130 protein-coding genes and 5 pseudogenes (1 of these 135 running past the window's edge) are annotated in these 114,666 nt (G+C 42.0%); 14 read left to right on the forward strand and 121 right to left on the reverse strand.

All coding sequences use genetic code 11. The features are described from left to right. Positions 1 to 3: 3 nt before the first annotated feature. Positions 4 to 210, reverse strand: a complete 207-nt coding sequence (locus V9W66_RS00940) for a hypothetical protein (protein ID WP_144095661.1) — start codon at positions 208 to 210, stop codon at positions 4 to 6. Between the two features lie 127 nt (positions 211 to 337). Beyond that, positions 338 to 529, reverse strand: a complete 192-nt coding sequence (locus tag V9W66_RS00945; protein WP_144095659.1) for a DUF6900 domain-containing protein — start codon at positions 527 to 529, stop codon at positions 338 to 340. 189 nt (positions 530 to 718) lie between these two features. Here V9W66_RS00945 and tnpA point away from each other — a divergent pair, with 189 nt between their 5' ends. From tnpA to V9W66_RS00970, 5 genes and pseudogenes are all read left to right on the forward strand, one after another. Next, positions 719 to 1,114 carry an IS66 family insertion sequence element accessory protein TnpA gene (gene tnpA, locus V9W66_RS00950; RefSeq protein WP_118516239.1) on the forward strand — a complete coding sequence of 132 codons (396 nt, stop codon included), beginning with the start codon at positions 719 to 721 and terminating at the stop codon, positions 1,112 to 1,114. Then, positions 1,104 to 1,472 carry an IS66 family insertion sequence element accessory protein TnpB gene (gene tnpB / locus V9W66_RS00955; protein WP_195280333.1) on the forward strand — a complete coding sequence of 123 codons (369 nt, stop codon included), beginning with the start codon at positions 1,104 to 1,106 and terminating at the stop codon, positions 1,470 to 1,472. Before tnpA ends, tnpB (V9W66_RS00955) begins: the two co-directional genes overlap by 11 nt. Positions 1,473 to 1,751: 279 nt before the next feature. After that, positions 1,752 to 3,395, forward strand: coding sequence for an IS66 family transposase (gene tnpC, locus V9W66_RS00960; RefSeq protein ID WP_439362804.1), 1,644 nt, complete (start codon positions 1,752 to 1,754; stop codon positions 3,393 to 3,395). Between the two features lie 63 nt (positions 3,396 to 3,458). After that, a pseudogene (locus V9W66_RS00965) lies at positions 3,459 to 4,043 on the forward strand (IS66 family transposase); the annotation flags it as partial. Beyond that, on the forward strand, positions 4,029 to 4,247 hold the full coding sequence (locus V9W66_RS00970; protein ID WP_279231863.1) for a transposase domain-containing protein: 219 nt from the start codon (positions 4,029 to 4,031) through the stop codon (positions 4,245 to 4,247). The pseudogene V9W66_RS00965 and the gene V9W66_RS00970, both read left to right, overlap by 15 nt. 273 nt (positions 4,248 to 4,520) lie before the next feature. On the opposite strand, the gene V9W66_RS00975 is transcribed toward V9W66_RS00970, so the two are convergent. The 17 genes and pseudogenes from V9W66_RS00975 to V9W66_RS01055 form a co-directional block, all read right to left on the reverse strand. Then, entirely contained in the window at positions 4,521 to 7,877 is a 3,357-nt protein-coding gene (locus tag V9W66_RS00975) for an HD domain-containing protein (protein ID WP_144095904.1), read from the reverse strand. Next, positions 7,858 to 8,421 carry a hypothetical protein gene (locus V9W66_RS00980; protein WP_144095906.1) on the reverse strand — a complete coding sequence of 188 codons (564 nt, stop codon included), beginning with the start codon at positions 8,419 to 8,421 and terminating at the stop codon, positions 7,858 to 7,860. Before V9W66_RS00980 ends, V9W66_RS00975 begins: the two co-directional genes overlap by 20 nt. Beyond that, a complete protein-coding gene (locus V9W66_RS00985) occupies positions 8,411 to 9,274 on the reverse strand; it encodes a hypothetical protein (protein WP_144095908.1) in 864 nt (287 codons plus the stop codon). The genes V9W66_RS00980 and V9W66_RS00985 overlap by 11 nt, the downstream gene beginning before the upstream one ends. An 80-nt stretch (positions 9,275 to 9,354) precedes the next feature. Further along, positions 9,355 to 10,953, reverse strand: a complete 1,599-nt coding sequence (locus tag V9W66_RS00990; RefSeq protein WP_144095910.1) for an AAA family ATPase — start codon at positions 10,951 to 10,953, stop codon at positions 9,355 to 9,357. Positions 10,954 to 11,029: 76 nt separating this feature from the next. Next, positions 11,030 to 11,494: a hypothetical protein gene (locus tag V9W66_RS00995; RefSeq protein WP_144095912.1), complete on the reverse strand. Its 465-nt coding sequence runs from the start codon at positions 11,492 to 11,494 to the stop codon at positions 11,030 to 11,032. Positions 11,495 to 11,564: 70 nt separating this feature from the next. Beyond that, a pseudogene (locus tag V9W66_RS01000) lies at positions 11,565 to 11,684 on the reverse strand (DUF3990 domain-containing protein); the annotation flags it as partial. A gap of 140 nt (positions 11,685 to 11,824) precedes the next feature. Then, a complete protein-coding gene (locus tag V9W66_RS01005) occupies positions 11,825 to 12,934 on the reverse strand; it encodes a hypothetical protein (RefSeq protein WP_144100328.1) in 1,110 nt (369 codons plus the stop codon). A 68-nt stretch (positions 12,935 to 13,002) separates the two neighbouring features. Next, the gene (locus V9W66_RS01010; RefSeq protein ID WP_144092921.1) at positions 13,003 to 13,698 is read right to left on the reverse strand and encodes an HIRAN domain-containing protein; all 696 of its coding nucleotides are present in this window, start codon (positions 13,696 to 13,698) and stop codon (positions 13,003 to 13,005) included. Between the two features lies 1 nt (position 13,699). Continuing rightward, positions 13,700 to 14,581 (reverse strand): HipA domain-containing protein, encoded by an 882-nt coding sequence (locus V9W66_RS01015; RefSeq protein ID WP_144092923.1) that lies wholly within the window; start codon positions 14,579 to 14,581, stop codon positions 13,700 to 13,702. A 398-nt stretch (positions 14,582 to 14,979) separates the two neighbouring features. Beyond that, positions 14,980 to 17,742: a fucose pyrophosphorylase domain-containing protein gene (locus tag V9W66_RS01020; RefSeq protein WP_243121600.1), complete on the reverse strand. Its 2,763-nt coding sequence runs from the start codon at positions 17,740 to 17,742 to the stop codon at positions 14,980 to 14,982. Between the two features lie 170 nt (positions 17,743 to 17,912). After that, positions 17,913 to 18,092, reverse strand: a complete 180-nt coding sequence (locus V9W66_RS01025) for a hypothetical protein (protein ID WP_144092925.1) — start codon at positions 18,090 to 18,092, stop codon at positions 17,913 to 17,915. A 52-nt stretch (positions 18,093 to 18,144) separates the two neighbouring features. Beyond that, a complete protein-coding gene (locus tag V9W66_RS01030; protein ID WP_144092927.1) occupies positions 18,145 to 19,827 on the reverse strand; it encodes a recombinase family protein in 1,683 nt (560 codons plus the stop codon). Between the two features lie 116 nt (positions 19,828 to 19,943). Continuing rightward, complete coding sequence (locus V9W66_RS01035; protein ID WP_117465016.1) at positions 19,944 to 20,210, reverse strand: DUF6870 family protein; 267 nt, start codon at positions 20,208 to 20,210, stop codon at positions 19,944 to 19,946. A gap of 433 nt (positions 20,211 to 20,643) precedes the next feature. Continuing rightward, the gene (locus V9W66_RS01040; RefSeq protein ID WP_117465015.1) at positions 20,644 to 21,054 is read right to left on the reverse strand and encodes an RNA polymerase sigma factor; all 411 of its coding nucleotides are present in this window, start codon (positions 21,052 to 21,054) and stop codon (positions 20,644 to 20,646) included. A gap of 430 nt (positions 21,055 to 21,484) precedes the next feature. Continuing rightward, the gene (locus V9W66_RS01045; protein WP_243125562.1) at positions 21,485 to 22,357 is read right to left on the reverse strand and encodes a hypothetical protein; all 873 of its coding nucleotides are present in this window, start codon (positions 22,355 to 22,357) and stop codon (positions 21,485 to 21,487) included. 131 nt (positions 22,358 to 22,488) lie between these two features. Beyond that, the gene (locus V9W66_RS01050; RefSeq protein WP_144094112.1) at positions 22,489 to 23,901 is read right to left on the reverse strand and encodes a sensor histidine kinase; all 1,413 of its coding nucleotides are present in this window, start codon (positions 23,899 to 23,901) and stop codon (positions 22,489 to 22,491) included. Beyond that, positions 23,885 to 24,556: a response regulator transcription factor gene (locus V9W66_RS01055; RefSeq protein WP_144094111.1), complete on the reverse strand. Its 672-nt coding sequence runs from the start codon at positions 24,554 to 24,556 to the stop codon at positions 23,885 to 23,887. Before V9W66_RS01055 ends, V9W66_RS01050 begins: the two co-directional genes overlap by 17 nt. Positions 24,557 to 24,755: 199 nt before the next feature. On the opposite strand from V9W66_RS01055, the gene V9W66_RS01060 reads away from it, so the two are divergent. Further along, positions 24,756 to 25,112 (forward strand): helix-turn-helix domain-containing protein, encoded by a 357-nt coding sequence (locus V9W66_RS01060; RefSeq protein WP_144094113.1) that lies wholly within the window; start codon positions 24,756 to 24,758, stop codon positions 25,110 to 25,112. 205 nt (positions 25,113 to 25,317) lie between these two features. Here the strand turns inward: V9W66_RS01060 and V9W66_RS01065 are convergent, their stop codons facing one another. From V9W66_RS01065 to V9W66_RS01240, 36 genes and pseudogenes are all read right to left on the reverse strand, one after another. Beyond that, positions 25,318 to 26,664, reverse strand: coding sequence for a relaxase/mobilization nuclease domain-containing protein (locus tag V9W66_RS01065; protein WP_186292800.1), 1,347 nt, complete (start codon positions 26,662 to 26,664; stop codon positions 25,318 to 25,320). 158 nt (positions 26,665 to 26,822) lie between these two features. Further along, entirely contained in the window at positions 26,823 to 27,170 is a 348-nt protein-coding gene (locus V9W66_RS01070; protein WP_003020363.1) for a plasmid mobilization protein, read from the reverse strand. Continuing rightward, positions 27,167 to 27,331 (reverse strand): hypothetical protein, encoded by a 165-nt coding sequence (locus V9W66_RS01075; RefSeq protein WP_014080207.1) that lies wholly within the window; start codon positions 27,329 to 27,331, stop codon positions 27,167 to 27,169. Before V9W66_RS01075 ends, V9W66_RS01070 begins: the two co-directional genes overlap by 4 nt. 12 nt (positions 27,332 to 27,343) lie before the next feature. After that, the gene (locus tag V9W66_RS01080) at positions 27,344 to 27,928 is read right to left on the reverse strand and encodes a hypothetical protein (protein ID WP_015553305.1); all 585 of its coding nucleotides are present in this window, start codon (positions 27,926 to 27,928) and stop codon (positions 27,344 to 27,346) included. Positions 27,929 to 27,941: 13 nt separating this feature from the next. Further along, positions 27,942 to 28,901, reverse strand: a complete 960-nt coding sequence (locus V9W66_RS01085) for a hypothetical protein (protein WP_144095182.1) — start codon at positions 28,899 to 28,901, stop codon at positions 27,942 to 27,944. A gap of 179 nt (positions 28,902 to 29,080) precedes the next feature. After that, positions 29,081 to 29,434 (reverse strand): cysteine-rich VLP domain-containing protein, encoded by a 354-nt coding sequence (locus tag V9W66_RS01090; RefSeq protein ID WP_055228207.1) that lies wholly within the window; start codon positions 29,432 to 29,434, stop codon positions 29,081 to 29,083. Between the two features lie 4 nt (positions 29,435 to 29,438). Then, positions 29,439 to 29,615, reverse strand: a complete 177-nt coding sequence (locus V9W66_RS01095; protein ID WP_014080211.1) for a hypothetical protein — start codon at positions 29,613 to 29,615, stop codon at positions 29,439 to 29,441. Next, complete coding sequence (locus tag V9W66_RS01100) at positions 29,612 to 30,361, reverse strand: DUF4366 domain-containing protein (RefSeq protein ID WP_144095184.1); 750 nt, start codon at positions 30,359 to 30,361, stop codon at positions 29,612 to 29,614. Before V9W66_RS01100 ends, V9W66_RS01095 begins: the two co-directional genes overlap by 4 nt. Before the next feature lie 2 nt (positions 30,362 to 30,363). Further along, positions 30,364 to 30,618, reverse strand: coding sequence for a DUF4315 family protein (locus V9W66_RS01105; RefSeq protein ID WP_014080213.1), 255 nt, complete (start codon positions 30,616 to 30,618; stop codon positions 30,364 to 30,366). Between the two features lie 14 nt (positions 30,619 to 30,632). Next, positions 30,633 to 32,351 carry a C40 family peptidase gene (locus V9W66_RS01110; protein WP_144100321.1) on the reverse strand — a complete coding sequence of 573 codons (1,719 nt, stop codon included), beginning with the start codon at positions 32,349 to 32,351 and terminating at the stop codon, positions 30,633 to 30,635. Further along, positions 32,332 to 34,692 (reverse strand): VirB4-like conjugal transfer ATPase, CD1110 family, encoded by a 2,361-nt coding sequence (locus V9W66_RS01115; protein ID WP_186290004.1) that lies wholly within the window; start codon positions 34,690 to 34,692, stop codon positions 32,332 to 32,334. The genes V9W66_RS01110 and V9W66_RS01115 overlap by 20 nt, the downstream gene beginning before the upstream one ends. Next, positions 34,649 to 35,038, reverse strand: a complete 390-nt coding sequence (locus tag V9W66_RS01120; protein ID WP_015563852.1) for a PrgI family protein — start codon at positions 35,036 to 35,038, stop codon at positions 34,649 to 34,651. The genes V9W66_RS01115 and V9W66_RS01120 overlap by 44 nt, the downstream gene beginning before the upstream one ends. Before the next feature lie 3 nt (positions 35,039 to 35,041). Then, complete coding sequence (locus V9W66_RS01125) at positions 35,042 to 35,611, reverse strand: MT-A70 family methyltransferase (RefSeq protein WP_257319276.1); 570 nt, start codon at positions 35,609 to 35,611, stop codon at positions 35,042 to 35,044. 2 nt (positions 35,612 to 35,613) lie between these two features. After that, entirely contained in the window at positions 35,614 to 36,393 is a 780-nt protein-coding gene (locus tag V9W66_RS01130) for a DNA-methyltransferase (protein WP_144093159.1), read from the reverse strand. Next, a complete protein-coding gene (locus V9W66_RS01135) occupies positions 36,383 to 37,114 on the reverse strand; it encodes a septation protein SpoVG family protein (RefSeq protein ID WP_144100319.1) in 732 nt (243 codons plus the stop codon). The genes V9W66_RS01130 and V9W66_RS01135 overlap by 11 nt, the downstream gene beginning before the upstream one ends. A 15-nt stretch (positions 37,115 to 37,129) precedes the next feature. Next, positions 37,130 to 37,408 (reverse strand): annotated as a pseudogene (locus V9W66_RS01140) (VirB6/TrbL-like conjugal transfer protein, CD1112 family); the annotation flags it as partial. Between the two features lie 99 nt (positions 37,409 to 37,507). After that, entirely contained in the window at positions 37,508 to 39,340 is a 1,833-nt protein-coding gene (locus V9W66_RS01145; protein ID WP_144093316.1) for a reverse transcriptase/maturase family protein, read from the reverse strand. A gap of 653 nt (positions 39,341 to 39,993) precedes the next feature. Next, positions 39,994 to 40,584 (reverse strand): annotated as a pseudogene (locus tag V9W66_RS01150) (VirB6/TrbL-like conjugal transfer protein, CD1112 family); the annotation flags it as partial. 11 nt (positions 40,585 to 40,595) lie between these two features. Next, positions 40,596 to 40,673 (reverse strand): annotated as a pseudogene (locus tag V9W66_RS01155) (Maff2 family mobile element protein); the annotation flags it as partial. Between the two features lie 75 nt (positions 40,674 to 40,748). After that, positions 40,749 to 42,446, reverse strand: coding sequence for a recombinase family protein (locus V9W66_RS01160; protein ID WP_144093320.1), 1,698 nt, complete (start codon positions 42,444 to 42,446; stop codon positions 40,749 to 40,751). Between the two features lie 26 nt (positions 42,447 to 42,472). After that, a complete protein-coding gene (locus V9W66_RS01165) occupies positions 42,473 to 42,655 on the reverse strand; it encodes a hypothetical protein (protein ID WP_144093322.1) in 183 nt (60 codons plus the stop codon). A 205-nt stretch (positions 42,656 to 42,860) separates the two neighbouring features. Beyond that, complete coding sequence (locus V9W66_RS01170; RefSeq protein ID WP_186290010.1) at positions 42,861 to 44,735, reverse strand: AAA family ATPase; 1,875 nt, start codon at positions 44,733 to 44,735, stop codon at positions 42,861 to 42,863. A 38-nt stretch (positions 44,736 to 44,773) separates the two neighbouring features. Next, positions 44,774 to 46,408, reverse strand: a complete 1,635-nt coding sequence (gene mobQ / locus V9W66_RS01175; RefSeq protein ID WP_144093326.1) for a MobQ family relaxase — start codon at positions 46,406 to 46,408, stop codon at positions 44,774 to 44,776. Then, positions 46,408 to 46,773 (reverse strand): DUF3847 domain-containing protein, encoded by a 366-nt coding sequence (locus V9W66_RS01180; RefSeq protein WP_144093328.1) that lies wholly within the window; start codon positions 46,771 to 46,773, stop codon positions 46,408 to 46,410. The genes mobQ and V9W66_RS01180 overlap by 1 nt, the downstream gene beginning before the upstream one ends. Positions 46,774 to 46,963: 190 nt before the next feature. Beyond that, complete coding sequence (locus tag V9W66_RS01185; RefSeq protein ID WP_055158449.1) at positions 46,964 to 47,206, reverse strand: hypothetical protein; 243 nt, start codon at positions 47,204 to 47,206, stop codon at positions 46,964 to 46,966. Further along, positions 47,194 to 47,760, reverse strand: coding sequence for a DUF3990 domain-containing protein (locus V9W66_RS01190; RefSeq protein WP_055158447.1), 567 nt, complete (start codon positions 47,758 to 47,760; stop codon positions 47,194 to 47,196). The genes V9W66_RS01185 and V9W66_RS01190 overlap by 13 nt, the downstream gene beginning before the upstream one ends. Then, a complete protein-coding gene (locus V9W66_RS01195) occupies positions 47,753 to 47,977 on the reverse strand; it encodes a DUF3791 domain-containing protein (protein WP_005341260.1) in 225 nt (74 codons plus the stop codon). Before V9W66_RS01195 ends, V9W66_RS01190 begins: the two co-directional genes overlap by 8 nt. Positions 47,978 to 48,000: 23 nt before the next feature. After that, positions 48,001 to 48,174 (reverse strand): hypothetical protein, encoded by a 174-nt coding sequence (locus tag V9W66_RS01200; RefSeq protein ID WP_186290011.1) that lies wholly within the window; start codon positions 48,172 to 48,174, stop codon positions 48,001 to 48,003. Between the two features lie 76 nt (positions 48,175 to 48,250). Further along, positions 48,251 to 48,712, reverse strand: a complete 462-nt coding sequence (locus V9W66_RS01205; protein WP_144093330.1) for an ASCH domain-containing protein — start codon at positions 48,710 to 48,712, stop codon at positions 48,251 to 48,253. Positions 48,713 to 48,756: 44 nt separating this feature from the next. After that, positions 48,757 to 49,134, reverse strand: coding sequence for an SdpI family protein (locus tag V9W66_RS01210; protein ID WP_144093332.1), 378 nt, complete (start codon positions 49,132 to 49,134; stop codon positions 48,757 to 48,759). A 30-nt stretch (positions 49,135 to 49,164) separates the two neighbouring features. After that, positions 49,165 to 49,797: a GyrI-like domain-containing protein gene (locus tag V9W66_RS01215; RefSeq protein ID WP_129795762.1), complete on the reverse strand. Its 633-nt coding sequence runs from the start codon at positions 49,795 to 49,797 to the stop codon at positions 49,165 to 49,167. 41 nt (positions 49,798 to 49,838) lie between these two features. Then, positions 49,839 to 50,546: a DNA alkylation repair protein gene (locus V9W66_RS01220; protein ID WP_243121616.1), complete on the reverse strand. Its 708-nt coding sequence runs from the start codon at positions 50,544 to 50,546 to the stop codon at positions 49,839 to 49,841. 306 nt (positions 50,547 to 50,852) lie between these two features. Then, the gene (locus V9W66_RS01225) at positions 50,853 to 51,059 is read right to left on the reverse strand and encodes a helix-turn-helix domain-containing protein (protein ID WP_005341250.1); all 207 of its coding nucleotides are present in this window, start codon (positions 51,057 to 51,059) and stop codon (positions 50,853 to 50,855) included. A gap of 146 nt (positions 51,060 to 51,205) precedes the next feature. Next, positions 51,206 to 51,616, reverse strand: a complete 411-nt coding sequence (locus V9W66_RS01230) for a single-stranded DNA-binding protein (RefSeq protein ID WP_144092579.1) — start codon at positions 51,614 to 51,616, stop codon at positions 51,206 to 51,208. A 23-nt stretch (positions 51,617 to 51,639) separates the two neighbouring features. Next, complete coding sequence (locus tag V9W66_RS01235) at positions 51,640 to 51,939, reverse strand: hypothetical protein (RefSeq protein ID WP_243121584.1); 300 nt, start codon at positions 51,937 to 51,939, stop codon at positions 51,640 to 51,642. A gap of 739 nt (positions 51,940 to 52,678) precedes the next feature. Continuing rightward, positions 52,679 to 52,876, reverse strand: coding sequence for an LPXTG cell wall anchor domain-containing protein (locus V9W66_RS01240; protein WP_186289973.1), 198 nt, complete (start codon positions 52,874 to 52,876; stop codon positions 52,679 to 52,681). Between the two features lie 179 nt (positions 52,877 to 53,055). On the opposite strand from V9W66_RS01240, the gene V9W66_RS01245 reads away from it, so the two are divergent. Further along, positions 53,056 to 53,238, forward strand: a complete 183-nt coding sequence (locus V9W66_RS01245) for a hypothetical protein (protein WP_243121583.1) — start codon at positions 53,056 to 53,058, stop codon at positions 53,236 to 53,238. A gap of 217 nt (positions 53,239 to 53,455) precedes the next feature. Here the strand turns inward: V9W66_RS01245 and V9W66_RS01250 are convergent, their stop codons facing one another. The 27 genes from V9W66_RS01250 to V9W66_RS01380 all read right to left on the reverse strand — a co-directional run bounded on the left by V9W66_RS01250 (position 53,456) and on the right by V9W66_RS01380 (position 74,986). Continuing rightward, entirely contained in the window at positions 53,456 to 54,124 is a 669-nt protein-coding gene (locus V9W66_RS01250; RefSeq protein ID WP_144092574.1) for an ABC transporter ATP-binding protein, read from the reverse strand. A gap of 5 nt (positions 54,125 to 54,129) precedes the next feature. After that, positions 54,130 to 55,563, reverse strand: coding sequence for an ABC transporter permease (locus V9W66_RS01255; RefSeq protein WP_186289972.1), 1,434 nt, complete (start codon positions 55,561 to 55,563; stop codon positions 54,130 to 54,132). A gap of 29 nt (positions 55,564 to 55,592) precedes the next feature. After that, positions 55,593 to 56,957 carry a leucine-rich repeat domain-containing protein gene (locus V9W66_RS01260; protein WP_144092570.1) on the reverse strand — a complete coding sequence of 455 codons (1,365 nt, stop codon included), beginning with the start codon at positions 56,955 to 56,957 and terminating at the stop codon, positions 55,593 to 55,595. 76 nt (positions 56,958 to 57,033) lie between these two features. Continuing rightward, positions 57,034 to 58,134, reverse strand: a complete 1,101-nt coding sequence (locus tag V9W66_RS01265; protein WP_144092568.1) for a sensor histidine kinase — start codon at positions 58,132 to 58,134, stop codon at positions 57,034 to 57,036. Next, positions 58,122 to 58,793 carry a response regulator transcription factor gene (locus tag V9W66_RS01270; protein ID WP_144092566.1) on the reverse strand — a complete coding sequence of 224 codons (672 nt, stop codon included), beginning with the start codon at positions 58,791 to 58,793 and terminating at the stop codon, positions 58,122 to 58,124. Before V9W66_RS01270 ends, V9W66_RS01265 begins: the two co-directional genes overlap by 13 nt. Before the next feature lie 236 nt (positions 58,794 to 59,029). Then, on the reverse strand, positions 59,030 to 59,995 hold the full coding sequence (locus tag V9W66_RS01275) for a CPBP family intramembrane glutamic endopeptidase (protein ID WP_144092564.1): 966 nt from the start codon (positions 59,993 to 59,995) through the stop codon (positions 59,030 to 59,032). Positions 59,996 to 60,013: 18 nt separating this feature from the next. Further along, positions 60,014 to 60,844: a hypothetical protein gene (locus V9W66_RS01280; protein ID WP_144092562.1), complete on the reverse strand. Its 831-nt coding sequence runs from the start codon at positions 60,842 to 60,844 to the stop codon at positions 60,014 to 60,016. A 375-nt stretch (positions 60,845 to 61,219) separates the two neighbouring features. Continuing rightward, entirely contained in the window at positions 61,220 to 61,501 is a 282-nt protein-coding gene (locus V9W66_RS01285; protein ID WP_144092560.1) for a hypothetical protein, read from the reverse strand. A 14-nt stretch (positions 61,502 to 61,515) separates the two neighbouring features. Continuing rightward, complete coding sequence (locus V9W66_RS01290) at positions 61,516 to 61,863, reverse strand: TnpV protein (RefSeq protein ID WP_144092558.1); 348 nt, start codon at positions 61,861 to 61,863, stop codon at positions 61,516 to 61,518. Positions 61,864 to 61,936: 73 nt separating this feature from the next. Then, positions 61,937 to 62,098 carry a Maff2 family mobile element protein gene (locus V9W66_RS01295; protein WP_144092556.1) on the reverse strand — a complete coding sequence of 54 codons (162 nt, stop codon included), beginning with the start codon at positions 62,096 to 62,098 and terminating at the stop codon, positions 61,937 to 61,939. Positions 62,099 to 62,193: 95 nt separating this feature from the next. Continuing rightward, on the reverse strand, positions 62,194 to 64,029 hold the full coding sequence (locus V9W66_RS01300) for a VirD4-like conjugal transfer protein, CD1115 family (protein WP_144092554.1): 1,836 nt from the start codon (positions 64,027 to 64,029) through the stop codon (positions 62,194 to 62,196). Then, positions 64,016 to 64,405, reverse strand: coding sequence for a PcfB family protein (locus V9W66_RS01305; protein WP_439362999.1), 390 nt, complete (start codon positions 64,403 to 64,405; stop codon positions 64,016 to 64,018). Before V9W66_RS01305 ends, V9W66_RS01300 begins: the two co-directional genes overlap by 14 nt. Before the next feature lie 133 nt (positions 64,406 to 64,538). Then, complete coding sequence (locus tag V9W66_RS01310) at positions 64,539 to 65,252, reverse strand: antirestriction protein ArdA (protein ID WP_144092550.1); 714 nt, start codon at positions 65,250 to 65,252, stop codon at positions 64,539 to 64,541. Next, on the reverse strand, positions 65,252 to 65,593 hold the full coding sequence (locus V9W66_RS01315; protein WP_003020223.1) for a DUF7768 domain-containing protein: 342 nt from the start codon (positions 65,591 to 65,593) through the stop codon (positions 65,252 to 65,254). The genes V9W66_RS01310 and V9W66_RS01315 overlap by 1 nt, the downstream gene beginning before the upstream one ends. A 283-nt stretch (positions 65,594 to 65,876) precedes the next feature. Next, on the reverse strand, positions 65,877 to 67,325 hold the full coding sequence (locus V9W66_RS01320) for a ParB/RepB/Spo0J family partition protein (protein WP_144100315.1): 1,449 nt from the start codon (positions 67,323 to 67,325) through the stop codon (positions 65,877 to 65,879). A 196-nt stretch (positions 67,326 to 67,521) separates the two neighbouring features. Next, positions 67,522 to 68,301, reverse strand: a complete 780-nt coding sequence (locus V9W66_RS01325; RefSeq protein WP_144092546.1) for an HNH endonuclease — start codon at positions 68,299 to 68,301, stop codon at positions 67,522 to 67,524. 28 nt (positions 68,302 to 68,329) lie between these two features. Further along, positions 68,330 to 68,452 (reverse strand): hypothetical protein, encoded by a 123-nt coding sequence (locus V9W66_RS01330; protein ID WP_279231193.1) that lies wholly within the window; start codon positions 68,450 to 68,452, stop codon positions 68,330 to 68,332. A 180-nt stretch (positions 68,453 to 68,632) separates the two neighbouring features. Further along, positions 68,633 to 68,857 carry a DUF3791 domain-containing protein gene (locus tag V9W66_RS01335; RefSeq protein ID WP_144092544.1) on the reverse strand — a complete coding sequence of 75 codons (225 nt, stop codon included), beginning with the start codon at positions 68,855 to 68,857 and terminating at the stop codon, positions 68,633 to 68,635. Further along, positions 68,854 to 69,096, reverse strand: a complete 243-nt coding sequence (locus tag V9W66_RS01340) for a DUF3990 domain-containing protein (protein WP_144092542.1) — start codon at positions 69,094 to 69,096, stop codon at positions 68,854 to 68,856. The genes V9W66_RS01335 and V9W66_RS01340 overlap by 4 nt, the downstream gene beginning before the upstream one ends. Further along, positions 69,093 to 69,332: a DUF3791 domain-containing protein gene (locus V9W66_RS01345; RefSeq protein WP_144092540.1), complete on the reverse strand. Its 240-nt coding sequence runs from the start codon at positions 69,330 to 69,332 to the stop codon at positions 69,093 to 69,095. Before V9W66_RS01345 ends, V9W66_RS01340 begins: the two co-directional genes overlap by 4 nt. A 444-nt stretch (positions 69,333 to 69,776) precedes the next feature. Beyond that, entirely contained in the window at positions 69,777 to 69,968 is a 192-nt protein-coding gene (locus tag V9W66_RS01350) for a hypothetical protein (RefSeq protein WP_008708292.1), read from the reverse strand. A 27-nt stretch (positions 69,969 to 69,995) separates the two neighbouring features. Then, positions 69,996 to 70,967, reverse strand: coding sequence for a radical SAM protein (locus V9W66_RS01355; RefSeq protein ID WP_144100313.1), 972 nt, complete (start codon positions 70,965 to 70,967; stop codon positions 69,996 to 69,998). Continuing rightward, complete coding sequence (locus V9W66_RS01360; RefSeq protein ID WP_144094626.1) at positions 70,927 to 71,883, reverse strand: nucleotide-binding protein; 957 nt, start codon at positions 71,881 to 71,883, stop codon at positions 70,927 to 70,929. The genes V9W66_RS01355 and V9W66_RS01360 overlap by 41 nt, the downstream gene beginning before the upstream one ends. 191 nt (positions 71,884 to 72,074) lie before the next feature. Continuing rightward, positions 72,075 to 72,566 (reverse strand): hypothetical protein, encoded by a 492-nt coding sequence (locus V9W66_RS01365; protein ID WP_243121782.1) that lies wholly within the window; start codon positions 72,564 to 72,566, stop codon positions 72,075 to 72,077. A 180-nt stretch (positions 72,567 to 72,746) separates the two neighbouring features. Further along, the gene (locus tag V9W66_RS01370; RefSeq protein WP_144094628.1) at positions 72,747 to 73,586 is read right to left on the reverse strand and encodes a macro domain-containing protein; all 840 of its coding nucleotides are present in this window, start codon (positions 73,584 to 73,586) and stop codon (positions 72,747 to 72,749) included. Continuing rightward, on the reverse strand, positions 73,583 to 74,191 hold the full coding sequence (locus V9W66_RS01375; protein WP_144094630.1) for a hypothetical protein: 609 nt from the start codon (positions 74,189 to 74,191) through the stop codon (positions 73,583 to 73,585). Before V9W66_RS01375 ends, V9W66_RS01370 begins: the two co-directional genes overlap by 4 nt. 348 nt (positions 74,192 to 74,539) lie before the next feature. Further along, complete coding sequence (locus tag V9W66_RS01380) at positions 74,540 to 74,986, reverse strand: DUF4231 domain-containing protein (RefSeq protein ID WP_144094632.1); 447 nt, start codon at positions 74,984 to 74,986, stop codon at positions 74,540 to 74,542. Positions 74,987 to 75,283: 297 nt separating this feature from the next. Between V9W66_RS01380 and V9W66_RS01385 the strand changes: the two genes are divergently transcribed. The 6 genes from V9W66_RS01385 (at position 75,284) to V9W66_RS01410 (ending at position 79,109) form a co-directional block, all read left to right on the forward strand. Beyond that, on the forward strand, positions 75,284 to 75,778 hold the full coding sequence (locus V9W66_RS01385) for a helix-turn-helix domain-containing protein (protein WP_089984792.1): 495 nt from the start codon (positions 75,284 to 75,286) through the stop codon (positions 75,776 to 75,778). 27 nt (positions 75,779 to 75,805) lie between these two features. After that, entirely contained in the window at positions 75,806 to 76,471 is a 666-nt protein-coding gene (locus tag V9W66_RS01390) for an ImmA/IrrE family metallo-endopeptidase (protein WP_158575712.1), read from the forward strand. An 18-nt stretch (positions 76,472 to 76,489) separates the two neighbouring features. Continuing rightward, positions 76,490 to 76,762, forward strand: a complete 273-nt coding sequence (locus V9W66_RS01395; RefSeq protein ID WP_144094636.1) for a hypothetical protein — start codon at positions 76,490 to 76,492, stop codon at positions 76,760 to 76,762. Between the two features lie 44 nt (positions 76,763 to 76,806). Further along, entirely contained in the window at positions 76,807 to 78,279 is a 1,473-nt protein-coding gene (locus V9W66_RS01400) for a DinB/UmuC family translesion DNA polymerase (RefSeq protein ID WP_144094638.1), read from the forward strand. Positions 78,280 to 78,290: 11 nt separating this feature from the next. Beyond that, entirely contained in the window at positions 78,291 to 78,743 is a 453-nt protein-coding gene (locus V9W66_RS01405) for a YolD-like family protein (RefSeq protein WP_144094640.1), read from the forward strand. Positions 78,744 to 78,917: 174 nt separating this feature from the next. Next, positions 78,918 to 79,109 carry a DUF6219 family protein gene (locus V9W66_RS01410; protein ID WP_055247149.1) on the forward strand — a complete coding sequence of 64 codons (192 nt, stop codon included), beginning with the start codon at positions 78,918 to 78,920 and terminating at the stop codon, positions 79,107 to 79,109. 65 nt (positions 79,110 to 79,174) lie between these two features. Here the strand turns inward: V9W66_RS01410 and V9W66_RS01415 are convergent, their stop codons facing one another. The 35 genes from V9W66_RS01415 to V9W66_RS01585 form a co-directional block, all read right to left on the reverse strand. Next, positions 79,175 to 79,498, reverse strand: coding sequence for a hypothetical protein (locus V9W66_RS01415; protein WP_144094642.1), 324 nt, complete (start codon positions 79,496 to 79,498; stop codon positions 79,175 to 79,177). Positions 79,499 to 79,609: 111 nt separating this feature from the next. Next, positions 79,610 to 80,395 carry a hypothetical protein gene (locus tag V9W66_RS01420; protein ID WP_243121783.1) on the reverse strand — a complete coding sequence of 262 codons (786 nt, stop codon included), beginning with the start codon at positions 80,393 to 80,395 and terminating at the stop codon, positions 79,610 to 79,612. Between the two features lie 2 nt (positions 80,396 to 80,397). After that, positions 80,398 to 80,781, reverse strand: coding sequence for an SMU1112c/YaeR family gloxylase I-like metalloprotein (gloA2, locus tag V9W66_RS01425; RefSeq protein ID WP_144094644.1), 384 nt, complete (start codon positions 80,779 to 80,781; stop codon positions 80,398 to 80,400). 120 nt (positions 80,782 to 80,901) lie between these two features. Then, the gene (locus V9W66_RS01430; RefSeq protein WP_118567312.1) at positions 80,902 to 81,294 is read right to left on the reverse strand and encodes a pyridoxamine 5'-phosphate oxidase family protein; all 393 of its coding nucleotides are present in this window, start codon (positions 81,292 to 81,294) and stop codon (positions 80,902 to 80,904) included. A 51-nt stretch (positions 81,295 to 81,345) separates the two neighbouring features. Further along, positions 81,346 to 81,675, reverse strand: coding sequence for a hypothetical protein (locus V9W66_RS01435; RefSeq protein ID WP_144094646.1), 330 nt, complete (start codon positions 81,673 to 81,675; stop codon positions 81,346 to 81,348). A 69-nt stretch (positions 81,676 to 81,744) separates the two neighbouring features. After that, on the reverse strand, positions 81,745 to 82,500 hold the full coding sequence (locus V9W66_RS01440; RefSeq protein ID WP_144094648.1) for a hypothetical protein: 756 nt from the start codon (positions 82,498 to 82,500) through the stop codon (positions 81,745 to 81,747). After that, complete coding sequence (locus V9W66_RS01445; RefSeq protein ID WP_144094650.1) at positions 82,500 to 82,679, reverse strand: hypothetical protein; 180 nt, start codon at positions 82,677 to 82,679, stop codon at positions 82,500 to 82,502. The genes V9W66_RS01440 and V9W66_RS01445 overlap by 1 nt, the downstream gene beginning before the upstream one ends. Continuing rightward, positions 82,676 to 82,909: a hypothetical protein gene (locus tag V9W66_RS01450; RefSeq protein ID WP_144094652.1), complete on the reverse strand. Its 234-nt coding sequence runs from the start codon at positions 82,907 to 82,909 to the stop codon at positions 82,676 to 82,678. The genes V9W66_RS01445 and V9W66_RS01450 overlap by 4 nt, the downstream gene beginning before the upstream one ends. A 98-nt stretch (positions 82,910 to 83,007) precedes the next feature. After that, the gene (locus tag V9W66_RS01455; protein WP_144094654.1) at positions 83,008 to 83,619 is read right to left on the reverse strand and encodes a VanZ family protein; all 612 of its coding nucleotides are present in this window, start codon (positions 83,617 to 83,619) and stop codon (positions 83,008 to 83,010) included. Positions 83,620 to 83,625: 6 nt separating this feature from the next. Beyond that, positions 83,626 to 84,528 (reverse strand): sugar phosphate nucleotidyltransferase, encoded by a 903-nt coding sequence (locus V9W66_RS01460; protein ID WP_144094656.1) that lies wholly within the window; start codon positions 84,526 to 84,528, stop codon positions 83,626 to 83,628. 60 nt (positions 84,529 to 84,588) lie between these two features. Continuing rightward, a complete protein-coding gene (gmhB, locus tag V9W66_RS01465) occupies positions 84,589 to 85,920 on the reverse strand; it encodes a D-glycero-beta-D-manno-heptose 1,7-bisphosphate 7-phosphatase (RefSeq protein WP_144094658.1) in 1,332 nt (443 codons plus the stop codon). A gap of 11 nt (positions 85,921 to 85,931) precedes the next feature. Next, on the reverse strand, positions 85,932 to 87,377 hold the full coding sequence (locus tag V9W66_RS01470) for a lipopolysaccharide biosynthesis protein (RefSeq protein WP_144094660.1): 1,446 nt from the start codon (positions 87,375 to 87,377) through the stop codon (positions 85,932 to 85,934). Between the two features lie 29 nt (positions 87,378 to 87,406). Then, a complete protein-coding gene (locus tag V9W66_RS01475; RefSeq protein WP_144094662.1) occupies positions 87,407 to 87,649 on the reverse strand; it encodes an acyltransferase in 243 nt (80 codons plus the stop codon). A 38-nt stretch (positions 87,650 to 87,687) separates the two neighbouring features. After that, the gene (locus V9W66_RS01480) at positions 87,688 to 87,954 is read right to left on the reverse strand and encodes a hypothetical protein (protein ID WP_144094664.1); all 267 of its coding nucleotides are present in this window, start codon (positions 87,952 to 87,954) and stop codon (positions 87,688 to 87,690) included. 1 nt (position 87,955) lies between these two features. Then, entirely contained in the window at positions 87,956 to 88,675 is a 720-nt protein-coding gene (locus V9W66_RS01485) for a glycosyltransferase family 2 protein (protein WP_144094666.1), read from the reverse strand. Between the two features lie 14 nt (positions 88,676 to 88,689). Further along, the gene (locus V9W66_RS01490; RefSeq protein ID WP_330575392.1) at positions 88,690 to 89,088 is read right to left on the reverse strand and encodes a hypothetical protein; all 399 of its coding nucleotides are present in this window, start codon (positions 89,086 to 89,088) and stop codon (positions 88,690 to 88,692) included. Further along, complete coding sequence (locus V9W66_RS01495) at positions 89,085 to 90,734, reverse strand: capsular biosynthesis protein (RefSeq protein ID WP_144100311.1); 1,650 nt, start codon at positions 90,732 to 90,734, stop codon at positions 89,085 to 89,087. The genes V9W66_RS01490 and V9W66_RS01495 overlap by 4 nt, the downstream gene beginning before the upstream one ends. Positions 90,735 to 90,746: 12 nt before the next feature. Then, positions 90,747 to 91,847, reverse strand: a complete 1,101-nt coding sequence (locus V9W66_RS01500; protein WP_144094671.1) for a WavE lipopolysaccharide synthesis family protein — start codon at positions 91,845 to 91,847, stop codon at positions 90,747 to 90,749. A gap of 84 nt (positions 91,848 to 91,931) precedes the next feature. Next, positions 91,932 to 93,017, reverse strand: a complete 1,086-nt coding sequence (locus V9W66_RS01505) for an acyltransferase family protein (protein ID WP_439362805.1) — start codon at positions 93,015 to 93,017, stop codon at positions 91,932 to 91,934. Then, positions 92,998 to 94,254 carry an O-antigen ligase family protein gene (locus V9W66_RS01510; RefSeq protein WP_144094677.1) on the reverse strand — a complete coding sequence of 419 codons (1,257 nt, stop codon included), beginning with the start codon at positions 94,252 to 94,254 and terminating at the stop codon, positions 92,998 to 93,000. Before V9W66_RS01510 ends, V9W66_RS01505 begins: the two co-directional genes overlap by 20 nt. 24 nt (positions 94,255 to 94,278) lie before the next feature. Continuing rightward, a complete protein-coding gene (locus V9W66_RS01515) occupies positions 94,279 to 94,917 on the reverse strand; it encodes a D-sedoheptulose-7-phosphate isomerase (RefSeq protein WP_207705793.1) in 639 nt (212 codons plus the stop codon). Between the two features lie 19 nt (positions 94,918 to 94,936). Next, positions 94,937 to 95,557 carry a serine acetyltransferase gene (locus V9W66_RS01520; RefSeq protein WP_144094679.1) on the reverse strand — a complete coding sequence of 207 codons (621 nt, stop codon included), beginning with the start codon at positions 95,555 to 95,557 and terminating at the stop codon, positions 94,937 to 94,939. Next, positions 95,554 to 96,561: a GHMP family kinase ATP-binding protein gene (locus V9W66_RS01525; RefSeq protein ID WP_144094681.1), complete on the reverse strand. Its 1,008-nt coding sequence runs from the start codon at positions 96,559 to 96,561 to the stop codon at positions 95,554 to 95,556. Before V9W66_RS01525 ends, V9W66_RS01520 begins: the two co-directional genes overlap by 4 nt. A gap of 30 nt (positions 96,562 to 96,591) precedes the next feature. After that, positions 96,592 to 97,785, reverse strand: coding sequence for a hypothetical protein (locus V9W66_RS01530; RefSeq protein ID WP_144094683.1), 1,194 nt, complete (start codon positions 97,783 to 97,785; stop codon positions 96,592 to 96,594). Positions 97,786 to 97,814: 29 nt separating this feature from the next. Continuing rightward, a complete protein-coding gene (locus V9W66_RS01535; RefSeq protein WP_144100307.1) occupies positions 97,815 to 98,915 on the reverse strand; it encodes a glycosyltransferase family 4 protein in 1,101 nt (366 codons plus the stop codon). A gap of 81 nt (positions 98,916 to 98,996) precedes the next feature. Next, entirely contained in the window at positions 98,997 to 99,944 is a 948-nt protein-coding gene (locus tag V9W66_RS01540; RefSeq protein WP_144094687.1) for a deacetylase, read from the reverse strand. A gap of 15 nt (positions 99,945 to 99,959) precedes the next feature. Further along, complete coding sequence (locus V9W66_RS01545) at positions 99,960 to 101,126, reverse strand: glycosyltransferase (RefSeq protein WP_144094690.1); 1,167 nt, start codon at positions 101,124 to 101,126, stop codon at positions 99,960 to 99,962. A 4-nt stretch (positions 101,127 to 101,130) separates the two neighbouring features. Beyond that, on the reverse strand, positions 101,131 to 102,309 hold the full coding sequence (locus V9W66_RS01550; RefSeq protein WP_144094691.1) for a radical SAM protein: 1,179 nt from the start codon (positions 102,307 to 102,309) through the stop codon (positions 101,131 to 101,133). Between the two features lie 56 nt (positions 102,310 to 102,365). Further along, positions 102,366 to 102,893: an acyltransferase gene (locus V9W66_RS01555; protein ID WP_144094693.1), complete on the reverse strand. Its 528-nt coding sequence runs from the start codon at positions 102,891 to 102,893 to the stop codon at positions 102,366 to 102,368. Then, on the reverse strand, positions 102,890 to 104,131 hold the full coding sequence (locus V9W66_RS01560; RefSeq protein ID WP_144094695.1) for a glycosyltransferase: 1,242 nt from the start codon (positions 104,129 to 104,131) through the stop codon (positions 102,890 to 102,892). Before V9W66_RS01560 ends, V9W66_RS01555 begins: the two co-directional genes overlap by 4 nt. 4 nt (positions 104,132 to 104,135) lie before the next feature. Next, positions 104,136 to 105,386: a nucleotide sugar dehydrogenase gene (locus tag V9W66_RS01565; protein WP_144094697.1), complete on the reverse strand. Its 1,251-nt coding sequence runs from the start codon at positions 105,384 to 105,386 to the stop codon at positions 104,136 to 104,138. A gap of 21 nt (positions 105,387 to 105,407) precedes the next feature. Further along, positions 105,408 to 106,457, reverse strand: a complete 1,050-nt coding sequence (locus V9W66_RS01570; protein ID WP_144094699.1) for an NAD-dependent epimerase/dehydratase family protein — start codon at positions 106,455 to 106,457, stop codon at positions 105,408 to 105,410. A 306-nt stretch (positions 106,458 to 106,763) separates the two neighbouring features. Next, a complete protein-coding gene (locus V9W66_RS01575) occupies positions 106,764 to 107,891 on the reverse strand; it encodes a glycosyltransferase family 4 protein (protein ID WP_144094701.1) in 1,128 nt (375 codons plus the stop codon). Positions 107,892 to 108,070: 179 nt separating this feature from the next. After that, positions 108,071 to 109,525 (reverse strand): sugar transferase, encoded by a 1,455-nt coding sequence (locus tag V9W66_RS01580; RefSeq protein WP_144100305.1) that lies wholly within the window; start codon positions 109,523 to 109,525, stop codon positions 108,071 to 108,073. Positions 109,526 to 109,730: 205 nt separating this feature from the next. Beyond that, a complete protein-coding gene (locus V9W66_RS01585) occupies positions 109,731 to 110,648 on the reverse strand; it encodes a tyrosine-type recombinase/integrase (RefSeq protein ID WP_144094705.1) in 918 nt (305 codons plus the stop codon). A gap of 144 nt (positions 110,649 to 110,792) precedes the next feature. On the opposite strand from V9W66_RS01585, the gene V9W66_RS01590 reads away from it, so the two are divergent. Then, positions 110,793 to 112,133: a hypothetical protein gene (locus tag V9W66_RS01590; protein ID WP_144094710.1), complete on the forward strand. Its 1,341-nt coding sequence runs from the start codon at positions 110,793 to 110,795 to the stop codon at positions 112,131 to 112,133. A gap of 62 nt (positions 112,134 to 112,195) precedes the next feature. Here the strand turns inward: V9W66_RS01590 and V9W66_RS01595 are convergent, their stop codons facing one another. The 4 genes from V9W66_RS01595 to tnpB (V9W66_RS01610) form a co-directional block, all read right to left on the reverse strand. After that, a complete protein-coding gene (locus V9W66_RS01595; RefSeq protein WP_144094708.1) occupies positions 112,196 to 113,155 on the reverse strand; it encodes a glycosyltransferase family 2 protein in 960 nt (319 codons plus the stop codon). A gap of 125 nt (positions 113,156 to 113,280) precedes the next feature. Continuing rightward, positions 113,281 to 113,445 carry a Kiwa anti-phage protein KwaB-like domain-containing protein gene (locus tag V9W66_RS01600; RefSeq protein WP_420313834.1) on the reverse strand — a complete coding sequence of 55 codons (165 nt, stop codon included), beginning with the start codon at positions 113,443 to 113,445 and terminating at the stop codon, positions 113,281 to 113,283. A gap of 2 nt (positions 113,446 to 113,447) precedes the next feature. Further along, entirely contained in the window at positions 113,448 to 113,579 is a 132-nt protein-coding gene (locus V9W66_RS01605; RefSeq protein WP_144094712.1) for a Kiwa anti-phage protein KwaB-like domain-containing protein, read from the reverse strand. A 574-nt stretch (positions 113,580 to 114,153) separates the two neighbouring features. Continuing rightward, positions 114,154 to 114,666, reverse strand: partial view of an IS200/IS605 family element RNA-guided endonuclease TnpB gene (gene tnpB, locus V9W66_RS01610; protein WP_144094713.1) — the end only. 606 nt of this gene lie beyond the right edge of the window; 513 of the gene's 1,119 nt are visible here — the last part of the coding sequence; the start codon falls outside the window, past its right edge; the stop codon is at positions 114,154 to 114,156.

Below are 114,666 nucleotides of genomic sequence, written 5' to 3' on the forward strand. Positions count from 1 at the left end.
ACGTCACTTTGCGTCCTGCTCCATGAGTTCCACAATGGTATCGTAGAAGAACTGCGGGTCATATGCCAGCGGTTCCCGTCCGGCTTCCTTATCCATCCTGATCTGGTCTTCCACCATATCCTCGGCATCCCCCAGTGTGAAGGCATCCTTATCGCGGTCATCCATGTGGTTGTAGATTTCCACGATGGTATCCATCATCCGTTCTTCCATGTGCTTTTCCTTCCTGGCGCATCCACGCCGCCACATCTGCCCCTGTCTGGGGCGCTGTCGGTTCATTCGGATCATTTTGCCAGCCGTGGCACAAGCCCCTGTGTGGGGCTGTGTCGGGGCTGTCGGTTTATCTGCTCATCCGTCCCAGCAGGTAGGCTTCTTCCATTGCCTTCTGGATACCCCAGACCGGAACCTCAATGAAGTCCTCGCTGTCATTATCGCGGGCTTCCAGATCACCCCGGCTGTCTACCGCTGCCATCAGGTGCTTGGCGATCTCCAGCAGGGCTTTTTCTTCTTCCTTGGTGATGTTCTTCTTCATGGTGGTTTCCTCCGTTTTTCTTGGTTTTCCGTTTCGGTATGTGCATATTACCGTCTATATCGTAAACGGTAGAACCTAAGTACCTTTTCATACCTGTAAACTCGTGCCATAATTATATTCAACAAAATCAAATAGTCAAAAAAGTTTAGTACTCAACTTTTTTAACTTGCTATGATCAGGAGGAATGTTATGGCTATACAAACCAGCCTTGTGGCTCAGCAGGTCAGACTCCAACAGTGGGCAGAGCAGATCCGCAACTGCCAAAGTCGACCGAAGGGAATGGATGTTGAAACCTGGTGTGCCCAGAATAATCTTACAAAAGCAAACTATTACTACCGTCTTCGTCGTGTCCGTGAAGTATGTCTGGAGCAGGTACAGGGGACGGCTGCTACTGCTTTTGTAGAATTACCAGTTCCAACGACTGCTTCAACCGAACTTCCCAAAATTCCGCAAACCGTTACTTCCGATGATACAGCTCCTTTAATACGAATTAAAAATACTAAGGGACTTTCAGCAGAAATATTTTCTGGTGTGTCACCGGAAATGCTGCGTCATCTTATAGGGGCATTCAGCCATGTTGAATGATGCGGATGCTTCCGGTTTCAAAAAAGTATATCTTGCCATGGGATTCACAGATCTCAGGCGCGGGATTGATGGCCTGGCAACAATCGTGCGTTTTCAGTTCAAACTTGATCCATATGATAAAAATACATTATTTTTGTTTTGTGGAAGAAGATCTGACCGTATCAAAGCTTTACTATGGGAAGGAGATGGATTCCTTCTTATGTACAAAAGGCTTGATAATGGTGCGTTCCGATGGCCGCGCTCTGCAGATGAAGCAATGTCTATCACTAAAGACCAGTATCGTATGTTGATGCAGGGACTTGAGATTGTTGCCCGGTATCCAATTGAAGAGTTAAAAGAAACGCCAAGTATCATGTAGTTTGTGCAGAATGCTGAAAATAAAAAAGTCAAAAAGACATCTGAACAGAGGCTGTCCACTCAAACCTAAAGGTTGTCCACAAACAGGCAGACCAGGCAGGATGCATCAGCAAAGAGCTGGTTTGTCTGTTGTGGATAATACATCTGAAATGCTGTAAAACAACAGCTTTTCAGATGTATTATCCACCGTCATTATGCTGAAGAAGCTAATGACCGGAATTGGCGGTAATACAAAAAATCTGTTATAATCAGAACCAGTATAAAGACAGGAGTTCCGGTTATGGCATTTAAGTACACAGAAGAACAACTGAATAAACTTGACAAAGAATTGTTGATCCATCTATTCCTGGGAATGCAGGAACAGATGGAAGAACTGACAGGACAGACACAGTCATTAAATGATAAGATGCAGCTGATGATGGAACAACTGATCCTCTCCAAAAAGAACCGTTTCGGAAGATCCAGTGAAAAGATGTCCGATCCAGAACAGATTTGTTTTATGGAGGTTGATGGAACGATTGTGTTCTTTAATGAGGCAGAAGCTGTCTGTGACCTGGATGCACCAGAACCAGATGATCTGGAAGTGAAAATGCCAAAGAAGAAAAAACAGCCTGGAAAAAAAGCTGCCGACATAGCATCCCTTCCTGTCAACCGTATCGATCATTACATGAGCAAAGAGGAACTGACTGCTGAATTCGGTGAGAATGGATGGAAACAGCTTCCAGATGCAGTCTCAAGGTGCTATAAATTTGTTCCGGCCCGCGTCGAAATAGAAGAACATCATATCGGTGTGTATTCAAGCAAGCTTGATGAACATATGGTAAAGGCTCCTCATCCTCGGAATCTGCTTCGTGGAAGTCTTGTTTCACCGTCCCTCGCAGCAGCAATCATAAACGGTAAATATGTAAATGCGGTGCCGTTGTATCGTCTTGAAAAGGAATTCGAGCGGTATGGTCTTGCCATAACCAGACAGAACATGGCAAACTGGATGATCCGGCTGGGGGAAGAATATCTGGGAGTTTTGTATGACCATCTACATAAGCTTTTGTATGATTGTTACGTAATACAGGCCGATGAAACTCCGGTCCTCGTCAATAAAGACGGACGTTCTGCCGGAAGCAAGAGTTATATGTGGGTCTACCGGTCAGGGTTTATGTATCCGGAGCGTCAGATCGTCCTCTATGAATACCAGAAGACGCGTAATGCATCACATCCCAGAAATTTTTTAAAGGATTACACTGGGATCTGTGTTACGGATGGATACCAGGTATATCATACGCTTGAAAAAGAGCGTGAAGATCTGAGGATTGCCGGCTGCTGGGTTCACTGCAGACGTCGCTTCTATGACGCGTTAGAAGTCATCCCGAAAGCGCATCAGAAAGAATCTATCCTGCATCTGTTTATAAAACAGATACAAGCCATTTACCGGGAAGAAGGAAAACTAGCAGGTCTTTCATCAGAAGAAAGGCTTGCCCAGCGTCAGCTGGTGGTGAAACCACTAGTGGATGCTTTCTTTGCGTACCTAAAACAAAATGAGACTAAAGTTCCAAAAAGCGGAAAAACAAAGGAAGCTTTTACCTACGCTTTAAATCAGGAACGGTATCTTAGAGTGTTTCTGGACGATGGTGATGTTCCGATCGATAATAACGCCAGTGAACGTGCAATCCGAGGTTTCTGTATTGGAAAGAAGAACTGGGAGATTATTGATACGATCAACGGAGCAACAAGTTCAGCAATCATCTACAGTATCGCAGAAACAGCAAAAGCGAATGATCTGAAGCCTTATGCTTATTTTGAATATCTGCTGACAGAGATCCCAAAGCATGCAGAGGATAAAAGCACTGACTTTCTAACGGAACTTCTGCCATGGTCTGCGTCTTTGCCTGAACATATCCGGAAGCCTAAGAAAGCAGTTGAAAAATAATATGGCCGCTAAAAGCGGCCTGATATTTGTCAAGGTACTCAGGTTCTATCGTTTACGACTTACATGTGGGTCTACCGAAACCGGCCGCTGCGCGGGACTCATCCCATCGTCCTCTTTGACTGGCAGCCTTCCCGTCATTCTGACCATCCGCGGGAATTCCTGAAGACATTCTCCGGAACTGTGATCACGGATGGATATCAGGTCTACCATAAGCTTGCAAAAGAACGCCGTGATCTTAAAGTAGCAGGCTGCTGGATCCACGCCAGAAGACCTTTTGCAGAATTCATAAAGTCTGTCGGTCAGGACACTGCCAGAGGATCGATTGCCCAGGAAGCATATAGCATGATCACAGAGATCATGCACATCGATAATACTTTTGATGACCTCTCTGTTACAGAACGTAAAAAGCAGCGTCAGCTTGTTCTTTCATAAAAGGTGGATGCTTATTTCGCATGGGCAAAACAGAAGTACTCACAGGTAACTCATAACAGTACAATTGGAAAGGCTCTCGCTTACAGCATAAATCAGGAAGAATATCTTCGTGTGTTTTTATCTGATGGGAATGTCCCGATGGATAACAATTATGCAGAACAGGCAATCCGGCCTTTTACCATTGGCCGCAAGAACTTTGTAATGATCGAATCTTCCAATGGTGCAAAGGCAAGTGCGATCCTCTACAGTCTGGTTGAAACAGCAAAAGCAAACATGATAAATACTTTCGAATATTTCAATCTGCTGCTTACTGAGATTCCTCAGCACATGGATGACAAAGACCTCAGATTTATTGATGATCTCCTTCCATGGTCACCCAGAGTCCAGAAAGAATGCCCCAGTCGACACAAAAAGTCTTAATTTTTCAATGTGCCTATCTATTCTGTAAAATCTGCTCAATCCCCGCTAAAATGCGGGGATTTTTGATACCCAGTACTCATGTTTGAGGATTTACTGCTGTCCAGTACTCATGTTTGAGGATTTACTTTTCAAATTCCAATCCATCTATATCTTTCAGCAAAAAAATATTTCTTATTCCTAAATATTCAAATAAAAGTAAGTAGGTAATCATTCGTATACAAATTTACCATCAATCAGTATTCTTCTTACAAGTATCTCCAATAATTTTTCACATCAACTGTTTTTCTTTTCCAGATAGTTTTTCAGAATTTCAAATTTCTTCTCATCAATTGATTTATTATCACATTGAATTTTTATCTCAATCTCGCATTTGAAATAATTATTCGGATTTTGATTCAGGTATTCTTTTAATGCGGCAAATTCTCTGATCATATAGTTATTTTTCACACAAAACCATTGGCACAAAAAATTACATGTATGCTCCTTTCCTCCGTCACATTCCTTTCCTGCAGTCAGATGCAATTCATTTTTATTCATAGAATTCCAGTCGATTCCGATGTTTTTGCACTTGTTCTGAATTTCACAGCCCGACATCTGTGCCATATTTACTTTTATCACAAAAATCAGTTTTTCCGTAACGGACTTCGGAGTCAGTAAATCTTCTTTTTCTGTTTCATATTCCGTCTCAATCGTGTAATCTTCCGTCAAAAGATGTGAAATCCAGTGAAATGCAGACTCTGTTGACATCTGATCGATATTATGGTTAAGAATCGGTTTGGAAATTCTGTAACTACTCATGTCCAAAACATCTGCAAGACGTAGGAGGATTTTATCAAATTTCAAACTTATCAACTGCTTAGAAGCAACTGATCTTGAACCATAAATATCTCTCTCATCCGCATAATGAGATTCTGCTACTTCCGCAATAAATTCTCTGTCACACGGTTCCATATAACTCATCTCAAACGGCTTTCTGATCTCAGCTGCACTGTCGGCTGCATGTCTATCCCGGACAATTCCTTCAAAATATTCATCCAAAAGTTTATAGCTGTCCAGCATAAATTTCTTTATCTTCAAAATATCCGGTTCTTTTTCCTGTGATTCACATTCTTTTCCGTAAAATTTATATGCAAGCTGATCTGCCTCATCCATATTTACCAGAAATCCATCTTTGGAAGGAATTTTCACCATAGAAATGTCATGCAGATAACAGGCCTGAAACAAAATATAAAAATCAATTGCTGATACCTTGATAAAGTCAATCGCATGGATCAATTTTACAATATTTTGTATCAGCACAATCGCATGTTCCTGGTTATGAAGCGTATAAAAATATAAATGCTTGGATCCATTTTTCCAGACATCACAGGTATATTTGTGTGTCAATATCAGATTATCTATCCGAACCGGATCTTTCACAAAAGAATAAAAAATTTCCACGACTTTCATAACCGTATAATCTATATCTGCTGCATTTTCCGGATCTTTCAGCGAAATTTTGCGATTTCTGAAATTCTCCATCCGGAAATGTCGGTTTCTGAGAAAAAGCAAAATTCTCAGTTCTCCATAGCTTAACGTTTTCCTGCTGTACTTGGCAACCACTGGATTATCCGAAATTTCCACAGCAAACAGATATGAATATATTGTATTCATCACCATACGAATAATCTGTTCTGTATTAGCAGAGACAATTTTCATTTTATTTGTCATGGATTTCGGAAGAAGTTCCGCAAAAATCTCTTCTGTAGATTTTTCTTCCATTTTCAGACAGAATTCTTCTGCAACCCGGTAATGCTTATTTGCATATTTTTGTAGTCTGAAAGCTGCATATTCCTTCAGGCTTTTGTAAGGATCATTATAATTCAGTCTCAGATAGCGTTCTGATAAGCCTGTATTCCACTCTTCGGAAAGCAGTTCTTTATATACCTGTTTCATATAAGAACAGTTCTTATCCGTTTCTCCCATACAAAGCCTATCGATCAGCAGAATATATCCCCGTAATTCCCTGTTTTCTTTTTCATCTGCAATCTGTCTGTACATTCCTACTGCTGCATCCCATATATTATTCCGGTACTGCCCCATAAATTCTTGTAAAATAGCAATTCTATCAGAATCAGAAAATTTCTTCTTGTTTCTGAATCTTTGCAAATTTTTCAGTCCATTTTTCCCGAATATAATACTTCTCAGTTCTTCTTTTTGCTTTTTATATTCTTCTTCCATTGACTCCGGTTCGTGCATTACCGCCAGTCTCATTCGTCTATATTCAAAAAATTTGTAATACCTGTTTAGTTTATCCTGAATCTTTTGAAGGTTTTCTTTTCTTTTTTCAGCATCTTCGGAATTCTTCTCTTTTTCCAGCGTTTTCCAACGCGCACTTACCTGCCTGGCAAGTCTTTCAAATTTCTTTTCCAGATTCCGGTTTTCTTCATCTGAATACATCCTGAAAAAATCATTGCCACCTTGTGAAACCTCCCTGCTGATACATTTCAGATAAAGATCACTTTCATCCAGTGTGTCCAGACGCACATAATTGCTTTTTCCCTCCAGATGCAAGCCAACGCCATAGAGTGAGCTTTTATAAAATCCCTCTGTATTTTCCGGATAGCACAGATCTGAATTTTTGTCTCTGTAAAATTCTTCTGTATTTCGTATTTCAGCATTAATGTGTTTCAGTTTTTCAGTAAATGCATCTCCTTCCTCGGATATCTCATTTGTAAAAATCACAGAATCATCTACATAAAAATATGCAACTCCGGGAAAATCTTTTTTAAGGATTTCATAAATGATCAGCATATAAATATTTCCCAGAAAATAAGATTGTGGAAGTCCCTGTGGAATTCCCCGTACATATCCACAAGTATCCTTTTCATATGAAACACCTGTGCTTCTGTGTTTTGATATTTTACAATATTCTTCCTGCATATCTCTGCTCAGCTCTGTCTCCAGTCTGCAAAAAACCAGCTTATGCAACATTTTTTTTAACAGTACTCTATCATCCTTGTTCAGATATGTTGGTAAATGTCTCATTATATAATCATATACAACCATCGGATCAATTGTCGGAAAGAAATTTTCCAGATCAAGAGACACTTCATATTTATATTCCAACGATGTATGATATTTTTTCAGCGCATCATTCGCTTTCTGATTATAAGTCTGATACTGATTTTTCCAGGTTTTAAATAAATACGCGGGATCTGTCGATACACGATTTCCAAAAAAATTTGCAGGTATCAGTCTGCTCAGATTTGACAGAATCAGCCGACCATCCTCAGTTCTGTCATAAATAAAAAGATGAAGCATGGACACAATCGCAATCTGAGTGATCAAATCCGTTGTATGCAGTGGGCGAAAAACAATTTTACCCCCATCCCCGATTTTTTTCGGTCTGAAATAGACCTTTGCGCTGATGTATTCACCTTCATCCAGGAGCTTTTCTATCCTTTCACGTACCTTCTTTATTGTTGCGTCCATACATTTTTCCGAAAATTTATCTTTCAGACGATGATAGCGAATTTTATCACCTATATCCAGAAGGTTGTAGTCAAATACATAAGACTCCATCGAATAAATCGCATGATATATATTTTCATCCGATAAAAGATATTCTCTATATGCTAATTTTTCCATCCTCATCCTCCCCGGTTTTATCTGGAAAATACTTTTTCAGGAATTCCAAAAACTGTCCTATACTCTCTTCAAATTTCTCCCGGGACATGTTTTTTATATTTATTTTTTCACTGTAAACATATCGCTGCATATTACATAAAACGCTGCACTCTATAAACATTTCATCACTGCATACTCTCTTTATATTTTCCAGACAGCTGATTTTCTCTTGTCTCCAGTCTGTTTCTGTCTCAACCTGCCAGTATCTGTCGATCTTCAGAGTAAGATTCCTTTTACCGCCCACTTTCGTAAACAAAATTTCTACATAAGGATATTTTTCCGCAAAATATCGCAGAAATTCCCAGAATTCATCTGTGAACTTGGGCAAATAGGTCTTGTTATAATAGTACGCTGAATCGGCATGGCTCATATAATCTGAAAAAGCCTTAATTCCATTACTGATTTTTTGCTGGGTACTTATTTTTTCCTCATTTGTGCTGCCAAGACTCTCCCACAGTTCTTTGTATCCCTTCCAGGTTCCCCGAATTTCCCCGTTATTGTCCATCCGTCTTTTCTCCATAGCACATGTCAGAATATACAAGTTTCAAGTAAGCATGAAGATCTTGTTTCCATCCTACATACTTGCTATAATCTTCCTCCCACTGTCCATTATTCATTTTCTGAAGTTCTGATGCAGCCAACATACTGCCCTTTTGTACTCTCTCTTTCAGTTCTTCCTTAGACGCTCTAATCTCCTGTCTGTAATCTGGAAATTTACCTAGCTTTAAAAAATATTTTCCGACCGGTGCATTTCCATTCATATCACGCAGCATTTTCGTTTCTTTTTTATTTAAAGAAACCTGTTTTATCTCCAGTGGCAAAAATGGAGGCAACAAAATTTCTTTTTCATCATAATTAGAATATTCTGAAGATGTTACAATCTTCTGAAAATCCGCATAGGGAATTCCCGGCAGAATATCTACTTCCAGAAGAATCACCTGATTCTTGTTCGAAAAATCATCCTGATAATTCCCTTTTGTACACGAAACAAATGAACCGGTATATCCGTTCTCATAGGCATACAGAGAAGCCTTCCGGTCAACACGTTTCACCCGCACAGGTTCTTCAACCCGATTTTTCCTGCACATCAAAGAAAATACATCTCTGTAAATCTTCAGTGGCTCCTCTATTCTTTCAATAAATGCAGGATTAAGCCTGTGGCCTTCCTTATAGATACGTTCTTTTTCATTCTCATATCCGTCAAAAAGCAGTGCATTCAACGTCCGGTAAGCTTCCGCATCTCCCCACAGTTCATCTGCCATCACGTCACCACTTACTATCATGATTCCTTCTTCTGTCTTTTCACGAATATCCCCACCATAAAATCGCAGCAGATCTATCTCATTTTTCTTTCTCATAATTTTTCCTCAAAGTTCATGATGTTTTTTATCTTGCCTTAATGCTTGCTGCCCCAATAATCCACATCTATCATATAATCTCACGATCTTTTGTTTTTCTCTAATTCCTCAATCACACAATCATGGCTTTTCGTCTTTTTATTATAATTGATTCCAACCAGAAGAACATCCCCTGTATAATCCAAAATAGAATCCGGATACTGTTTTTCCCTGATCTGCTGTAACGCTGTCTGTGCGTTCTGATTCCATTTTAGCTCCACAATCAATGCCGGATAATCATTTTTATATTCCGGCTTTGGAATATAAACAAAATCTGCAAATCCACGTCCTGTTGGCAGTTCCCGCACAGGTCTGAAATAATACTGCATGGTACTCAAATAAGCAATCGTAAGTACACTACTAAGAGAATTTTCATTGTTATATTGAATAACGGAAACATATTTCTCATGAATTTTTTCAATTTTCTCCGCAACAGCTCTGGTATCCAAATCCAGCGTAGCTTCCAGTAATTCTTCCGAAGCTCTGGAAAACTCAAGCATTTCATTCCATTTTTTTCTTCTTACTGCTCTGGATAATTCCTGACGTATTTCCTCATTTGGAACAAACGCCCTATGATGATCCTGATCATATGCAAGATAACCAAGATGTATCAGATATGTCAGTACATCATCCCTGCACGAAAAATGAACCATATCATTCTGAAAAGTCGTCACATCTATTTCTATTGAATCGCCGGAAAGCATCTCAATAATTGCCGCCTTCAATCCATCAAAATCCATATTGATAAGAGGAACAACTGACTCATATGAACCGGTTTCCGACCAATAACTCTGATACTTATTCCATGTAAGAACTTCTACAACAGCTTTGGGGTTATAAACCTGATATTTTTCCAGCAAATAACCATCATACCATCTCTTTACCTTCTGAAAATCTCTGCCATACTTTTCGCAAAGACTGTGCACTTCTTCCTCAGTAAAACCTGTATATTCCGCAAAAATCCTGGAATCCAGCATCGTAAATTCAGAAAAATTATTAAGAGCCGACTGCGTTTTTAACTTCTTGATTGGAAGAATACCCGTCAGAAATGCCAAGGCTATATATTTTGTAGGTTCCGTTCCTTTAAACATCCTGCGAAGAAATCCTATATACTCTTCCTGGATCTTCTGATTCTGTGCTTCATCACGTATCAGGACATCCCATTCATCAATGATCACAACAAAACGATTACCCAATTTTTCATTTATAACAGACATTGCATCCGGAAGCCCTGTCACATTCGCTTCTAAAACATCAGAATATTCCTCCCGCAGCTCCCCTACGATAATGTCCTGAATATTTTTAATAAATCCGTCAATTTTTCCATACGGATCAATAAACCATTGCAGATCAAAATGTATAACATCATATTTATTCAAATATTTATGGAAATTCTCTGCCCTGCCAACATCCAGATTCTTAAACAGACATTCTGAATTACACCCCTTGCTGTAATAAGCAGCTAACATATCAGCCGTCGTTGACTTTCCAAAACGTCTCGGTCTGCTATTGCATATAAAAGCCTGTTTTGTATCAACCACTTTATTGGTATAGGCTAACAGGCCTGTCTTATCCACATATATTTCAGAATTTACCGCTTTTTGAAACGCATAGTTATCAGGATTTACAAATCTGCCCATATGCCATCACCCCGTTTTTCTGCTGATCTCATTATATATAAATCCTATAGAATGTTTCATTTTCATTATAACTAATTTATCTTTGTTTCTCAATCAATAATTCTGCTTCAGTCCATGCATCACAACCCCGTCCGGAATAATCCGGATTCTGATAATACAAATCCGAATTAAAATTTGATATTTCATCGCTGATAAAAGAAGAAAAAATCTTCATTAATTCCTGTACTTCTTTTCCCGTTTCCGCACAGTCTTCTATCATAATACTGTAAAGTTTTCCTATATCAAGATAACTTGGAACATCATATTTGCAATTGGAAATTGTATCAAAATTTCCAGGTGTTATCTTATAATAATCAATTACTTCATCTCTTACCTGTTCAAAGCTAAGACAGTGGTTCACCTCAGCATCTTGCAATAACTTTTTTATTCCTTTTTCCTCTATTTTCCTGACAATATCTCCCCGGTGATTTTGGGTTTCCCTTGCAATGTATTCTATTAATGCACAAACATAGAAATAATCATTTCTTTCCTTATCTGTCATTATAGACCACCTCGCTTTTCACAGAATTCAATCAATTGATTATCGGTTCTCCAGCACCTCGATTCGCCTATCTTATCGCCTGTTCTATATTATTGGTACAATAAAATCCCCACGAAAAACCTTTTGTATATTTTGCTTTCCTTACTTCCGGATATTGAACTATCTGTTTGCTTGCATGATATAACTCCATATTGCCCCACTCCTCTACTGTAATCATATAGCAGACTCTTCTCCCAAATAGTTTCTTATGATTTTTATCGTTTTTTACAAAACGCAAATCTCATATGCGAAAATACCCTTTCGCCCTTATTTATATTCAATATTACACTTTTAAATATCCAAATAAAATTTCGAATATATATATATACAATTAGGACAAACAACCCCAAAACACTTCTTATTGTATGCACATACTGTTTTATTTTTTACAACTATAGAATCTCTATTATAATTTGGTGATATATTCCAACGTGAATTTCCATATCCATTAGGTATCATAAGTGTTGACATTCCATCTATTCTTCTTCTGAAAGAATGATAATATGAATTCGTTCCATGATGTGGAACCTTAACTATATCATAATGAGGATGCATTTCAACATTATTATCTCGATTCTTTTCTATAAATGACCAATTTCTTTTTTTTCCAAAGTCTCCTGTAAAAATAACATTTCTGTTTCCTTGATGACAATTTTGAAAAACTATACTTATATAATTGCCAAATTTTGTTAGTTTATATTGAATGTTGTTATCATAATTGCCTTTATATAATTTCTCAAATTCTGTCTGTACCTTAAGAAGTCGTTCTTGTAACTCCGTAAATTGAGTTTCATAGTTCTCCATAACTCCATCTCTACTATAAGAAAGAACTATACTATTTAATTGACTAGCTATGCTTATAATTTCTTTTAAAATTTTCTTATTTAACTTGTCTTGTAATTTTTCAAATATTTCCAACGCTTTCTTAGCGACATAATCCTTCTTAGGCCACAAAGCAATATACTGGTTATTATGAAATTTTATATTACGAGAAATAAAATAAATACGACTATGTCTAGTACAAATGCTTTTTAGAAAATTAATTATTGTATTATTTTCACTAATGACACTTCTTGTAAAAATCTCTCTAAGTAATGTTAATCCAGTAACCTGAACACTTTCGGGCATATCCCACACATCACTGATATAGACATTTTCAAATCTATGCTCAGAATTAGCAGCCATATAAATAACTCCATTAAAATGATCATCATGATAATGCGTCAAAAGAAAATCCTTCTTTTCTCCCATATCCGAAATAATTTGATCAAATCTCTTTACTTTTTCAATTCCTTTCCAAGAAGAAGCATGAATACCAAAATCTATATATAAATCTACTTGATTGTCCTCTCTTAAACGGAAGCAATCACCAAAACCACATTCATACATCCTGACGTTCAAAATTTGATTTTCTCCTTGTATATAAGTTATTATCTAAATATAATATATCGTCTACACTGCGCCATATATTATACTCCCGCCACAGAAACCTCTATTTTAATACATTCATCACAATTACTATTTTTATCCACACACAAAATCTTTCCTTTTTTCATTCGTTTTTCTTTAAGAAATGTAGCAAATGCCTCCGAATAATATCTGGGAACATAACCAATTAACTTCTCTCTTTGATCATATGCCTGTACAGCATTTTTATCGTACAAATTATCTGGTTCCCACACAAAATTTATTTCTTCGCCAGGTACAACTTCCACTGCTTCACAGCAATTGTCTCCGTTACATCCCAGATAATGTCTCACGCCAGCCAGATAAAAACTCTTTTTAAATTCCTGCGAGAAATTCAAAATTGGATCAATAAACTGCAAATTATCAATTGGCAATTTTGCTCCACTTCTTTTTAATAACTCGTAAGAATCATATTGTTCCAGACCATATCTTTTCAAAATTTTATTAATATCTTTTCTTTTTCTATCAGGCAGTCTACTAGAAAACACCGGAAAAAGCTCCTGGCTTTTGTAAACACGATTTGTGTCCTTAAAAGAAATTAACGGAGAAAATCCCTCTTTCACAGCTTCGTTAAATTCTTCGCAATAGCAGAATTCATACTGACCATTTTTGGAAAGCTGCCCTACAATATATTGCCTTCTGTTTGAAGAGCATTTCCAAATCAAATACAAATAATCTTTACCATCTTTTACTGACATTTCATGTCTCCCTTTCCAAATATATCTGTTTTAGCATATCGCATTTATCCAATAAATACCGAGTAATCAAGCTTTTTTTATCGTCTGACAATTCCGATGCAGAATACACTTTCAAAATATTACAAATTTTATCTTTTCCTATCTGGGTAAATATCTGTTCAGAAAATTCTCTAAAAATTGAAAAATAATATTCTTTTACATATTTCATAACAGACAAATGTGTCGGTGGCTTTTTTTCAAAAAATGTACAACGTATTCTTGATCTGGATTTTGTATCAACCAATGCACGCCACCTGTTTTCATCTTTTCCCAAATAACTTTTTACCATCTCTTCTGAAATATAAGCACATAGCGAAGAACCATTGTCGTACAATGGTGACCATCTTAATTTATCGTTTTCCAAAATCATTGCCCAATTGCTCTGATGTCTATCTGAATTTCCAATCAAATAATCAAACATTAACATTTTTATAAAGTCATCACAAGATCTATATTTTTCTATGACTTCTACTATCATTTCAATAGAATATCTTCGCTTTGTCCTACAATCTATGAGATTATCTGGATCATACTCAGGATAAATATTTGTAATAAAACTAACTCCTTCAATAAGAACCTGTTCTGAATTCTCAATTATATTGTAGCTCATAGATCCCTCACGTCCCTTATAAGATCCTACTTCAAATTTGGCACATGGTATATCAAGCAAACCAGCAATTTGACAGGCAATACATTCCGAAATATGATCGGTTGTCTGAATATCCTTCTTAAATTTAAATAACCCGGTTTTTCCATTCTCCATATTCTGAAGCCATATTTTCTCACTACGACCGCTACCTTCTGAGCTTCCTTCATACTCCTGCCAGTCAGAAAAATCTTTCATTGCATCCTTCCTACTACACTAAATATATTTCACGATATAAATTCATCTTTTCATTCCGTATCCTTATTTGATAAAATTATACACTATTTTGTTATCATTGAACAGCTGTTATTTCTGTCTATAGCAATTCTATAGTAATGACAATACCCAGGCAGTATATATTTTATCAAATTAACTTGTTAAAGTTTCTGCTTATTTTTTTACCTGGTGTTTCCTCAACACCAGGTAATTTTTCATACCCGTTTTCCTCTCGAAAACGTTTTTTTAATTTCGCCAGTTTATAATTCTGAATCCATCCCATGTACATGCTTAAGAATATCATCATATCTTCCCAATGATCTTTGCATCACACTGATTGCAGGACTATTCTCCAGTCCATAGACACAAACGCTACACCCCTACCACACAAGCCTGCAATCCGCCACACAAACTAAACTATCCATAAACACATTATTCAGATGCTCTTCCACTTCCTGTTTCAAAACACCCTTCTTCAGAATCACCTGGAGGAAACCACCTCCACCGGCGCCACAGACAAGTTTACCGTCAATCAGATCTTCAATACTGCTGAAAATCTGCTCGATCAGAGTATTACTGCTTCCTGCATCAACCTTCTTGCTCAGCTCCCAGTGATAATCCAGAAGCTTCGCAAAACCATCCACATTGCCACGTTCCAGCTCAAAACGCATCAGCGCAGCTGTCTTCTGAATCTCCTCCAGTGCAAAAAGACTGTCCGGTTCATTTCCCACATAACGGCCAACCACATCTCTGAGAAGATTTCTTGCAAGACGCCTCTGCCCGGTATAAATAAGAACAAATCTTTCATCCAGTTCCCGCTTCGTCTCCTCCGGAATCTCCACATGTGTCACTTTGATCTTCTGCTCCAGCCCCGGCATAGAAGTAATATATTTCAGACCCGGTGTAATACCTCCCACCTGATCCTGCCATCCGCCACCGGTAGACATGATCTGCTCCATAGCCAGCACATGCGAATACAGATCCTCTTCCGTATATGCAATACCCATAAACTCAAATACAGCTTTCACACAAGCCGCGGAAAGAATCGATGAAGTACCAAGTCCGGAACCTTTTGGCACATTCGTCACTTCAGAGTGCATTACAAAACCATCACCAAGACGCTTCAGTATCTCAGACAGCTCATGCCCTTCCCTCGGAATGATTCCGCAGGCCAGAAGACACGCCTTCTGCAGTGCAAACGGATCAAACGGATCACCCGTCATCTGTAACGGTTCGATCGTATCAAACTCACCGTGAACATCCATATCCCTGCTGTCAAAAATTACTTTCAGATCATCAATCCGCTCCAGTGTAACTTCCACCGGTTTTTCACCGTTCAGAAGAATCGCAACATTCAGTACCGTACCACCGTTTTCGTTACAATACGGAGGAGTATCACTCCAGCCGCCACCCCAGTTCACACGCAGAGGAAGTTTCACGGTATGACGCTCACTCACGATCCTGGACTTCTCGTTATAAACCAGATTCTTTATCGTAGATTCCAGAACTTCACTCTGGATTGTCTGGAAACACTTCTGAATCTCATTTTCATCATCCAGAACCATGCCCAGGTAATAATGAAGACGCATTTTTTCACTGAAATCCGCTTTTTTAAGCCGCTTTCTGACCCATTCTTTCTGAATCTTGGTCAGCAAATGTCTCTTTCCGATCTGATCCACTGGAACCTGATTATGAATAGCCTTTGCGATCTCATCCATAGCCACAAGATCTTCCATGCGTCTGTTCCATGCAATAATCGCATCCGGATCCGCATCATTAAAACCTGCACAAAGCGATTTGTGAGAAACAGCATTCCAGGAATCCCTGTCAAAAACCTTCTCACCGGTTACAGCAGCATATAATTCCAGAGAAGCATCTACCGCCTCCTGAATCGTATCTGCCTCCGCATACAAATTTGCCGACCATAATGTATGTGGCTGGTTCTCCCAGAATTTCACATCAAAATTCCGCTCAAGCTCATCCAGATCTCTGCCAAACAGCAGGTTCTCTTTCGGATTATCATTCACTCCGAAAATACGCACAATGAACCTTCCATCCCTCTGCTTCAGCCCATGCAGCACAATTCCGTCCGGAATGATCCGGTCCTGGATGTCTATGTAAGAAAGCACACAACGGTCACCTATTTTTGAATTTCCATGAACATAGGAAACTTCCAGGTAGCAGTCACTTCCGACAGAAGCCTTGCTACTCAGAACACTGTTATATCCCGCTGCATTATTTCGGATACTGCTGCCCACCAGACGGCTCCATCCAAGATCACTGTATTCATTCACTCCGCCACTCATCAACGCCAGAATCTCTCTGGTAGTACCAAAATGAATAAATTTCGCAGGCGACAGACGAAGAAGCTTCATGCGGTACGGCCGCAATACTTTCCAGACACGCTCCCTCGCTTCCGTCAGTTCCTCGCAGAATTCACCTTCCGGTTTTTCCTGATAAAAATCCTCAAGCGTAGAATCCTCAGCCAGCGGATACAGAATATCTGCATAAAGCGAAAGTCTCGTCTTTTCATTTACATGCCTGTCATAATCTTCCTCAGTGGCAATCAGAGAATACAACGATCTCATCATATCCGTGCTGAAGATCAGAGCACCCGTATCAATATCCACACAGTCCAATTCATTGACAGCTCCGACTTCCCGTAATACTTCCACAGACTTCTTCTGAAGACAGCACTTCACATTGCCGTTTTCACCATTCAGATACACGCCGTGATTCTTACCCGTCTCCACATTCTCTTTAAAAGAAATCGCCGCTGCACCCACATTGTTATAATCAATCTGAAGCGGATTAAACAACAGCAGAACATCTCCCGACAGCAAAACCATACCCTCACGAATCCTGGACGGAACAGAACTCATGCTGATCATAAACTCATCAAACAATGTAGAGTTACGTCCATTCGGAAGTTTATGCGGAACCGGCGAAAAAAACTTGCCCAGGGCAGAATACTGTGGGACGCGCTTGCTGTCTCCACCGGAATGGATCACCAGCACACGAAGCCCTTCAAAATCCTCTTCCTGTTCATGAAGATATTTAAGCACTTCCAGAGTCGCGCCACCGGAACCAACTCTCTTACCGCCACGATCAGGAATTGCAACAAATTTCGTACCTGCCGGCAAAAATTTCTTTCTTTCATCGATCTGCTTGCGAAAACCCTCCGCCTGCTGTTCATTTGAAGCAGTCAGAATTACCTAATCCCATTTTGGAAAATTTCGAAGTTTCAGTGATCTGTTGTAGTCATCCCAGCAATCCTGATAGGCCTGGGATAAAAATAATGAATATAAGTTTTTCATGGTTTTCCTTTCGTGTTTTGTTTAATCTCTATAATATCAACTAATTCATCTTTTGAAGAATTATAAAATTGACTTGCATCATTGGAAATCAGAACAGAAAATGATAATGCAGCTTCCATAAACAGAATTACTTCCACTATCAATTTGTTTTCGGAATCTGGATGTATCATAATCATATGATTAGCGCCTATTAGGAAAACACACTGTCAAAGGGGTTCGTAGCGGGGGTTAGCCCGCTACTGTGGTATCTTCCGTAGTGTTGATTTCAATGTACTCGGCAATCTTGCGGAGCTCGTCAGCAAATTTGAATTTCACGCTGATATTGCCGTTTTCATAGACCTTGATATAGTCCACAAGTTCAACCAAGATTTCACGGTTGAGGGCTTCAATGTTCTGATACTTCATAAAGGCTACCAGTGCAGGATGCTCGTTGTCCACACCGTTTGCCAGTTCTGCGCGTTCAGCGTTCAGCCGGGTAAGCACCGCGGAAATATCAGAAGTCTGCCGTTCGTAGTCAGCCTTCATATCCCGGTATTCCTGCTGGGTGATTTCACCGTCTTTCCAGTCCTGATAAAGAGATTGCTTGTAGCGTGTTATCTTTGTCAGTTCCCGCTCTTTTGCAGCTATCAGATCGTCCAGTCGGTAAGACTGGCTTTTTTTGATTGGAGCGGAATTGATCTGCGTGACGATTTCCGAGTAGGAAACAGCCAAATGTACCTGATGCTGTACAGCGAACAAAACAGCGGCCTCCAGCCGTTCATGCTTGATTGAGTGCATGGTGCAGGCTGTCCGGGAACGGTTCTTGTAGGTTGAGCAAGAATAATATACATTGTTGTTCTTGCCAACGCATCGGGTAATGGCCCGCCCGCAATCGGCACATTTCAGAAAGCCGCTGAATAAATGTACCTCACGGCCTTTCGGGGAAGTACGGGTATCACGCTGTAAGAGAGCCTGTACCTTGTCGAAAGTTTCATAGTCGATAATGGCCTCATGCGTTCCAGCCACTTCCACCCATTCCTCGCGTGGAACAGCTTCAATCTGGTGTACCTTGTAGCTTTTCACCCGGCTTCGGCCTTGGGCTAAATCCCCGGTGTAGGTCGGATTGGTAAGAATGGAGTGGATCATGCGGACTCCCCACATAGGATCGTCATACCCTCTTGTCGAAACAGGCAAGCCCTTTTGTACCTTGTAAGCCGAGGGGCTCGGTACGCCGTGTTCGTTCAGGTACAGCGCGATAGCACGTTTTGATGACCCTTGAATAAGCATTGTGAAAATGAGTTTGACATTTTCAGCAGCATCGGGATCAACAATCAGCCTGTGCTTGTCCTTTGGGTGCTTTACATAGCCGTAAGGAGCAAATGCTCCGATATACTGGCCGTTGCGCCGTTTGTAATCAAATACCTGCCGGATCTTTTTGGAAGTCTGATAGCAGTAATTATCGTTCATCACGTTTGTAATGGGAACGATGATATTTGAAATGCTGTCGGGGTTCTTGTAGCTGTCCACATTCTCAGCAAGGCTGATAAAGCGAACACCCATTTGAACAAACAGGTTATCGATCAAACTTCCGGCATCGCTATAATTTCGTGCGAAGCGGGACAGGTCTTTTACTACCACGCAGTTAATTTTTCCGCTCATTACATCGGAAAGGAGCCGCTGGAAGTTCTCCCGGTTGGCGTCCGTTCCTGTGTGTCCATCGTCTACATATTCGGAAACACTTTCAAATTCTCCGATATGCTTCTGGTAAAAGTCATTGAGCAGATCACGCTGGTTGATGACGCTGTTGCTGTCGTCCTTTCCCTTTTTCAAGTCCTCCTTGGAGAGCCGGATGTATGCGCCCAGCCGCCAGCGGCGGACGGTATAAGAGGGAGAGAAACTCTGTTGCAATCCTCTGTTTTTTGTTCGTGCCATTGTTCCTCCTTCCCTATCACATTACATCTATATTATACCTCTGCTCGGGCGGGACAACAAGGATGCCTCCGCCTCGGGACACTTTGTCTCAAAGTAGAAACGGGCCATAACCGAAGTTACAGCCCGCTTTTTTGCCGGAGAAGGAAGTCCGTCAGCGTGTCCTGCAAGGACGGCCCGCTTTCCGCAAATTCAATTTTTACACCGATCCCGCCGATGCAAAAGCAGTATGGATTTTCTACCGCCTGCAAAAACAGAGCGATCCGCTCCTCCCGGGGGAGAGAGGTGTCAAAGATCATACCGCTCACATCCGGCAGGGACTCGGGAGCCACTGCGCCGATGTCAACGCTTTTCATTTGTTCCAGTTCCTTTGCCGTTAATCTCACGGTAAAACCTCCTTATCAAAAATAGGATACGCCTCCCGCATATCATGGGGAAACGCAAGAGGGCAGCACCCAAACGATGCTGCCCTCTTGCCTCACTCCATGTAAGTATAAAATAGAGAACGCCGCTCCCATTTTCTTGCCCTGTCCAAAGACAACCATGCTCAAAGCGGCGTTCCCTCGCAGATAAGAGGACAGCCCGGAGGGACAAGCGGCCAGCCTGTCCTATGCCGGATCGTGGCCGTGGGGCGGCCCGGCCCAGTTGCGGCGTTGGTGTTGTTCGCTCGTTCTTCCGAAGAAAAAGTCACAGCGCACCCGCCACCCGGCTCCCCGGACTATGCCCGGGGCCGCCGCTGTTTATCTGCGAAAAGAAGAATATCTTCTTTCATAAACCGAGACATTTTTTCATCATTTCCAAGTGGGGAAAATGAAAAAATCAAAAAGTTTTTTTCATACGCTCAAGGCCACGCTTGATCGACTGGCGAACAGACTCCTCATGTACGCCCTCGGCCTCGGCAATTTCCTTGATGCTCTTTCCAAGAATGATGTGGGCATCAATCCTGCGGCCCTGGATCTCCGGCAAAGAGTTGAGTGCGTTCCACAGACGGATGAACAGCTCCATGCGCTCCAGAAGCTCCTGGGGCGTTGGCTCATGCAGGCAGGCGGAATATTCGATCCCGTCATCGCAGTCCAGAGAATACTGCGCCTTATGCCGGGAGAGCCGCCGCTGGTAGGCCATTTCGTGCCGGGCATCGGACACAAACACTTCGGCTACCTCGTCAGAAACCTCAATAAACTGATCCTGTGTGTACCAATAATAAAAATCCTTCAGATTGATTGTAGTCATAAATAAACCTCCGTTTCGGTGTTGGGTGGATGAGTGACCGAAACGGGGCTCGGTGGGGAGCGGCATCCCGGGGAGCCGCCCCGCACCTCGGGACAATTTGTCTCGAAGTACAAAAAAGCGCCCGCACAGCAAGACGCTATGCAGACGCATGAAATTACATTATCATAATTGTACTGATATATTGTACCTTCATAGTCAGACTGTCCCGGAGGGGGAGCTACGCTTTTTTTAGCTGGTGAAGGTCATGGGAATTGTGAGAAAGTAAGATGGACACGGCGACACCCTCCTATGGGCCGCCGTGGGGTTACTGAATATCCAAAGAGAAACGGCGGCTCTGAAAATTGAGCCGCCGTTTCAAATAGGCGTATTGATAGGCTGCTGTACGACGGCTTTTTTTCTTTTGCCGTCGTGCGGCAGTTAAATGCTTTGTTTAGTTATGGCTTGCATTACCTATGGGCTGATTTCCAGACATTCCGGCCTGTGTATGCTCGTCAAATTCCTCTTGACTGTATTTCTCGATGCCAGTTAATGTTCCGTGATGTTCGCTGTTCAAGTGGCCGTAATCACGAACGGTATAAATGTCTATTGTGCCAACACCACTTCCAAGCGTTCTCATTTCGCCTCGGAATTTTCCGCTGGTGAGGCTTTCACCATTAGAAGTGAGAACATCCCGGAAATAGCGGACTTCCTCACCATTGAAATACCACTGATCTTTTTCGGCATCATAGGTTACTCCAAATGCCTCATACTCTGCAACGAGCTTTGCAGTTTCGCTATCTTCAAGCGGCGTTCCTGCCATAGCAACGGATGTGCTGTTTTTCAACGCCTCAATATCCCGTGCGTCAAATTCCTGCTGGGTAAACTCTTTTAAGCCAATCAGCTTACCCGCCGGATCAACGGAACCGTCAGCCGCTTTTGAAAAGCTCTCTAAATCCCGTACAGCATACACATCTACTGTGCCATTCTCATTTAGAAAATCAATACCGGCGGTTTCATTGTTACCGATGGGATAATAGTCCTCAAACCAGCGAACCAAATTCCCGTTATAGGTAAGTTCATCTTTGACCGCATCATAGGTCATCCCATATTGTTCATAAGGTGCAAACATTTTTTCTTTGTCTGCGGCGGAGAGTGCCGAACTGTCCTCGCTGTTTCCCAGCGCCTCAGAGCCGCCAAGAGGTTGACTGATTTCTTCCTTGATAACGGGATTACCTTGTTCCTGGCTGTTCTGTGGTGTCGTGCTGCATCCGGCCAAACAGCCTAACAAGAGCATGGACGCAGCGCATAATACCATTCGTTTCATAGTGTTTACCAATCCTTTCTTTGAATGTACCCCAAGTATAGCAAAGCATTTTGGGATACCTTTGGGATTAGTTTGTGATTTATGTGTAGTTAAAAAAAGCGGCAGGTTGTTCACCTGCCGCTGATTGTCCGCTAAATCGTGAAGAAGAATTTAACACCGTTTTCTGTGTTGCAAGCCTCACAATAGCTGTTATGTTGTTGTAAAATTCTTTGAACCATATAAAGCCCTAAGCCGCTGCCGCCTGTTCTTCTACTGCGGGATTGCTCCATACGATAAAAAGCGTCAAACAATTTGGGAATATCATCTTCGGGTATATGTGTACCTGTGTTCTCTACAGAGAACAAAAAGCGTCCGTTGGTATTTTGTAAAATAATATCAACGCTTGCTCCATGCGGCGAATACTTTATGGCATTTGAAATCAAATTGGAGAACACCTTTTCAATCAGCAATTTGTTCCCATTGATAAAAGCGGGAGACTGTATAGCAAGATGTATTTGCAGCTCTTTTGTTGCCACTAAATCATCAATCTCCCTCAAATAGCCATGTATCATGGGAGCGCAATCAAAATGCTCCATTTTGAAATCGACATTGGTTTCCAGCCTTGAAATCGTTAATATTTCCTGCACCATCGTTTCAAGCGTAGCCGCAACTTCCAAGGATCGGGCAAGATACTTTTCGTGGTCTTTATATGCCCCTATACCCAATAGCATCCCCTCTAATTGACCCTTGATAATGGTGATAGGGGTTTTCAGTTCATGAGAAGCGGAAGAAAAGAAATCCTGTTGTGCCCGTTCCAGCGCCTTTTGATGTTCAATATCCTTTTGGAGCTGGAGATTTGCACTTTGCAACTCCTCCAAGGTAGCAGATAGTTTCCGGGACAGCGTATTCAAGCTATTCTCCAGTACACCCAGCTCGTCAGAACGGCGTTCCTCAAGTTGCCATTCCAGCCGCATATCAGACATTTCTTTAGAAATCCGACTGATTTTTAATACCGGGTTTGTAATGATACGAGAATACCCCCAAGCGGTTGCCAACGATACAAGGAGAATAACGCAAAACAAAATCGGTAATACGCTTACAAATGATTGCCGCAGTTCTGCGATTTGAGAGGCTTCTCCATAAACTGTTAAAATATATTGGCTATTATCATCTGCAAATGAGAAGTAATAGCTGTTGGATATAATCGGCGCACTTTCATAAGATGTTCCGCCAAGAGCCTCCCCGGTGATCCCATCGTAAAAGTCATTTTGGTTAGACGGTGTTTCCATCAGAACACCATCAGCAGTATAAAGTTCCACCATGCTAATCGTTGTGTTTTGAAGAAACTGGTCAAAAAGTCCGCCGCTATCCTGCATACGGATATGTTCTAATTCATAAATAAAGTCGCTTGTCTGTTCATCTAATGCCGCATTGAGATTGTTAGAATAGGTTTGAGGCATATACCAAGCCAAAACGCCATAGACAAGGAAGCTCACGCAGAGCAAAACTGCCACAGTCAGAATAAAGACTTTAGCAAACAGACTGCCTTTAATTCTCTTTATCAACTTTATATCCCACCCCTCTGATCGTTTGAATGAAATCTATTCCCAATTTTTTTCGTAGATTTTTGATATGGGTATCAACAACACGCTCGTCCCCATAAAAATCATATCGCCACAGCTTATCCAACAAGTTCTGCCGGGTCAATATCCGGCCCTGATGGGTCAGCAGTTCCCGCAATATTTCAAATTCCTTTTGCGTCAGTTCATAAGTAACTCCGTCCACGGTGGCGGTGTAGTTGTCACAATTCAAAAGCAAATTGCCATAAGTAATGATTTGATACTTTTCATCTGTTCCCCGGTTACTGCGCCGAAGTACAGCCGCAATTTTGCGGAGCAGGACAGGCATAGAAAACGGTTTTGTGATGTAGTCATCCACCTGCAAATCCAATCCTTTAATCTGATCTTCTTCTCCGCTTAATGCGGTTAGCATAATGATGGGAACATCAGATTGCTTGCGTATCAATTCACAGACACCGTAACCGTCAATTTTGGGGAGCATAATGTCCAATACAATCAAGTCATATCGTTGGCCTGCAAATAAAGAGAGTGCCTCGACACCATCATTTGCAACAGCTACTTCATATCCTGCTTCTTGTAAAAAATTCTGTAAAAGTTCTTGAATATCAAAATCGTCCTCAACGACTAAAATCCTTTGCATAATAACACCTCCAAAGATAGCGTATCATAGATTTTTGTGATTAAAGTGTAGTTTTCAATTTTTCTTTCTGTTATTATACCTTGTCCGTGTAACATCGGCAACCTTGCCGACGGGCAATAAAATACTACTAAAACATAAAATTGTGTTTCGTTCTCATAGTCAAACCCGAAATGTAAAATAATATAGGGGTGATATGAGAATGTACCAAGACACCAGACGGCTTGACTTCCACGCATTAGGCCGGGAGATCAAGCGCAAGAGAGAGGCGAAAGGCTGGACACAGGAATACCTTGCACAGCTCGTAGACCGTACCCCTCGTTCCATCATGTATTTTGAGAACCGGGGCCAGCATCCAAGCCTGAACACCTTTTACCAAATCGTCACCCTGTTGGATATTTCCGTAGACCAGTTCTTTTATCCTGACAGGCAGAACGGCGAAAGCGACTGCCGCCAGCATATTGACAGGCTGCTCAATACAATGGACGAAAAGGAATTGACGGTCATGGAGGCCACAGCAGAGGGACTACAAAAAGCCAGCGAAACGGAGGTCAAGTAAAAAGGGCCTTCGTTTTTCTCGTTTTTAGAGGGCTTTTCGGGGGTGCCGCTAAATGGCAAGCAATTCGGGTGTGGCCACACTCCGAAATTTTTGCAGGGCGCAGGGCCCGCAAAAATGCTTGTTGGGGAGCTCCCCAAACCCGCTGTACTTCGGGACAAATTGTCCCAAAGTCCCGGTGCGTTGCACCGTAGTCTGCGGCCCGTCACTATCGTTCCTGGGCCTTATTTTCACGCTCGTCTGTTATGCCGAGCAGATGATCAATGTTCGCTTTTATTGCCACGGCCTCCCGCATTTGCCGCTGGGCATCCCGGTATTCTGCATAAAGCTCTTTCTTTTGTCCCGCCAGCTCACGGCGGGATTTTTTTAGTGCTTCAATCTTAGGGAGCTTTGCGCCGTTCAGTATGGTGTTCATGGTATCCTTTGCCGCCCGGTAAGTGGCAAGCTCTGCTTCATGCTGGGCCAGATACTTTTTGCTGTACCGCGCAGCCTTGTACCCATCGAACACCGGGCGGGTCTTGGCATAGTCCACCGTGGCAGCCATCAGCTCCGAGGTTTTGGAAAGGGCCTCCTCCGTTGTGCGGAGCTCGTCAGACAGCTTGTGAAAGTGATCCACCGCAGCCTCGGTGCTGGCCGTCAGCGCCGCATAGTCTGTCAGATGATGCTCCTGCAAATACTGGAGCGCGGCAGCCATCTGTTTTAGGTTGTAGACCTTGGCCCATCGTTCATAGGCCGGGCCTTTGCCCTGGGCCATACGCTCTTGAATGTCGATGATAAGATTAACTCGCCGTGGCGGAACCGTGGGCTCCTCTGGTAGTTCAGGGAGCGGACGTTCCCCAGCAATTACCGCCTTGATGTCCTCCGGGTCAAATCCGGCTCCCAGTGTAGAAGCCCGGAGCCGGGTTGATTTTTCCTGTCCGGGCGCAAGGAATGAGATGACACCGCCGCGCCCCTGTTTTACGGCAAAGCCGGACTCCTCCATGAGACGAAGAAAGTCGGCAAAGTCCGTGGGCTTTTTCTCCAAAGCGGCGAGAATAGCCAGACGTACCCGCTGCTTGGCAGAGGGCGGCTTTTCCCCGATCCACTGGCCATAGTGGAGAAAGCGGCCCTTGCTGTGCTGGCGCGGATTTTGGATAACAGACAATTCATGTTCGATGCACACGCGGTCAGAGAGCCGCCGCAGGGCAAAGGACGAACCAATGAAATTATGAAATTTCCGGGAGCGGTCAAAGGCCGTCGCATTGAAATAAATGTGATTGTGGATATGGGCCTTGTCGGTATGCGTACAGACGAAGAACTGATACTTTCCCTTTGTCCAGCGCATCGCCGTTTCATAGCCGATACGGTTTGCTTCTTCCGCCGTAACCTCCCCGGGCAGGAACGCCTGCCGGATCTGAAAGAACAGGGCCCCGCGGGATACGGCCCGGCCTGTCTCTGCAAGGTATTGACTTTTTACCAAAAGAAACTCGGCGGGGGCCGTGTTCGGATCGCAGAGATAGGAAGATACGGCTCCCAGCTTTTCCGGGTTCAGGCCATAGGTGAAACGATCCTCCATCGTTTGAATTGCACTTTTTCCCGCCGCTGTTTTATAAGGGCGGATGTAGGTGGTCGCCGTAAAAATCCCTCCTTCCGGCAAACAGTATTTTTACTTTGGGACACTTTGTCCCGAAGTAGAAAAAGCCGGGGAGCGGTATCAACCACTCCCCGGCTGGATCAGAGCTCTACCAGCGCGGAGAGCTGTTTCAAGAGATCAGACAGCGGCCCCCACAAAGCGGCATAGTCCCGCTGTAAGGCTGCGAGTTCTTCGGGATAAATTGCGCCGTAGGTGTTGGCCTGAATTGCCACTTGGTTCAGATTGTTGGAGCAGCGCCGCTGGAGCGAAACCAGCTCACGAACAGGCGAAAGGTCAACATGAAGCACATACCCACTCAGGGCCATTTTCCGCATATAGGCTCCCATATTACGGATGCCAGCCTCCGCCATACGTTCTTGAATCAGAGCCTGCTCCGCCTCCGACACCATCACATGAAGATGGATCGGACGGCGGCGCTTTTTTGTCATCGCTCCTCACGCTCCCGGCTGCGGCAGGCGCGGGGCGGCTCCTTTACCTTATCCAGCGGCTTTTCCTGTTCGTCTGCCGGAACAGGGTGCGGCAAATGAAATTCACGGTGCAGGCGCAGCACCTCCAGTACAGACAATTCCTGTTCACGTTTCTTTTCCATATACGCACCTCCTTATCTATCGCCACGGTCAGGCTGCCTCCGTTGGGGAGCCGGAGCCTCCGAGCCGCGATCTGCCTCCGCCAACTTTGCCGCATTTTTCATCTGCTCGGCAATCGGACGGGGCCTGTCGGGATTATCAGGCGCAGGACGCAGCTCATAGTCGGATGCCTGTTTTTCCGTTAGCGGGCGGGTATAGGTAAGATAGCCCCAAGCCAGGAACGAGCCATTTTCCACCGGGATGCGCTGATCGTAATTGAAGATTTCATCCGGCTTGTTATAAGGCGGCTTCGGGAATGTCCCGATGTCCACAGGCCGCTGGGTCGAATAATACTTGTAAAGGCCGGGAGCCTCGGTCTGCCTGATCCCCACGTTATAAATACGCTGATAGTCCTGCACCCGGTCTGCAAAATCCTGTTCCATCGCGGTGCGGTCATTTCCATAGTGACCCCATTCGTACTGCCGCTGGCCGTCCTTGTCATCATAGCAGGCCCATGTGACATAGCGGGATGGCGCGGTGGGATGTTCGCCCAATGCAAATCCCCGCCCATTTTCCAGCATGACCGCCTTCAAAATAGCATAGCCTTGATTTTTGTCCATAGTACACCTCCCATCATCGAGACATTTCTTTGTTTTCTCTTTTCACAAACGGCTGGAGCTGATAGGGGCTTGTACCGTCCTCGGGTCGCAGAAAGTCTATCCGGGCCGCAGCACGGATGGCGTTCTGGTTAAGCTGCCGCTGCCATGCCCCTTGGCTGGGAGCCCACTTAAAGCCGTTGCTTTTCAGTTCCTGCCGCTGATCGGCATCGGGCTTTTCCTCAAAAATAAGCTGCAAACGGTTTTCAGCCTCGTTGATTTTGGCCTCACCTCCGGGGAATGTCCAGCCAGCAAACTCGGAGCGGCTGCTCAGTTCCTCAATGCGCTGGCGTACACGGCGGATGTTGGCGTTGTTGTTGGAAAGCAGATAGGCGGGGTACGGCTTGCTTTTATCCAAGTGCCATGACTGCGCCATATCTGCTTTGAGCTTTTCGGCCTGCTCCGGCGTAAGCTCCGGGCAGCCGTCCAGCGTTTTGTGTTTCCGAAAATACGCATTGACCGCCTTCATGGTGGCCTGCTGGGACTCCAGCCCCTCCAGCTTTTTTGTCAGCTTTTCCACGGCCAGATCATCGTCTGCGCTGATCCCGCCCATACCAACAGAGCGGATTTTATCAAGCAGCTTTGAAATCTCCGCATACTCTCCATAGTTGCGATCCCGGGCGGCGTTCTGCTTGTGCTTTTTTGCCACAGGGAAGTTGCCGCCCCCAGAGATCAGAATAGAGGGTACACGGGCATCAATCACATTGCGTTCATTCAGATTTTCGGCAAGTTTCCGGGCATAGCGATCCACCAGTGTGTCAATCTTATCATGGTACATGGGATCGACACGCGCTTTCTGGCGTTCCGCCGCTGCATACGCTTCATCGACCATTGCCCGGTAGCCCGCCGTAGCGGAGCCCGGCTGATAGTCGGAAAAGCTGTTCATATCTTTTGCCCGCTTTGCGGCTTCTTCGTTGATCGGATAATATTTCGGCATAGTATCTCCTTCCACAAAAGCCGGAACTTTGGGACAAATTGTCCCAAAGCCCCGGCAGCTAAAATGTTGACAGCATCTCACGGAAACAGGGCCGGACATAGAAACATACACCTCCCGCAGAAAAGGGCCTTAAAAAGCCTTGTCATAAGCGGGTTTAGGCTGGCCTAATTGTCAACACATCAGCCCCGTTTTTTCCGCATATATTCCCGCTGCTGTCTGCGGTGTGCCGCCTTTGCACAGGCCGCCGAACAATAGGTTTGCCGTCCATCAGGAGCCACGGCTCTGCCACATACCGGGCAAGCCTTGAAATCCGGCCTTGGCCCCTCTGTCAGCAACGCAGCCTCCAGCGCCGGATCAAGGGGCAGAACTGCCTCGCGGAAGTAGCGGCAATAAGCCCCCGTCCAGCATTTCCCAAACATATAGCACTCGCAATCCAGCGGCAGGCAGCCGCAGTCCCGGTCATAGTTGGCACACCATTTTGACACCAGCCTGCGGATTGCCGCTTTTTCTGTCCGGGTCAGTTCTCGGCCCACAGCATCACCTCCCGTTGCCCGGTGGTTTGAGCTGCTCCCGGTAGCAGAACACGCAGCCGATCCCGCGCCAGTAAGGGCAGCCGTCACAACGGGAGCCCTTCGGCGGCAGGCTGGGCGGCACACCCTTAAAGTAGCTTTTTTCTTTCATAAATCCCTCATAGGGGTTGTTGGTAAATCTCATTCATTATCCTCGCTTTCGGTATCGTCCTCGTCCCAAGGCGGCCCATCGTCCTCGGGATCGTCATAATCAGCCAGTTCCTCGCTGTAATCCTCTTCGGGTACAGCAGCTTTTTCATGCTTCGGGCGGTAAATTTTGAAGTACCAGCCTGCACCGCCACCCAGAACAGCCACAGCCAAAATCAGCAGAAGTGTCCCGGTATTGCTTTCCTGTTGGGGCTCGGGTTCCGGCTCCTCCGCAGGTTCCGTCACCGGGGCGGGTTCGGGAGCTGTGCCAGCACACTCGGTCATGTTGACCGCGCAGACCTCGCAATCCGTATGGATGGCTCCGGGCGCACATTTTTCTGTGCAGGAGCAGGCCGGAAGTTCTCCGCCAGCGGCCTCCAGTGCCGCCAGCAGATCGGCTTCATCCACCATGTTCAAAAAGTAGGTGTGATACTGTTCGCCGTCCTCGTCCACAGGCTTGTCATAGTCAATGACAATGTAAAAGGTGTTGCCGCCGTTGGTTTCCACCGTGATGAACTGTTTGTTGGTTGCAGCATCGTAGAGCAGATCGCGGGTCACAAGGTTTCCATCCTCCGAAAAGCCCTCGCCCGGGGTAATGGTAGGTGCAGGCTCCGGGGTCGGAGTTTCTTCCACAACAGGCGGTTCCTCATTCCCGCCGTCCGAATAGGCATAGGCCGGGATTGCAAAGCCGCATAAAAGAACGGCGGAGCAAAGCCCCGCCGCCAACATACGAAAATGTTTCATATTCAGTTTTCCTCCTTCTTTTCTTCTTCGGACTTCGGGACACTTTGTCCCAAAGTGCCGCCGTCCTTCAGCTTCTCAAACAGCAGCGGGAGCTCCGTAAGAGAAATGCTCATGCCGCGCACAATGTCCACGATCTCGCTGTTTTCTGCCTCCAGCTTTTTCTGTTCCAGTTCCTTGAGCCGGGCCTGCTGTTCACTGATTTTGGCCTTGACCTTATCAATCTCGGCCTGAATTTTCATGCTTTTGGTAGTTGCCATTTCAAAACCTCCTGTCACGGTAAACGCCCGTAGGCGTAAAAATGAGATTGCCAGTAGCTTGTATTCAAATTTGCGTAGCCGATGGGATCTCCGCAATGCAGCATTTTCCCGTCACCGACATAAATCCCGCAATGGCTCACACCCGGCGTGTCATAGGTGCCTTTGAAGAACACCAGATCACCGGTTTTGGGAGAACTGGTCGGCGTACAGATGTTATAGAGTCCCTGGGCTCCCAGCCTGCCCACATTCCAGCCGGAGTGATTGATGACCCACGAAACGTAGCCCGAGCAATCAAAGGAAGTGGCGGGAGAACTGCCGCCCCACACATAGGGATAGCCGATATATTTCTGCGCCTCGGCAAGCATCGCGGCAAAGGTTTCATCGTCCAGATATTCTCCGGGCACTTCGTAATCACCGGGTTTCCCGGTAATGTACTTGTTCACATAGGGAGAATCCGGGAACAGATCGGGGCGGTTTCCCAGCGTTGCCATATAGATGGCATACCGTGAAAGCTGCTCCTCGCCCATGACATATACGGGCACATGGGATAAATCAAAGTTCTCCAGCGTGACCGTACAGATGTAATAGTCGTAAGGCACCTGATAGGTGTCCGTATGGGAGTTGCCGTCCGCGTCCGTCCATGTGTCGGTTTCCGTGCGATACCGGGTTTCCACCACTACATCCTCCGTGAGAATGTACTGGCGGTCAAACAGCATTTGCAGCGTTCCCTGTACTTCGTCTATTGTCCATTGCCCCTCATGGAGCGCACACAAAAGAGAAAGCAGCACATAGGGGTCATGTTCGATTTCGTCCAGATCGAAGTGGTATTCGTCATAGTCATGGGTGCTTTCATAGGTGTCCAGATAATGCTGCAAATCATCTTCCAGCGCACAGTAGGCAGCTTCGGCGGCCAGCATATCCCGATCCTCGCAAGGATAGGTGCTGGCCCCTAATGCACCGGCCCCGGCGTTCCCCAGCATAAGCATGGTAGAGGAACAGGACTGCATAGCAAACAGGAGTAACACACAGAGCACCGCAATCACAGCACCTGCGGGATGACTTTTGACAAATTCCACTGCCCGGGCAGTCAGGCGTTCTGTGGCTGTGGCAGTTTTCCCAGCCGCAGCCGCGCTCTGCTTTGCAGCCTCCTTTGCCTGCTTGCGGTATTGCCTGCGGAGCCGTTGCTTCTGCCAGTAGCGGGTAAGGGCATTTTTCGTCAGCTCCGGGTGCTCCTGTGCGGCGGTGTGAAAATGGTAGTCCGCCGTGTACTTGGTATAGCGGGCCTCGGCCTTGCGTACCACTTTTGCCGGATGTTCCCGGACTTTACGGCGCACAAAGCGAGAGCCATGCCGTAGCGCGGTTTCTCCCACAAGCTCAGAACGGTGTGCGCCTTCCGTGCCGACATTTTCCTGTTCCACTTCAAAAATCTTGCCATGCACGAAGCTGTGAACGGAACCGCTGGCAACACGGCCTATGCGTTTTACCGGGCCGGGCTTTTTCGGCGGCTTTTGCTTTGCCAGCTTCTCCCGGGCCTGTTCCAGTTTTTCGCCTTGGGACTCCATGTGGAGCTTTGCCGCCGCAGCCTGTTCCTGCTGGCTCTTTTTGCGGAACTTGGACTTCGGGACACTTTGTCCCGAAGTGTCGGAAGCCTCCGGCCCGGGCTGTTCCCCGTCAGGGGCGTGGGCGGTCTGCGACCAAGCCTCCTCCTTGGTCTTATTCGTTTTTCGTTTCATTCTTCATATCCTCCGGGCGGGTAGTCAGCAGGTCATAGATTTCTCCGCGAGGGAACCGATCCACAAACGGAATGGTTACATTTCCATAGAACAACAGCCCCTCGCCGGAATTGCTGTGTGTGATATAGGAAAGCTGATGCTCGGAAATACCGAGCTGTTTTGCCAGAATGGTACGGTCACTCTGCGCCTGCGAAAGCAGAATCATAAAATCCGTGTTGTCCAGAATGTTCTCGATTTCACGGCTTGCCAAAAGGTCTTTGACGTTCTGCGTCAAAGCAGACGGCACACATCCTTTTTTACGCAGCATTTTCCAGACCGCCACAAAGTAGCTGGCTGTCAGTGGATCACGGAGCAGAATGTGAAACTCGTCAAAGTAGCACCAAGTTGCCGCGCCCTCGTGGAAGTTCTGATCCACCGCCTGCGAAACAAACTCATTTGTGATGTGCATTGCAATCTTTCTAAGGTTTTCGCCCATGTTTTTCAGAACGATGCACACCACACGGCTGTCCGTCTTGACGTTGGTAGGATGGTTAAAGAGATTGAGGGAGCCTGTGCAATAAAGCTCTAAGGCAGTTGCCACGCGCCGGGCTTCGGGCTCCGGCTGGCGTAAGAGCTCTTCGTACAAATCCTGCAACAGCGGTGTTTTTGCAGTTTCCAGTCCGAGCGCCTGTTCCCGGTACACCAAACGCACACAGCGGTCAATGACCGTCTTTTCAATGGGCTGCAAGCCTTCCTTGCCGCCGACCACCAGCTCGCACAGGGACAAAAGAAAATCCGCCTTCATGGAAAGCGGGCTTTCTCCGGCAGCCATATTGAGCTCCACATCCATCGGATTGAGATGGTGCGGGCTGTCCGGGGCAATCTCGATCACCTGACCGCCCAGCCTTCGCACCAGCGGCGCGTATTCGCCCATCGGGTCAACCACGATGATCCGATCCTGCGGGATGGTGAGAAACACATTCAAGAGCTCGCGCTTTGCGGCAAAGCTCTTTCCGGAGCCCGTAGAGCCCAAGTACATCCCGTTTGCCGATTTCAGCTTTTTGCGGTCAGCCATGATGACATTGTGAGAAAGTGCGTTCATGCCATAGTAGAGGGCCTGTCCAGCCATGCGGAGCTCCCTTGTCATAAAGGGGATAAAAATGGCTGTGGAGCTGGTTGTCATACCGCGCTGGATTTCTACCTCGTTGTAGCCAAGGGCCAGCGAAGAAACAAAGCCCTGTTCCTGTTGCCAGTCCAGACGGCGCAGAGCGCAGTTGTATTTCTGCGCGATGCCGCCCACGGTAAACACATCGTTTTCCAGCCGCTGGCGAGTAGGGGCAAGGTTTACCACCGTAAAGGTCAGCAGAAACATTCGCTCATTGCGGGATTGCAAATCAGCCAGAAGCTCCGCCGCGTCCTTGCTGAATGTAATCAGGTCAGGGGGAAGAATGTCCGGGTCATAGCCGGAGCGCACAGCCTTTCTCTGTTCCTCCACTTTCATTTTTCCGATGTCCGAGATTTTCCCCTTGATGGTCTTAATTGCCTTGAGCTGATCCACGGTCTGAATGTGCATGGTCACGGTCATTTCCGCATCCAGCTCCAAGATTTCCGCCAGCAACTTATCCGAAAGCTCCGATGCCATAATCTGTAAGTAGGACACCGCGCCCCAATACTGGCCGATGCGGAATGTGCGGGACTGGCGGAAGTCGAGACTGTCCGGGGCAATAAAGTCTTTTGTGCCGAGCCCAGTCTGCGGGATGTCTTTCCACGAAAAGCGGAACGCCTCACGGCTCCCCGGGTGCATCTGGCTATGAAGCAGCGCAAGGCGGGCCCGTCCGTCCATCGGCTCCGAGGGAACGCCCAGTCGCTTAAAGTTTCCCATGACATCGGCCTCCACACGCTCCAGACGGGGCCGTGCCTCCGCAATCCCCTCGGCGGGTATGCCAAAGGTGATGTATTTTGAGCGTTCAATGCCGTTATTGCTTTTGGCAATCTGATTTTTCAGCATCCCGGTAAACTCATCCCGGACGCTGTTATAGTTGTCATCCGCTTTCGGGATATTGACTTGATAGCGGCTGCGGGAATGGGAACGACGGTTGATAAAGGAAAGCTGGAACGGCAGCGAACTGTCAAAGTAGTTGAGAAATGAACTCCATCCGCTGAATATGGCAGTCTGATCCTCGGTGGATGCCACGGAGTAATTGATGTCCTCATATTCCACGGTTTTTGTATAGAGCCCACCCGGGAGCTTGCACACACCGTCCGGGTGCATGGACAGATACGGGATTGTCTGTTGGGCAGACAGGGTCGCCCGGCCTTTACCCTTGGCGGCGGCTACGTTTTTCTTCTTTGTGTTTTTCAATCACATCCTCCTTTCCAGCGCCCGGCCCGGCAAAGGGCGCATAAATGTTTTCGGTTCGGTAGGCCCTGATCCCCGGCCTTAGAAACTTGGCCCGGATGATATTCCGCACCACCTTTTCAAAGGGTAAGCCGTCCTTTTCATACATGGCCAGCAGGAACGCCGGGAGCATAATTCCCAGCATGAGAAACATCGCCCCGGTATTGCCGAGGGTGCCACGGGTCAGCAGATAGGCCGGAATCCCCACTGCGCCCGCGCTGCCGAAGCAGACAAGCTGGCGTTTGGTGAGGTTGAAAGCCATCTTTGTTTTGATTTTGGATAAATCGTTTGGTACGTTTACATAGGGCATAGATCACACTCCTTTCTGCACTTCGGGACAATGTGTCCCAAAGTCCGGGATGGTTGGTGTTACTTCATTTCCCCATACAGCCCAGCCGGGCGGGGTCTGCCTGGCAAAAAGCTCCACGCGGGGCAGATCGCCCATCAGGGAAATGATTTTGGCGCGGGCCTCGTCCGGCTTTTTGCTATGGGCTTCAATCGGGGAAATGATGAATTGATGAATGTTGGCAGCCTGCCGCTTTGGATGTCCCTTGGTCGCCAGCAGGCAGATTTCTGCATTGCCCCTTGTCCAGAAGCCAAGGCCGTAAAACCAGCTATCCGCCTTCTTGTTCTTTTTCAGCCAGACGAAAGCAACGCTTTTGTAGGTGAAGCCCCAAGCCTCGATCAGCCGGAGCGCCTCCGGGAGCTGCGGGAAAGTAGCCCATAAAAAGAGTGCGCTGTCCGGGGCTGCAAGATCAGCCACAGGCAACGCACATAAATCCTCAATGCTCATAGTGGGATAATGATTTTCCGCCGCGCCCTGTACTTTCTTAGCCGAGTAGCGCCAAGGGGGATCGGCGTAAATGATAGAATACTGCTGGATAATTACACTCCTTTCTCGCCGGAGCTTTTTACTGCCTGCGCCGCACGGATGCGCTCACTGGCGGCGGCATAAAAGGACGGGGCCGTTTCAAAGCATACAAAGCGGCGTTCTGTGTTGATGGCTGCAATCGCGGTTGTGCCGGAGCCAACGCAAATGTCCGCGACCAGTTCTCCGGGGCGGGTATAGGTGCGGATCAGGTACTCACAAAGCTCCACAGGCTTCTGTGTAGGATGGATGCCGCCGGACACCGTAGGCACAAATAGTACATTTCCGGGATAGCGGCGGCCATCGTTGGACTCGGAGCCCTGCCGTTCAAATTTCCCATAGTTGGAGCTTGTACCGCTTCGGGAATGAACACGGGTATAAGGCTTGCCATAAGTAAACTGCGGATTGTAGACCGGGGACTTCTGGTAAAACACTAAGATATTCTCGGACTTTTTCAGTGGAGCCCGGTTTGCATTGAGAAAGCCCGTTCCGCGCTCCTTGTACCAAATCCACTCATAGCGGAGCATGGCGAGGTTGGATGCGCCCAGCACCTTGTCAAAGGGGCACTGTGCGAAAAACAGCACTGCGCCATTCGGCTTGACTGCCCATTTCACCGCCTCCCACAGCTCCGGGAGCGGCAGGGGCACATCCCAATAATTCCGGGTTGTGCCGTAGGGCGGATCAGTCAGCAGCATATCCACGCTATGTTTTGGCAAAGAATGCAAGCCCTCGATGCCGTCCATGAGAAACAAGCCCTCCTTCGGGACACGTTGTCCCAAAGTGCGGCTATCGGTCATTGCGGGCCTCCTTTGCCTTGGCAGGCGCAGGCCGGGCGGCGTTTTCTTTTCCTGCCTGCTTTGCGGCCTCGGCCATCTGCTCCTTGATCGGGGCAGGCCGTACCGCCTGGGCCCGTGTAACAAGCTGTTCCACCGCCGCATGATACGCCTCCACACCAGCTGCATTGATCCGTTCCTGTGTGGCACGGTCAGGAATCCGAACCGTAGCCCGGTATCCCGTCCGGCTGGCAGGATCGGGTTTAGAGGGAGCACCGAGGAAAATTCCGTTTTTTCCGTCCACAACCTTAAAATCGTCGATGACCACACCGCCAAAATTGACGCTGGCGAAGCCGATCAGTTTTCCCTGCGGCTCAATCGGGCGGACAGATACCGTGATCGGAACAACCGCCTCCTGCAAGACAGCATCTGTCCGCATTTTTACTGCCTCATCAATGCTAACGCCCTTGACTTCTGCAAGCTCCGCGATGGGAGCATCAAACAGCCAGCGCCGTTCCTCCGCAGCAATCTGCTCCGGGGTCAGCAATACATCGTCCTTCTTACTCAGATAAAATTCCTCCTTTCCGCTTGCCGGAGCAGGCTGGGCGGGATCGTCCATCAGCTCTTTTCTTTGCAGGACGGCCTCCGTTTCCGCCATAAAGCGGTAAGCGTCCGCTTCAGTAAACTCCTCCGGCGTTTTTCCATTCCATAAGCGCGTTCCATTCGCCCCGTATCTTCTCGGCATAAGCACCTCCTCCTGTTAGTGAGCGCCAAAGATACGCTGGGCAATGCTCCCGGTCTTAAAGAGCATGAAGCAAAGCAAAACCGTGTAGCCCACAGTTCCCCAAATCGCCCCGATGGGATCGCCGCTTGTTGCGATGCCTTGAATGAGCACCGCGTAAATTGCAACACATACAAGGATCAGCAGCCCTTGAAAGCCAACGGCAAACAGGGACTTGATATAGTTCTGCCCGGTGCCGCCAAGCTCCCGGTTGGAAAGCGTAGCAACGGGGATGGGGGCCAGACTGGTCAGCAGTAGGGTAAGAACCCGGCGCCTTACCATATCACTATGGCAGGTTTCCGAGAACTCCCCTCCGAACCGGACTTACACCTCTCGATGTATCCGGCTCTCCAGATGTCAGTCTAACTTTCCTGCGTGTAACTTATCGTGGCAGTCAATGCAGAGTGCCATTGTCTTGCGCTTACGCCCAATCATGGCGATTTCCCATTGTTTTCTGCCACTTAAATCTTTGAGTTTTCGTATATGGTGTATTTCAAGCGGCACATTCTCTGCGCCACACCACTCACACCTGTTTGCTTGCAGTCTTTTTATAAGGCTATTACGCCCATAATTCTCAAAAATTCTTGCTACTATATCAGGATTTCCGCTTTCTACTTTAGTGTCCCGGCGGAACCCATTATTGTAAAACAATACCTTTCCGACCTTGCCGTTTTTCTTCGGATATTCCACAACAAAATCTTTTCCTTGACGGTACTTGCGGATAATTCTGCTGATTCGTGTCCGATATTTTCCAGCAAAGGTTTTGAGCATACTGTATCTCATTACATAGTAGAAGTTATTGAGTACTGACACGTTGTTTGCAAGTCGGTAGTAGTTATACAATCCACGGATTTCTGCGTTGTATTGGTTTAGGATTTCCAAATCGTCCAAGTGCAACAGGCGAGTGCGCCGGACAGGCTCCCAAACCTCTTTGTTTCCATTTTGTTTGTCGTATTTAATCTTGAGGGCATTGTAGGAGAACAATCGTTTTACCCACTTATCATGGGGAACATAAAGTAAGACTTTTCCATTGTTTACCCGTCTGGTAGCCCCGGTTTTGGTCTTTTTGTTGTGTTCGCCTTTGGCGATTGTGACCTCATATCCCAAGAACTTCGCAGAGTCGTGTCCATGAGTAATCAATGTCTTTTCCTCGGACATTTCCAGATGGAGTTTGTCCCGGATAAAGTAGCCTACATCTTGTTTAATCTGTTCTGCGTCCTCTTTGCTGCCGATAACTCCGATTAAGAAATCATCGGCGTATCGGATATAGCAAAGCCGTTTATAGCTATCGTCCATCTGGTCGCTATACGGTATAGATTTCAGACTACGCCGAAGTTCCCGGATTTCTGCAATTAAGCCCTCTCTTTCTTCCACGCTCATTTTAGAGATATTTCTTTTAAGCCTTTGTTCTTTTCCTCGGCAGACATCCAATTTCTTCTTGAACGCAGGATTGATTTTACGGCGGTTTCCGCAGTTGAATTTCTCTGCATACTCTGCCATATAACTGTCCAGTTCGTTCATGTAGATGTTTGCCAGGATAGGGCTGATGATTGAGCCTTGCGGAGTGCCGGAATAAGTATTGTGGTAATTCCAATCCTCCATATATCCAGCTTTCAAGAACTTCCAGAGCAGACCGATGAAATATTCATCTGCAATCCGCTTTCGCAAAATAGCAATCAACACATGATGGTCTACGTTGTCAAAACAGCCCTTTATATCCCCCTCAACGAACCACTTTGTCCCCGTAAAATATTTCTGCACATATTTGAGTGCCGTATGACAGCTTCTGTTTATACGGAAACCGTGGGAATAGTCGCTAAAGGTTGGCTCATAAATACTCTCTAAGATGAGCCGCACCACCTCCTGTATCAGTTTATCGTCGAATGACGGTATCCCCAGAGGACGCATTTTCCCATTGGATTTCGGGATATACGTTCTCCTTGTCGGGTTAGGCTGGTAACTAAAATCCCGCATCTTTTCAATGAGGGCGTTTATCCTTGCCATTCCCATTCCGTCAATGGTTTTGCCGTCTGTTCCGGCTGTCATGTTGCCTGGTTTCGCCTGTATCCGCTGATATGCCAGCAGATAGAATTGTGGATTGTACAGGTTGCGGTATAACCGCTCGTACTTGTAACTCTTGTTACACGCCTTGGATTTTAGGCTTTCCAACACATTTTCAGGACTTCTCATAATGCCTCACGCACCTTTCCTTTTTATGAATTGGTTGACATCCTGCCTCCCTTCGCCATGTAGACAGCTTTCCCGCCCTCGGACTACTACGGAGGCTCCGTTGCCATGCCGGATATTCAGCGTCATCTTTCTTGGGTTTTTACCCCTTGAAATTTATCGCCTTGCGGCATTACGCATAGCCGGATAGTTCCGGCGTTCCGGTTTAGGCAATCTCCAGTTAGACACTTTGGGATACGCGTATTGTGGTGTCGGTAGTGGGTTTTCGTCCTTTTCCGCTTACTGCGGCTGGCTGTCATAAGTATCTTGCGGTCTGTGTTTACCTGTCACATTCCGCTATGACATACGGCGAATACAACCATCCTGCGCCGCCGGGTCGAGTATCCCGCCTCGGACTACCCTTAAAGCAGTTTAGCCTTGCTCCTCATTCACAATGTTGCGTCTTGCCGCTCAGTCGTGGGTAGATGGTTTTCCCAACTCGCGATTTTTCCGATACGCTATTGTCCCCCTTGTGGTTTCCCTCCGGGGTAAATCGGATGACGCTAAAGTGACGCTTTTCACGTCTTTGATACTTTTCTTTACCGGCTTGCTAAAGCCGGATTCCCAAAATGTCCGCGCACCGCCTTTGGATGAAAAGCGGCGCTTCTGGACGCGCGATAGATTTCCAGCATCCTGCCATACACCAAAACGAAAATGATAATTCCCATCGCCTTCATCGTGAAGCCAATGAGCGCAGACTGCAGCCACAGCCCCAACAGCGGCCCCAAGTCCATCGCCTCCAGCGAGGTTTCCAGTTCGGCAAGCATATCCGCCGAAACATCGGTGGAGCCTTGAATGAGCCCGCCTGCCTGCGCGATAACGCTCTGCGACACATCGAACACAGCCATGACGATATTGAATGTATTTGACAGGATTAAGATTGCACAGGCTGTTTTGAACATCCATTTATAGAGGTTTGCAACGTCAACCTCGTGCATATTGTTCTTTTCCAAAAGCATCTGTATGAGCTCATAAGTGGCAACAAAGGTCAGCACCATTCCGGCAATCGGCAGGATCACCGTTTCGGAAAGCTGTCGGATCAGGGAGAAAACCCCGGCGTGCCACGCCGCCGGGGTAGTCCCTACCTGTGCCGCAATCTCTCCGACTTGGGTATTGACGGTATCAAAAAGCCCTTCGAGGTTTCCCATGATCCCGCCAATCAGAAGCTCTTTGAGCCAGTTTGTGAGCCAGTCGGTGAGAAAATCCATAAGCGCCTACCTTAAAACAGGCCAGACAGCAGAGGGATCAGCGTGGTGCCAATGACGATGATGCCGCCGCCCGCCATGAGCTGTTTTATGTCTTTTATGAGAAAATATTGGCTCGAAATGAGCCTTGAAAAGATTAAAATAGATTAAATTTTGATAGATTTTTCTTATTTATGGGAGCCGGAACCTCTTTCGATGGTTCCAAGCTCCGGTATTGGTTTTAAATTGAAATGAATTTCCATTGTAACCGTTTCAGGAGTACGGCGGTAATTTTCTTTTCCGTCTTTCTCCTGCGGTTCTGAGATAATGATTTTACTGATCAGTCGGTTCAGAAGATTGGCATCCAGTTCTTTGATATCCGCATACTCGCTGATATCGTCAATCCACTGTTGGGACTGTGCATCCAGTTTTTCTTCTGTATTCAGCACACTCTCATTTTGGGAAAGTTCCTTTTTGATATCTGCCTGCTCTTTCTGTGTCTTCTCCAACATCTTATCAAAAACAGATTCTGTAATCTTGTCATTGATGAGGTCGTCATACAGTTTTGCAATCAGCCGGTCTAACGTCTCCAGACGGTCTTTCTGCTTTGATACCAGCTTCTCCAGACTGTCTCTGTGTCCCTGCGTATCTTCCTCACACAACTCTTTTACCCTGTCTTCCAGTTCTGTTCCATCTCCGGTGACTGCTTTTGCACATTCCTGGATTCTGGTAAGGACTGCATCATACAGATCATCAGCGTCCACCCGGTGCTGAGTGCAGTGTGCTTTCCCCTTATGGATATAAGTGGAACAGGTATAAACTTCATGTTGGTCTTTGGTGTGTGTCTTCTTTAATGTTAATGCACCACCACACTCTGCACAGCGGAGTAAACCGGCAAACATACTGTATTCTCCCTGTTCTGTCTGGCGTTTCCTGCCTTTCATCTTCGCCTGTACCAGAGCAAATACATCCTGTGGAATGATTGCTTCATGGGTATTCCTGACTGTGATCCAGTCCTCCGGAGCTTTATCTCCCTGATTGCCAATCTTAAAACGGTAGTACCTCTTCTGGGAAGCCATATCACCACAGTAAACAGGATTCATCAACAGGGATTTCAGATAGGATTCATCCCATACATATTTCCCATTTTCAGGGTCTTTCTTTTCCCATTTTGTGTAATAGGTACGGAGTCCCCGTTCCCGGTGCCACCATGACGGGCAGGGAATCTGCTGTCGTTCCAGTTCTCTGGATATGAAGTTAATCCCATGATCATCCACCGCCCACTGGAAGATTTTCTGGACAATCGGTGCTGTCTCATCGTCAATCAGGAGATGTCCCTTTTCCTCCGGGTCTTTCTGATATCCCAGTGGTGGAACAACGCCTGTAAACTTGCCCTTAGTTGCCTGCAGGTGATAGGACGCATGGACTTTCTTGGAAATGTCTCTGGAATACATCTCATTCAGTACATTCTTAAAAGGAGCAATCTCATTGTCCCCGTCAAAGGTATCCACATTGTCGTATAATGCGATATACCTTACTCCATGCTTCGGAAAAAACTCTTCCATCAGAAATCCTGTCTGTACATGGTTTCGTCCCAGTCGGCTCTGATCTTTGGTGATTACAAGATTCACCAGTCCTTTTTCACAGGCTTTGAGAAGTCTCTGTAAGTCCGGTCGGTCTGTGTTCAGTCCTGTATAACCATCGTCTTGAAACACATCCACCACCTGCCAGCCCTGTGACTGACAGTAATTCACCAGAATGTCCCTTTGGTTGGAGATGCTGGCGCTCTCTCCGGTCAGTTCGTCATCTTTGGAAAGTCGGCAATATACGCCAACTCTCCATGTTGCATTTCTGTCTGTATTGTTACTCATATATCTGTTGTTCATCTGATACCTCCGTTACGTTGCACATCCTACGCAGATTTCAGATTACTGAACTCATAATCATTATACTGCTTATCTTTCATTATTGCAAGTTTATCTTTTGTTTTTGTGTCACGTATTTTCTGTGCAATCACCGCGGCAAATACTGCTTTTGCGTCCTGATCACCGTCAAAATACACTTTGATATTGATGATTTTCTTCTTCGCCGCCATTGTAAAACCTCCATTTTTTGCAAAAAAAGAACAGCTAATCCATTTTTCAGATTAACTGCCCAGACTGTTGGTTGCATTTTTTTATTTTCGTATGGATACCTACTGTTTCCGTTTGATTGCCTTGCACTGGCAGACGGCAGGCGGCAGATAGGGTATCTATAAAGCCTGCCGTCCACTCCAAAATCCTGCCGTCACCCATTTCTTTTTATTTTCTTAATCGAATAGTGTTTTCCTGCTTTTCATTCATCTGATAATCCAGTTCTTCTTTCATCCGGCTTCTGGCTTCACGCATGGTTCTCTGGGAGATCCCCTGTGCTTTTGCCTTTTCATCCAGTTCCCGGATTGTGACTGCATTTCCGTCTGCAAGCAGTTCATAGATCAGTTTCGTTCCCCGCTGCAGCTTTGTTTCTGTCGGCTTTCCTTCCTTTCCGTCCAGAAGATCATCGGCAGAAATCTCATAAGCTCCCACCCAGCGGAAACCTTCTTCATCTCCAAGTTTAAATGCCATCGTCTCACCCGGAGGTGCAAGGGAACTTTTCTCATGAATCAGCACTCTTGTTGTCGGGTCTTTCTTTACTTTTCCGATGAAAAGCAGGCTCCTCACTGCCGCCATGATATCAATAGAGCCAAGTCCCCGGTAAGTACTCTGCGTACCCGAAGATTTATTCAGATGTCCTATCAGCACAATCGCACAGCCGGTCTTTTCAGCAATCATTCCCAGTTTTCGAAATACCGGACGGACTTCATTTGCCCGGTTCATATCTACATCTGCACCGATAAAAGCCTGTACCGGATCAATGATTAAAAGTCTGACATGATTCTGATGGATTGCTTTCTCAATCCGGTCATCGGATAATGTCAGTGCTTCCTCTGTATCATCAATGACCATCACCCTGCTAAGGTCTGCTCCTGCTTCTACCAGTCTCGGCTTGATTGTGTCTCCCATACCGTCTTCTGCAGTCTGGTATATTACATTGAATGGTTCAATCTCTTCCATATTTGGGAAAGTCTTTCGGTTCGTGCAGGCTGCGGTCAACATCATGGCAAAATAAGTTTTTCCCTCTCCCGGATTGCCCTGGATAATCGTCAGTTTTCCAAATGGAAGATAGGGGAACCACAGCCATTCTACACTGGTCTGTTCAATATCTTCGTAACACAACATCGGCACCAGTTCTTCCTTCTCCGGTACTTTCATTGTAACTGTTTCGATGATTGCTTTCTTCCTGTCTGCATTTTTGTCACAGAGGATTTCATTCCAGTCCTTTCGGGACGGTTTCAGACGTATGACACTGTATCCGTCCGGGATTTCTTCTGCCAGCTTCTCACAGGCTTCATTCCCTGCCTGGTCATTATCCAGACACAGGAAAACCGAAGTAATCTGAGGGCGTTCAGAAAGAAAAGCCATCAGTGCCACACCGAAAATGCCACCCAGACTCAGGTAGCTCCGCTTCCTCCAGTCTTTGGGAAACAACTGAATAAAAGAGAGCAGATCAATGGCTGCTTCAAACACAAACAATTGATTATCCGTCCCTCTGTGACAGAATCCGTAAGATTTATCAGATCCAGCCACATCTCCCCGGTATTTTATTTCATCAGTTCCCCTGCAATGGGCATATCTTGGAATACCATCTGCATCTCTGCCGACAAACACCACATTATGATGCTTCTTTTCTTCATAAATATCCCCACTACTGATCCATTCTTCCACCAGATTCTTTTCCATCCCTCTGTTTTCTGTCAGATATCTGATGATTCTATCATTATTTTCCTCTTTCTCTGGTAACCGGAAGTCAGGGGACGGGGCGGGGCAGGTACTGTTCCTGCCTTCGCCTTCTTCCCCGGTCAGCATCTTGACAGCTTCCGGAAACGTAGCATTGTAAAATTCCATCACAAAATCCACCGGATAGCCACCCCTCCCCTGACTGTGCCTGAACCACCTATTTCCAAACACTGTTACACTGTCATGCTTTTTCCAACGGTATTCCTTTCCGCTTTTCATCAGTTGTTCTCCCTGTGCGTTCAGAAAAGATACAAGATCTGTCTGGTTTGCTCTTATAATCTGTTCTTCCGTATACTGCATTTTCCTCATCCTTTCCTGTCTGTCCTGCTGACAGACTGTTATAAACTCATCTCATAGTTCCGTTTTTTCTTCACTGTCTGTTGTTTTGCATCACGCTCTGCACATTCTTTCTTCTTTTCATCCAGTTTTCTCAAGAGGGAAGTCTTCTTTTCTGGTTTCTGCTCCTCCATTTTTTCTTCTGAACGCCCGGAAGTATCTGTTTCTGCCATTTCCCGGTCACGTCTGGCAATATCCGCACAGCTCTGTACCTTTTTTACAAATGCAAGTTCCTCCTGATACGGCTGATTGTCTGCTTTCAGCTCTTCGATCACCGACTGGAGTTCTTCTTTCTCCCGTTTCCATCTGGCAGTTGGGACTTTCCCATTTTGATCCAGATGCTGTTTTAGTTCCCGTTCACATTTACGGTAATAATTGATTTCTTTTTTGTGCTGCTGATAATATTTCTCCCGTTTTTTCTGGAAAAAGAAATGGTTGTACTCATCAATCAATGGCTGGTTCGTCTTGATTACCTCTGCCATTTTTTCCAGATTCTCCAGTTCCTTTAACTGTTTCCGCTTTTCGGAAATTTCTTTTTTGCTGACAGAAACAACACCGTTCAATTCCTCAATCCGTTCCTGCAAGTCATCCATCGTCTCTATCTGATGGGTTTGAAGATAATTGATGGATTTTGCAAACTCCTGTAAGTTGGAAAGATTCTTCCCTCTTCGTTTCATTTCCTCATAGAAATTCGGAAGTGGTGGTCTGCCCTGTGTCTTTTTATCATAATAATCCTGCAGGCTTTCCAAAAGTGTCGGGTTCTGCCTGCGATCCAACTCAGCTTTCATTTCTTCATAAGCAGTCTTCATCCACTGAATGGATTCTTTTAAGGAAATGAACATCTGGTTGAACTGCCGGATTGCCCGGTTCAGTTCCCCTATCACCGTTTTGATTCCCTTTTTCTCCATTGCCCGGACTTCATATCCCTCATGGATAGTCGGGATCAGGTCAATTCCCTGTTCTTTGTAGGAACGGTGGTCAATTCTGGCTGCCATGTGGCACTCTCGAAATTTTCCATTTACTTTCTCTGTCCATGCCCTCCGCCACTCCTTTAAAAGTTCCGGGTCATTCCAACCGGTAGTGGAAACAGCGTTGAAGATTTCCTTTCCGCTGGCATCCTTTACCCGGTTTCCATCCTCATCAAGAATATATTCCCGTCTCTGCTTATTACCCCAGATTCCCTCCTCCGTAAAAGGACGGATTGGAACAAGTACATGGAAATGGGGATTATCCGGTTCTTCTTCATTGTCCGATTTCCCCTCATGGACTGCCAGATCTACGATCATGCCACGTTCCACAAACTGCTCCTGACAGAACTCTTTCGCCAGTCTGATGTTTTCCTCAAGTGTCAATTCATTCTGCAAGGCAATGTCAAACGAATAGGCAAGCTGTGCCTTGTTGTTCTTTTCCACATGCTCCACCTCGTTCCAGAGGGTTTCCCTGTCAGTCAGACGCTCCGGCACATACTCCGGTGTCAGAATTTCTGTAAATACCACACCCGACTTGCTTGTATAATCGTGTATCTTGTTGTAATAACTGTCAAAAATCCTCTGCCCGGAAATATAGGCTGCGGAAGCGATCACCCTCTGTCCTTTCCCTCTGGATACATGTCTTACTGAAAAATGATACAGTGCCATTAGCTGTCATCTCCCTTCTCTGTTTTTTTAACTGCTTCGGCAATCTCTTGTCTGTCTTTTTGTGAAGCAGCTATATAATTCTGTCGCACAACACTCTTGTTGTAACTGCTGTTACGCATCTGGTTCATTACCTCCTGAAATTCTTCCTGTTCCAGATCTCTTGACAATGGAAACGCTTTCTCAAACTCTGCCCCTTTGACAATCAGCCTGTGGGAACGTTCTCTGCGTTCCACCAGCTTCTTTCTCTGTTCCAGAAGATTTTTATTGTGAATCGCAACTTCCAGTTCCTGTCTGCTCTTTTCCATATTTGCCTTCAATTCTTCCAGCGACATGGATTCGTATTTCGGATTTTTTGCTCTGCTCACTCTGTCGTCCTCCTTCTTTTCTGTAAATAAAAAGAACCGGTTCATTCATAAATGCCGATTCCTGGGTATAAAAAAACTGAGGTCATTGTTCCATAATTAGGAAATGCTGACCTCAGTAACTTTTGAAATATTTAATTGTCACAACGATATAACAGCGGAAGTTTTCACGCCATCCGGATATGCATTCATCTCAAATCTGATATCCGGATTTCTTTAACTCTTCCCTATACAATTCAGCAATATATGCTGGACCATTGCACCACAGCTTTGTGTTCTCATCATACAGTGCTTTTCCTGTCTTTGAACAAAGAAAATCTGTCAATATCTCTTTTCTGTCCTTGCCCGTTTCTTCTGCAATCTCATCTGTCACCATAGTGATAAGAAGATCGATTGTATAATTCATTTTTTCTTTTGGAATTGTTACTTCAGCCATATTTTCTCACCTTTCACAAATTTCAGACACTCAATAGCTGCTTCTGTTTTAAAACAATATTGATCTTTTAGTTTATTGGGCAACAACTGTCTGATGCAGAAATCGTCTGCCTCCTTATCGCCTGCTGTCCCGAAAGCCCCGGCGAGATAAGCAGTAAGGGTAGCGTTTGTTGCATCATCCGCAATCTTTCCTGCAATGATATCATACCTTGCCATTTCACGTTCCACTTCGATAAACATTTTTTTCTTTCGATGAGCTGCAATGCAATGTAACCAGTCTACATCTGCCTTTTCAAAAATATGCGTTTCAAGATTTCCTGAAAGGTTGAATTCAAAAGTTGAAATATATCCAAACTTCTGTCCTTCTTCAATTGTTCCGGTTGCGATTGCTTTGGCTATTGAGGTTCTCAGAAAACTTTCTGCCTGCTCCTTGGATGTAGTTAAATAGAATCCCTGCCCAAAATCTTTTCTCTTTGCACATTTGGCAAGATCTGGCTCTTTTACTTCACAATAACTTCCATGATAGAGAACAAATCCATCTTTTAACTCAAGCACTAATCTTTATCCCCTTTCCTTCCAGAAATTCTGTAATGTCTTCAAGCACAGCTTCATCACCCTCACAATGAAAAATCCCATAGCATTTTTCTATATATCCAAGAACATCAGCTTCTTTAAACAAGTGGATAATCTGTTCAACAGGTAAATGCCATTCTTCTGAAGCAAGCCGGATTAGTCTTGTTTGCATGAAAGTAATCTCTGTTTTCTCACTCATAATGAATCCTCCTAATTTCTTGGTCAATAAACTTTTTGCTTAGAACTCTTTTTCATGGGCTCTCCATTCTCATTAATCACTCCTTCAAGCCATGCCATAATACCAAAGTTACAAAACGGACAAGTTATTGCATCCTTATAGACTTCTTTCTCGCAGCGAGGGCATGTAACATATTCTTCATTTTTTATATCTTGCATATGATTATTCTCCTTTATCAGTTCCGATTTTCTTGATTCTGCAAATTTGAATTTCATAAATTCACGTATTAAGAATTCAATTTACGTCTATTGCCCTGTAAACTACTTTAAATTCCTCACAAAGAATACTTGTTTGTCCATTGAATTCAAGCTCTGTTTCTGCAAATTCTTCTGCAAAGAAATCTTCATGAACATCTCTCCAGTATGCAAGACTTAGGTCTCCTTCCCCTTCCTTGTAAGCGTGTTCCTTTGATACTTCATCAAATGGAACCACTGTAGTCTTAGTGGTTTGAATAACACAAACTGCCTCATCCTTTGAGTTTAAAATAACACTATAATCACCTGACTGTGGTAATGTATCTTCTTCTCCTTCCATAAAATATAGATCATATGCAGTTGCAGTTGCAGTCTTAATTCCCGTTAATACAAGGTCTGCCAGCTGATCATGTGCATCTCCAAATCCCCACGCCTTATAAGGAGTATCAATATCTATATTCTCTTTCTCGCAATATGCTTTCCATAATTCTTCTGCTCTCATAATGCTCCAATCTGTAAATTCCGATTTTCTTGATTCTGCAAACTTTATCGTCTTGTTCCATTCTTATCAAAATTCTTTTTTAATGCTATTTCTGTTGGGAGAATAGACCCAATTAAAGGAATAAGTTGAACACCACAGATAATACCTCCCATACTCCCAACACAATCTTCATTTTTTCCAATTACTAAAAGCATGAATATTACTGTTATCGGCAACATAACCATTCCACAGACATACCAGACTTTACCACAATATTTATGAGCAAATTCCCATGTGTCTTTATTCTTCATAGACATCGAAGTCCGATATCCAAAAAATGAATTTATTTCCTTTGGAGCCTTTTTCATAAAATATCTTCCAAAACCAATCATCGTAAATGGAAGAAGCAAATCCATAATCAACATAAAAATCCAAAACCCCATTGTAAACCTCCTTTACTATAACTTCCGAGTTTACAGTTTCTTTATAGGATGTCTAATGACCGTTTTCCATTTTTCTGGAGCAACCTTTCTTGCATCAGACAGATATATTTCATGATGTAATCTTTCCATATTCATATCATTAACATATCCATTCTGCTCCAAATAAGCATCCATAAGTGCAACAGTTGCAGGTTCATCATCAAATGCCCCCAAGTGCATTATTTGAACACACAATCCCTCATCAATGGTCAAAAACTCTGCCGATGAACAGTCTATTTTTTTCTTTTTAGCTGCTGTTTCAACAGCCCATTCAAAATCTTTTTGATTCACAAAATCAGGCAGGCGGATAACTGAAATCCAATTAAATGAATCTTTATCTGCATAATTTACACCATGTATATTTTCCTGCCACCAGAATCCTTCAAGTGGTGGAACTACATATTCAAAAAATCCTTCAATTTTATGATCTGTCTTGTAACTCATTCTCAAAGTATACGCAACCGCATATAATGCACTAATTGCCTGCTGATATGCCCCGCCTTCTTCGTTTGGATTACCTTTTCCTCTGACTGCAATATAATTTGCTTTAGGGACTGTTAGAATCGCTGGTGTATTTTTAGGCATATAAAACTCTTTATATTCTTTCTTAAAATCAAAAGCCATAACTGCCTCCTTAAACTTGAATTTTGTGTTTCCCATTTGACTTATAAATATTTGCTTGCTTCTCTGATGCTCAATTTATCCATCTTGTCTTTATGAGTTTCAACAAAATTTCTTACCCAATCCGGATTTGTCTTAGAATAATCTCTCAGACTCCAACCGATGGCTTTGTTGATAAAGAACTCTGAACTGCCAAAGTTATTCACTAATATTTTTTCAAGCAATTCCGTATTTGTTCTCTCTTTCCTACAAAGCTGGTGGTCAATAGCAATTCGGCGTACCCAAAAATCTTCATCTGTTGACCACTTCAACATTAGGTCATTTATTCGTTCATCTGTAAAAGCTATATTCCCGACAATTCTATCAAGTCCGTCTATTGTGTCCCACCATTGATTTGTTTTGATATATTTTTCTATATGAGGTACATCATCGAATTTTAAAAACTTCTGCATTGCCACAAGATAATCCATCACAAAATAATGAAATTCTCTATGTTCATCTGCATAACATCTGTCAAGCAAATCCCAGTCAATTATTTTTTTGCGTTTCTCAGATTTCAGAAAATCCTTGTAAATTGCTTTTCTTTTAGGTGTTGGTAAACCATAAAATGAAAACAAATTCCTCATATACGCCGCCATTTTTACAGCATTTTCATCATCTCTATTTGCTTCAAATTTTTCTTTTAGTTCAAGGTATTTATCCATTTCCATTCCTTTCACACTTCCAAATTCCGATTTCACACTTTCTTTCATTTTATATATCTGCATCTGAAATATTCAGTCACAAACTTTATTGGGGATAGGCATCTGTGCCGCAAGGGGAAACTCCCCTTGTCCTAAATCTCTGATTTCGCTATATTTCCCGGATTGAGATTTCTCAAAACCGGGAATGGCACCGCAGGTCGCACGATACAGGCAGATGGAATTGCCTGTATAGAAGTGCGCTCTTAGCTTTGCTAAGAGATTTATGCCGTATCCGACGTGTTATCTTTTTTCAATTTCTTTTTTCGACTTCTGAAGCATTCTGCCAGTTTTAATAATTTGACATGTCTGCTCTTGTTACTCATCATCTGTAAATTCCATCATCTCATCAACGGTGCAGTCCAGTTTCTTGCAAATCTTCTCAATCGTCTCCATTGATACATACTGATTTTTTCCCATCCTTGCAAGAATGTTTCCGCTGATCCCGGTAAGGTACTGCATCTCTATCCGCTTCATATTTTTATCTATGAGCATTTTCCATAACCTGTTATAACTTACGCCCATAAGCTACCTCCATATTTTTCATCTATACATATTTTGATTATATCACGATTTCGTTAGGTTGAATACATTTAATTTTTGATATCTTCCGTAAAATGGAAAAGAGGATACCCCGGCAAAAGGCAACCTCTCCAACCATTTACTCCGGTTTAGTCGAATGGAACCTCACCTTCCGGTATTTCCATGAATCCGTCCTTATCTGTTTTCGGTGTTTCCGATGATTCAGCCCCGGCACCATTATCCTTGTTCTGAGCAAATTCATGTTCTTCCACAATCACATCTGTGGTATAAATTGTTTTCCCGTCCTTGTCCTTATAATTGCCAGTGCTGATACGACCGCCAATCACAATCCTCATTCCCTTGTGAAGATATTTCTGTGCAAACTCTGCACTCTTTCCGAATGTGACACAGGAAATAAAATCCGCTTCCTGTTCTCCGTCACGTTTATATCTTCTATTTACCGCAAGTGTATATCTTGCCACTGCCATATCATTATCTTTTCCGGCATATTTGATTTCCGGATTCTTTGTCAGTCTTCCCATTAAAATCACTTTGTTCATAATCGCTACTGTCCTTTCCGCAGCTACGCTGCCATTGCATATTCTTCATCATCTACTTCACAGTCTGGCATAAACATTGCACATGCTTCCGGTGGATTGGTATCATCCGGTGAAAACATCTTCCGAATCATTTCATACATGATCGGATACCGATATACGATTTCCTCTCTTGCAAGGAATCTACATACCCTGTAAAGATTCTTTTTCATCTCTGCATCCGTTGCAAGCATGGCAACCAGATGGATTCTCTCCCTTGTATAAATCAGATTCGGGCATCCAAACCAGTTGATCAGCTGCATTTCTTTCATTTTCAGTTCTGTCATAAACTGCTCCTTTCCGGGCATTTCGCCCTGTAAACATTGTCATCAGTTTCATTCGTCCGGCGGTCTGGCGTGCGTTTCCCTGCCACCTGCAGCCGTCTCAGACTGCCTCTGCCTGCATCAGCAGGTCACTGACCATAAGGCTCCGGTCAGCCGCCCATCATCGGGAGTGTCATTATGATTCCGCTCGCTCTCAGAAAAAGAAAGGTCATGGCAGAACTCCTGGTAGGCTTCCAGGGTGCACTTATCGATTGTCAAGGTTCAGCGAAGGAACATTCCAAAACGTCCTCTGATTACTAAAGTCAAATGACTTGGCATGATGCAAAAAATTCGTGATATTTTTTTGCATTTTTATCATTTTTTCTTTTACTTTTGTTAGTCCCTTCACTTACTCTGTATTGGGAGAGATAAAAGCGGACATGATTTTGAAAAATTATGAAAAAATTTTGTTCCTCTACCTATAAAGCTTTTGAAAGTATATTTACCAACCCCCTTTTGCAAGTTTTTTTCGCAAAAATGAAATATTCCCTCACTAATAGCAAGTTTCAGAAGGCATTTGGACGGTATTTTCGCAGAAAAATCATTTTTCTACTAATCACACGTGGGAACTTGAAGAATGTCAGATAATTTTTTAAAAAATCAAAAAAAGAAGCACCAACTTTTATAGTCAGTGCATGCCATATGTCTCTATTGATTCTGAAAAACTCCTGTGGTAAATCCACAGGAGTGCTCGTCATCTTCTTTATTCCATTTTCTTCTTTCTTAAGATTAACCATCCGGTGATTACTGTTAGCGAAGCGATCAGCGTAAGCACATACCCTGACAGGTCTGTTGTATCACCTGTCTGCGGTGAATAGATCGACGTTGATATATTTCCTGTTGTTGTATCTTTCTTTGTACCGTTACTGTCATTTCTGCCCGTCTGTCCGGACTTTTTCACATCTTTATATGCAATGGCATAATCCGAAAACTAATTGGTCTGGAATGTAAGTGTCTGGTTATCTGCATCATATCGAGAATTTCCGTCCTACAAAAATTGTCAAAAGTTATCAAAGAATATAACTCTGATTGTAATCTTGATTATGCTGCAGTACAAAAAACCTTGGAACCATTTATCTGATGAATGCCAATCTTCCGCAAGCCAAAACACATTTTAAAAGCGCTCTCAAAATATATGAAAAGATCTGGGCTGATGAACCACAAATGATTGAGACAAAATATCAAGAAATACAGGAATTATATCCACAAATTGGTTTCTTTCTTGGACAACAAATATCAAACTTTTTAACAAAACAAACATAATTTTACGGCGGACAAATTGCCCGCCGTTGTTTCTAACTATTCGTCAAATAAATATATGTCTCCCAAACTGATATCATTATCCAACACACACTTCTTATTTAGCTTTTTTACTTAATACTTTTATATGAATTTCATTTTTATATACTGCTTAAATGAAATAGAAAAATGGGATTCTATCACCAGCTTAATCACCCCAAAATTACAGAAAGGAAAAATATTACTTAACAAATACTAAATTTCCCTGATTTAATCCCCATATCTCATCCGCATACCTGGAGACTTCTTTTGAATGTGTGACCACGATCACGCATTTATTTTCTTTGTGTGCCAGTGATTTGAATATATTCATAATAATTTGCTCTGTTTCAGAATCCAGATTTCCTGTTGGCTCATCTGCAATAAGCAGGTCTGGATCATGTGCCAATGCTCTGGCAATTCCCACACGCTGCTGTTCTCCTCCGGACAGTTTCAATATCTTCCTTCCAGCAGTCTCCTCATCAATTCCTACTTTTTTCAGAAGTTCCAACGCAGTTTTCTTCTTATCTCCTCCTTTTACACCACTGATATTCATAGAAAGTATGATATTTTCAAGTGCTGTCGCATTGAGTAACAAATTATAACTTTGAAAAATCACACCGATATTCTTTCCCCTGTAATCATCTCTGTCCAATTGCCGCATTTCCTGATCTGCATAAAATATTTCTCCTTCTGTGCAAAGATCCAGTCCTGATATTAAGGATAACAGTGTCGATTTTCCCGCACCGCTTTTTCCCATAATCACATAGAGTTTTCCCTTTTCAAACTCAATATTTATATTTTGTAAAACTTTTCTGTGTCCATCTTTGTATTGATAAGACACATCCGTTAACCGTAAAATCGCATCCATGTTTCTCAGCTCCTCTCTGACAAAATTTTCATTGGCTCATAACGGAGAATGCAGATCAGTCCTGATGCACTGGAAACAAGTGCCAGAACAAGTGCAAAACCTGCGATTTCTGCTGTTGCTTTTGCAGTCAGTGACACCTTTGCATGAAGAAGTGGATTTTCCACTGTTTCGGTTTCTTTTCCAGAATCCGTACCAACATCCACAAAAACTGTACCATTCTGCTCCAAATCACTATTTTCCGTCTGTGTTTCTTTGATCTGACTCTGCACAAGACTTTTTGAAATCGCTTCCGCTGCTGCATTACCAGTACCTAACCCAATCAGAAGGCAAAATGCAACCAGAATCAGAGATTCATAAATCATTCCTCTCGCAACCGTTTTCTTTTTCATTCCCATGGCACGCAGGACACCAATCTCATATTTTCTCTCCCTGACAGCTAATGTAGAAAGAAATACCAGAATCAAACTTCCAATGATCAGAACAAGGACAAGAAATATCGTAGCAATCCCGGCAACACTTTCTACCGGCTTCACAATGCTGTCATAAGTTGTTTTATCCGTAGACACACTGTAAACATTTGGCAGCCCTTTTGCTCTGGCTTCTTTTTCAAATGCAGAAATATAATCTGGATTTTTCAAAATATACGTTGCCTCGTAATCAATAAAATCTTCATCTATTCCACTTGCCGTTGCAATCTTTTCTGCATAGGACAAGACCGTATCTGCACTGGTCAGTATTTCATTATTTCTCCTCAGTTCTGTCGGCATATAAGGATAATTTTCATCCTTTGTTCCATCGTAATAAATCCCGCAAATATGTAATGTCAGTTTTGTCGATACACCCTCCATAACCGTATCCAATGTAATATCATCGCCTACCTTCAACTGATTCAGATCTGCAAGATTCTCACTAATCAATACATCTGTATCCTTTTTTGGCATTTCACCCTTTATTATTTTCCTCGTTCCTTCTTTAAATTCTTTTAATTCAGAATTGGACGAATAGCCTAAAAGTGTCGCATTGAAATCTGAACCTGCCGTACTTCCTTCGCTTTCCGTTTGCACGTCTGCATCCAGCGTATTTTCATTTCCTTCCCCTACTGTCTGCATATTTTCCAGTTTTGTCGGAATGGATGCCGTATATTTTGTTTCCTTCAGATAATCTGAATTGGCAAAACTTTGTTCTGTCTTAATGTCCATTGCCGGAACTGCATCATTCTGACCATCATTCAAAATCGCCTGTATCTTCTCCGGATCTTGATTGATATAAACTTCTGCTCCAAAATTTGCTTTGTAATTTGTAATAATCTGATCTGTTGCTGTACGGATAATAACAGATACCGCAATTGCTATCATCATCACAATCATAATAATTCCGATCAGTATATTTCGACTTTTATTTCGCAGTAAATTTTTTGCTGCATTTTTTAGTACATACATATCATTCATACTCCTTTTTCAGATAGTATTTATTGAAATCTTGCTATAAAATCTGTAACATCTTTGAAATCATCCATTTGAATTGACTTTTCTTTTGAGAGAAGTTTGCCGTCCGATGTATACCATCCAAGAAAACTTCCTTCTGTATCATTCGGAATTGCAATCAAATTTTTAATCTGTTCTACGGAAGATTCATCTGTATCTGCCAAACTTCCAACATCCCCTACGGTTTCACTCATATCCTGATTATCTGTTGTTGCACTAAAAGATTGCTCAGAACCGGAAGAAACAGAGGTATCTTTCGTATCTTCTTCATTTTTTACTGCTCCAATTTTATATGTTATTCCTATATTTCCATTTCCTTCACTTTGAAGTAAATGAACTGGAATCACAGAATCCGTTGGGATCTCCAACTGTGTTAATAAATTTTCCGCACAGTCCAGCTCTGCTAATTTTACTGCACTGCTCAAATCTAATTCTTTTAATTTGTTTTTATTACAATACAATTTTTCAAGTAATTTATTCTCCTGTAATTCAAGTGATGTCAGTTGATTTTCCGACGCATCAAGATAAGTTAATACCGGATTTTTACTAATATCCATAGTTTCAATCGAATTTTTGCTACATGTAATATCTGTAAGTTCCGGATTCTCTGTCGTATTTAATTCTTTTAACTGATTTTTCCGGCAATCCAGCGATGCAAGCTTCGGATTCTTACTAATATCAAGCTGTGCAAGCTTATTATTCCAGCAAAACAATGTTGTCAGTTTCGGATTATTTGTAACATCTAATGTTATCAAATTGTTATCCATACACAACAAACCTTCTAGCTCTGTATTTTCATTCAAATTTAACTCTTTGATAGAATTACTGTCACAGACCAGGTTCCATAATTTTTTATTCGTACTCAAATCCAATGAATGTAACTGATTATTCCCGCACCACACACTTTCCAATGCAGAGCAGCCTTCTACATGAAGCTCTGTCAGTTTTCCATTCTGCGAATACACTTCCTTCAACTCTGTGCAATCCCATAAATCAAGATTTCCACATAAACCTTCTTTTGAATCAAAATCAACAGTCAATACTCTTTTATTACTTTTAGAATCTGTCCAGTTAACTCCACGTGTCAGTGATCCATCCTGATACGTCCACGTAGATGGATCGTTTCGATTATATTTTTTATTTATCTTTGTTCCATTTTTCACACCAGCTTCATCTTTCTGTTCCAGAAATGAAACGACTTTTTCATAATCATGACGATTATACCCACTCGGAACAGAATTCTTTGTTCGCTCTCTCCAAATTCCAGCACAAATAAGGATACCTCCTCCAATCAGTACAACCAGTAAAATAACAATTACTTTCTTAGATAATCTTTTCGGCTCTGCCATCTGATAACTTCCTTCCTGTTTTCTACTTTACAGTATTATTTTTGAACATCATAACAAAGCAAATGTTACACCAGCGTTAATTCTGCTCTTTTATTTCCGGAAATGACAAATAAAAACAAGAGCCTTTTCCTTCTTCACTTTCTACAAAAGCAAATCCACCACATAGATTACAAACATGGGAAACCAGGCTCAGTCCTATGCCGTACCCATCTTTTTTCAGTTCATTCACCCGGTAACGGTTTTGAAAAATCAACTCCTGTTTCTCTGACGAAATGCCAATTCCTGCATCCTGTACTTTCACGACTACGCTATGATACTTGTTTTCTACAGTTACTCGAACTGGTTTACCTTCTCCATATTTCAAAGCATTATCCAGCAAACTGTTGACCGCACGAAAGATCCAACGTTCCTTTGCAAGTATCAACATGTTGGCATCTTCATCAAAGTCAAATGTAATCTGCGTAGAAATATTGCGATAGGTATCACAAACAGATGCACAGATCAGTGCAACATCTACCGGCATCACTGCTGACATTTTTACATCATCACAAAGTGTCAGGATATCCTCCATATTGTTCGCAATACAATCAATCATCTGAACCGCATTTTTATCCTCTTTTAACTCCATTCTCGTCCGCAGGACAGACAAAGTATTCTTCTGTTCATGGGAAATATAAGAATTCAAGCGTTTATAATCGTCCAGATGGTTTTGAAATTGCTGACTGATCTTTCTTAACAGACTTTGAATCGCCGGATCAAAATCCAGAATCATCTTTTCCGAAAAATTCATGGTTTGTAACGGCTGTAATAACCGTAACGATTCTCTTTTTTGGATTCTCTGCAAAACTAACCAAAGGATCAGTGAAGAAGAAAGAAAAAACAGGCAGAGAGCGATTGCAACAATCGGAACCCATGCCAGACTTTTTCCTATGTAATAACTGTCAAATACACTTTTGCTGATCACTCTTGCAGGATCAATTTGAACACTTTCCCCGTTCAGGCTCTGTAGCCATTCCTGGCGGGTCAGCACATATACACCACTTCCATCCGAATAAGCTGCTGTTTTTCCAACCATTGTCATATTTCTCAGCCAAAACAATCCCATGATTGAAAATGCCGATAAAATTACCGCATACATTACAACAGCAGTTCCCGTTTTCCATGTCATTTTTCGCATAAGTAATACCCCTTTCCCCGCATTGTCTGAATCATTTCATATCCTAAACTCTTTGTCAGCTTCCTGCGAAGTCTTGAAATGTGTACTCTCAGCACCGAAGAAAACGGATCAAATTCTTCATCATACACATGTTCTACCAGTTCTTCTGCCGAAACAACTGCGGGATATTTTTCTGCCAGATACTCCAGAATATCAAACTCCTTTGCCAGTAATTCTACTTTCTTTCCCTGAACACTTGCCTTTCTTGTAAGCGGATTGATCAACAGACCTCCGATTTGTATCACCGGATTTGTCTTTCCATAATAACGTCTGATTGCTGCCCCGATTCTTGCTCTTAGTTCTACCAGATGAAATGGTTTTGTCACATAATCATCTGCCCCAAGATTCAATCCTTTTGCCCGTTCTTCAATTTCATCTCTTGCGGTCATAATGATAACCGGTACATCTTTTCCTGCTTCTCTCAAATTTTTTAAAATCAGTAATCCATCCAGATCCGGAAGATTTAAATCCAGCAGGATACAATCATACGCATTTGTATCTACCTTTTCTTCTCCGTCCTGCCCATTATATGCAGCATCAACGTATAACCCTTCTTTTTCAAGACTTTCTTTTACCGAAAGTGACAATTCTATATTGTCTTCTATGATCAAAATACGCATTTTTACACACTCCCATCTTCTCATAAGTATAGCGATCAAAATGTTACATGAACGTAAACTACATAGTTTTGATGCAAAATATTTTTTGACAATCTATTATAGCAATATCCATGTTACATTACTGTGAATTTTCAAGCAACATTGCGAAATAAGATCCAGTGAATTTTTGTTGTACACTTGACAGCAAAAAAGCAGGAAATTACTACGATAAACTATCTGTATTTCCTGCCCTTTTCTTAAACTATCAATTGTTTCAAAAAATAACTTGCCTCAATAATATAGAGTACAATCAAAACAATCATTACCGGATTTTTTAATACATAAAATATTTTACTTTTGACTGATACACCAGTTTCCATTACTTCATTTTTTGCTATTACACATATCCTTTTTCTCGACTTATAAATAAAGAAAATCGCACCGATCATGCCAATTATGATTGTTGAAATATTTAATATTGCAGCCACATTATGATAAGTTGCCGTTGTCGATTCCAGCCATATGTCTGGCAAAAGGACTGCTGCATTATTTAATATATGAGCTATCACTGCCGGTTTTATAGAATCTGTTTCAATAGTTAGGATTCCTAACAAGATTCCTATTAGAAAAGTTGTCACTATCTGTAAAAAATTGAAGTGAAATATGGTAAAACATATCGCTGATATAAAAACAGCACTCATTTTCCCATATTTTTCCATATTCTTTAAAATAATTCCACGAAACAGAATTTCTTCTAGGATCGGACCTGTAATCACACAAGATATGGAAATCATAACTAATGACAATAATTGTCCCTGAGGCATTGTCAATGCATGATCTGACAATTCATATCCTGTCATCGAAAAAACTTTTTCCAAAATCTGAACGCAAAATAATCCAATCCATGAAGCTCCAAACACAGCAAAAACGCCAGACACTATAAATTGCTTATCTGTTTTTTCTACATCTTTTTTTCGTTTTGGGATCACGCCCAAAAGTAATATTCCTATTCCAATTGCGATAACATCAATCAAATCAGTATAAAAATAATTTGTATAAAAATATATCATACCTGAACTTATGTGATCAAAGATTCCTGTTTTTTCCAACATTTCCATAAAAACAGTACCCATATTCGAAAATGCTGCAGTAACTAATACGATAATTTCAAGATATACTCCTGTATGAGATATTTCCTGTAAAAGATGATTCTTTGGCTTCATTTTATCCTTGCCCTTCTTTTAATTACTCATGTCTTCATAAGTTTTTTTCTGTAAATTTCCATTTGCATCATATTCTTCATGAATCTGTTTTGTATTATCATCAGAAAAGTAGTCTTTTTCAGTCTTCACTAATTTTCCATCTGCATCATATGTTTCTGTAATCGTCTTATCATCTTTATCTGTATACTGTTTTTCTGTGCTTTGCAATTTTTTTTTGCTGTCGTAATTTTCTGTTACCATATTCTGATTTTTATCCTGATAATTTTTAACAATACTTTCCAACTTATTATCTGCTGTATACGTTTCTGTTACAGACTTTTTGTCTTTATCTTCATATTGCTTTTCAATTTTTTCCAGTTTCTTATCTGCCGAATATGTTTCTGTAACTGTTTTATTCTCTTTGTCTGTATATGACTTTGTCATACTCTGCAAATTACCATTCAGGTCATAATTTTCATTAAAATCATTTCCCTCTTTATCCGTATAAAACTTTACAATTGCCGTTTTCTCTCCTTCTGGTGAATATTGCTCATCTACATTTTTCCCTTCATCATCCGTATAAATGATATCCTGTAAAGTTGTTCCATCTGGATAATAGTTTTCGGTAATCTGCTTCCCTGAGTCATTTGTATAATCTTTTTCTTCCAGTACTCCATCTTTACTATAATACTCCGCAACCGTATTACCATTTTTATCAACATGTGACTTTTTTACCCTGTCATCCTGTGAGTTCGTATATTCACCCGCACTTTTCTGAGACTTCAAGTTGTAGAGGAAACTACCTCCTGCAATTAGAACTAATACGATTGCACATATAAAATAGTGATTTTTTTTACCTTTGATATTCACTTGTTTTCCATCCTTTCATTTGCTTTTGGATTAGGATAGCACAATCAATGTTACATGAATGTTAATTGTGATAAGCAGAAAATATTTATGATATACATTTTATTCATCAATATATAATAGCTAGATGACACAAATATTCAAACTAACTTTACTTATATTTTTTATCAATTTATTCTCAGTTTCCCCTCAATGCCTTTTACCTCTGATTTTCGTATGCTTATCTCACAGCAAAGCAATACCACACCGGTATGACCTGCTGAATCAATCAATACGAAAATAGAGATGTTTTTTATGCAGATGGGAGAGCAAAGACCTCCTGTGGCTGATTGCTTTCACAGAAGGTCTTATTTGTTTATGCTGTCACATTTTCATTTTTCAGATATGGTTGTCTTTCTCACACACCAGCCTTTCATAATCCAGAAATCCTCGAATATACATTTCTTTTGCCACAATCCCTTCCATGGCATTTTTCGCTGAAATAATTCTGTCCAATGCCTGCCACATCTCCTGTCCGTCACCTCTGAGGACTGGTTCCAGTATCTCTATGTAATGATGGATTTCTGCTTCCAGAGAAAACATCTCTGGATCGGATTCAAGAAATCTTTCCAGTTCCCGCTGGTATTCTTCATAATAACTTTCAATCAATTCTCTTCTCATATCTGGAATCCCCCTTATATATAAATCAGTTCCTGTTTGATGATTTCAGTAGCCCGGTTGCGGATATTGTTGCAGTGGCGTACCCATTCCATAGGATTCTGTCTCTTCAGTTCCTCAGCAACTCCCTCTGCACTTCGCATTTGAGCTTCAATCAGCTCAAAGCGTTCCTGTGACTGTTCATTCAGATCTGCCAGATAGCTGTCCAGTCTGGCGGTCAGAAGAAGATATGTATAAGTTCCAGATTTATGTTCTTTCAGGTATTCCTTCCGAAGCATTCCCCAGAAGCCAATCGGTCTGGTTTCTTCCGGATAGTAAAGATTCGGTAAATAATAGTCTCCAACTTTTGTGTATTCGATTTTCATTGTGTCTCCTTTCGCTTTACATCAAATTGTCATGTTATCTGCGTAGGATGTGCGTTTTTCCTTTAAAATCTTTTCACATAGAAGACATTAAGTGCTTCATGCCCTGGGACTTGGAGCCCGGGTTATCCGAGCCGTAGCCCTCCAGCAGATTGACCACGCCCCACACGCCAAGGCCAGCGCCGAGCGCAATAACGAGGGTCTGTAAAGTGTCGATTGCAGATGAGAAAAATGCCATATAAGCCTCCATTTCTCCGGGATTTTCCCGGTAACAAAAAAGCCGCCCATACAGGCGGCAGGTTACAAACTTCGGGACACTTTGTCTCGAAGCGTTTATGCAAAGGCGTCTGGATCGTCGATGTCATCATAGTTGAGGATGTCCTCGTCCTCTTCCGTGAGTGCATCGTCCGGCACAGCCACCTCATACATCGTACACGCCTCGTTCAGCCCGGGCCGCCTGCGGCGGTTAATGAGCCTGTCGAGGTCAAAAGCATTTTTCTGTTTATCGGCCTCCGCCGTATAACGGTAGTTCGGATGCCGTTTCAGATCATACTTGGGAGAGAAGAATGGGGGCAGGCCCCGAAGCTGCAAAATACATTTGTCTCCCGGCATGGTTGCAAGCTCGGCTGGGGTCATTAGTTCCCGGCCCAGCCGCTGGGTGTTTTGGCTGTAGCTTTCCGACTGGCCACGGGAGCGGCTGTCGGTCTGCATACTGATTGTGGCTTTTCCCAGCCAGTTCTCGGAGATTTCCTTGATAGTGCTGGCTTCGCGGCCACCGAGGAACACCACGCTGTCCATGTTGCCGAGGATTGTCTCGGCGTGCTTATCGTAAATGGCCTTGCACTGTGCCAACTGCTGATACAGCAGGCAAAGACTCACCTCGCGGGAGCGGATAACCGCGACCAGCTTTTCGAGCTGGGGCACCTGTCCCGTGTTGGCTGCCTCGTCCCACAGCACCCGTACATGGTGCGGCAGGCGGCCACCGTGAACATTGTCCGCACGTTCACACAGGAGGTTGAACATCTGCGAAAATGCAAGTGCCACTAAAAAGTTGTAGGTCTGCGTGGTATCGGAAATAATGAAGAATACCGCCGTTTTCCGATCTCCGATGCGGTCAAGCTCCAATTCGTCATAGGCCATGACCTCACGAAGCTGCGGGATGTCAAAGGGAGCCAGTCGCGCACCGCAGGAAATCAAAATGCTTTTTGCCGTCTTGCCGCTGGCCAATTTGTACTTTTTATACTGTTTGACCGCGAAGCAATCCGGCTTGCGCTTTTCGAGCCCGGCAAACATATAGTCCACCGCGTTCATAAAATCCTCGTCATCCTCCTTGACCTCCATGCCGGAAATCATATCCACAAGGGTATTCATGTTCCGATCCTCGGCAGGCCCCTCGAAAATGATGTAGGCAATCAGGGCGCAGTACAAAAGCGTTTCCGATTTTGTCCAGAATGGATCGCCTTCCTTGCCTTCGCCCTTGGTGTTGGAAATCAGGGCATCCACGAATTTCAGAATATCGGCCTCGTTGCGGATATACGCCAGCGGGTTATACTGCATGGATTTTGAAAAATCTATGCTGTTGAATACCTTGATTTTGTACCCGCGTTTTTGCAGGAAACCCCCGACCTGTCCCAGCACACCGCCTTTCGGATCGACCACCACATAAGAGGAATGAGCCTGTAAAAGCTGGGGCGTAAGCCAGAAGCGGGTTTTGCCGGAGCCGGACGAGCCGATAATGCAGCAATTCAGGTTTCGGGCATTTGCGGGGATTTTCGGACGGGTGTTCATCGTGAGAAACTCTGTCCCGGTCAAAATCACATTGTTTTCAAACTTCGGATCAACAAACGGTTTGATGTCTTTTTCCGTTCCCCACCGGGCGCTGCCATATTCTGCATCCCGCCGAAACTTCTTAGCGTTCTTGCTTTTGAAATAGATCAGCAGCCGGAAACCAACTGCGCCTACAATACCGACAAGCCAATCCAGCGGGACTAAACCGGGCGCAAAGTCAGCAAAGGCCGGGCCAATCGTCTGGCCCAGCCCGATGAGCTTATGTGCAAAATCGTTACCCGCCGCCAGCCGGTAGGCTGTCCCCAGCTTGAGGAACGCCCACAGAATGAACAGATAGGGAATGTTTGGGATGAGATATTTTCTGATCTTATCTGTCCTCATGGGCCACCTCCTTTGCACGTTCTTTTTGTTTCGGCTTTTCTTTGGAAAGCTGATCTGCCGCCTGTTTCAGTTGTTCCCGGATGGGAACACGGTTCGATTTTGCTTTGCTTAACACCTTCCGGGAGTACTCGGAAAAGCAGGCGGTCATCGCGTCTGCCTGTCCAGCCTTGAAAAACAACAGGTATTTGTCCGGCCCGGTTTTATAGAACGCATAGTCCACATTCCATTTCCGGGCCACGCGGTCAAAGGACTTGGCATCCCCGGATAGCTCAATGCTGTTTGTGGCTGTGCCGTGGGCCATGAGCTTTCGCACACTTTGTTTGCCATGTGGTACTTGCCGCTCACGGTATGCCTTGCGGATCTTCCGACCCACCATGCCCAGCACATACGCCAGTCCCCGCGCCGTCAGCTTGGTCGTTTTTACAGATATGGCTATCGTGCGCCGGGAAATATCTTCATCAATCAGTTACACCGCCTCCTTCCTTGGGACAATTTGTCTCGAAGTGCCATCACCGATCCCCACGGTCTTTTTTCTGCATTTGACGGTAGCCCTCCAAAGAAGAACCGTCTATGATTTCCTGATAAGCGGCCATTTGCTCCCGGATAGAGAGCTTCGGGAAAGAGAACACCTTATGCTCCTTGGGAATATCCTGCAAGCCGTGATACACTTCCACGAAATGATCGCTTTCTTTGACAACATAGCCGCCCGGGGCAAAATGGCTGTTTTCGTGGATGCAGGCATCCCGGCCATACGCCTCATAATCGAAATACGGTTTTACCTGATCCGGCACATCCAACATTTCCAGATCGTCCACATAAATACGCCCCAGCGTTTCCTCATCGGATACGCCGGGGTAAAAGCCGTAACAGTCCAGATTTTGTGTCAGATTGATGATGTCCCGCACCGAAGAACAGTGATCGCCGCTGTCGAGGACGGCCTCCAGTGTTTCCAGCTCCGATGAGGTAAGCTCGGAAAGCAGGCAGGCCAGATGATTAAGCTCATCCAGATTTTCATACTCGCTCAAATGGTCATAGAGCCCCAGCACATCCCCATCGAAAGAGGTAATAAAAATTTCCTGATAGCGGACGCCATCCACGCCGATCCGTTTCAAGAGAGCCTCCACCTCCTGGGCGGTTGTGGGAAATTTCAGTGTTTCACCCACAAGCTGGCCCTCGCTGTACTTCCCCGCGTTGGTAACGTAGGCTTCAAACAGGGTCGCCATCAGCGGCGGCCCTGTCCCTTGACGGTCAGGATGCCCTCAAGGGTTGTTGCCGTAATTCCCAGCCGCTGGGCCACGGCGATGTCATTTTTCATGGCTTCGGTCATACTGTGCCCGCAGACAACCAGCACATGAGAACGGCGGAGCAAGTCACGGCTCATGTCGATGCCGCTTTTATGCTCCTCGGGAACAGCATCATTGAGAAACAGGGGCAAGTACAGGGGCGGGCAAATAGGAGAAAAGCCTGCCTCATACACGGTGCGGCAATACTGCGCCGCCAGTTCTGCGTTTTCGCTATCGCCGCCGAGCCATGCAGCGGTGATATAAGCAAGGGGTCGTTTCATCGTTCATACCTCCGATATTTTAATAAGAAAGTTCAACCCAAACCCCACGCCCTTTCCCAGTCTTGGGAAAGGGGGCGGCTCTGGAGGATATACCCCCGCCGCTTGCCGGGGAAATAGCACAGCCGGGGCAGACCGTCAAGGGCGAGCCGCCGAAAACGGCGGTGCGCTGCACCCTTGACGGCCCACTCCCGGCTGTACTAAAAAACAGGCGGCGACGGGGGATATATACCACCAGAGCTTCTGCGCGAGGGCGGGGCCCTCGGGACAAAGTGTCTCGAAGTTGTTACTTGTCAAGTTCCTGCTTTTTCGGGGCTTTTGCCAGCTCCGGCGGCTGTTTTTCTTTCCAGTCATCCAGCAGAGACATAATCTGTTCTTTCATTTTGGCGGGAGTTACCTCCTTGCCAAAATACTTTTCCAGTTCCGCAGTAGAAATAATCACGCCTCGATCCTCCTTTTTCTGTTCTGATAAGATGCCGTCAATGACATCGCCGTTGAGCTTGCCTTCCTTATCCAGCTCCCGGAGCCGTTTAGCTTGGGCCAGCGAGGGCGAAGCCTGCTCCCCGTCAATGGAAACAGCAATAAGCCTCTGATTTTTCGGTTTGATGTAGGACAGTTCCACGGCAGGCATAAAGCCCATCTTTTTATCGTCTACCTTATCCAGAAGCTCCGTCACAAGAGAGTTGAGCCGCAAGTAGCGCATGACCTTTTTATAGTTCATCTCATGCGCCTCGCCCACAATCTCAACCGAGCGTTTTCCAACATCGCCTTCCGCAACGCCTTTCAGCCGCCCGCCCTGATGCTTAATGTCCTCAACCTCAAGTTCCAGCAGCGCGGCCAATTCACTGGGGAGCATCCCGTCACGCTGCTTGTTGCTGTCCTTCATGGCCTGCACCGCTTCGTGGTCGGTCATTTCACGGACAATAAAGGGCATTTCCTCCAGCCCCGCCAGTTCACTGCCGTGGGTACGGCGATGGCCCGCTACAATTTCATAGCCGTTTCCGTCTTTCTCCGGGCGGGCAAGACCGGGAACCATTACACCGTTTACGCGGATAGAAGCAACGATTTCCTGCATCTTCGCATCGTCCCGTACCTTAAAGGGGTGCGGGCGGAATGTGTGAAACGGATGAACCTCGGAAAGTTTCAGATAAACCAGCTTGCCTTCCTCAACCGGGCGGGGCGGTGTGGTCGGCTCGGGAGCCGTCTGTTCCGCAGTAGCAGTTTCCTTCGGTGCCGTATCCTGTGCGGGCTTAATGGGCTCCTTGGCATCCGGGGCCTTTCCGTCACTTCGGGACACTTTGTCTCGTTTGGACGGCTTGGGCTTGTCAGGGGCCGTCTTATCCGCCTTGGGTGGGCGGCCCTTGCGGGCCTCAGCCGATTTCTCCGATTTTTGATTTTCAGTCGCGGCCTTTTCTGCTTTCGGCGGACGGCCACGGCGCGGCTTTTTCGGTTCCTCCGTATTGGCGGGCTGCGGTGTTTCTCCGGGGGCTGCCGCCTCCGGCGCTTCGGGGTTTTCTGCCTTTTCGACTTCGGCGCGGGCGTTCTGTCTCTTTTCTGCCATAAGCTCATTGATTTTGTCAAAGGACACAACCACATCGCCGGGCTCAGGTATGGCAGGCTCGGTCTGTTCCTGCTGGGGTTCAGATGCTGCGGCCTGTTCGGGTGTGGCGATAGGCTCGGCGGCCTCCAGGGAAATATTCTCCGCAGGGCCAGTATTCAGTTTTTCATCGGCCATTTACGATCCTCCTTTTCGTTAAAGTTGCACAAATTAGAGCGCTAAAATTTTGTAGTTATTTTTGTGCCTCCTTTCCGTCTATCCACGCAAAAAGCCGCCCGTTTCTCATGCCGGACGGCTTTTTGCGTAATGTGATAGATCAAATATTATTTTTTCTGGTTTGCAGGCTCCGAAAAGCCTTGTATTTACAGTGTTCCTAATAGGAAGTAATCATATGACAATTCCACTTTATCTTTTTCAATGCTTCCTTTAGTACTTCGTCCTGAATAAATGAAACTCCTGAAAGTCCCACACATTCTTTTTTCATTTTTCCATCAATAGCATTCTTAAGATACTGCTGAATTTCTATAGCTCGGCTGTCTTTTAAATAGTCGCTTCCAAATTTATATATTGCATATTCAAAAGCAATTTTTAATGCTTCCAAAAAAAAGCGATGAAACTCTATCGTTATATCATAATGAATTTCCGGTTGTGAGAAAAGACTTTTCGTTTGGTCAACTTTATTCAGAATATCCGTTATCTCCTGCTCAGATTTATCCATTCTGATCAATTTTTTCTGAAGCATTTTTTTAATTTCCGCTTTGGAAGATGCTACAATTCTCTCAGTATTTCCATGGCGCTCAATGCGTGGAACAATTGTCGGTTGATAATTCTCATCTACTCTGATACGATTTCCGTCTTTATCTTTTCCCTCTCTAAAAGCATTAGGAATTTTTCCGTTTTGCCCTTTTAATCCAAGATTCTCTCTTATGATTTTAAGAAACATATGATTAACAAAATAATTGTCAACATATGTTCCCAATCCACTATTACATTTTTTGCAGACATTATATATCTTCAGTGATTCATTTCCAAGAGCGTTCGGAATAATATGTTCCTCTGACCAATCATTATTCTTGTCAAATTTTTCTTTACTTTTCCCACAAAATATACATCTCTCATGGGGAGATTCCTGTTGCATATCTGAAGATTTCATTTATCATCACCCACTTCTGTATTGCTTTTCAATAATTACCAACGATCCGTTTCTTCATTTCCTTCCAGATATTCTTCATCTTGTCATACCCACTGATATTATTGCTTCCTCTCGCTCCACAGTGGGGAACACCGAAAACCATTCCACTCAAGTTGGTGTTTCACTAATTAAGTCACTAGATAAAACATAACATGTATATGAAAGACTATCCACCGACATTAAACTTTTTCCTCGAATAGCTGGAAAATCAGAATTTTTATATGAATTTTAAAGAAATTTTTTCTTTTAAATATACAGAATCCTCCCACTTTTACTAATACTATACCATACATTACAAATATCTTCTTACACCGCCACTGTATTCTTGTTCCAGTTCATCTGCCAAATACGCATCACTCATACAATGCATATCCGATACACCATCTCGAATCAGTTGATAAACCTCAGAATGATAAAAAAAGTTCAACGCTTCATCTAGAGAAAGACCCTGTTGTTTTGCAAAGCATTCAATGATACGACAGTATTTCTTTTGAAGCAAAATCGGATTTGCTGTCATAATTTTTCACTCCCCTCAAAATGCAGAAAAGATAACGCTTTTTCCGTACGAAAACAAATTTGCAAATTTGGCTTTTCATAGCGCAGGCGATTGATGGCTTCTTTTTTATCAATTAATCCATCGAAAAACAATTCTACTGTATTGAATACCTTATCGTTGGCAACGCCTCCTGCAACAATATCGTAATTTGTCAAATCTGGCCGTACAATCTCTAAAAAAGAGCCATGATAAAGAATCATACTTCTACCCCTCTTTCTTTCATTACCTCAAGGAGATCATTTACGATATATTCCCGACTCTGTGTATGCAGAATCTCATATTCCGGAACTATATAGCTATTCAGAATATCGCTTTTTTCTGTAAATGCCTGATAGACACGTTCTGCATTTACATTTAATTTTGCCGCTACATTTTCAATGCAAAATACAGCAAATTCTAGTTCATTAGAATTTTTGATTTTTTCACCTGCCAGCATAAGCAATTCTTCCTCATATAATCAAGTGTTTTTTATTGAAAATTCAAGGTTTTTCAACCTTTCATATCTCAGTGAATAAGCCACAGCTATGAGCATTTCAATGTATCAGGTACTGAAATAGTGGTTAAAGGGTATACGAAATAAAACGTCATTGATTTCCGCTTTACTGGCCTTGTGTGTACCCATCCCTCTATGGCAGCTAACCTTCCTGATATATTCTTTATGGGGTCTGACCCCAATGACCCCGGAGTACTTCAAGCTAAGGTATTGACTGTCGTATTCATATCTTAACTCCAAATATAATAACTGTCCACTTCCCGTCTACGAAATTCTTTATGGGGTCACACCCCATAAAGAAATTTTCACTAAGATTATTACTCAGGCTACATTCACCATTTTTCCGTAAAGCAAATCTATCTGCAGCTGTCTATCGAGAACTCATTTCTAATGACTGGTAGGGCCACAGTCTCCACAATACAGCAGTTTGGACCCTTTACTCTTTTCTTTCACTCTTCCCGGACCACCTGCACCACAGTCTCCCGATACGAAATTGCTGTCTATAAAAGTTCCCTGATATTCTCTTTCCGTTTCGTAAACAACTAATTTTTCTATTTTTCCCTTTAATTCTCGTTTCACTTTCGTTTCTCCCTTGACAGATTATTTTTATAACCAATGCAATATGCAGCTACCGCCACACTTTTCCCACATATCACATTTTACGCATTTCTTCATAGGGCATCCTTCCAGCTTATTATACAGCCTAACGGTATCCTGCTTGTTATAAACATCGAGCATGCTCTTGTAATCCCAAAAGTCCCTCTGGTAACCTCCCATTATTATGTGCCGTAATTCATTGCACAAAATAATATTTAAATCAGGATCGACAAAAATTCCCTGTTGTTTCTTCACAGCACATGTAGCCATTACTCTTTTTGAATCCAAAAATTGTTTCAAAAAGGTCGGATTGTAACGACAAAACGGCTGGTTTAAACGTATATAAGGAACAATTCCTACTTTCTCCAGTTCCTGTGCTATAAGCTGTAACGGCTCCATAGAATGTTCCTTTATAACTTCACCAGATTCTGTAATATATGGTCTGATATCATGTAAAACAATCTCATGTAACCCATAATATCTCAGAAAATACACAAAATCGGATACCATAGACTGACTTAAGTTTTCAGTACAATTATAATTAACTCTGATAAATGTCCCTTTTTCGTTCAAATTTTCGATTGCACTGCAAAATTCAACAAATGATATTTCATCCGAAAATTCCTTAAATGATTTTTCATTAAATCCCTTTATAGATATTGTGATATCTTTTAAATTTTTTTGCTTGCACACATCTTCGCAGAATTTTTTCTCTGAAAATCTGATTGCATTAGTAAATAAGTGAACTTCCTGCTTTTCTAATTTTCTTAATATCTCCACAAACTGTGGATGTATTGTCGGTTCTCCACCAATCAAAGTCATAGATGTCACATTATTTTTAATGATATCATCATAAAACTTTACAAACAGCTCAAACTTTAATAACTTGTGTTGTTTTTCCTGATTATAACACCATTTACAATGTAAATTGCATGTTGTATTAAGATTCAGTGTCACAATATTGCATAACTGATGTCTCATGATTCTTTTTTGTATCTTCAAATCGCTCAATGTACTCTTTGATCCATGTACGCCCAGTCTCTGTCTGGTTATCAATAAGCATTACATTTTTGCTAAAAGTATACTCTTTCTTCTCCATTTCATATTTTAAATTTCCTAATATCAGATATTTGTCATCAAAAATGTAATACCCTTCATCCGGATGATAATTAAAACGAAAAATATCAAGCTTGTTAATTTTATGGTCATTTTCAATCATATGTTTCCAATTCAGAATTGCATTATCAATAGCACCTTCCATTGATTGATCGTAATATTCATCATTCTTATTATCATATTCTCGAAGCAAAATTTCTGCATGGTTAATAGAAATATCGTTTATTAACCGAAACATCTGTACGGATTTAAATGTTGAAATTGCAAAGATTCTTAATTTTTTAATCTTTTGGTTTTTCAAAGTTATCTGAAACGCATCATTTAAGTCCGTAATCTTAAATCCTTCGACTTTTTTCTGGTTGTTTGTCCGGATAGAATTTATCCAATTTTTCAGCTTAATTTTTGCGCTGTTTTTCTTTCCTACATCTCCCCATGTGATTCCCTCGAGATCACTCGCAAGTTTTGGTCTGCCCTCGCATAGAAAAATAGTATTAACCTTTGACAGTTTTCCTGAAAACAATCCATATTCCAACAGTACATTATCACGTACTGTCATTGTGCCTTCCCCTCTGAACCAAATTTTATCATCTTCTCCAAATATAAATACTGCTGCATCTACATTCTTACTCAAGTCTATAAGAGCATCCCATGTATAAGCACCCAGAGGAAAAACCTCCGGTTCATTCCACAATACAGGCTCTACATTCATACTTTCCAGCCAACTTCCAACCTCAATTGCCATATTTAAGCGTTCTCCGGAACTTGCAATAAATATCCTCATATGCGCCCTTCTTCCTGATATAAATCAAAAAAACTTCATTACACCTGCCTCGTATTCACATGTCAAGAAACAGGCAATTCAATTATTTACCACGGCCACCCTACTAAAGCAGGATCATTCGTTCTATAATAAGTCACCCACTTCCCATTCACCTAATTCGTCTGCAATATCGGCATGTGAAACATTTTACATTATATTCCAAATTCCGCCTTTAACTCATCTACAACATCATATGGAAAACACTCTGCACAACCTTCATCTTCCATCAAAACATTGATGATCTTTTTTGTCAGTTCTATTCCTTTGGTGCTATGAAGACGTTCTTCAATTCTTACCGCATTTTTTATATCTCGTGCCACCCACACCTGATCATATATTTCAAGTTGTGAGATAATCTTGCCTACTTCGCAAGAAAACTCCATTTCATTCATATCATTCGGATTACCCATAACTCGATAAATCTGTTGCAGTCTGCTCAATATCTGGTCGGCATTTAAATCCAATGGTATGTAAATACGGACATTATCATCAGCTAGAATGCCTCCATTAGCGTGAATTTTACCAGTGATTGCCTTTTGATGTTGTTTTTTCGTCTCGTAACCAAAAGCAGTATCTGCAATTGAAAGATCATTGATATAAAGAACTTTCTCCGGAATTGGGTGAATATCTAAATCGTGATGCATAATGAATTCCTCCATAATTTGATTACTTTACTGATTTTTTTATGGGGTCTGACCCCGGTACTTCACAGGATTCGGGAGGAGGTCACGGACGAGGATTGTGGATTGAAGAATTCTTGGTCCATATTGCTGCCTCCCTTTTCCTGATTACTTTAAGCATGTTCTGGCTTCCTTCAAACCCGTTTAGGCATCAATCTCATTCAATGAGAATCCATCGATCTTTTTGCATATTATCCGAAGCTTATACGGAGCTTTAATTTTATGTGGACTCAGCTTGTACGACCAGATCATTATGTTCAACAACTCTTGCTGTGATAAGGATTCACCTTCAAATAGCGTCAGTCCTGAACCAAGTATTGGAACGCAAACATCCGTCTGACTACAATGCAACTCAATCTGCTTCCACATTTCGTATAAACACTCAATATATTCATCTTGAGTAAAGAATTTCGCACGTCCTGCCTCATTTAACGTTGCAAAAGCCAACAGCAACGCATTCCCATTCACAATGATGCTGCCTGGCTTATAGCTTCGCGAATTATTAAATCTCGAAACACTTTCCTTTGGTTTTACCTCTGCATTATCAATAAGATTTCGAATATTGAGACTTCCTCCCACACTTTGAATATACTGACCACAAATTGATGAAGCCTTGATATCACTTGGATTGGGTCCAATATGTGTCGTATAGCACTCATCAAAATTAATTACTCTCTTACAATTTGTTTCCTTAAGCAAATTGCCATATTTGACCTTAATCGTATAATTATCGCCTTTGATTGTTACCGAATGCCTAACAGCATAAATCAATGTCACTATAACCCAAACAACAGCATAGCAAACAATTCTTGAAATTATAGTGTCAAGTTCAACATCTGTAATTCCTTTATCGGTCAAACTCTTTTGGACAGCTTGCGCCGGAATCCATCTTATTGTATGAAAGAAAGATTCCGGAACAAATGCAAATATTACCGAGATAATTCCAAATGCCCATGTTGCGCTTTTACAAAATAATTTTATCAAAATCCCAATGCCTCTTTTATGTATGAATAATCTCCTACTCTTTGTCCCCAGTAATTAGTTATCCAAAATGGTCTGGCAACGTTCTTATAGTCACTCATATACGATGGAAGCCATTCGTTTTCATATCTCGTCGAGTTATAAAGAATAATTACATTTTTCTTTTGTCTTACGGCCTGTTCAAATTCATGCCTCAGATAAGAATAATTATTTATACTACCAACATTGTTCCCCGTTGTTGGAACTGTACTTACATATTTACACAATTTAGTTCCATTCGTATTTTGCTTATATGGTGTACAATAAGCCTCCCACTGAGTTGTTTTACCCACTCTACCACAAGATTGCCCAGCAGTCCTATAGCGTGTCATGTTTCCGACAACAAAAATCACAGCCGAAGATGCGTTAATCTGACTGTTGAATTCAGCTTTCAAATCACATATACGGCAATCGGGTTCTTTCGATACACTTCCAGATGCCACTTGTGACATGTCAACAAAATCAACTCTGTGGTAATCATCATTTCCCCATTTATTTAGTTCATCAACCACATCTTTATCACCGTCAGTTTTCGAATAATCGGCACTGATGTAAACTTGTTTTCTCATGCCTATCACTCCAATTTCTCTTCCACTTTTTTACATTTCCATTTCATTTTTTAGTCCTTCACATCTCAGCCAGTCATAAGACCGTTGCCTGCTGCTCACCACGGAGAGGTGTGTGATTCATTCGAGCAGCGTAGGGAGCTACCGCTCTCCTTGTTTTGTTTATAATTTCTTTAGAAATGTTTATTTTTTCTTTATGGAGTCTGACCCCAATGCCCTGATCACCCCAATGCCCTTTGACCACAATATGAAATACACTCCAGTGGTTATTTGTCTTCTGATGCTTCTTCCTGATTCACTGTCTCCTTATCTTGAACTATTCTTCCAAATTCTACCAAAAAATCATATGTATTAGACCATTTTGTATATTCTGTTTTTTTTTAATTTCTCAATCTTATTACTCAAACTTTTTAAATCATCATCACTAAAATTTTCCCAATATAAAGCCAAAATACTCTTGAGGTTCTCTATTGCATCACGATAAATTTTCCATTTTTCCAAACATCTGGTAAGTGCAAGATATAAGCTTGAAAAAGAACTTATTACTGAACACATCATTGTAACTAATTTTATATTGTATTGATTTCCATCAAACGCATTAAAAACCATCACAATTAATGGTGCTATGATAGAAATAAAACTAAACATATAAAATTTAAATTTATTTTTACAAGCATATTCTATATACCATTCACCCATGCTTTTAATACGATGCTTTAAAATCTTATCTGAAATATTAGCATATAATGGTTCAAAATTTAGCTTTTCATTTTTTATTTCCTTCCAATATCTTAGCACTCTATCCCATCCTTTATATTATATATACAAAATTATTTTAAACAAATTTTAATAGAGTCTGCCCCAGCATTTGTTTAACAAAGTATCTCATTTATCTGTTACCTAAATCTCTATGTTGTTCTTTAACATTACTACTATTGTACTACTTTTTATCTCCAATTTCACTTTTCTTCTATCGACAAAGTTCGACATAATAAATTGTGTTTTCTATAATTACTTTGCTATTTTTTTACTGGTATCTTTCGATGTTTATATTTTTTCTTTATGGGGTCTGACCCCGGAGTATGGAGGCATGACATGAAAAAAGATACGAACTTACTAGACACTCAGGATGTCCGGGCTGAAGCAGCCACTGCACTTACACCGAATGCGACCAACGGCGAAAAAATCAAAGCTCTGCGAACCGCACAAGGTATGAGCATGGCCGAACTCTCCAGACGAGCATCCATGTCTGATCGTGCCATCCGCTATATCGAAGCCGGCGAGCGCGAACCAAGCGTGGACGCAATCCAGAAGATTGCCGCTGCTCTTGGTGTCACGACCGACTACTTTATGGACGATGCCACCTTCCAGAAGGAACTCAGCGATGATCAATTCTACGCTGATGTCCGTAAGAAGTATGGCTCCCGCGGTGTAGCGCAGGCAAAGAAAATAAAAGAACAGACCTCTGCCCTTTTTGCTGGCGGCGAGCTGTCCGAAGAAGATCAGGCTAATTTCATTAAGGAAATGGAAGCCCTCTTCCTTGACGCAAAAGAAGAGGCAAAAAAGTTTACTCCTAAAAAATATCTGTAATTGAATTGCAGAGGAAAGGAGTCGCCGTTGGACAACTTTGCTATTACTGCCGCCGACGCTGTAAGCCGCCGATACAAGAGCAATGATCCGGAAGCTATCATTGCCCAGCGCGCCATTAAGATTAAAGACATCCGGTTCTGCGAAGAGCTCCTTGGGTTTTACACGGTTCTTCTAAATTGCGAATACATCGGTATCAATCCAAACTGCTCAAAGCAACAACGCAGATCCGCACTGGCTCACGAACTTGGGCACGCCATCTTCGACCGGAAACATGCGGCATCCGGTCAGGCTTTCCAGGATACATATTTTTATAGTCTCAGCAATGCAAAAGCAGAGCGCAGGGCGAATACGTTTGCTGCTGAACTGCTGTTGTCAGATGATGATGTACTAAAACCAATCGGCTTCTATGAATTTAATGCCGACAGACTTCAGATGGAGGCTTCTCTGCCACCCCACTGCTCCAGCACATACCGTGCCTTGAAATATCACGAGCTTCTGCAGGACTTTCAATACACGCATACAGGATTCGCCACCCTTGAGGAGATCGCACAGGTGGCTGGAATCGAAAAAAACTTTGTTGATTTTAAACTGAACATTCTTACCGCAAAAGGGTACCAGCTTCCTGCTGTGCCGGAGCTTAAGAGCAACTTTCTGAAAGATTCCATGAAGAATTGCTCTAAAAGCTACGATTAAACATGGAGGTGACTGCTTATGACAAAAGAACGAGTCTATGTAAAGGTATCCTCCGACTTTGATTCTACAGGCTATATGCAGCCGACATCGATCACATGGTCGGATGGACGTACCTTCCCAATCGAAACAGTGCGCGACTTCCGTCCTGCCGGGACTGCCGATAACGGTTACTCCGGTGACTGCTTTACTGTGCTCATCCAAGGGCAGGAAAAGCAGCTGTTCTTTGAACACCTCAACTCACGCTTCAACGGACGATTAGGCCGATGGTTTGTCGAGAGAACCGGACATTAAAAGCATTATTATGAGAACACAGTCAGAAAGGAGGAAATTGCACGATGCAACGCACATATCTTGCGATAGATCTTAAAAGCTATTATGCGAGTGCAGAATGCGCCGCTCGACACCTCGACCCGCTTACTACAAATCTGGTCGTAGCAGATTCCTCCCGCACTGAGAAAACTATCTGTCTCGCTGTGTCTCCTTCCTTGAAAACCTATGGCATTCCGGGTCGCGCCAGACTGTTTGAAGTCGTGCAGAAGGTCAAGGAGGTCAATGCGAATCGGTTAAGGGAAGCGGTACGATTAAGAAAAGCTGTGTATAAGGACGGTAAACCATCCTTCTCCTCTGCCTCCTATGATTCCTTATCCCTTGCCGCCGACCCGTCACTCGAACTCTCTTACCTTGTTGCACCGCCTCGGATGGCGTATTATGAAAAGGTGTCGCGGCAGATTTACGGCATCTATCTGAAATACATCGCGCCAGAGGACATCGTGGTATATTCCATTGACGAGGTATTTATCGATGCCACCTCGTACCTGTCCCACTATAATATGACAGCACACGACCTTGCCATGACAATGATCCGGGAAGTGCTTTATACGACCGGCATCACTGCCACCGCCGGGATTGGTACCAATCTATATCTGGCGAAGCTGGCAATGGACATCACTGCCAAACATGCTGCGCCTGACAAGGACGGAGTCCGCATCGCTAAACTGGATGAAGAGAGCTTTCGCTATCTTCTCTGGGATCACAAGCCTCTCACAGACTTCTGGATGACTGGCCCCGGTACCGTCAAGCGACTAGAGAAGCATGGCATCCATACAATGGGCGAGCTGGCCTATTTCAGCACCGTCAATCAGGATATCTTATATAAGGAATTCGGTGTTGACGCCGAACTGCTGATTGATCATGCTTGGGGGCTGGAACCCTGCGGTATGAAAGAAATCAAAGCCTACAAACCCAGCACCAACAGTATCTCCGAGGGACAGGTTCTCTCCTGCCCTTACCCATATGACAAAGCCAGAATCATTGTCATGGAGATGGCTGACAGCTTAGTATTACAGTTGACGGACAAAGGTCTGGTTACGGACAGCCTGACACTGGATGTGGGCTATGACCGTGAAAACTGTGACAGCGGCAAGTACAGAGGTCCGGTACACATTGACCACTACGGCCGCACTGTTCCGAAAGGTGCTCATGGCAGCACAAAACTGGATAATCCAACCAACCTCGGAAGCATCCTGATCTCTGCCACGACTGAGCTGTTCGAGAGCATAGCTGATAAAACACTGACGGTAAGAAGAATCACAATCGCAGCCAACCGTGTGGTTAAAGACGAAGGCTTCTTCCAAGTCGATCTGTTCACGGACACAACCAAGCTGGAAAAAGAGAAAAAGCTGCAGAATGCGATGCTGGGACTCAAGAAGAAGTTCGGCAAGAACGCCATTCTGAAAGGAACCAACTATCTGGATGGCGCAACGATGAGAGATAGAAATCAGCAGATAGGCGGCCACAAGGCCAAGTAAGGAGGGAGAACATGGACTACAAGAACACACCGGAAGGCAGATCCGTCCAAAGTAAGTATTGCAAAATACTCCATGCTTCCCGCCCAGAACCGCCACATAATTATCCCCGGATGCCGATGTCCAATCGTGCTAAAATCTTCTCTCCGTTTGCCGCCTTGCGAGGCTATGAGGATGAGATTGCTTCTGAAGGCAGAGATCATCTCAAAGGAAACAGAATCGAGCTGTCTGAAGAAGGCAAGCAAGCTCTGAACCAAACGATCAGCCAGCTTTGGAAAGGTCAAGAGATCACAATAAAATATTTCACGGACGGCTACTATGAGAATGTAGCCGGAGTATTGGATGCTGTGGATGTGATAAACAAAGAACTACGAATTTACACAGGATTTATAAATGATACCGGAAAAGAGCTGCCGACCATTATTGCATTCGAGGATATATTAGAGATTGGGGTGAATATGACTTGAACTACTACTTTTGCGATTCCTGCCGCTACTGCTTCTCTGCTGAGAAACTGCCGGATCGATGCCCCGACTGCGGAGCGATAGCACACGATAATAAAAAGGCAGTACGGCCGGCGAGTAAAACGGAAATCGAGGAATTGCTCAAAATACAGAAAGAAGATAAGGAGGACACATAAAATGAAAGCACATAAATATTGGTCACTTGGCGCACTTGCCTGCATGGCAGGATGCTTCTACACGGGCTGCAAAAAGCTGATGCAAGCTCACAAGTATTTCGCTTGCGGCTCTCTGGTCTGCATGGGTATGGCAATCTACTCCGGTCACAAAATTGCACCGAAGAAGAAAAAAGCTGAAAAGCCTGAAAAATAAGAACACACGCCCTCGCCGTAACAAGCGAGGGCTTTTTTGAACTTCGGGAGATCATTTTATTTCCGTCACAAACTATATACTTCCATCATGAGTCGTATTCCGACTTTCAGACCTTCCTCAAAAGCGGTCTTCTCCCATGTGCAGCACACCGTCCCCTGCCGGTCCATAATCTTTTCCCAGAGTGGGATCTTATCGCCGACATAGTCATCTACGAGCTTATCCATTCCTTCCAAGCCACGCAGCCACTCTTCAAGTTCCTTTTCCTTGGCCTTTGCTGCTTTCCCGGCAACTGTGTTTTTCTCTACTGGGTTGTTCTCCGTGTAATGCTCGTAGATCAGATCCAGCAGATTCTCCACTGGCGGGTAATACTCCGGCTCTGTTTTCTTCAAATACTCCTCCAGCATTTCCTTCAATTTTTCTATAATGCTACCATCCTTCCCAACTGAGATTCACATCCTCAGTTACGGCACATCTTACCGTAGACTTTTGCACATAGCAACCTATTTTTTGCGGTCTTTCGGATGCCCCATCTTCTCCTTCACTTCATCCGGCACATCGATCAATCCGAACCGATAGAACATTCCGTAGATGTAAGTCACTCCCCGGATATCGCCCAGAGCTTTCGGGCGGTCTACCACTTCTCCTTTAATATTCTTCAGCGCCAGCAGCACTGAACTCCACGCTAGACTTTTACTCTTCTCCCGGCGGTCGATCCACAGCTCTTTTGTGTACTCGCCATTCCTACCTTTTTGAATTTCGTAAGAGAATGGTAAGCCAGAGTAGGTTTTGAATTTCACACCAGCATAAGCCAGAACCACTCCCCAGAAGTTCTCTTCTGTCGGATTAGTCCTCCACCGCTTCATTGCTCTGTATCTCCGCTGCCGCTCTGCTCCAACACTGATCTTCTCTTTTTCTGCTGTATTTGGGAAGTATACGCCTTTTTTATAAGGCAGGTACGAGGTAACGGAGGCTTTGGAGAGTTGAAGATCATTTGCGGTTGAGAGGATGGCGGTTTTGTAGTCTTGTGTTTCACTGTATTCTTGAAAGGTAGCTTGCACCTTCTCCGCCACTTCAGATTCATACACATCGGCCGTGATGAGCAGCTTCCGTACTTTGATTGGATTTAATCCCAGTTCTTCGCCGATGGCCTGCAAGGACATCTTAGAATCATAAAGCGCCACAGCACTTTCCATCTGCTCTTTCAGATTCTTCCCAGCATCATATTCCGGCTTCAGCTTCTTCCGGCCGCCGCCGGGCTTGCGCACTTTATTTCTTTTCTCTTCCATCTTTATTCATGCAACTCCAATGGCAAACCATCCGGGTCGTGGAAGAAAGTCATCTTCTTGCCGGTGTAATCATCCACGCGGATTGGCTCGCATTCAATCCCGACCTCTGCCAGCTCATTCACCGCCTGTTCCACGCTATCAACGCAGAACGCAAGGTGACGTAGGCCACAGGCCTCCGGGCGGTTCACACGCTTCGGCGGGTTTTCTTCTGCAAAAATCTCCAGCTCTGTGTGTTCGTTAACACGAAGATCCAGCTTCCAGTCCTTGCGCTCCGGGCGGTAGTTTTCTCTGATGACAGAGAATCCCAACTTGTTCACATAGAAATCTTTTGCGGCTTCGTAGTCAGATACGATGATTGCGATGTGGTGTATTTTAGATAAGTTCATTTTCTCACGCTCCATTTCTTTAAATTTTGTTCTTCTTTTATTTTCGTTATAAACTATACAGAGGCCTTCAAAAAATACCGTATGAACTCCTGAAGTTCAGTTTGTCCACACGGCATATCATCAAAACTTGATCACTTTCGGCTCATGGGTGAAAGAACTAATGGTAGCCACACCATTCTTGAAGTAGAACACCTCAGTGTTGCCATCATCTGCGGCATACATCTTCTTCAAACTCGGATAGGCATCCAGCATAGATTCTCTCGCCTCAATCCGGTCATCCTCTACCAGTTCACCGGCAACACGAATCCACTCGCCACCCTTGAATGCACACAGCTCTGCTTTCGGATTAGCATGCAGCTGCTTGGAAACATCCTTCTTCTTGCCAGTCTGGATGTACAGCTTGCCTTCAAAAATATGTGCCGTGCCAAATGGGCGCACTCTCGGCTGGTCGCCTTCGACCGTTGCCAAGTAATATGTTTCAGCTTCTTTTAAGAACTTTACGATTTCTTCCATTTTATTCTTTCCTTTCCCACACGGTCGTGTGTGTTTTATAGTTTTATGGTTTTATTTCAGTTTTTCGAGAATCTCGTCCGCACTCATACCGCTGGCTAATAATCTCTTAACCACACTCTCGGCTTCAGCCTTCTTAGCTTCTTCAGCGGCCTTAGCATCTGCCTTTGCTTTCTTCGCTTCCAGGGATGCCACTTCTTTTTCGGCCTTCTTCAGAGCAGTCTTCTTCTCTTTCAGATCAGCCTTCAAAGTGTCAATGTTTGCGGTGATGGATGAAATCTCAGCAGTCAGGGAAGTGATAGATTCCTGCTTCTCCGCGATCTGAGATGCGTAGTCGGTATGGGTAGTTTTGGGACGGTTTTTGCTGCCTTTTGTTCTGGGCATAGGTGATAACCTCTTTCCTTTTATAGTTGTTTAAGTACAGCACTGTGTTGGGGTGAGGGCAATATACTATTATTGTTCACTATTATCTACCAATAGGGAAACCGCCTTATTGTAAACCTGTATTCCAATCTTACTTTCAACCAAACCGCATAAAACGCCAATTACAAGTGCAGGCTTGATATCTGTAAAAGCCTTGGAAATATCTACATTTCCAATTTTTACATCTATAAGACCAACATTCATTAATAGTGCAAAAATCAACGAAGCAACTGCAATATAAATCAGACGGATAACTGGCGTCATTTTGTCTTTTTCCAATGAAGCAAGATCCTCAAATTCTATTTCAAATTTTCTTGCACCAAATGAAACCCATGTTCCTGTTAAGGCACCAATTATAATACATAATACTGAAATACATCCTATCCATCTTGTAAAATAGAAACATATTCCTAGCACTATACTTGCTATTGCGCCAATAATTAAGGCATCTATCCCTAAATATTTCATATAGTGGTTCTTGATACGTTTTCCTTCTACAAGAACTATTTCATCTTTCAACTTCATTAATGCAAATTCTGCTGTTTCTGTCTGTGCCGGATTTGCCACAAGTCCAACCTGAGACAAGGAAAGTAGCTTATCAAAATACTTTTTCTTAGTTTGTTTATCCGTGTTTTCTAATGCTTTAATGATATTGCAGGCAGATTCTGCTTTTACATACAGTTCTTGTTGATCCTTTGGAATAACACTATCCATAGTTGAATTAACTTGGAAACTGATATCAAATTCCTCTTCTGCATTTTCACATACAAGAAAGTGTCCTTCCATTATAACGGTCTCCCACAGGTTTTACACATATCTCCCGACATCTGTAAGGAAAATCCGATTGTATCAATTACTTTACTTAACGACTGAAGTTCCATCAATAAATGAAGTTCGTCCTCTGTTTTATTTTCTTTTTCTATTAGCTGAGCTTTTAGTTTTCTTAATTCTCTATAATCCATCATAGCTCCCTCCCACAAGTAGGGCACACTCTCGTTGACATTGAAAGGCTATGCTTCAGAAATACGGGTGTATTATCGAGAGCCTCAAGTTCAGCTTGGATTTTTTCTCGATCAATTCTTATATTTGATTCTCCTGCCTGGAGGTCATTTAAAAGTTTTTTCAACTCTGGCGATAACATATATTCATCTTCTTTCAATTTAACATAAAAATCTATCACATCTTCGCCGATCATAATAGATCGTTGCCTGCTGCTCACCACGGAGAGGTGTGTGATTCATTCGAGCAGCGTAGGGAGCTACCGCTCCCAGTATATCACAATTTCAGCCAGTTTTACAGACGCTTTCTTACCTTCATCACCGCACAATACATCAATCCGCCTAGCACTCCGCCGCCTGTGTTATAGAAAATGTCCGATAGTTGGAACGTACCCAAGCGAAGCAATAATTGCAGCATCTCAATACTTACAGAAAAGATAAATGCTATCTTACCGCTTTGCCACAGGATCTTCTTCCAGCTTCTGCCCACTTTCTCCTGAAATGTCCACATAACTACTGCTGAAAACGGCACCATCAGGATTACGTTCTCGATGCACTCGGTGGTCAATTGCTGTTCACCATTCACTGTCTCCCAGATGCCCCAACCGCCCATAACATCGGATAAAGGATTCATCCACAGCTGACGGTTTAACAGGGTTCGGAACAGAATAAGTGAGGTCACAAAGGCCAATAGAAACAGTTTCCGAAAAAATACACTCTCTTTGAATTTCTGATACCAGGTCACTATGGCACTCTTCCATCCTTTGCCCGCATGTATTGGCTCATACGCATACAGGTAGAAAAACATAGCTAGGAAGGAAAGCAGGAGTGAAAATCCAAATGGCTCATAGAGAGCAGTCAAGATGTTTGTGATGATCTTTCCAAGTAAATCAATCGTTTCTTTCATCGTTGTTTACAAATCACTGAACAGGTCGGCTTTATACACACCATTCTCCAGCATTTTCTTGAAGCTGTCCTTTACAGCTGCGACATCTTCGTGATAGGTCATGCCGTACCAGGTATCGTTGGTCTTCAGAACCTTTACGTTCATCTTTCCCTGCTCCAGCAGTTCACCGATGAAGATAGGAATCAGATACTCAGCTTTCAGAGGATTACCCGGCACTTCTTTCTTGAAGAACTCTTTGAAACCTTTCTCTAACACATCCAAGAAATCCGGAGTCAAACCCCACATGTTCATGGAAACCAGAGAATTTACATCCACAGCCACGCCGTCTGCTTCTGCTCCAGTTGCGGTCTTTACAATGTTCTTGGTTTCCACAACCTCAGTCAAATTGTTCTGATCATCCATCTTGCAGATGCCACGAGTCACGCCACCGTTATCAGACAGCGTATTCTTCAGCACAAAGCCTGCCATGCAGGACTTGCCACCATTCACCAGATATTCATGTACGGCTTTGAAACCTTCCTTGCCGTAGTAATCGTCTGCATTGATGACGATAAACGGAGTCTTGATGACCTTCTTCGCTGCAAGCACAGCCTGACCGGTTCCCCACGGCTTTGTCCGGCCTTCTGGCAAAGCTCCCGGGATATCATTGATATCTTGGAAAGCATAGTCAACAGTTACATTATGAGAAGAGCAAATGGAGGCAATGCGATCACCGATGACCTCTTTAAACTCCTTCTCGATATCCTTACGGATGATAAATACTACATGGTTGAAGCCAGCTTCAATCGCATCATGGATTGAGTAGTCCATAATGATATGTCCAGCATCATCCACCGGCTCCAACTGCTTAATTCCTGTTCCGAAACGGCTGCCGATTCCGGCTGCCATGATAAGTAATGTTGTTTTCATAACTCTCTCCTATATGTACTCGCAATTTAATTAAACCCCAAAAATCATTCTAGGCTATCTTCACTGCAAATACTTGTCTACGAACTCTAGTACAGAAGACAGTGTGTCAGCTTGTCCAAAATCTTCGTTCTTAGCATCTGTTCCGGCTCCATTAACCAGAATTGCTTTGCATCCGGCCGCTAATCCAGCTTTGATATCGTTCTCACCATCACCAATCATATAGCTCTGGCTCAAATCGATATTATAATCATCCGCCGCCTTTAGCAACATTCCCGGCTTCGGTTTACGACAATCGCATTCAATCTTCAATTCTGGTACTTCACCTTCATATCCCTTGTGTGGATGATGAGGGCAATAATAGATTGCATCAAGGTAAGCTCCCTGCAAGCCGAGTTCTGTTTCCATCTTATTATGGATCTCTTCCAGTTCTTGGAACGTCACCTCTCCTCTAGCAATAACAGGCTGATTTGTGACTACAATTGCAAGATGACCGGACGCATTGATTTTCTTGATTGCCTCTGCCACGCCATCAATCAACTCAAAGTCATTAATGTTTCTAAGGAACCCAACATATTTGTTGATCGTACCATCCCTATCGAGGAACACAGCTTTCTGCTTGTTTGATAGATTTTTAGCCGATACTCTTCCTGCTTTGAAATCCTCTTCTACCTGATGGAAGCGCTCTGGCGTTCCCATATCCTTTACATACTCTGGAGAATCATAGCAGAACATCTTGCCAGATCCAGCCAGCGGTTTCAGAAGCTGACGATCCAGATCAACTTTTACGGTCTTCCCTGTCGTCTTGTCCACAGTGCCAATTTTATCTGTATCAATTGCCACCATATCAAGGACTTTAGGATCAATCACATGCAGTCCCGCATTGACTCTATTTTTATAATATGTCGGGCAAACATCTTCCTTTGCCAACCAAGATCGAACCGACATATCCTTTTCCGCTATGATGAGTCCACTATCGTAAGGATGGTTATTAGGATGAGTGAACAGCGTCACTAATCCGCCATGTTCCTGATGAAATCTGACCATTCGGTTAAAATCAACATCAAAAACGGCATCTGCATTCAAAAGCAGGAACGGTTCATCTCCTAATTGCTCTCGCAGCTTAAAAAGTGCGCCGGCGTTTCCAAGCGGCGTAACTTCGTTGTAGTACTGAATCGACACCCCAAGTTTAGAACCATCTCCAAAATGGTTCATGATTTTGTCTCCCATATGGGAAACTGTCATAATGATATCTTTAAATCCCTGATCTCTCAACGAGACAATCTCTCGTTCAAGAACTGGAACACCTTCGATTTGAATCAAAGGCTTCGGAATATTAGGAAACAATTCAGATATACGAGTTCCTCGCCCTCCGGCCATAATAACTATTTTCATTTTACTTCCTCTTACTTTCCAAGAACAGATTTTACCGCCTCAAAAACACGCTTTCTATTAATGATGAGTGCAATAAAGGCTACGATCAGAATAGTATACTTCAGCCATAGCAACTTGTTAATAAATGTAATTACAACCCCCGAACCCACTACACCTACTGAGATTGCAAGAAGTCCTTTGACATCGTATAGCTGCGTACCGTTTAAAATTTCTGTACACACCTTTTTGTAGAACAAATAATGAATAAAGCAAAATAATGCATAGCAAAAGAAAGTAGTATAAGCTGCTGCTTGATATCCACAAAGCTTTATGAAAATATAATTCAAAATCAAATTAAGCAAAGCGCACAAGATTGATGGAATAACGACCGTTAATTTTCTTTCATAGTATTCCTGTACTCTTGCAAACAGTTGGAACATATAGTTAAAGTAAACGCCGATACAAATCGGAATAATCACATCAACGCTTTCAATATACTTCATTCCGCCAAATATCAATACAATCTCTCTGCTAAAGAGCATAATGACGGCCAGCATTGCAGCGACAAAAAATAGCACCTGATCCGCTCTCTTAGCCATAACTTTATATTCGCCAGATTTTAATTTCTGATATTGGTATGGTGCGAAAGTAGAGTTAATGGCATTTGTGATAAGGTTTATCAAACTTCCCGCTGAATACGCAATACTATATAGCGCCACATCACTTGGACCACATAAGTAGTTAATCATAATTTTATCGGAACTTTGTAAAACGAATTCCGACAGATAGTGTGGCATCAGTGGAATACAAAACCCTAATGAAAACAGCCAGATTCTCTTGTCATAGAATTTTTTTCCTTTTTTAAACACTGAATAATACAATGCGATTCCTATCAGTGCCATTACAATTGTATTTGAAAGAACTCTCGCTTCTGCCGTAGGACTAACAAAAACTACTGCAACAACTCCAAACAAGGTTGATCCAACTGTAGACAGCAGTGTAACCGCCACAAGTGTTTTATAATCATAGATATATCTTTTATACAATGACCAGCATTGAACAGCTGCCTGAAAAATAAAACTAGCAAAAAGACAGCAGACAAGTTGAGGTGATAATCCCAACCATTCTGCAACCAAATTTCTAAAACTAATTCCAATAACCAGCCATGTTAAAGACAACACCAACTCTAATCCACATACTGCTGATAACACCATCTCTTGGTTCTCGTATTTGACGTACAAGTTCATCATAGCTTTATAAAGACTAAGTGTAACAAGCATCATCAATACAGTTTCCCACGAAAGATATGTACTATATAAGCCATAATTTTCTGTTGAAAGCAACCGCGTAAATATAGGGGTCGCTATCATGCTAATACCACGCTGTAAGAAGCTACACACGGTAAACCAAAATGCTGCTTTAACAGGTTTGGACATTCCCAAATACTTATTTTTTATTGTTTCTACTGTGTGTTGCATCCACCCATCCTCATTTCTTCATTGTTATATTATAACTTTTTATAGAGACGTGCTGGTCTTCCAAAATAAATGGCATTATCTTCAAGATCAGTTGTTACAAGAGAACCTGTCCCAACAACTACACCTTTTCCAATAGTTACTCCAGGCATTATTATTGTATCTGCACCAATCCAAGAACCAGCACCAACTACAATACATTTTGTAATCCCTTGCGCCGCACGTCTATTTTCATCGCCAATTTCATGTGTTCCATTAATAAAATGAACATTCATTGCGATATTACAATTTTCACCGATTTCAATGTCGTCTCCTAAATCAAACCAGCAATTATAATTAATGAATGTCCCCCCCCAACGGACAATTTTCCTGGTCCAGGACCGAGAAAGATTCTTGGAGAAAGATAACAGTTTTTTCCAATTTTATTTCCAGCCAGCCGATACAAAATGGATCTAAGTTTAATCGGACACGCCACTCCAGCTGCAAGCCAATTTTGAAGAAGATCTGAACAAATAAGCTGTGATCCTCTTCTAGCTTCCTTTAATCGTCGCTTGATTCCTCTAATTACTTTTTCCAGCATCTTAGTTCTCCTGTAAAAAAACTTGCAATTCTTCTGGGGTTCCCAAAACATGAACCTTCTTTGCATCAACAATGCTAATCGTTACAGGCATGCCTTTTTCAATCATAAAATTGTAAAGAGGAGCAATATACTTCTCGTTTTTCTCTAAATGACTCTCATCTGCGTAATACTCCTCATAGAGTTCCTTATACAATTTAGCGGATGAGAAATAATAAGCACCCAATGTACAATTATCAGAGATACGCTTCTTTTCTCGTACTTCTACAACTTTTCCATCATCATTAAGTTTGGCAAAACTCCAGTGCTCACCTTCAGCATGGAAACAAGGAATATGCCCATCTCCTGAAATATCCTCATATTTCATTTCATTAGGTTCCACATAAGTATCAATATTATATACCATAATAGACGAATTCTCGTCGCAATATGGAATTGCCAGCATACAAGTCGTTGCCTGTCCATCTGTCATATGGTTCAATTCAACAATTTTCACATCATGAATTCCATATGTAGCACAATGCTTCTTAATAAATTCCTCTGCGTGATCCTCTGCTCTGACAACAAACACATATCTGTCAACGTTCTTATTATAGCCAACCAAGCTATCCATTGACCAGTCAAACAGTGTCTTACCTTTAGCTTCAATCATATACTTGGGGCAATTATATCCCGCTTTCCGAAAACGGCTTCCCAACCCCGCCATTGTAATTATAACATCCATTTAGAATCTTCCTCTCAATCTTTGCATTTAGATTTATTGCAGATATCATTCAACTCATCCACTGAACAATTTAGGAACTCGTCCGGACGAACTGTTCTGTCATCAACATAGAATCCTTTATGTCCTGGCCACGGTTTTCCATATAAGATTTCATCGTACGGAATGTTCCACTTGTCCAGCCATGCAGACAACACTTTCGCAGTATTTTTATTGATGAGGCCGATATTTCCATTGTAGGAATTCATATTTCGAGATGTAAATAAAACAATTCTAGCACCATTATCGTGGTAAAATCTCAATTTCTTCACCATTTCCTTGCATGGTACTAAGTCTTCATATTTTTCATCCTTTTTCTTTATTGGGCACAATGTTCCGTCTATATCAAAAACAAATGAATATTCTTCAAACATCATTCTTCTCCTTCAACCTGTATATTAACCACTCTATTTAGAATTTCCAATCCAGTTCCCAGCATAACCATTTGGTGTCTAATGCTCTCACCATGAAGCGGAATCATGCTTAGGAAAAGCAACGCTTCTATTAGTTCGACTTTTCTCAGATCATTTCCGATTTCTGCCGCAAACGTATCCAGGAACACTTTATACAAATTAAATTCTCTCTTACGATCTTGAATGCGATAATTAATGCAAGATGTCTCGATATTATAATCAAGATCGAATAAATCTTTTATTATAAAATCATATTTTCCATCTACACTATGGAACAATTTTGCGAGCTCATAGCGGAAATCACCGTAAATATCATATGTACCGAATTTACCACGCGGATCAATCACTTTAATAAAAGAGAAATTCGAGTCCACCATAATATTGGCGAAGCACAAATCCCCGTGAATAATATTAAAAGTATCCACATCATATAGCATCTCTGGTATTGTCGTTTCTAATGCTACAATGATTTTCTCCAAGGGCTGATATTTCTTTCCATTCACTGTTATCGGTGACTCGAAGAAAGCTAAAAATCGTTCATCTTTCTTCATCTTTTCAAAACGCTGCAAAGTTTTTGTCAGGTACATTTCTTCCAGTGCCTGGCGAATATTAGCGTCTTGGACTGTGTAACGTTTGAAATCATCACATACAAAACGAATTCGATTAAAAATGTCAATCCATTGCTGTAATGTCAAATCACCATAGAGGAACAATTCATGGACAGTATGATATGCATAATATTCCATAGAAACATATGGATTAACATACGATGTCGAATAATCAAAAATTCTAGGTCTGACATACTCAACGTCCGCCGGCAACTTTAAATACCATTTAATTTCACCGATAAACTTATCCTTATCATCGCTTGTCTTTTTTAGAATGCCACGATTTTTATCAATTGTAATATGATTGAATTCTCTAGCACGTACCTCAAGTTTTGAATTATAGTATTTATCCTCATGTCCAATGTCAAACCAGCTGTTCGTCAAAACTGGTCGCATAGGATGTATTTTACTATACTCTTGCAATGCATAATAAAAGGTACTTATCTTCAAAGAATCTTGTTTAAAAGCACTTTCCAAACATTTTCTAAAGCAGGTAGCATCAGTAAATTGAAATACTCCGACAAACAGTTTCTTCCTTACTTCTTCCTTTACAGGCTCTTTATCATAAATCCGTACAATCCTGCCATCTTTTTCATCAAAATATGTCCACGTGTCAGACATATAGTCCTCTTGGCAGAAAAAAGCATCGCCTTCGATTTCTGCAACATTATCTAGCACAATTGTATCAGCAAAGTTTATAATGACCGTATCCACAACATCTTTTAAGGCAAAATAAATAGTATGACCTAAGTCTCTTAGTTCCGGGAGAACCTTAATATTCACTTTCTCTCCAAGATAGTTTTTTAACCTTCTTTGTACCTTATCTGCCTTTTCAAAGCAAATGATATCCATTGAAGAGCAATGCTCTTTATATTCCTCATATAAATAATCAAATGTTATCTTCTGATTGACTGGATAAATGATACCGGGAAGCTTTCCAAGTTTCTGAAGTTCTTCAGGAACAATTTTAGCAGCCGGAATAATGACCTTTTTATCTGTCATCCCACTTCCTCCTTATAAAATAAATTCAGCATACTCTTCATACTTTTGATCGTATTTTAAGGTACCTTGATAAAGATTTAGCCATCGAATAAAGTCAAAATTGTAGCAACGAAAGGCATTTTCCTCCTCATTTAAATAATACGAGCCATTCTGAGTATTCTCCGAGTATCTACCCTCATACTTTGGCCAAAACAGACCTATTTCATCTTTATTAATCGTCACTAAATGATTTTTTATAAACTGCCAGTATGATTTCACCGTGCATTCATTATTTCCTCCCATGCGATGGATGTACTCACGCAAAAATTGAATTTCTGGTGCAATCATTTCTTCTGCAATTTTTCGTCTGGTTTTTCCGTTTCCATATTCTCCTTTTTGCCGCTTGTCTAGCGGTAAAGAAAAAAGTCCTTCTATATCTTCGATATACCCAAAATATAGAAAGTCTGCTAAGCAATATGGATAAAACAAATCTCCATATGGCATACACATAGTAACGATACGTCCCTTTTGCTTCTCAACAAAATCCTCATTATTTACAGGAAATGTCTTAACCAGATTTGTTAAGTAGTGCATTGCATCCGTATGATAAATTCTCTGGTCAGTGCGTGTTTTACAAACAAATTCTGCCCCCATTTCTTTTGCTTTTTTTACACCAGCTAAAGTATTCACGGTCTGATAGTTAATATTCAAATTTCCACAATTATCCGGCAAATCGCTCAGGACAACAACAACATTCTGTTGCTTAAGTTTTTCAATTGTATCTGAGTCACTGTCTTTCCATGTTGATACGATAATTATTGCTTGTGGATAACACCTTTTATAAAATTCTGCTGTTTCAAGCGTAAAGTCATTCTCAACCATCAATGGTCCCTGCATTACAATCGCTATTTTGTTATCTAGATTGCAGCTCAAGTGCGGTAAAATCGGAATATCTGTCATAGCTTTGGAGCGAAGACGGTATGTAACATAACAATCTGTATTGCTCTCCGCTGCAACACAGGCCGCCTTCATTTCTCTATTAACAAAGTTAGGATATTTTCTTTTGAAAATATTTATAACACTATATGGAATTTTTGCATGAAATTCCAGTGCCTTTAAAATTTTATGATTCACTTTTTTCCTCCACTTCTGACAAATATTATTCATGTCTTATTTATCTTATAAAAGTTCATCTCTACGTCAATATGTGATAACACATCAATATAATGTCAGTTTCATATTAGTCTTTTTTAATAACTTAACAACAATAACCGCAATCAAAGAAGTTCCAACGATTCTTAATACCCATAGAAAACATGCTCCAAATTCATTACCAAGAAAGTTCAATCCAAAGTATTTTACAAACAGCACAACAAATAAATAATTCAATGGTTCAGCATATAAATAAACACCAAATGAATACCCTGAAAGTTTTGAGATCATCTGCTCTTCTTTGTCTGTCAATCGTTCTGATACCAATTCACAAATCACCCACACAATTAGAATTCCCACACTTGCCAAATATAAATCTTTTGCAAGCCAAACCAAATGTGGAAGATATTCTAGTCCATAATAGCCAAAGATCCAAAGCACCGCAAGGAGCAGTTTTCCCCCCCCCCCCCATTCAAATCTTTTAAGATAGTTCTTGGCCACTTTGCCATATTTATTCAAGTTCATTCCAAAAACAAACCAGAGCAAATATCTCAGGGGATTTCCAAAAAGTGTCGTAACTACCGTTGCCCTTTCCAGAAAACATACTGCCAAATAAACTACAAATGAAGTCGTATTAATCATCCACATTTTCTTTGCATACTTGCATAATAAGTAAGCAAGTACAAAATCAAAAAACAATGCTTCCAAATACCATAAATACATATTGGTTGGAATAAGCATCTGCATCAAAATGTCTTTCCATATATTTTCTGACTGACTGTAATATCCAGAAATAATTTTTATCGGAGTATTCCAGAATAAATATACCAATACAAATGGAACAACTAATCTTGAGATTTTGTTCTTTACCACTTCAGTAACAGAACTAAATCTTCCATTTTTCACTTGACTATAAAACAATGTTCCTGATAAAGCAAAAAATGCTGGCATATGAAATGTATAAATCAATTGTTTAATTTGTTCTGCAAATCCATGAAATGCTGTATCCGCTATGCCTGCAGCCGACATTTGATCTGCGATATATATTCCGCCATATGCGTTTCCAGCATTATAATAATTTGCATGTCCAATTACTACCAAAACCGTTAAAACAATTCTAATCACATCGTATTTATAAATATGTTTCTTCATATCCGTCCTCTTTTACATTATCCCATCTAACATATTCAACAAATGTCACATAAAACGGAAGTGCAAGTGCAAATGCATAAAATGGATCCATGTTAACCCCAAACATAACAAATAATAGTGTCATAGATAAGCATAGCAGGGAATCTGCAATATTCATTTTCCTTAATTTTATTGAAATATATATTCCTCTGAAAAATACCGCAAAATAGAACAAAATAATCGGCACTCCCAATTGAACCACACCATAAAAGAACCCTGTATCTTCTAGCATTCCACCTGCAACTCCCGGCGCATATCTTTCACTTGTTGCAAGGCATCCAACTCCCCAAAAAGGTGACTTTAAATACATAGCTCCAAAGTAAGCATACGCATTTACTCTTGCTATCGTTGAATTTCCATACGTTTCGTTACTTTTACTGAATGAATCAACAAATGTATTGAAAACAGGTGTATTTATTAAAACTACTGCTCCTATCATCATTATAAATGCTATGACAACTTTCTTTTTATCATTTGTCTGATGTAGGAAAATCAACATAATAATAATAATCGTTTTATACAGCAACGCAGATCTTGCTTGCCAGATGATGTATGCATAAAAGATGTCTATTAATATTGTAATAACATATGTTAACTTTTCTCTTTTACTTTTGGCCTTTGAAATAAGCCAAAAAGATAATGGGATCACAAGTATTGAAAGCGCCGATGGATTTATTCTGTATAATCCATTTCGATATCCCATTTCTCCATTTACCAGGTTTGGCCATAACATAATTCCTGTTTTTGATTCGTAAAACGACATAAAAGCTTTTGCCAGAGTATCGATACTAGTTACTATCACCAGAAATTTTGCTACTTTTTGTGCTTTCCATTCGCCTGCACTAAATAAATTAATTAATGGAATAGCAATAATCAAATATAAATATGGCCATATCATCGCTAATGTATCATCCCATGCTGTACCTAACTGCGAAGCACCCATAATCGCTCTCACCCAGCATATTCCTAAAAGAGCTACTTCAAATTTGATAACTCCATTTGCACTTGGGCAAGTATACACTATACTAAATATCATCGCCATAATAACCATCGCCAAAAATAAGAACATTCTTATTTTTGGTATGTAGGACGTTGAAAACATAGCAGTGCCACTTAATGGAATCAAGAAAAAGCACAAGTGCATCAACACTAGTATACATATTAAAAATTTTGTTATTGAGCTATATTTTATCTTCATGCTTTTCCTCATCCTTTTATTTAATCAAAAAAATCTATCTTCCAGCATCAAACACAAACAATGATATACTGGTAGGTGCAGTTCTTGAATCATGTATGTTTCTGTTTGTGGCACTTTAATACAGACATCGCTCATCTGTTCAAGCTTACTATTTTCAGCTCCTGTTAAGCCAATTACTTTCATTCCTTTTGCATGTGCAGTAACAGCCGCATACAAAACATTTTTACTATTTCCGCTTGTGGAAATGCCAAAGAATACATCTCCTTCTCCGCCATAACCATTCACCTGTTGTGCAAAGCAGAGTAAGGGTTCACAATCATTCATATATGCTGTAGATAATGCCACATGACCATCTAATGCAATCGCCGGGAGTGCTCCTTGAAGATTCTCCGCTAAAACACGCCCCAGCTTTTCATCTTTTTCAATTAACTTACTGGCAAATCCCATATCAGGTTTTCTGGGAAGTTTAAATCCCTTCATCAATTCCCCGACAATATGCTCCGCATCCGCTGCCGACCCGCCATTTCCGGCTATTAGAACCTTGTGCTTTGTCTCGTAGCATTTTTCTAATACTGAATACGCCTTCTCGATATCCTGTTTTGACTCTTCCAAAACGGGATATCTACTAATTAGCAGTTCTATATGTCTCATCAAATCTTTCATTTTCTTACCTCTTGGTTATTTATTGGAAGGAACCTTGGTTCTCACCGACAAACAGCTTATGCTTCGAATTCTCACCAATTATTTTCGCCGGCACACCGCCAACAACCATATTTTCTGCTACACTCTTTACAACTGCTGCATTTGCAGCAATAATAGCATTGTCTCCAATTTCAATTTGGCCAAGCACTTTTGCTCCTGCCGATATTCTCACTCCATTGCCTATCACAGGTGGTTCCGAATCAAACGTATATCCAATCGTAACCTGCTGGTTAATCCAGCAATCACTTCCGATTCGCTTCGCACTAATATTTGTTGCGAATCCATGTTGTATGAATAATCTCGGACCAATTTCAAGAGTATTAATATACAGGGTATCCATACCTGGAAATAACATCTTTAGCAATAATTTGCTGTACCCCCCCCCCAGGCGATATTGCAATAATGTACGATACTCTTTTAACTCCAGCATTAAACTGCTAAAAATATCAAATCCAGACTTTTCAGTACGTCTTGTGCATTTTTTCCAATGCTGTATTTCCTCAAAAATAATTGCTTTATTATTGGATACGCAAACAATCAAATATGCAGGTATTAGTCTCCACAGATTTAATATCTGCAACATCCTCATCTTCTTACTCATACACCATTCCTCGGTTCATAAGTTTCCGGTGTATAGTGGATTACTCTTGTGCCACCATCTTCAAACGCAAACGGGATATGCATCAAGTCACGCATGGCCCAACGCACCGCATCCTGTCGTTCAGGCTGCACATAGAATACCAGGAATCCACCGCCACCAGCACCCAGCAGTTTTCCACCCAAAGCCCCAGCAGCTACGCCTTTTGCATATAGTTCATCAATACTATTCGTGGAAACTGCCGATCCCGTTTGACGCTTAAGTTTCCAAGTATGATCCAGCATTCTGCCAAAATCATCAAGATCCGCGTTCTTATCTGTCAGGACACGTTCAGCATCATCAACCAGAGCAAGCATCTCTTTCAGCTGTGCTGTCTTATCTTGTTTGCCTGCAGCATTTGCTTTCTGCACATCAGAAGAAAAACGGGTAAACCCGGTGAAGAACATCATTAAATTCTGATTAAGTTGCTTTTTTCTCTCCGGTGAAATAATAACCGGCAGGACTTCATATCCATCCGCATTAAAGTTGATACGGTTAAACCCACCAAAAGAAGCGGCAATTTGGTCTTGCCACCCGCCCGCTTCTTGGCAAAGATTACGCTCCAGATAAATGGCTTCATCTGCCAGTTTCTTCTTGTCAGCATACTTACCCTTCAAAGCGTAAAAAGCATTCAACATTCCAACCGCAAAAGAACTGGAAGTACCCAGACCAGAGCGTGCTGGGAGATCTGCTTCATAAGTAAGACGAATCTCATGCATGTCAAGCATTTTCATTGCATTTCGGATTGCAGGGTGCTGAATGTCGTCAATATTTGTTACACGCTCCGTCTTAGAATAGGACAGTTCCGTTGAATAATCAAAAAAGCGCGGCAGATGACGTACATTTACATAACAGTATTTATCAAATGTAGTGGATAATACCGCTCCACCATTTTCTTTAAAAAAACTTTCCATATCCGTTCCACCGCCAAAAAATGACATTCGGAACGGTGTTTTTGTAATAATCATATTTCTCTACCCACCATTTACAATTCTTCTTCAATGTTTGTGCTTCAATTTTCTTTTTACAATCGCAAGGAAAAAAGCTGCTGTTCCCGGCACATCCTTAATATCAACAATTGAATGGGCATCAGTTTTTAAGAACTCACCCACCCATGCTAAAAATCCTATTCCAAATTCTTTTCTATGCCTTAAATCAGATATGTCATCCATTAGTGTTTTTCCTATTTCTACTGAAACAGCTGCTTCCTTCGGCAATGGCAGTCCCAACGCATCCAAACACCAGTAGTACGGTGCGTTCACTCCATTTTGAATTAACGCATATCCATTTCCACTGTGTCTAAAATTAATTTCATTCAAATACACGCCATTTTCACACACTAAAAACTCTATGTCGTACTGTCCTCTATAACCATTTTCATAAAGCTCATTTATAACTTTTAAATTTAGTTTATCAATGTCTTTTTCACATATAAATTGTGCCTTTGTTAAGCTTCCTCCACCATTTATTGGATATTCTCTAGTTTTTTTTATGTATCCGCCTGCAAAATGCTGTTTCAATGCACTCTGCCGCTCAGATAAAATACAACCGTAAGAGCACACCTCATATTTTTTTATCAGGAACTGTTGAACCAGTACGTTTTTATATCCTTTTTGGCTAAAAGCTTTCAGTCCCTTGCGTAATTCTTCTTTTGTTTTACAGATCAAGATATCATCTTTAGACCCTGTAGCCGATATTTCTGGTTTTATAATACAGGGAATTGATATCTCGCTTATATTTAACTCATTGGCATCGCATTGAAGGCTCCACGTCTTTGCCATTGGAATCTGGTATTTGTCCGCAAACTTCTTTTGCTCCATTTTATCCATGAGAAAAGCAACTCTTCCAGGAGCATTGACAAAACCAGGTACGATAAATCTTTCCTTCAAAACCTTATAATTGGAATCGACAATATACGTTGCAAAATCAGAGCATGGGAAAATTACAGTCTTTTCTTTTTTTTCTGCATGATTCAGCAGCCAGTCCAACACCTTGTTTTCTTGCGGTGCAACTACAAACGTTCTGTTTTTTGCATATTTGGATTTACTTAAACATATATCTTCTAAGTCCTTATTTTCATGAATAAGGATTTCTATATCACACCCTACTGAACCGAGATTTCTTACAACGGCAAGTGTGTTATGGTGATCTGCACCAATTATTATCACTTTATTGTTAAATGGCTTCGTCATACTACCGCCTTCTCTCCGCATCTATTTTATCAAGTTAAAATTTCATCCAAAACTGCTGCTATATTTTTTCCCCAATTCATATGTTGCAAATGATACTGCACTGCATTTTCTGACATTACACTTCTTGTAGCATCTATTTCCAGCTTCTGTAATGCGTCAACATAATCCTCTTCTCTTAAACAAATAAACCCTGTCTTTTCATTATCAACAAACTGTGTCAATCCATCTACATTCGACACGATCACTGGCACGCCAAACTTATATGCAATAGGAATCACGCCACTTTGCGTTGCTTCGATGTAAGGAAGCACTACTGACCTTGCATGGTGAAAAAGCCACAACATTTCTTCATCTAAAATGTAGCGATTTATCAAAATCACATCATTCTTCACCTGATCATAGAGTTCCTTTTCCTTACTCGTCAGTTCACCATTTCCAGCAATTATCAATTTGTACTTATGATTTTGAACTTGAGAGAAAGCACCAAGCAGAATATCAATCCCTTTATATTTGTCTATTCTCCCAAAAAACAGATGAAATTGTTTTTCTGTAACCTCCGCCGGTCTAATTTCTTCAGCATTCGGCACATGTGCGCCCAAGCAGAAATACACCAACTTACTTTTATTTTGTGGTTTTAGAAATTTATATTTTTCAAAAGAAATCTTTGAAAGCAGTAAAATATAATCAACTTCACTTTCCAGTTTATTGCTCAAGAAATGCGTATACTTTCTCCGCAATTTATGATAAAACGCCTCATTCGTCGGATGTGATCCACCTGCATCATGTAACGTCAGCATCATCGGAATCCTTGTGCGAATCAGTTTTAACCCGATTTTTACCGTAATCATCGGGTTATCAACCAACCAAATCAAGTCCGCCTTTAATTCTGCAATCTTATCTGAAATATCTTTAAGCACTTTCTGCTTTGAAAAAAAGCTTTTGATTCTATTTCCTGATTGTACAGACTGATAATAGATATAATTCTTCTTATTTTGTAGTTTGCTTTCCACTTCGACAGGAGCAACTACTATCACTTCATAACCCAAATCATTCAATTTAGTTTCTATGGTCTCTAAAAACTGGATGATACCGCCTTTAGTATTTCCCGTAATTAATACTATTTTCTTCATTTTGATCTCCCAATCTACTGTGAATTACTCCTGCCGCTTCTCTGCGATTCTCATCCCTACATAATAAAACAGGCACGCTTATCACATATCTCTGCAGTTCTTTACAAAATACTCTTTCAGCGTACTCCCCTCAAATTTCCCACTTGCGTAAGCAAACAACGCTTCAAGATCTTTATAGAGCTTTTCAATGCTTTGCTCATCTTTAAAAGTAGGGCTTCCGCCTGGCATAAGCTCAGAGGAATGAATCATAAACATTGCATAATCCCTGTCTGACACATAAGTCTGATCTATCACATACTTCATTTCTTCCAGATTATCCCCATTTGGTCTAATCCAAAGTTCCGTTCCCTTCATGGCATGCCAAATACTCCTAGCTAGGTTTTTGGCACTGGATGTCTTAAGAAAGAGCTTATGTGAACGAATAATGGTAACCGGAACCTCCAAAATGCTAGAACCATTTGATGTACAAATCGAATATGGTTTATTCTTCGCTGACGAATAGTCACTTCCACAACTTCCTTCGGTTTGGCCCAATGAAGTTTTCCAATCCACATGCGGTGTGACCGAGCAATCCACCACATACCCATATTTTGATAAGAGCTCAAAGTATTTCTCGTTCGTTGCCCATCTTCCAGCTCGATGTGAAACAGGCTTGATTCCTGTTCTTTCAAAGATCAAATCTGTGAGAAATTTAATTTTTGCCTCCATTACATCATCTGGATACTCAATCAAATATGGTGCTCCTTCTTGCGCAACTTCGAGCTGATACATAGGAGGATTATTCCATGCATGAAGATGCATTCCGATTTCAGCTTTTCCTTCCAGAGCGTACTTTTTTACAAACTCAACATACCTGTCGTCCTGTATCATCTCATAGTTAGTCAGCCACACCGGAAAAAAGTTGTACTTATTGCACAGCCTTTGAAATCTATCAAGAAAAAGCGTATTATTAGTAGTAATTGCATTCCCTTGTTTCCAACTCCAGAGGTCGTCTCCTTCAGTATCAATTGTAATAATCAGCTTTTTCACACTATTTCCTCCCTGTTATCCAATAAGTTTGATATACTTTTCTACATCTGCCTGATTACCATATTCGTGTGCATTCAAATAGTTTTTAATGGTTTTGTACAACATCTGATTGTTGAACATTTTTTCAATTCCGTGTGCGATATCTTCTGCATCCATATTAACGATCAATCCTTCTTTTTCAGGAATGATCTGATCAACAACAGTGTCATAATTAGTCGAAACGATCGGAATGCCCAATATCTTCGCTTCATCCAAAACTACAGATTTTCCTTCGTACTTAGAAGACTGAACAACGACATCACTTTTTGCTATATAAGCATACGGGTTTTCCTTAGGCCCAAGCAGCTTTACCCAATCTTTTAATTCGAGGTCTTCAATTTGTGCATTTAATTTATCAAACAGTTCACCATTACCAAGGATGAACCACTGAAATTGGCAACCATCCTGCTTCATGATTTTCGCAGCATCTATTGCCATGTCAAATCCCTTCAACGGAATCAATCTGCCAACTGAAACAATCAATTTTTTTCCTTCATCAATACATTCCGGGATTTCTTCTTTGCTTCGTTTTCTCAAAACCTCAGAGGATGTGATGTTTGGAAGCCACAAAATTTTGTTTTGAAATTCAGGAAATACCGTTTTCAGAACCTCCGCGCATTTATCCGATACTGTAACGATAGAGTCCATATTTTGGTAATACTTTTCGTCAGCTCTTCGATCACATTTAGCGCCCACATAGTCCGTATGTACCCAACATAGTTTTTTATCTGCACTCACCAGGTCATTGACAAAATAAGTACATTCACCCACTACGCATCCCACTGCCACATCATAATGCTTTGACAAACGAGTAATTTTTCTTCTATAGAAATTTCTCCATCTGAACTCACGCATTAAATATGGATTACTTGTAAGTGTCTTTGAAATTGCAGTTCCAATTACTTTTGTAATAGTGTTTTTATTGAAATCCTTTACTGGACGGTACAGATTTTTAAGTGCGTCCGGTGCCTCAATAATGTTCACATAGTGTGGTACCTGAGGTAAGAACATTCCTTCCTTGCGAAATAATAAAAGATCTATTTCATACTGGTCTTCCGGCATTTCATTCAGCAAGTTCACCAAGCTTTTCTCTGCCCCACCATTTACTAATGAAATATTGACAAATAATATTTTCTTTTTCATATGTTTATTCTTTCATCTGCTGTGCAATATCAGCGTCCACAATTTCCTCGCCGGTCTTATGCTTCAGCTGTTCCTTGGATGCTTCGCTCAGACCGTTGTTGATCACACAGTTCATATCGCAGGTGCTGCACTTGTCCATATCTTCTTTGGTAACTTTGCCATCACGGTAATCACGGCAAATCTTCAACTCATACATGCTGTACGGATGCTTGGTGAAGAGAGCCTTAAACTTGTGCACCAGAACCCAAGTAGCAGGCTTCCAAATGTACTTGTGCATAGCAGGGCTTACGCTGCCGATCATCCAGCAGTCACGGTCACAGCAACGAACCTTTGCACGAACTTTCTCAGCCTCCGGGCTGTTCCACAGCTCATCCCAAGTCTGATTGTTCAGGTTGCCCATGACCTCTTTATCCTTGGTACCATTACAAGGCATGACATCACCATACGGGTCGATGAAGAAAGTATCGAAGCTCATATCGCAAGGCAGCAGACGCTTCTGGCCGTAGATATAATTGATCAGACCATGGTTAAAGTAAGCACGGAACCACTTCTTCGGGCTGTTGCTGCGGAGCAGTTCGTTGACCAGATTCTCAAAGTTCTTTGCAACCATCGGACGATCGTGGATGATGTTCTTAGCCTCAACGAAGTAGAAGCTGTTGTGCAGAGAAGCAGTTGCAAACTCCATGCCCATCTCGTCAGAAATCTTATACAGAGGAACCAAGTCAGGAGCGTTCTTATCCTGAACGGTCATTCCGAAGCCGACATCCTTCATGCCCATCTCACGCAGCTTCTTCAGTGTGCCGTAACCACGCTGGTAGCCATTCTGCAGGCCACGGATCTCATTGTTGGTCTGCTCCAGACCTTCGATAGAGATACGGATACCAATCTGCGGGAACTCCTTGCACAAGTCAACGATACGGTCAGTGAAGAAACCGTTGGTCGAAATAACGATACGGTCGGACTTCTTGTACAGTTCACGCACGATATCCTTCAGGTCGGTACGGATGAACGGCTCGCCGCCGGTGATATTTGTAAAGTACATCTTCGGCAGCTTCTTGATGGTTTCGATACTGATTTCCTCTTCCGGCTTGGAAGGTGCTTTATAACGGTTGCACATAGAGCAACGAGCATTGCAACGATACGTGACGATGACCGTACCATTTAACTTCTTTTCTTCAGACATGATTAACTCTCCTATAACCACACAGGGTTTTCTAGCAATAAAATCTGCTTTTTTCTTTATTCTTTATAGTTGTCTTCAAAGCAAAAATGGTCAGTGTTAACTCCACTGTATTCCATTCTTTTCTTTAATAAATCTTTGGTATTTCCTATCACTCTTGCCGGATTTCCTCCAACAATTGCGTAGGGTGGAACATCTTTTGTCACAACACTTCCAGCAGCAACCAATGCATTTTTTCCAATTGTAACATTGTAAAGAATGATTGCTCTTGCGCCAATTACAACATTGTCTTCTATGGTTATTGGCCCCGTGTAGTACTTTATATATGGACCTATATAATTAGGATCATTGTCAAACATGAGTCTAACCATATCATGTTCATAGAATCGTACATCTGCTGCGATAGTAACATTGTTCCCAATACTAATTAGTTCAGGCTGAGTGGGTATCCAGCACGGATGCCAGTACCCCCCCCCATAGCTTTTAAACAAATTGGCCTTTTTTATGACATCCGCCTTTTTTGTATGTTTCCCCAGCAATGTGAGAATCCAAAGATTCATTAATATCTTCAGCTTCTTAAGTTTCATTTTCTTACCCTATCAAACACTTTCATCAAAGTGTCATAATGAGTCTGCGGTGCAAACCGCTCTTCTAGTCTATCCCGGCTTGCAGCTCCCATTTTCTTTACCACAGCATCGTCGTCCAGCAAGGCAACTTTTTCGCATAGTTCCTGAGCATCGGCAGGCTTAAACAGATAACCATTAACTCCATCCAAAACAAGCTCTGGTAGGCTTCCGATATTGCTTGCAATAACCGGCTTTGAATACTGAAAAGACTCCAATGCAGTATTGGGAAGGTTGTCATACCAAATAGACGGAATCAGTGTGAATCGTGCACCTTTGATGATCTCTTCCAATTCCTCTCCGGCTTTGAAGCCCAAGAACTCAACATTCTTAATGTTCTTCTCTTTGATATATGCCTTTAACCTTTTTGCCTCGTCTGTTGTATCATCGCCCATTATTTTCACATGGCGATCCGGCATCATCTCATATGCTTTGACGACAGTGTCAACACCTTTTTCCTCTGTCACACGTCCAAAATACAAACCATATGTTCCAACCTGTGGTTTGCCGACTTCTGATTTGCTTGCAGTAAATGTCGGAATACAGGTGATTTTGTTCTCATCAAAACCATTCTCAATCAGTTTTTTCTTTAAAAACTCAGACGGCGTAATAAATGCATCCACACCTTTATATACATTCATCGCCTTATGTACTTTCATAGAAAAAACTCGAACGACCGATGCAAACAGCGACCCCTTTACACATCTTTTCTTTATGCAGGTCCTATATCCCTTCGTAAGGCACTCTTCGCATGGTTTCTTGTTGTACATAAAATCAAATCTAGGGCACAGTAAAAAGTAGTCTGACAGTCGCAGCACTACCGGAACACCCATCTTCTTTGCACCACAAATCACGCTCGGTGAAAGCTTGTTTACAAAGTGGATGATATATACCAAATCCGGCTTTACATCTTTGATTTCTTTCTTAATAGCTTTCTCAACCTCAGTGGAATAGATACTGCGAGTCAGCATTTGCCACATGACCTTTGGGGTCTTTTTACATTCTTCAAAATAAGTTGCGTCACGGCTTCCAATCGGCTCTACAAAATATTTGGAATACTCTGTTTCAACATTTTTGTTAGAATGGATGGAGAACGGAATCACTTCATGACCATTATCTTCCAACATTTTCTTAATATTGAACATATATTTTTCCGGTCCACCCGAAATAAAATATCTATAATTAACCAGTAAAATTCTCATATCTTTAATCCCTCTGGAAAATATCTCTTGTATAAACTTTTTCCTTCACATCATCCAAGCACTTGTCATAGCGGTTTGCGATGATTGCCTGGCTCTGTTTTTTGAACTCCTCTAAATCATTAACAACACGGCTACCAAAGAACGTATCCCCATTTTTCAGCGTAGGCTCGTAAATGATAACTGTTGCTCCCTTGGCCTTAATACGCTTCATGACACCCTGAATAGAACTCTGGCGGAAGTTGTCGCTGTTACTCTTCATGGTCAGACGATATACGCCAACCACTACTTCCTTCTCCTTGTTTTCATCCCAGCTATCATTTGCTTCATAGGCACCAGCAATTTCAAGCACACGATCAGCAATGAAATCTTTACGAGTTCTATTGCTCTCGACAATTGCTTCAATCAGATTTTCCGGTACATCTGCGTAGTTAGCCAGCAGCTGTTTGGTATCCTTTGGCAGGCAGTATCCGCCGTAACCAAAGCTAGGATTGTTATAGTGAGTGCCGATACGAGGATCGAGACAAACGCCGTTAATAATCTGCTGAGTATTCAGCCCCTTCATCTCAGCGTAGGTGTCCAGCTCATTGAAATAGCTAACACGCAGAGCCAGATAAGTGTTGGCGAACAGCTTAACAGCTTCAGCCTCTGTGAATCCCATAAACAAGGTATCGATATTCTCCTTGATAGCACCTTCCTGCAGAAGTTCAGCAAAAGTGTGTGCTGCCTTCACCAGTCGAGCATTATCCACGTCGGTACCAACAATGATACGGGAAGGATAAAGGTTGTCGTACAGAGCCTTACTCTCACGCAGAAATTCCGGGCTAAAAATGATGTTGTCACAGTGGAACTTCTCACGAACGCTTGCTGTATAACCAACCGGAATAGTGCTCTTGATAACCATGATAGCTTCCGGGTTGTACTCGATGACCAGTTTAATGACGGCTTCTACCGCACTCGTGTCAAAAAAGTTCTTCTTGCTATCGTAATTTGTAGGAGCTGCGATCACTACAAAATCAGCATCACTGTATGCTTCCCTAGCATCCAGAGTCGCAGTCAGATCCAGCTCTTTCTCTGCCAGATACTTTTCAATATATTCATCCTGAATCGGAGATTTCTTATTATTGATAAGTTCAACTTTCTCAGGAATGATATCCACAGCAGTCACCTTGTGGTACTGAGATAACAGCGTAGCAATAGAAAGACCAACATATCCCGTTCCGGCAACAGCAATCTTTAAATCTTTAAACTCTCTCATTTCTCTATCCCTCTAATTCTTTTATTTATAAAACTCAGCGTACCACTCAGCGAACTTTCTTAATCCAGTCCGCAGACTCGTGCTCGGTTTGTACCCAAAGTCACGCTCCAGTGCGCTAGTATCTGCATAGGTCACCGGCACATCACCAGGCTGCATCGGAACCAGCTCCTTGTGAGCCTCGAAGTCGTAATCTTCCGGCAGAACCTTCGCTCTTACTAACTCCTCACTCAGAATCTGTACGAAGTCCAGCAGATTCTCCGGGTTCTGATTACCGATGTTGTAAACTGCATACGGCGGAATCGGCAGACCATCTTCACCGTTCTTCTTGTCCGGTGCCTTCTTCATCACACGAACAACGCCCTCAACGATGTCATCCACATAGGTAAAATCACGCTTGCAGTTACCGTAGTTGAAGATCTTGATGGTTTCGCCCTTCACCAGCTTGTTGGTGAAGCCGAAGTAAGCCATGTCCGGGCGACCTGCAGGGCCATACACCGTAAAGAATCTCAGGCCAGTGGAAGGAATGTTGTAGAGCTTGGAGTATGCGTGTGCCATCAACTCATTAGATTTCTTGGTTGCTGCATAAAGGGAAACCGGATTGTCAACCTTGTCATCCGTGCTGTATGGAACCTTTTTATTAGAGCCATAGACGGAGGAGGAAGAAGCATAAACCAAATGCTCCAGACTCTCACAATGACGGCAGGCTTCGAGGATATTAAAGAAGCCGACCAAGTTAGATTCCACATAAGCATCTGGGTTGGTGATGGAGTAGCGCACACCAGCCTGTGCTGCAAGGTTGACGACCACAGACGGCTTGTACTTCTCGAACAGCTCGGTGATCAGTGCCTTATCAGCGATGTTGCCTTTTACAAAAGTGAATGTGGGATACTTGGCCAGCTCGTTCAGGCGGAATTCTTTCAGTGCCACATCATAGTAGGCATTCATATTGTCGATGCCAATGACCGTAGCAGAAGGAGCCTCCTGATAGATTCGTTTCACAAGGTTGGAGCCTATGAAACCGGCTGCACCTGTGACTAAAATCGTTTTTTTATCTAAAGTTACTATACTCATTGCATTCGTCTCCTTATTTTTGAAGCGTATATATCAAGTGTCACTACCTCTGTTCAGATGAAGCACTTCCAATGTGTTATTCATAAACCAGAGTGCTCCATACAAACGCAGGTAGTGATACTGAAAGTCCTTATGATAATTTCATCTGCTGTTGCCGAACCTAGGTAGCGAGATAAAAACTGCTCTCGCAGCTCTACTCATCTCTCAAAAAGTGCCGTAAATACGCTATTTTCCAGGCGTTTTCACTATGTACATCTCACTACCTGCGTTCGGTTAGAGGAGATTATTTATTGTCAATACTCTCATCTATTGTTTTCTCCTGTACAGTTTCATCGTTTCCTTTACGACTTCATCCCAGTTGTATTTTTTGCAGATAAAGTCAGCTGCATGCTTCTTCATTTCCATAACCATTTCAGGATGGTCACAGGCATCTTGCAATTTTTCTTGCAAGTCCTCTACATTCGACTTTTGGAAAATCAACGCCTTATCTTCCACAACCTCAGCGCACTCTGGAATATCAGAAACCAAACAGCAATTGCCATAACTCATAGCTTCTAGCAGGCTCAAGGGCATTCCCTCCAGATCAGAAGGTAATGTGTAAATATACGCATTGCTATATAATTCATCAAGCATCTGCCCCTGAATAAATCCGGTAAAAATGATTCTATTATCATCCTTTGCCAGCTCTTTCAATTCCATCATAAAAGAATCCGTATCGCTAGAGCCACCAGCAATAACCAATTTTTTATCTGTTTTGATGTCTTCAAATGCCTCAACCAGATATCGAATACCCTTTTCCGGCACCAAACGACCAAGAAACAATATGTAGGAATCCTTTGTTAGACCAAATTTTTCTGTTATGAATTTTGCTTCTTTAATCTCTGGTCGATTCACACCGTTGGGAATAAAGTGAGTCTCCCTACCATAGGTATCTTTAAAGTAGTCCTGAACACCTTTGCTTAGTACGATAATTTCATCCGCATACTTTACGGCATTCTTTTCACCATGTCGAATGAATTTTGAGCCGAACCCTGATTTCCATTTCTCACGCTGCCAGTCTACACCGTGAATGGTAACCACAACTCTTTTCCCCAGAATCTTAGGTAGCCACGAGAAAAAAGCCGGACCTTCTGCATGGATATGTACCACATCATATTTTCCAAAAGCACTGTACAGAGCCGCAAAGAAAGAGGAACTCACCGCTGCAAGACCTTTTCTTTCAATGGTTGGAACAAATTTCTGTCGGATTCCATCATATTCAATTTTATTGTCATACTCTGCACCACTCACGTGATGACCAGATCTGTTGTAACAGGTAACCTGACATCCATCTCGTGCCATTCTGGTGCACAGTTCTTTTACAACAATCTCTATCCCGCCCTCACGGGACAGTCTTTTTTGTCCGAACATGGACACTGCAAATTTATCTTTCATAATGTTCTCCAACCAATATTGTCCCCTCTGCTCCTTTATATCTATCTACACATCACTGTATGAAGCTTCTGCATCCAATGTTGCGGTCAAGTTTAATTCTTTTTCAGAAAGATATTTTTCAATATAATCATCCTGGATCGGTGATTTTCGGTATCTTCTTTATCCTAACACAGAATATATCAACAACTTCCATCTCTCTTCAAAACCGCCAACACAGTCTTAAACAAAATCTTAACATCCAATCCAATATTCCACTCAGAAATATACTCTGTATCCAGTCGTACAATTTCCTCAAAATCCGTGATATCACTTCGACCACTTACCTGCCACATTCCGGTAATACCCGGCTTAATCGCAATTCTGGCTCTGTGATGCAACTCATATTGTTCCAGCTCGTCCGGAAGAATCGGTCGTGTTCCTACCAGACTCATGGAGCCATTGAGTACATTCCAGAACTGCGGAAATTCATCCAGGGATGTTTTTCTGATAAATTCTCCAATCCCTGTTTTCTTTCTTCCATCTGAAAGGATCTTGTTTCCAATGACTCGTGGATCGAAGTCTAACTTGAACATGCGTCCGTCGCTCATTTTATTCTGGGACATCAGTTCAGCTTTACGGGCTTCTGCATCCATATACATGCTTCGGAATTTGTACATTTTAAATGGCTTGCCGTTTTGTCCGATTCTTGTCTGTGAGAAAAAGATCGGGCCAGGGGAACTGATGTAAATTACGGGTCCGACAAATATAAAGAGGATTCCTGTCAGTATACAGCCCACAAGTCCACCTGCAATATCGATCAGACGTTTTATCAGTGCCTGACGGTCAGTAGTATAATTCATGCTGGTAGTGATTACTGTATAGTTTCCAATCTTCTCCACAAACTGCTTTTGTCCGGAAGTTTTCTGGATCCTGGATAAATTCACATGGACAACGATTCCCATCTCCAATAGCTCTTCATAGAGTTTCTGCGGATAGGTATGCTCTTCTGCTACATTGATCAATACTTCATCTACCCAATGCTGGCAGATAAAAGCAGCTGCATCTGAACTTGCAGCTACTACAGGTACTCCTGCAATTTCCCTACCTGGCATATCGCAGTCCGTCACAATGATTCCATTAATATCATATCGATTATAATTGTGCTGGCGAACTGACTCCACCACAGATTCTGCAATATCTGAGGAAGTAACGATATAAAGAGAATGTTCTCCTCTCTCGGCCATCATTCGGATAAGATGTTTTTTCCAGAAGATCCTGACTATGTAAGATAAAACTCCGTAAACAACACCTGTAAGATATAATACTGCTCTTGAAAAGTTTCTCCCGTCATCGACAGTAAATAAATAAAGTCCTGCTGCCAGCTCTATCAGTATAACCTGTTCTAATACCTGAATGAATTCACGGTAATAGCCTCTTCGCAGAACCCCTGTATATATTTCAAATAATATGATCACTACCAGGTCTGCAAATAATACAAATATCATTGCATTACGGTAGACTCCATTGTCGGTGATACTAATATAAGTGTGATTTCGAATATAGTACGCAAATATAAACGCCAAAAATATGCATAAAAGATCAAGTAGAATAAAATCTTTGTGTTTATACCAGCCATGAGACTTTTTCTGGTACATTTTCCTTTTCTCTCCTTCTGTTGTTTTTAATCCGATTTCATATTTTTATGATAGGATTTTGTTGTTTCTTGTTGCTTTCTACATTTTATTATCGGATTATGTCTTTTAAGCTATTTTTTAATATACCATTCATAATTTATCATGTCAATGTCATAACTTGCCTGTTGGATACAAAATATGCCATTTTGACATATATTTAACACTTTTATGCTGCTCCGGATATCTTCATTCGATTTCTCGGATGTAGTCTTTTTAGAATTTCTGCCTGTTTTTTTGCCGCGATATGTATATAAATCTGTGTTGTCTTAATAGAACTGTGTCCAAGTATCTGCTGAACACAACTGATGTCTACACCATCTTCTATCAGATATGTGGCAAATGAGTGACGGAACATATGTGGAGTTATATGCCTATCAATTTCTGCTTTCTGAGTATACTTTTGCAGCATTATTCGAATTGACTGTTCTGTGTAGCGGTTTCCTCTTTGATTTGGCAGAAAATATCCGCTTTTTTTAATGGATGTTTCATTTTCGACGTAGTACTTTCTTAGTATTTTCAGAACATGGCGGTTGCTGATCTGAACATACCTTTCCTTTCCACCTTTTCCCATGAATCTGACCAGGCCTGTATTGAGATCAATACATTCATTTTTTATCCCGGAAATTTCGTATACACGTGCTCCTGTCGCAAAAAACATTTCTATCACTGCGATGTCCCGCAATATATAGTTTTTCTTTACATTGCTGGAAGTATCCAGAATCTTGTACATGCAGTTCAATAACTGCTCTATCTCCTCCCGTGGAATGATCCTTGGAAGATTTACTGTTTCTTTAAATCTGACCTGTATTTTATGGAATGGGTTTTCTTTAATAATTTCTGCGTCTTCCAGATATCTGTAGAAAGCTTTGATGGATGCTATTTTCCTTTTGACTGTTTTTTGTTTATATTTTTTGTGTAATTGTGTTATGTAGTCTTCGATTTTTTCTTTTTGCAGGGCGTTTTCTGATATGTAGTGAAGATATTGGGTAAGATCGATTCTGTAGGCTTTTATTGTCTTGGGGCTGAGTTCTTTCCTGTATTTGCAGAATTCCAGGTATTTTTTCAGGTTGTTTTGTAAGTTCATGGTTTGTTCCTCTCTGGCGTTTTTTATTAATAATACGGTATATGGGAAAGATTGCAAGATGTGGGATAATTAGCAGTTATCCTTTATTGAGTAATCAAAGGATAATATTTTGCTGATAATATGTAGAATTTAGAGGAGGTTTCCATGAAAGATTACAAAATATACCCCAAGCAGTTTATTAATGACAAAATACCAATAGAAAAAAACCGTTGTTTTATGTTGATGCCATTTAGTCCAGAATTTGACTATATTTATGGAACAATAAAAAAAGATCTAAATGAGAATGGCTTAATTTGTAATCGAGCTGATGAAATTGCTGGTTCCAAGCCAATCTTAAATAAAATATTAACTGAAATATTAAAATCAAGATATATTATAGCGGATTTAACGGATTATAATCCAAATGTATTTTATGAATTGGGAATAGCACATTCATTTAAAGATGCACAAAATATACTTATGATTAAGCAAAAAGCATCTAAAATCCCATTTGATTTGACTCATCTTACATATATAGAATATGATCCTTCGAATTTAAGATTTTTAACCGCTACTATAAGGAATTTTATTCATGAGAATCAATATTTATCTGATTTTCATGAAGCACTAAATTTATGTGGCATTACAAATCTTATATGTGAATCGAGAGAAAAATTTATCGATTACATACAGGAATATTTTGGCTCTAACATTAGTATTATTACTAATATTTTAAATAAATCATCTGATAAATATACCGAAAAAGAGTTAGTAGAATTTTTTAAAGATTATGAAGCATTAATAATTCATGCACTCAATGATAATAAAACAGAACTTTTTTCTGGATTATTAAATGTATATTATAATTTATTAGTTAACTGCAACGATTTAAAGATATCTGAAATGTTTGTTCGAAATTTTATGGAGATATTATTTATTAATTATAGTAACATTGATGATGAGATTTTAACCTGGAAAACAGACCTAATGCTGTTGCTGGCAAAGCATAGAAAATTATTAAAAATTTCTATTCCATGGATTATTGATTATTTCTCACGTTCCAAAGCATCTTCTGTTGACCTGAATCGTTATAAATTAGAAAGCTTTCTTATGACAACTGAATATGAGGATATAAACCAAATAATAATTAATTCTCTTTTTAATCCTAATTGTCATATACGTGAACATATGGCAGATATTATCGGTGAGAAAAAATTATATGAAGGTCGTCAAAGCTTACTTAAACAGTTAGATATAGAACAAAATTACTTTACTGTAGCAAGCATTATAGAAGCACTCGGAAAAATAGGCGATTTTAATGACATAACTTTTATTAATCAATGGATAGATTCTCATATTGAAAAGGTAATACAGGATCATCAATATTTCCTTTTCAAACACATTTACAAAGCTTTAGGACACTTGGATAATACTCCTGATCAAAAGTATGTTCTCTCATTTAAGGAAAAATATATAGTCTATATGGATTCATATATTTTAAAATAATACGATCCCAAATACCCGTTTCTAATATAGCAAAATTGGAAACGGGTATTTGGGATGAATTTTTACAAATCAAAAAAATTAAAAATACGGCTTGCATCAATATAGTCAATTACTTCTGAAACAGTAAAAAATTTACTAAATTCCGAAATAATATACTTAAGATATTTTTTTTGAGCGATGTCATCTTGTTCTTTTCTTATAAGCATATCCAAAAGAGAAGTTATCAGCCTTTCTACGTATGAATAATATTCCTTTTTGTACCTTTCCAGACACATATTTTTTTGCAAGATACCACGTATCTGAACTAATGTATCAAGACAATCTGTAACTAATCTTTTTGAAAATGTATGAGTTGTAGAACTTTGTCTTTGATAATAATGATAATATGTATCTGTTACCAACGTTATTTTTTGAGAATATAAAATTGCGAAAAACGAAAAGAAGTCATCCTGAAAACTACGGGTAGAGTTAAAGTGAATATTTGTGTTTTTTAAAAAATCAGCACTATAAACTTTGTTGTTAACAATTGGTGTTATAAAACATCCATAGTTTTCTGATTTTGTAAGAAGCTTCAAAGCATACTCTCCGGTAATACAATTTTCAAAATTATATTTATATCGTAATTGACAATTTAACGAATTATTATATTCGGTTTTTATACCGCAAATTGACATATCACTGTTATTGGACTTTATTGAAGAAACTAGATTTTGATAAAAATTCATATCTATCCAGTCATCACTGTCAATAAAACCTATATAATGTCCTTTTGCCAAAGTAATTCCGTAATTTCGGACATCTCCTACACCAATATTATGCTGTAAAAAAACAGGTTTTATAATTTGATATTTAGCCGCATATTCCTTAATAATATAGGCGGAATTGTCTGTTGACGCATCGTCAATCACTAGTATTTCCATATTTTGATAAGATTGATTAATTACAGAATCCAAACATGTTCTTAACTTATTTTGGACGTTATAAACAGGTATAACTACACTTAATTCAGGAAAATCAGCCATGGAAACCTCCTCTAAATTCTACATATTATCAGCAAAATATTATCCTTTGATTACTCAATAAAGGATAACTGCTAATTATCTATCTTTATCTTTCAAACAACGGTCTTCACATCTGTATCATATTCCTAATCATCTATTATCAGGGATTTTGTGTAGCGTTCTGTAAATAGATCGATCAGATTTTCTACATCCGCGAATGTTCGAAGTGTAATTCCATCTTCGCGGATTTCGAACTTTCCCTGCCAGCGGGGTACAATCTGGATGCGTTTTAGCAATTCTTCTTTTTTCACATCTATATAATTGGGAAATTCGAAATCTGCATCATTTTCTTGGCGTACCGTATATTTGATCTTTCAACATATTCCCGTATTTTATCTACATTATTTATTAAGTTGATATTTTCTATTTTGTCAGCTATCTTCATTCCTCAGCCGCGTACGAATGTCTCAAAACCAAAATGTTTTTCGATTAAACTGGTTTCCTGGGTGATGATCTCATTATCTAGGATCAGCAAATCTATTTTCTTTGATCATGAACATCTGGTCTGTCATTTCTTCAAAAACATCCGACCGACCTGATTTGGCCCACAGCTGAAAACATGATTTCTTTTTATTCGGTATCGCAGCTGGTCTTATTTTTTGATATGCCCACAAAACCTTTAACTGATCATCTATGTATTTTGTAAATATAAGTTCCCTGCAATATTATGTTTTTAATTTTTGATGTGATCCGTTCTTTTGGCATAATACAACCACCTTTGTCGTTTGTATGATAAATTCAGACTATATAAGAATGCATAGTATAGCCATCAGAAACACAAATCTGGAAAAGCCTTTTAATATTCCAATTTCATCCATGACCATTGGCAAAACATATGTCGTGACATCCTCTCCCACCCTCGGCAAGTTTGGTTCTCGTTCGATAGTACTACTATACTAAGCATAAGCGAGCTATCCCCGTGTGTCCCACGGTTTGTATTAGGTTATTGCGTTATACGGTCATGCATTTACCAGCCGCATTCCCTCATTTCTGATATTTATCGCCGCATTTACATCTCTATCATGATGGGTTCCGCACTGTGGGCAAACCCACTCTCTCAGAGCAAGATTTTTCGTTTTTGCATTTTTGCAACCACAAACAAAACAGGTCTGGCTGCTGGCAAAAAATCTATCCACCTTCACAAGTTTTCTCCCCTGTTCCTCAAATTTGTATTTCAAAAATGTTGTAAACATTCCCCAGCCGTTATCTGAAACAGATTTTCCAAAATTCAGTGATCGCGACATTGCTTTCATATCCAAATCTTCTATACATACGCAATCATAAACATTGGCTATCTGTCTTGACTGCTTATGAAGAAAGTCTTTTCGTTGATTGGAAACCTTTTCGTGAAGTTTTGCCACTTTAATCCTTTGCTTATTGCAATTGTTCGAACCTTTCTGCATTCTGGAAAGCTTACGTTGTTCTCTTGCTAATTTTTTCTCTGCGTTCCTGTAATACCTCGGATAGGCAGG

Origin of the sequence: Blautia massiliensis (ex Durand et al. 2017), from assembly GCF_051861785.1 — a bacterium.
Lineage (GTDB): Bacteria > Bacillota > Clostridia > Lachnospirales > Lachnospiraceae > Blautia_A > Blautia_A luti_A.

Excerpts from the sequence above, each read along its gene's own strand:
- V9W66_RS01510 (WP_144094677.1), bottom strand. The coding sequence starts at position 94,254 with ATGAAGATAAAATATAGCTCAATAACAAAATTTTTAATATGTATACTA.
- V9W66_RS01360 (WP_144094626.1), bottom strand. The coding sequence starts at position 71,883 with ATGAGGATATTTATTGCAAGTTCCGGAGAACGCTTAAATATGGCAATT.
- V9W66_RS01525 (WP_144094681.1), bottom strand. The coding sequence starts at position 96,561 with ATGATTATTACAAAAACACCGTTCCGAATGTCATTTTTTGGCGGTGGA.
- V9W66_RS01520 (WP_144094679.1), bottom strand. The coding sequence starts at position 95,557 with ATGAGTAAGAAGATGAGGATGTTGCAGATATTAAATCTGTGGAGACTA.
- V9W66_RS01290 (WP_144092558.1), bottom strand. The coding sequence starts at position 61,863 with ATGAAAATCGAATACACAAAAGTTGGAGACTATTATTTACCGAATCTT.
- V9W66_RS01270 (WP_144092566.1), bottom strand. The coding sequence starts at position 58,793 with ATGCGTATTTTGATCATAGAAGACAATATAGAATTGTCACTTTCGGTA.
- V9W66_RS01230 (WP_144092579.1), bottom strand. The coding sequence starts at position 51,616 with ATGAACAAAGTGATTTTAATGGGAAGACTGACAAAGAATCCGGAAATC.
- V9W66_RS01395 (WP_144094636.1), top strand. The coding sequence starts at position 76,490 with ATGACAAAAGAACGAGTCTATGTAAAGGTATCCTCCGACTTTGATTCT.
- V9W66_RS00945 (WP_144095659.1), bottom strand. The coding sequence starts at position 529 with ATGAAGAAGAACATCACCAAGGAAGAAGAAAAAGCCCTGCTGGAGATC.
- V9W66_RS01455 (WP_144094654.1), bottom strand. The coding sequence starts at position 83,619 with ATGAAAGAAACGATTGATTTACTTGGAAAGATCATCACAAACATCTTG.
- gloA2 (WP_144094644.1), bottom strand. The coding sequence starts at position 80,781 with ATGAACTTATCTAAAATACACCACATCGCAATCATCGTATCTGACTAC.
- gmhB (WP_144094658.1), bottom strand. The coding sequence starts at position 85,920 with ATGAAAATAGTTATTATGGCCGGAGGGCGAGGAACTCGTATATCTGAA.
- V9W66_RS01285 (WP_144092560.1), bottom strand. The coding sequence starts at position 61,501 with ATGAGAAGAGAATTGATTGAAAGTTATTATGAAGAATACCAGCGGGAA.
- V9W66_RS01565 (WP_144094697.1), bottom strand. The coding sequence starts at position 105,386 with ATGAGAGAGTTTAAAGATTTAAAGATTGCTGTTGCCGGAACGGGATAT.
- V9W66_RS01585 (WP_144094705.1), bottom strand. The coding sequence starts at position 110,648 with ATGAACTTACAAAACAACCTGAAAAAATACCTGGAATTCTGCAAATAC.
- V9W66_RS01400 (WP_144094638.1), top strand. The coding sequence starts at position 76,807 with ATGCAACGCACATATCTTGCGATAGATCTTAAAAGCTATTATGCGAGT.
- V9W66_RS01420 (WP_243121783.1), bottom strand. The coding sequence starts at position 80,395 with ATGGAAGAGAAAAGAAATAAAGTGCGCAAGCCCGGCGGCGGCCGGAAG.
- V9W66_RS01430 (WP_118567312.1), bottom strand. The coding sequence starts at position 81,294 with ATGGAAGAAATCGTAAAGTTCTTAAAAGAAGCTGAAACATATTACTTG.
- V9W66_RS00995 (WP_144095912.1), bottom strand. The coding sequence starts at position 11,494 with ATGACAGATAAGGAAAGAAATGATTATTTCTATGTTTGTGCATTAATA.
- V9W66_RS01205 (WP_144093330.1), bottom strand. The coding sequence starts at position 48,712 with ATGAGAGCAGAAGAATTATGGAAAGCATATTGCGAGAAAGAGAATATA.
- V9W66_RS01225 (WP_005341250.1), bottom strand. The coding sequence starts at position 51,059 with ATGGGCGTAAGTTATAACAGGTTATGGAAAATGCTCATAGATAAAAAT.
- V9W66_RS00970 (WP_279231863.1), top strand. The coding sequence starts at position 4,029 with ATGATCGAATCTTCCAATGGTGCAAAGGCAAGTGCGATCCTCTACAGT.
- V9W66_RS01105 (WP_014080213.1), bottom strand. The coding sequence starts at position 30,618 with ATGGCAACTACCAAAAGCATGAAAATTCAGGCCGAGATTGATAAGGTC.
- V9W66_RS01185 (WP_055158449.1), bottom strand. The coding sequence starts at position 47,206 with ATGGCTGAAGTAACAATTCCAAAAGAAAAAATGAATTATACAATCGAT.
- V9W66_RS01040 (WP_117465015.1), bottom strand. The coding sequence starts at position 21,054 with ATGACTACAATCAATCTGAAGGATTTTTATTATTGGTACACACAGGAT.
- V9W66_RS01100 (WP_144095184.1), bottom strand. The coding sequence starts at position 30,361 with ATGAAACATTTTCGTATGTTGGCGGCGGGGCTTTGCTCCGCCGTTCTT.
- V9W66_RS01065 (WP_186292800.1), bottom strand. The coding sequence starts at position 26,664 with ATGGAGGATCGTTTCACCTATGGCCTGAACCCGGAAAAGCTGGGAGCC.
- V9W66_RS01485 (WP_144094666.1), bottom strand. The coding sequence starts at position 88,675 with ATGGATGTTATAATTACAATGGCGGGGTTGGGAAGCCGTTTTCGGAAA.
- V9W66_RS01045 (WP_243125562.1), bottom strand. The coding sequence starts at position 22,357 with ATGAAACGAATGGTATTATGCGCTGCGTCCATGCTCTTGTTAGGCTGT.
- V9W66_RS01365 (WP_243121782.1), bottom strand. The coding sequence starts at position 72,566 with ATGCATCACGATTTAGATATTCACCCAATTCCGGAGAAAGTTCTTTAT.
- V9W66_RS01170 (WP_186290010.1), bottom strand. The coding sequence starts at position 44,735 with ATGCAGTATACGGAAGAACAGATTATAAGAGCAAACCAGACAGATCTT.
- V9W66_RS01570 (WP_144094699.1), bottom strand. The coding sequence starts at position 106,457 with ATGAGTATAGTAACTTTAGATAAAAAAACGATTTTAGTCACAGGTGCA.
- V9W66_RS01110 (WP_144100321.1), bottom strand. The coding sequence starts at position 32,351 with ATGAAACGAAAAACGAATAAGACCAAGGAGGAGGCTTGGTCGCAGACC.
- V9W66_RS01340 (WP_144092542.1), bottom strand. The coding sequence starts at position 69,096 with ATGATTCTTTATCATGGCTCTTTTTTAGAGATTGTACGGCCAGATTTG.
- V9W66_RS01165 (WP_144093322.1), bottom strand. The coding sequence starts at position 42,655 with ATGGCGGCGAAGAAGAAAATCATCAATATCAAAGTGTATTTTGACGGT.
- V9W66_RS01265 (WP_144092568.1), bottom strand. The coding sequence starts at position 58,134 with ATGCGAAAAATGACATGGAAAACGGGAACTGCTGTTGTAATGTATGCG.
- V9W66_RS00975 (WP_144095904.1), bottom strand. The coding sequence starts at position 7,877 with ATGGAAAAATTAGCATATAGAGAATATCTTTTATCGGATGAAAATATA.
- V9W66_RS01345 (WP_144092540.1), bottom strand. The coding sequence starts at position 69,332 with ATGCTGGCAGGTGAAAAAATCAAAAATTCTAATGAACTAGAATTTGCT.
- V9W66_RS01460 (WP_144094656.1), bottom strand. The coding sequence starts at position 84,528 with ATGAAAACAACATTACTTATCATGGCAGCCGGAATCGGCAGCCGTTTC.
- V9W66_RS01605 (WP_144094712.1), bottom strand. The coding sequence starts at position 113,579 with ATGAAGATAGCTGACAAAATAGAAAATATCAACTTAATAAATAATGTA.
- tnpB (WP_195280333.1), top strand. The coding sequence starts at position 1,104 with ATGTTGAATGATGCGGATGCTTCCGGTTTCAAAAAAGTATATCTTGCC.
- V9W66_RS01215 (WP_129795762.1), bottom strand. The coding sequence starts at position 49,797 with ATGGCTTTTGATTTTAAGAAAGAATATAAAGAGTTTTATATGCCTAAA.
- V9W66_RS01555 (WP_144094693.1), bottom strand. The coding sequence starts at position 102,893 with ATGAAACTTAAGAAGCTGAAGATATTAATGAATCTTTGGATTCTCACA.
- V9W66_RS01120 (WP_015563852.1), bottom strand. The coding sequence starts at position 35,038 with ATGCCCTATGTAAACGTACCAAACGATTTATCCAAAATCAAAACAAAG.
- mobQ (WP_144093326.1), bottom strand. The coding sequence starts at position 46,408 with ATGGCACTGTATCATTTTTCAGTAAGACATGTATCCAGAGGGAAAGGA.
- V9W66_RS01025 (WP_144092925.1), bottom strand. The coding sequence starts at position 18,092 with ATGATTATGATACATCCAGATTCCGAAAACAAATTGATAGTGGAAGTA.
- V9W66_RS01560 (WP_144094695.1), bottom strand. The coding sequence starts at position 104,131 with ATGAGAATTTTACTGGTTAATTATAGATATTTTATTTCGGGTGGACCG.
- V9W66_RS01060 (WP_144094113.1), top strand. The coding sequence starts at position 24,756 with ATGTACCAAGACACCAGACGGCTTGACTTCCACGCATTAGGCCGGGAG.
- V9W66_RS01530 (WP_144094683.1), bottom strand. The coding sequence starts at position 97,785 with ATGACGAAGCCATTTAACAATAAAGTGATAATAATTGGTGCAGATCAC.
- V9W66_RS01445 (WP_144094650.1), bottom strand. The coding sequence starts at position 82,679 with ATGATGGATTATAGAGAATTAAGAAAACTAAAAGCTCAGCTAATAGAA.
- V9W66_RS01325 (WP_144092546.1), bottom strand. The coding sequence starts at position 68,301 with ATGAAATCTTCAGATATGCAACAGGAATCTCCCCATGAGAGATGTATA.
- V9W66_RS01075 (WP_014080207.1), bottom strand. The coding sequence starts at position 27,331 with ATGGAAAAGAAACGTGAACAGGAATTGTCTGTACTGGAGGTGCTGCGC.
- V9W66_RS01200 (WP_186290011.1), bottom strand. The coding sequence starts at position 48,174 with ATGCAAGATATAAAAAATGAAGAATATGTTACATGCCCTCGCTGCGAG.
- tnpC (WP_439362804.1), top strand. The coding sequence starts at position 1,752 with ATGGCATTTAAGTACACAGAAGAACAACTGAATAAACTTGACAAAGAA.
- V9W66_RS01160 (WP_144093320.1), bottom strand. The coding sequence starts at position 42,446 with ATGAACAACAGATATATGAGTAACAATACAGACAGAAATGCAACATGG.
- V9W66_RS01590 (WP_144094710.1), top strand. The coding sequence starts at position 110,793 with ATGAAAGATTACAAAATATACCCCAAGCAGTTTATTAATGACAAAATA.
- V9W66_RS01595 (WP_144094708.1), bottom strand. The coding sequence starts at position 113,155 with ATGGCTGATTTTCCTGAATTAAGTGTAGTTATACCTGTTTATAACGTC.
- V9W66_RS01220 (WP_243121616.1), bottom strand. The coding sequence starts at position 50,546 with ATGAAAGAAAGTGTGAAATCGGAATTTGGAAGTGTGAAAGGAATGGAA.
- V9W66_RS01310 (WP_144092550.1), bottom strand. The coding sequence starts at position 65,252 with ATGGCGACCCTGTTTGAAGCCTACGTTACCAACGCGGGGAAGTACAGC.
- V9W66_RS01550 (WP_144094691.1), bottom strand. The coding sequence starts at position 102,309 with ATGTCTGAAGAAAAGAAGTTAAATGGTACGGTCATCGTCACGTATCGT.
- V9W66_RS00990 (WP_144095910.1), bottom strand. The coding sequence starts at position 10,953 with ATGGGCAGATTTGTAAATCCTGATAACTATGCGTTTCAAAAAGCGGTA.
- V9W66_RS01405 (WP_144094640.1), top strand. The coding sequence starts at position 78,291 with ATGGACTACAAGAACACACCGGAAGGCAGATCCGTCCAAAGTAAGTAT.
- V9W66_RS01515 (WP_207705793.1), bottom strand. The coding sequence starts at position 94,917 with ATGAAAGATTTGATGAGACATATAGAACTGCTAATTAGTAGATATCCC.
- V9W66_RS01030 (WP_144092927.1), bottom strand. The coding sequence starts at position 19,827 with ATGGCACGAACAAAAAACAGAGGATTGCAACAGAGTTTCTCTCCCTCT.
- V9W66_RS01055 (WP_144094111.1), bottom strand. The coding sequence starts at position 24,556 with ATGCAAAGGATTTTAGTCGTTGAGGACGATTTTGATATTCAAGAACTT.
- V9W66_RS01300 (WP_144092554.1), bottom strand. The coding sequence starts at position 64,029 with ATGAGGACAGATAAGATCAGAAAATATCTCATCCCAAACATTCCCTAT.
- V9W66_RS01490 (WP_330575392.1), bottom strand. The coding sequence starts at position 89,088 with ATGATGTTTGAAGAATATTCATTTGTTTTTGATATAGACGGAACATTG.
- V9W66_RS01260 (WP_144092570.1), bottom strand. The coding sequence starts at position 56,957 with ATGGCAGAGCCGAAAAGATTATCTAAGAAAGTAATTGTTATTTTACTG.
- V9W66_RS01580 (WP_144100305.1), bottom strand. The coding sequence starts at position 109,525 with ATGTACCAGAAAAAGTCTCATGGCTGGTATAAACACAAAGATTTTATT.
- V9W66_RS01245 (WP_243121583.1), top strand. The coding sequence starts at position 53,056 with ATGAATGCCAATCTTCCGCAAGCCAAAACACATTTTAAAAGCGCTCTC.
- V9W66_RS01435 (WP_144094646.1), bottom strand. The coding sequence starts at position 81,675 with ATGCCCAGAACAAAAGGCAGCAAAAACCGTCCCAAAACTACCCATACC.
- V9W66_RS01010 (WP_144092921.1), bottom strand. The coding sequence starts at position 13,698 with ATGTCAGTAAAAGATGGTAAAGATTATTTGTATTTGATTTGGAAATGC.
- V9W66_RS01410 (WP_055247149.1), top strand. The coding sequence starts at position 78,918 with ATGAAAGCACATAAATATTGGTCACTTGGCGCACTTGCCTGCATGGCA.
- V9W66_RS01505 (WP_439362805.1), bottom strand. The coding sequence starts at position 93,017 with ATGAAGAAACATATTTATAAATACGATGTGATTAGAATTGTTTTAACG.
- V9W66_RS01535 (WP_144100307.1), bottom strand. The coding sequence starts at position 98,915 with ATGAAGAAAATAGTATTAATTACGGGAAATACTAAAGGCGGTATCATC.
- V9W66_RS01130 (WP_144093159.1), bottom strand. The coding sequence starts at position 36,393 with ATGACCGATAGCCGCACTTTGGGACAACGTGTCCCGAAGGAGGGCTTG.
- V9W66_RS01575 (WP_144094701.1), bottom strand. The coding sequence starts at position 107,891 with ATGAAAGATAAATTTGCAGTGTCCATGTTCGGACAAAAAAGACTGTCC.
- V9W66_RS01440 (WP_144094648.1), bottom strand. The coding sequence starts at position 82,500 with ATGGAAGGACACTTTCTTGTATGTGAAAATGCAGAAGAGGAATTTGAT.
- V9W66_RS01210 (WP_144093332.1), bottom strand. The coding sequence starts at position 49,134 with ATGGGGTTTTGGATTTTTATGTTGATTATGGATTTGCTTCTTCCATTT.
- V9W66_RS01275 (WP_144092564.1), bottom strand. The coding sequence starts at position 59,995 with ATGAAGCCAAAGAATCATCTTTTACAGGAAATATCTCATACAGGAGTA.
- V9W66_RS00980 (WP_144095906.1), bottom strand. The coding sequence starts at position 8,421 with ATGGACAATAACGGGGAAATTCGGGGAACCTGGAAGGGATACAAAGAA.
- V9W66_RS01255 (WP_186289972.1), bottom strand. The coding sequence starts at position 55,563 with ATGTATGTACTAAAAAATGCAGCAAAAAATTTACTGCGAAATAAAAGT.
- V9W66_RS01295 (WP_144092556.1), bottom strand. The coding sequence starts at position 62,098 with ATGGCATTTTTCTCATCTGCAATCGACACTTTACAGACCCTCGTTATT.
- V9W66_RS01015 (WP_144092923.1), bottom strand. The coding sequence starts at position 14,581 with ATGAAAGATTTTTCTGACTGGCAGGAGTATGAAGGAAGCTCAGAAGGT.
- V9W66_RS01080 (WP_015553305.1), bottom strand. The coding sequence starts at position 27,928 with ATGGACAAAAATCAAGGCTATGCTATTTTGAAGGCGGTCATGCTGGAA.
- V9W66_RS00940 (WP_144095661.1), bottom strand. The coding sequence starts at position 210 with ATGGAAGAACGGATGATGGATACCATCGTGGAAATCTACAACCACATG.
- V9W66_RS01335 (WP_144092544.1), bottom strand. The coding sequence starts at position 68,857 with ATGACAGCAAATCCGATTTTGCTTCAAAAGAAATACTGTCGTATCATT.
- V9W66_RS01355 (WP_144100313.1), bottom strand. The coding sequence starts at position 70,967 with ATGAGACATCAGTTATGCAATATTGTGACACTGAATCTTAATACAACA.
- V9W66_RS01070 (WP_003020363.1), bottom strand. The coding sequence starts at position 27,170 with ATGACAAAAAAGCGCCGCCGTCCGATCCATCTTCATGTGATGGTGTCG.
- V9W66_RS01095 (WP_014080211.1), bottom strand. The coding sequence starts at position 29,615 with ATGAGATTTACCAACAACCCCTATGAGGGATTTATGAAAGAAAAAAGC.
- V9W66_RS01480 (WP_144094664.1), bottom strand. The coding sequence starts at position 87,954 with ATGCTGGAAAAAGTAATTAGAGGAATCAAGCGACGATTAAAGGAAGCT.
- V9W66_RS01320 (WP_144100315.1), bottom strand. The coding sequence starts at position 67,325 with ATGGCCGATGAAAAACTGAATACTGGCCCTGCGGAGAATATTTCCCTG.
- V9W66_RS01545 (WP_144094690.1), bottom strand. The coding sequence starts at position 101,126 with ATGAAAAAGAAAATATTATTTGTCAATATTTCATTAGTAAATGGTGGG.
- V9W66_RS01250 (WP_144092574.1), bottom strand. The coding sequence starts at position 54,124 with ATGGATGCGATTTTACGGTTAACGGATGTGTCTTATCAATACAAAGAT.
- V9W66_RS00985 (WP_144095908.1), bottom strand. The coding sequence starts at position 9,274 with ATGAGAAAGAAAAATGAGATAGATCTGCTGCGATTTTATGGTGGGGAT.
- V9W66_RS01195 (WP_005341260.1), bottom strand. The coding sequence starts at position 47,977 with ATGAGTGAGAAAACAGAGATTACTTTCATGCAAACAAGACTAATCCGG.
- V9W66_RS01235 (WP_243121584.1), bottom strand. The coding sequence starts at position 51,939 with ATGACAGAACTGAAAATGAAAGAAATGCAGCTGATCAACTGGTTTGGA.
- V9W66_RS01495 (WP_144100311.1), bottom strand. The coding sequence starts at position 90,734 with ATGACAGATAAAAAGGTCATTATTCCGGCTGCTAAAATTGTTCCTGAA.
- V9W66_RS01450 (WP_144094652.1), bottom strand. The coding sequence starts at position 82,909 with ATGATCGGCGAAGATGTGATAGATTTTTATGTTAAATTGAAAGAAGAT.
- V9W66_RS01385 (WP_089984792.1), top strand. The coding sequence starts at position 75,284 with ATGAAAAAAGATACGAACTTACTAGACACTCAGGATGTCCGGGCTGAA.
- V9W66_RS01305 (WP_439362999.1), bottom strand. The coding sequence starts at position 64,405 with ATGGTGGGTCGGAAGATCCGCAAGGCATACCGTGAGCGGCAAGTACCA.
- V9W66_RS01135 (WP_144100319.1), bottom strand. The coding sequence starts at position 37,114 with ATGCCGAGAAGATACGGGGCGAATGGAACGCGCTTATGGAATGGAAAA.
- V9W66_RS01145 (WP_144093316.1), bottom strand. The coding sequence starts at position 39,340 with ATGAGAAGTCCTGAAAATGTGTTGGAAAGCCTAAAATCCAAGGCGTGT.
- V9W66_RS01085 (WP_144095182.1), bottom strand. The coding sequence starts at position 28,901 with ATGCCGAAATATTATCCGATCAACGAAGAAGCCGCAAAGCGGGCAAAA.
- V9W66_RS01375 (WP_144094630.1), bottom strand. The coding sequence starts at position 74,191 with ATGAGAAAACAAGTTTACATCAGTGCCGATTATTCGAAAACTGACGGT.
- V9W66_RS01315 (WP_003020223.1), bottom strand. The coding sequence starts at position 65,593 with ATGAAACGACCCCTTGCTTATATCACCGCTGCATGGCTCGGCGGCGAT.
- tnpA (WP_118516239.1), top strand. The coding sequence starts at position 719 with ATGGCTATACAAACCAGCCTTGTGGCTCAGCAGGTCAGACTCCAACAG.
- V9W66_RS01475 (WP_144094662.1), bottom strand. The coding sequence starts at position 87,649 with ATGAATGTTCATTTTATTAATGGAACACATGAAATTGGCGATGAAAAT.
- V9W66_RS01470 (WP_144094660.1), bottom strand. The coding sequence starts at position 87,377 with ATGCAACACACAGTAGAAACAATAAAAAATAAGTATTTGGGAATGTCC.